This is a genomic window from Pseudomonas sp. P4_C3 (assembly GCF_056402075.1).
On sequence record NZ_JBFUIC010000002.1, the window covers coordinates 1 to 113914 of the forward strand.

Annotated in this window: 98 protein-coding genes and 7 pseudogenes (1 of these 105 cut by a window edge); 46 read left to right on the top strand and 59 right to left on the bottom strand. The window is 60.2% G+C overall.

The window, feature by feature from the left end; all coding sequences use genetic code 11:
- Positions 1 to 268 precede the first annotated feature (268 nt).
- The 5 genes from AC1DVH_RS00480 to AC1DVH_RS00500 form a co-directional block, all read right to left on the bottom strand.
- Entirely contained in the window at positions 269 to 1573 is a 1305-nt protein-coding gene (locus tag AC1DVH_RS00480; RefSeq protein WP_477752207.1) for an MFS transporter, read from the bottom strand.
- Between the two features lie 179 nt (positions 1574 to 1752).
- Positions 1753 to 2802, bottom strand: coding sequence for a DUF2955 domain-containing protein (locus tag AC1DVH_RS00485; RefSeq protein ID WP_477752208.1), 1050 nt, complete (start codon positions 2800 to 2802; stop codon positions 1753 to 1755).
- On the bottom strand, positions 2792 to 3910 hold the full coding sequence (locus AC1DVH_RS00490; protein ID WP_477752209.1) for an HlyD family secretion protein: 1119 nt from the start codon (positions 3908 to 3910) through the stop codon (positions 2792 to 2794). Before AC1DVH_RS00490 ends, AC1DVH_RS00485 begins: the two co-directional genes overlap by 11 nt.
- Positions 3903 to 5414: an efflux transporter outer membrane subunit gene (locus tag AC1DVH_RS00495; protein WP_477752210.1), complete on the bottom strand. Its 1512-nt coding sequence runs from the start codon at positions 5412 to 5414 to the stop codon at positions 3903 to 3905. Before AC1DVH_RS00495 ends, AC1DVH_RS00490 begins: the two co-directional genes overlap by 8 nt.
- A 14-nt stretch (positions 5415 to 5428) precedes the next feature.
- A complete protein-coding gene (locus tag AC1DVH_RS00500) occupies positions 5429 to 6586 on the bottom strand; it encodes an AI-2E family transporter (RefSeq protein ID WP_477752211.1) in 1158 nt (385 codons plus the stop codon).
- Between the two features lie 579 nt (positions 6587 to 7165).
- On the opposite strand from AC1DVH_RS00500, the gene AC1DVH_RS00505 reads away from it, so the two are divergent.
- The 5 genes from AC1DVH_RS00505 to AC1DVH_RS00525 all read left to right on the top strand — a co-directional run bounded on the left by AC1DVH_RS00505 (position 7166) and on the right by AC1DVH_RS00525 (position 14325).
- On the top strand, positions 7166 to 8068 hold the full coding sequence (locus tag AC1DVH_RS00505; RefSeq protein ID WP_477752212.1) for a LysR family transcriptional regulator: 903 nt from the start codon (positions 7166 to 7168) through the stop codon (positions 8066 to 8068).
- Between the two features lie 126 nt (positions 8069 to 8194).
- Complete coding sequence (locus tag AC1DVH_RS00510) at positions 8195 to 8821, top strand: glutathione S-transferase family protein (protein WP_477752213.1); 627 nt, start codon at positions 8195 to 8197, stop codon at positions 8819 to 8821.
- Between the two features lie 63 nt (positions 8822 to 8884).
- Positions 8885 to 10915 carry a pyridoxamine 5'-phosphate oxidase family protein gene (locus AC1DVH_RS00515; protein ID WP_477752214.1) on the top strand — a complete coding sequence of 677 codons (2031 nt, stop codon included), beginning with the start codon at positions 8885 to 8887 and terminating at the stop codon, positions 10913 to 10915.
- A gap of 109 nt (positions 10916 to 11024) precedes the next feature.
- The gene (locus AC1DVH_RS00520) at positions 11025 to 12221 is read left to right on the top strand and encodes a DUF3142 domain-containing protein (protein WP_477752215.1); all 1197 of its coding nucleotides are present in this window, start codon (positions 11025 to 11027) and stop codon (positions 12219 to 12221) included.
- Positions 12208 to 14325 (top strand): hypothetical protein, encoded by a 2118-nt coding sequence (locus AC1DVH_RS00525; protein ID WP_477752216.1) that lies wholly within the window; start codon positions 12208 to 12210, stop codon positions 14323 to 14325. The genes AC1DVH_RS00520 and AC1DVH_RS00525 overlap by 14 nt, the downstream gene beginning before the upstream one ends.
- Positions 14326 to 14328: 3 nt before the next feature.
- Here the strand turns inward: AC1DVH_RS00525 and AC1DVH_RS00530 are convergent, their stop codons facing one another.
- Positions 14329 to 14958 (bottom strand): LysE family translocator, encoded by a 630-nt coding sequence (locus tag AC1DVH_RS00530; protein WP_477752217.1) that lies wholly within the window; start codon positions 14956 to 14958, stop codon positions 14329 to 14331.
- A 144-nt stretch (positions 14959 to 15102) separates the two neighbouring features.
- Here AC1DVH_RS00530 and AC1DVH_RS00535 point away from each other — a divergent pair, with 144 nt between their 5' ends.
- Positions 15103 to 15576: an Lrp/AsnC family transcriptional regulator gene (locus AC1DVH_RS00535; RefSeq protein ID WP_085723574.1), complete on the top strand. Its 474-nt coding sequence runs from the start codon at positions 15103 to 15105 to the stop codon at positions 15574 to 15576.
- Between the two features lie 111 nt (positions 15577 to 15687).
- Here AC1DVH_RS00535 and lpdA read toward each other — a convergent pair whose 3' ends face one another.
- Entirely contained in the window at positions 15688 to 17088 is a 1401-nt protein-coding gene (gene lpdA / locus AC1DVH_RS00540) for a dihydrolipoyl dehydrogenase (RefSeq protein WP_477752218.1), read from the bottom strand.
- Positions 17089 to 17302: 214 nt separating this feature from the next.
- Here lpdA and hflK (AC1DVH_RS00545) point away from each other — a divergent pair, with 214 nt between their 5' ends.
- The 5 genes from hflK (AC1DVH_RS00545) to cfaB all read left to right on the top strand — a co-directional run bounded on the left by hflK (AC1DVH_RS00545) (position 17303) and on the right by cfaB (position 24667).
- A complete protein-coding gene (hflK, locus tag AC1DVH_RS00545) occupies positions 17303 to 19261 on the top strand; it encodes a protease modulator HflK (RefSeq protein ID WP_477752219.1) in 1959 nt (652 codons plus the stop codon).
- Complete coding sequence (gene hflC, locus AC1DVH_RS00550; protein ID WP_477752220.1) at positions 19258 to 20301, top strand: protease modulator HflC; 1044 nt, start codon at positions 19258 to 19260, stop codon at positions 20299 to 20301. The genes hflK (AC1DVH_RS00545) and hflC overlap by 4 nt, the downstream gene beginning before the upstream one ends.
- The gene (gene hflK / locus AC1DVH_RS00555) at positions 20298 to 21356 is read left to right on the top strand and encodes a protease modulator HflK (protein WP_477752221.1); all 1059 of its coding nucleotides are present in this window, start codon (positions 20298 to 20300) and stop codon (positions 21354 to 21356) included. The genes hflC and hflK (AC1DVH_RS00555) overlap by 4 nt, the downstream gene beginning before the upstream one ends.
- Entirely contained in the window at positions 21353 to 23263 is a 1911-nt protein-coding gene (locus tag AC1DVH_RS00560; RefSeq protein ID WP_477752222.1) for a cation-translocating P-type ATPase, read from the top strand. The genes hflK (AC1DVH_RS00555) and AC1DVH_RS00560 overlap by 4 nt, the downstream gene beginning before the upstream one ends.
- Before the next feature lie 219 nt (positions 23264 to 23482).
- Positions 23483 to 24667 (top strand): C17 cyclopropane fatty acid synthase CfaB, encoded by a 1185-nt coding sequence (cfaB, locus tag AC1DVH_RS00565; RefSeq protein WP_477752223.1) that lies wholly within the window; start codon positions 23483 to 23485, stop codon positions 24665 to 24667.
- Here cfaB and cls read toward each other — a convergent pair.
- Positions 24664 to 26103, bottom strand: a complete 1440-nt coding sequence (cls, locus tag AC1DVH_RS00570) for a cardiolipin synthase (protein ID WP_477752224.1) — start codon at positions 26101 to 26103, stop codon at positions 24664 to 24666. The genes cfaB and cls overlap by 4 nt on opposite strands.
- Before the next feature lie 132 nt (positions 26104 to 26235).
- On the opposite strand from cls, the gene AC1DVH_RS00575 reads away from it, so the two are divergent.
- On the top strand, positions 26236 to 26757 hold the full coding sequence (locus AC1DVH_RS00575; RefSeq protein ID WP_223459046.1) for a DUF3617 domain-containing protein: 522 nt from the start codon (positions 26236 to 26238) through the stop codon (positions 26755 to 26757).
- A gap of 84 nt (positions 26758 to 26841) precedes the next feature.
- On the opposite strand, the gene AC1DVH_RS00580 is transcribed toward AC1DVH_RS00575, so the two are convergent.
- From AC1DVH_RS00580 to AC1DVH_RS00610, 7 genes and pseudogenes are all read right to left on the bottom strand, one after another.
- On the bottom strand, positions 26842 to 27720 hold the full coding sequence (locus tag AC1DVH_RS00580; RefSeq protein WP_477752225.1) for a His/Gly/Thr/Pro-type tRNA ligase C-terminal domain-containing protein: 879 nt from the start codon (positions 27718 to 27720) through the stop codon (positions 26842 to 26844).
- Between the two features lie 31 nt (positions 27721 to 27751).
- Positions 27752 to 28045: pseudogene (locus tag AC1DVH_RS00585) on the bottom strand (dihydroorotase); the annotation flags it as partial.
- Positions 28040 to 28210: pseudogene (locus AC1DVH_RS00590) on the bottom strand (carbonate dehydratase); the annotation flags it as partial. The pseudogenes AC1DVH_RS00590 and AC1DVH_RS00585, both read right to left, overlap by 6 nt.
- Positions 28207 to 28671 (bottom strand): annotated as a pseudogene (locus AC1DVH_RS00595) (metal ABC transporter solute-binding protein, Zn/Mn family); the annotation flags it as partial. The pseudogenes AC1DVH_RS00590 and AC1DVH_RS00595, both read right to left, overlap by 4 nt.
- A 53-nt stretch (positions 28672 to 28724) precedes the next feature.
- Positions 28725 to 29392, bottom strand: a pseudogene (locus AC1DVH_RS00600) (metal ABC transporter ATP-binding protein).
- Positions 29389 to 30285: a GTP cyclohydrolase FolE2 gene (gene folE2 / locus AC1DVH_RS00605; RefSeq protein ID WP_477752226.1), complete on the bottom strand. Its 897-nt coding sequence runs from the start codon at positions 30283 to 30285 to the stop codon at positions 29389 to 29391. The pseudogene AC1DVH_RS00600 and the gene folE2 overlap by 4 nt, the downstream one beginning before the upstream one ends.
- 144 nt (positions 30286 to 30429) lie before the next feature.
- Positions 30430 to 30807, bottom strand: a complete 378-nt coding sequence (locus AC1DVH_RS00610) for a glutamine synthetase (RefSeq protein ID WP_477752227.1) — start codon at positions 30805 to 30807, stop codon at positions 30430 to 30432.
- 142 nt (positions 30808 to 30949) lie between these two features.
- On the opposite strand from AC1DVH_RS00610, the gene zigA reads away from it, so the two are divergent.
- The gene (gene zigA, locus AC1DVH_RS00615; RefSeq protein ID WP_477752228.1) at positions 30950 to 32155 is read left to right on the top strand and encodes a zinc metallochaperone GTPase ZigA; all 1206 of its coding nucleotides are present in this window, start codon (positions 30950 to 30952) and stop codon (positions 32153 to 32155) included.
- Positions 32156 to 32170: 15 nt separating this feature from the next.
- On the opposite strand, the gene AC1DVH_RS00620 is transcribed toward zigA, so the two are convergent.
- Positions 32171 to 32527: an NADH:ubiquinone oxidoreductase gene (locus AC1DVH_RS00620; protein WP_477752229.1), complete on the bottom strand. Its 357-nt coding sequence runs from the start codon at positions 32525 to 32527 to the stop codon at positions 32171 to 32173.
- A 27-nt stretch (positions 32528 to 32554) separates the two neighbouring features.
- On the opposite strand from AC1DVH_RS00620, the gene AC1DVH_RS00625 reads away from it, so the two are divergent.
- On the top strand, positions 32555 to 33526 hold the full coding sequence (locus AC1DVH_RS00625; RefSeq protein WP_477752230.1) for a CobW family GTP-binding protein: 972 nt from the start codon (positions 32555 to 32557) through the stop codon (positions 33524 to 33526).
- Between the two features lie 4 nt (positions 33527 to 33530).
- Here AC1DVH_RS00625 and AC1DVH_RS00630 read toward each other — a convergent pair whose 3' ends face one another.
- Complete coding sequence (locus AC1DVH_RS00630) at positions 33531 to 33944, bottom strand: DUF3301 domain-containing protein (protein ID WP_056726805.1); 414 nt, start codon at positions 33942 to 33944, stop codon at positions 33531 to 33533.
- A gap of 119 nt (positions 33945 to 34063) precedes the next feature.
- Between AC1DVH_RS00630 and pdxY the strand changes: the two genes are divergently transcribed.
- Positions 34064 to 34936 carry a pyridoxal kinase PdxY gene (gene pdxY / locus AC1DVH_RS00635; RefSeq protein WP_477752231.1) on the top strand — a complete coding sequence of 291 codons (873 nt, stop codon included), beginning with the start codon at positions 34064 to 34066 and terminating at the stop codon, positions 34934 to 34936.
- 158 nt (positions 34937 to 35094) lie between these two features.
- Here pdxY and AC1DVH_RS00640 read toward each other — a convergent pair whose 3' ends face one another.
- Positions 35095 to 35577: an acyl-CoA thioesterase gene (locus AC1DVH_RS00640; protein WP_046038855.1), complete on the bottom strand. Its 483-nt coding sequence runs from the start codon at positions 35575 to 35577 to the stop codon at positions 35095 to 35097.
- A 286-nt stretch (positions 35578 to 35863) separates the two neighbouring features.
- Here AC1DVH_RS00640 and AC1DVH_RS00645 point away from each other — a divergent pair, with 286 nt between their 5' ends.
- The gene (locus tag AC1DVH_RS00645; RefSeq protein WP_477752232.1) at positions 35864 to 37627 is read left to right on the top strand and encodes a cation:proton antiporter; all 1764 of its coding nucleotides are present in this window, start codon (positions 35864 to 35866) and stop codon (positions 37625 to 37627) included.
- Between the two features lie 22 nt (positions 37628 to 37649).
- On the opposite strand, the gene AC1DVH_RS00650 is transcribed toward AC1DVH_RS00645, so the two are convergent.
- From AC1DVH_RS00650 to uvrD, 4 genes are all read right to left on the bottom strand, one after another.
- On the bottom strand, positions 37650 to 38057 hold the full coding sequence (locus tag AC1DVH_RS00650; RefSeq protein ID WP_077430996.1) for an SMI1/KNR4 family protein: 408 nt from the start codon (positions 38055 to 38057) through the stop codon (positions 37650 to 37652).
- A 206-nt stretch (positions 38058 to 38263) separates the two neighbouring features.
- Positions 38264 to 39142 (bottom strand): Tim44 domain-containing protein, encoded by an 879-nt coding sequence (locus AC1DVH_RS00655; protein WP_477752233.1) that lies wholly within the window; start codon positions 39140 to 39142, stop codon positions 38264 to 38266.
- Positions 39143 to 39321: 179 nt separating this feature from the next.
- Positions 39322 to 39762, bottom strand: a complete 441-nt coding sequence (locus AC1DVH_RS00660) for an EamA family transporter (RefSeq protein WP_116579800.1) — start codon at positions 39760 to 39762, stop codon at positions 39322 to 39324.
- 159 nt (positions 39763 to 39921) lie between these two features.
- Positions 39922 to 42105: a DNA helicase II gene (uvrD, locus tag AC1DVH_RS00665; protein WP_046038860.1), complete on the bottom strand. Its 2184-nt coding sequence runs from the start codon at positions 42103 to 42105 to the stop codon at positions 39922 to 39924.
- A gap of 257 nt (positions 42106 to 42362) precedes the next feature.
- Between uvrD and AC1DVH_RS00670 the strand changes: the two genes are divergently transcribed.
- The 3 genes from AC1DVH_RS00670 (at position 42363) to AC1DVH_RS00680 (ending at position 46722) form a co-directional block, all read left to right on the top strand.
- Positions 42363 to 45239 (top strand): EAL domain-containing protein, encoded by a 2877-nt coding sequence (locus tag AC1DVH_RS00670; protein ID WP_477752234.1) that lies wholly within the window; start codon positions 42363 to 42365, stop codon positions 45237 to 45239.
- Positions 45240 to 45426: 187 nt separating this feature from the next.
- Positions 45427 to 46293: a transcriptional regulator HexR gene (gene hexR, locus AC1DVH_RS00675; protein ID WP_007954250.1), complete on the top strand. Its 867-nt coding sequence runs from the start codon at positions 45427 to 45429 to the stop codon at positions 46291 to 46293.
- A gap of 219 nt (positions 46294 to 46512) precedes the next feature.
- On the top strand, positions 46513 to 46722 hold the full coding sequence (locus tag AC1DVH_RS00680; protein ID WP_007971698.1) for a PA3496 family putative envelope integrity protein: 210 nt from the start codon (positions 46513 to 46515) through the stop codon (positions 46720 to 46722).
- Here AC1DVH_RS00680 and AC1DVH_RS00685 read toward each other — a convergent pair.
- On the bottom strand, positions 46664 to 47626 hold the full coding sequence (locus tag AC1DVH_RS00685; RefSeq protein WP_477752235.1) for a LysR family transcriptional regulator: 963 nt from the start codon (positions 47624 to 47626) through the stop codon (positions 46664 to 46666). The genes AC1DVH_RS00680 and AC1DVH_RS00685 overlap by 59 nt on opposite strands.
- A gap of 190 nt (positions 47627 to 47816) precedes the next feature.
- Here AC1DVH_RS00685 and AC1DVH_RS00690 point away from each other — a divergent pair, with 190 nt between their 5' ends.
- Positions 47817 to 49232, top strand: a complete 1416-nt coding sequence (locus AC1DVH_RS00690; protein WP_046038868.1) for an acetyl-CoA carboxylase biotin carboxylase subunit — start codon at positions 47817 to 47819, stop codon at positions 49230 to 49232.
- 11 nt (positions 49233 to 49243) lie between these two features.
- Positions 49244 to 51052 carry a sodium-extruding oxaloacetate decarboxylase subunit alpha gene (gene oadA, locus AC1DVH_RS00695; RefSeq protein WP_223459013.1) on the top strand — a complete coding sequence of 603 codons (1809 nt, stop codon included), beginning with the start codon at positions 49244 to 49246 and terminating at the stop codon, positions 51050 to 51052.
- A 74-nt stretch (positions 51053 to 51126) separates the two neighbouring features.
- Here the strand turns inward: oadA and AC1DVH_RS00700 are convergent.
- From AC1DVH_RS00700 to AC1DVH_RS00715, 4 genes and pseudogenes are all read right to left on the bottom strand, one after another.
- Positions 51127 to 52119, bottom strand: a pseudogene (locus AC1DVH_RS00700) (autotransporter outer membrane beta-barrel domain-containing protein); the annotation flags it as partial.
- A gap of 325 nt (positions 52120 to 52444) precedes the next feature.
- Positions 52445 to 53116, bottom strand: coding sequence for a GNAT family N-acetyltransferase (locus tag AC1DVH_RS00705; protein WP_477752236.1), 672 nt, complete (start codon positions 53114 to 53116; stop codon positions 52445 to 52447).
- Positions 53117 to 53237: 121 nt separating this feature from the next.
- A pseudogene (locus AC1DVH_RS00710) lies at positions 53238 to 53618 on the bottom strand (N-acetyltransferase family protein); the annotation flags it as partial.
- A gap of 10 nt (positions 53619 to 53628) precedes the next feature.
- Positions 53629 to 54252 (bottom strand): FMN-binding negative transcriptional regulator, encoded by a 624-nt coding sequence (locus AC1DVH_RS00715; protein ID WP_477752237.1) that lies wholly within the window; start codon positions 54250 to 54252, stop codon positions 53629 to 53631.
- A gap of 92 nt (positions 54253 to 54344) precedes the next feature.
- Here AC1DVH_RS00715 and pdxR point away from each other — a divergent pair, with 92 nt between their 5' ends.
- Positions 54345 to 55898, top strand: coding sequence for a MocR-like pyridoxine biosynthesis transcription factor PdxR (pdxR, locus tag AC1DVH_RS00720; RefSeq protein ID WP_477752238.1), 1554 nt, complete (start codon positions 54345 to 54347; stop codon positions 55896 to 55898).
- Positions 55899 to 55986: 88 nt separating this feature from the next.
- Here pdxR and AC1DVH_RS00725 read toward each other — a convergent pair whose 3' ends face one another.
- The 6 genes from AC1DVH_RS00725 to aspA form a co-directional block, all read right to left on the bottom strand.
- Positions 55987 to 57087, bottom strand: a complete 1101-nt coding sequence (locus AC1DVH_RS00725; protein WP_477752239.1) for a polyamine ABC transporter substrate-binding protein — start codon at positions 57085 to 57087, stop codon at positions 55987 to 55989.
- 12 nt (positions 57088 to 57099) lie between these two features.
- Positions 57100 to 58131: a histone deacetylase family protein gene (locus AC1DVH_RS00730; RefSeq protein WP_477752240.1), complete on the bottom strand. Its 1032-nt coding sequence runs from the start codon at positions 58129 to 58131 to the stop codon at positions 57100 to 57102.
- Positions 58132 to 58374: 243 nt separating this feature from the next.
- Complete coding sequence (locus AC1DVH_RS00735; protein ID WP_477752241.1) at positions 58375 to 59373, bottom strand: AraC family transcriptional regulator; 999 nt, start codon at positions 59371 to 59373, stop codon at positions 58375 to 58377.
- Positions 59374 to 59535: 162 nt separating this feature from the next.
- Positions 59536 to 60540 carry an asparaginase gene (locus AC1DVH_RS00740; protein ID WP_477752242.1) on the bottom strand — a complete coding sequence of 335 codons (1005 nt, stop codon included), beginning with the start codon at positions 60538 to 60540 and terminating at the stop codon, positions 59536 to 59538.
- Positions 60541 to 60678: 138 nt separating this feature from the next.
- Positions 60679 to 62127, bottom strand: coding sequence for an alanine/glycine:cation symporter family protein (locus AC1DVH_RS00745; RefSeq protein WP_477752243.1), 1449 nt, complete (start codon positions 62125 to 62127; stop codon positions 60679 to 60681).
- 492 nt (positions 62128 to 62619) lie between these two features.
- Positions 62620 to 64044, bottom strand: coding sequence for an aspartate ammonia-lyase (gene aspA, locus AC1DVH_RS00750; protein WP_008045549.1), 1425 nt, complete (start codon positions 64042 to 64044; stop codon positions 62620 to 62622).
- Between the two features lie 180 nt (positions 64045 to 64224).
- Here aspA and AC1DVH_RS00755 point away from each other — a divergent pair, with 180 nt between their 5' ends.
- The 5 genes from AC1DVH_RS00755 to AC1DVH_RS00775 all read left to right on the top strand — a co-directional run bounded on the left by AC1DVH_RS00755 (position 64225) and on the right by AC1DVH_RS00775 (position 67996).
- Complete coding sequence (locus AC1DVH_RS00755) at positions 64225 to 65142, top strand: LysR substrate-binding domain-containing protein (protein WP_008045548.1); 918 nt, start codon at positions 64225 to 64227, stop codon at positions 65140 to 65142.
- Positions 65143 to 65434: 292 nt separating this feature from the next.
- The gene (purE, locus tag AC1DVH_RS00760; protein ID WP_223455273.1) at positions 65435 to 65926 is read left to right on the top strand and encodes a 5-(carboxyamino)imidazole ribonucleotide mutase; all 492 of its coding nucleotides are present in this window, start codon (positions 65435 to 65437) and stop codon (positions 65924 to 65926) included.
- A gap of 11 nt (positions 65927 to 65937) precedes the next feature.
- Positions 65938 to 67020: a 5-(carboxyamino)imidazole ribonucleotide synthase gene (locus tag AC1DVH_RS00765; protein WP_414929669.1), complete on the top strand. Its 1083-nt coding sequence runs from the start codon at positions 65938 to 65940 to the stop codon at positions 67018 to 67020.
- Positions 67021 to 67127: 107 nt separating this feature from the next.
- The gene (locus AC1DVH_RS00770) at positions 67128 to 67373 is read left to right on the top strand and encodes a GlsB/YeaQ/YmgE family stress response membrane protein (RefSeq protein ID WP_007928514.1); all 246 of its coding nucleotides are present in this window, start codon (positions 67128 to 67130) and stop codon (positions 67371 to 67373) included.
- 86 nt (positions 67374 to 67459) lie between these two features.
- The gene (locus AC1DVH_RS00775) at positions 67460 to 67996 is read left to right on the top strand and encodes a DUF3299 domain-containing protein (protein ID WP_477752244.1); all 537 of its coding nucleotides are present in this window, start codon (positions 67460 to 67462) and stop codon (positions 67994 to 67996) included.
- 83 nt (positions 67997 to 68079) lie between these two features.
- Here AC1DVH_RS00775 and AC1DVH_RS00780 read toward each other — a convergent pair whose 3' ends face one another.
- Together AC1DVH_RS00780 and AC1DVH_RS00785 are read right to left on the bottom strand one after the other, a co-directional pair.
- Complete coding sequence (locus AC1DVH_RS00780) at positions 68080 to 68979, bottom strand: D-hexose-6-phosphate mutarotase (protein WP_477752245.1); 900 nt, start codon at positions 68977 to 68979, stop codon at positions 68080 to 68082.
- Positions 68980 to 69036: 57 nt separating this feature from the next.
- Positions 69037 to 69441, bottom strand: a complete 405-nt coding sequence (locus AC1DVH_RS00785) for an acyl-CoA thioesterase (RefSeq protein ID WP_007942704.1) — start codon at positions 69439 to 69441, stop codon at positions 69037 to 69039.
- Between the two features lie 363 nt (positions 69442 to 69804).
- On the opposite strand from AC1DVH_RS00785, the gene AC1DVH_RS00790 reads away from it, so the two are divergent.
- From AC1DVH_RS00790 to AC1DVH_RS00825, 8 genes are all read left to right on the top strand, one after another.
- The gene (locus tag AC1DVH_RS00790) at positions 69805 to 71103 is read left to right on the top strand and encodes an MFS transporter (protein WP_477752246.1); all 1299 of its coding nucleotides are present in this window, start codon (positions 69805 to 69807) and stop codon (positions 71101 to 71103) included.
- Between the two features lie 168 nt (positions 71104 to 71271).
- Entirely contained in the window at positions 71272 to 72273 is a 1002-nt protein-coding gene (locus AC1DVH_RS00795) for a phosphate ABC transporter substrate-binding protein PstS (protein WP_007992839.1), read from the top strand.
- A 412-nt stretch (positions 72274 to 72685) separates the two neighbouring features.
- A complete protein-coding gene (locus tag AC1DVH_RS00800; protein WP_477752298.1) occupies positions 72686 to 74719 on the top strand; it encodes an ABC transporter permease subunit in 2034 nt (677 codons plus the stop codon).
- Positions 74720 to 74734: 15 nt separating this feature from the next.
- The gene (gene pstA / locus AC1DVH_RS00805; RefSeq protein ID WP_477752247.1) at positions 74735 to 76405 is read left to right on the top strand and encodes a phosphate ABC transporter permease PstA; all 1671 of its coding nucleotides are present in this window, start codon (positions 74735 to 74737) and stop codon (positions 76403 to 76405) included.
- Positions 76406 to 76607: 202 nt separating this feature from the next.
- A complete protein-coding gene (gene pstB, locus AC1DVH_RS00810) occupies positions 76608 to 77441 on the top strand; it encodes a phosphate ABC transporter ATP-binding protein PstB (RefSeq protein ID WP_477752248.1) in 834 nt (277 codons plus the stop codon).
- Positions 77442 to 77552: 111 nt separating this feature from the next.
- The gene (gene phoU / locus AC1DVH_RS00815; protein WP_046038908.1) at positions 77553 to 78314 is read left to right on the top strand and encodes a phosphate signaling complex protein PhoU; all 762 of its coding nucleotides are present in this window, start codon (positions 77553 to 77555) and stop codon (positions 78312 to 78314) included.
- A 167-nt stretch (positions 78315 to 78481) separates the two neighbouring features.
- On the top strand, positions 78482 to 79384 hold the full coding sequence (locus AC1DVH_RS00820) for a response regulator (protein WP_477752249.1): 903 nt from the start codon (positions 78482 to 78484) through the stop codon (positions 79382 to 79384).
- 181 nt (positions 79385 to 79565) lie between these two features.
- Entirely contained in the window at positions 79566 to 80462 is an 897-nt protein-coding gene (locus tag AC1DVH_RS00825) for a peptidoglycan DD-metalloendopeptidase family protein (RefSeq protein ID WP_477752250.1), read from the top strand.
- Positions 80463 to 80577: 115 nt separating this feature from the next.
- On the opposite strand, the gene AC1DVH_RS00830 is transcribed toward AC1DVH_RS00825, so the two are convergent.
- The 3 genes from AC1DVH_RS00830 to phoB all read right to left on the bottom strand — a co-directional run bounded on the left by AC1DVH_RS00830 (position 80578) and on the right by phoB (position 84093).
- On the bottom strand, positions 80578 to 81918 hold the full coding sequence (locus AC1DVH_RS00830) for a hemolysin family protein (protein ID WP_477752251.1): 1341 nt from the start codon (positions 81916 to 81918) through the stop codon (positions 80578 to 80580).
- Between the two features lie 123 nt (positions 81919 to 82041).
- Positions 82042 to 83328, bottom strand: coding sequence for a phosphate regulon sensor histidine kinase PhoR (phoR, locus tag AC1DVH_RS00835; protein ID WP_477752299.1), 1287 nt, complete (start codon positions 83326 to 83328; stop codon positions 82042 to 82044).
- A gap of 75 nt (positions 83329 to 83403) precedes the next feature.
- On the bottom strand, positions 83404 to 84093 hold the full coding sequence (gene phoB, locus AC1DVH_RS00840; RefSeq protein WP_003229608.1) for a phosphate regulon transcriptional regulator PhoB: 690 nt from the start codon (positions 84091 to 84093) through the stop codon (positions 83404 to 83406).
- Positions 84094 to 84245: 152 nt separating this feature from the next.
- Here phoB and AC1DVH_RS00845 point away from each other — a divergent pair, with 152 nt between their 5' ends.
- Entirely contained in the window at positions 84246 to 84629 is a 384-nt protein-coding gene (locus AC1DVH_RS00845) for a COG4315 family predicted lipoprotein (protein WP_477752252.1), read from the top strand.
- Between the two features lie 74 nt (positions 84630 to 84703).
- Here the strand turns inward: AC1DVH_RS00845 and ubiA are convergent, their stop codons facing one another.
- Complete coding sequence (gene ubiA, locus AC1DVH_RS00850) at positions 84704 to 85594, bottom strand: 4-hydroxybenzoate octaprenyltransferase (RefSeq protein WP_477752253.1); 891 nt, start codon at positions 85592 to 85594, stop codon at positions 84704 to 84706.
- The gene (locus AC1DVH_RS00855; RefSeq protein ID WP_477752254.1) at positions 85594 to 86157 is read right to left on the bottom strand and encodes a chorismate--pyruvate lyase family protein; all 564 of its coding nucleotides are present in this window, start codon (positions 86155 to 86157) and stop codon (positions 85594 to 85596) included. The genes ubiA and AC1DVH_RS00855 overlap by 1 nt, the downstream gene beginning before the upstream one ends.
- A gap of 200 nt (positions 86158 to 86357) precedes the next feature.
- Between AC1DVH_RS00855 and AC1DVH_RS00860 the strand changes: the two genes are divergently transcribed.
- The 3 genes from AC1DVH_RS00860 (at position 86358) to AC1DVH_RS00870 (ending at position 88165) form a co-directional block, all read left to right on the top strand.
- Positions 86358 to 86528, top strand: coding sequence for a rubredoxin (locus tag AC1DVH_RS00860; protein WP_477752255.1), 171 nt, complete (start codon positions 86358 to 86360; stop codon positions 86526 to 86528).
- 18 nt (positions 86529 to 86546) lie between these two features.
- Positions 86547 to 87695, top strand: a complete 1149-nt coding sequence (locus AC1DVH_RS00865; protein WP_477752256.1) for an NAD(P)/FAD-dependent oxidoreductase — start codon at positions 86547 to 86549, stop codon at positions 87693 to 87695.
- A gap of 194 nt (positions 87696 to 87889) precedes the next feature.
- Complete coding sequence (locus AC1DVH_RS00870) at positions 87890 to 88165, top strand: HU family DNA-binding protein (protein ID WP_003195589.1); 276 nt, start codon at positions 87890 to 87892, stop codon at positions 88163 to 88165.
- A gap of 89 nt (positions 88166 to 88254) precedes the next feature.
- Here the strand turns inward: AC1DVH_RS00870 and AC1DVH_RS00875 are convergent, their stop codons facing one another.
- Positions 88255 to 88647, bottom strand: coding sequence for a DUF6124 family protein (locus AC1DVH_RS00875; RefSeq protein WP_477752257.1), 393 nt, complete (start codon positions 88645 to 88647; stop codon positions 88255 to 88257).
- Between the two features lie 387 nt (positions 88648 to 89034).
- Between AC1DVH_RS00875 and AC1DVH_RS00880 the strand changes: the two genes are divergently transcribed.
- Complete coding sequence (locus AC1DVH_RS00880; RefSeq protein ID WP_008018281.1) at positions 89035 to 89418, top strand: hypothetical protein; 384 nt, start codon at positions 89035 to 89037, stop codon at positions 89416 to 89418.
- A gap of 97 nt (positions 89419 to 89515) precedes the next feature.
- On the opposite strand, the gene AC1DVH_RS00885 is transcribed toward AC1DVH_RS00880, so the two are convergent.
- The 6 genes from AC1DVH_RS00885 to exbB all read right to left on the bottom strand — a co-directional run bounded on the left by AC1DVH_RS00885 (position 89516) and on the right by exbB (position 96306).
- Positions 89516 to 90916, bottom strand: coding sequence for an aminoacyl-tRNA deacylase and HDOD domain-containing protein (locus AC1DVH_RS00885; protein WP_477752258.1), 1401 nt, complete (start codon positions 90914 to 90916; stop codon positions 89516 to 89518).
- Between the two features lie 78 nt (positions 90917 to 90994).
- The gene (gene recG, locus AC1DVH_RS00890; RefSeq protein ID WP_223460471.1) at positions 90995 to 93070 is read right to left on the bottom strand and encodes an ATP-dependent DNA helicase RecG; all 2076 of its coding nucleotides are present in this window, start codon (positions 93068 to 93070) and stop codon (positions 90995 to 90997) included.
- A 9-nt stretch (positions 93071 to 93079) separates the two neighbouring features.
- On the bottom strand, positions 93080 to 94009 hold the full coding sequence (locus AC1DVH_RS00895; RefSeq protein ID WP_477752259.1) for a LysR substrate-binding domain-containing protein: 930 nt from the start codon (positions 94007 to 94009) through the stop codon (positions 93080 to 93082).
- 186 nt (positions 94010 to 94195) lie between these two features.
- Positions 94196 to 94945: an energy transducer TonB family protein gene (locus AC1DVH_RS00900; protein WP_477752260.1), complete on the bottom strand. Its 750-nt coding sequence runs from the start codon at positions 94943 to 94945 to the stop codon at positions 94196 to 94198.
- The gene (exbD, locus tag AC1DVH_RS00905; RefSeq protein WP_007975187.1) at positions 94942 to 95370 is read right to left on the bottom strand and encodes a TonB system transport protein ExbD; all 429 of its coding nucleotides are present in this window, start codon (positions 95368 to 95370) and stop codon (positions 94942 to 94944) included. The genes AC1DVH_RS00900 and exbD overlap by 4 nt, the downstream gene beginning before the upstream one ends.
- 6 nt (positions 95371 to 95376) lie before the next feature.
- Positions 95377 to 96306 (bottom strand): tonB-system energizer ExbB, encoded by a 930-nt coding sequence (gene exbB / locus AC1DVH_RS00910; RefSeq protein ID WP_477752261.1) that lies wholly within the window; start codon positions 96304 to 96306, stop codon positions 95377 to 95379.
- Positions 96307 to 96494: 188 nt separating this feature from the next.
- On the opposite strand from exbB, the gene AC1DVH_RS00915 reads away from it, so the two are divergent.
- Positions 96495 to 97352 (top strand): SDR family oxidoreductase, encoded by an 858-nt coding sequence (locus tag AC1DVH_RS00915; RefSeq protein ID WP_477752262.1) that lies wholly within the window; start codon positions 96495 to 96497, stop codon positions 97350 to 97352.
- A gap of 65 nt (positions 97353 to 97417) precedes the next feature.
- Here AC1DVH_RS00915 and AC1DVH_RS00920 read toward each other — a convergent pair whose 3' ends face one another.
- The 6 genes from AC1DVH_RS00920 to AC1DVH_RS00945 all read right to left on the bottom strand — a co-directional run bounded on the left by AC1DVH_RS00920 (position 97418) and on the right by AC1DVH_RS00945 (position 102725).
- Positions 97418 to 98158, bottom strand: coding sequence for a hypothetical protein (locus tag AC1DVH_RS00920; RefSeq protein ID WP_477752263.1), 741 nt, complete (start codon positions 98156 to 98158; stop codon positions 97418 to 97420).
- A gap of 67 nt (positions 98159 to 98225) precedes the next feature.
- Positions 98226 to 98606, bottom strand: coding sequence for a RidA family protein (locus AC1DVH_RS00925; RefSeq protein ID WP_003229509.1), 381 nt, complete (start codon positions 98604 to 98606; stop codon positions 98226 to 98228).
- 28 nt (positions 98607 to 98634) lie between these two features.
- Positions 98635 to 100740: a bifunctional GTP diphosphokinase/guanosine-3',5'-bis pyrophosphate 3'-pyrophosphohydrolase gene (spoT, locus tag AC1DVH_RS00930; protein ID WP_477752264.1), complete on the bottom strand. Its 2106-nt coding sequence runs from the start codon at positions 100738 to 100740 to the stop codon at positions 98635 to 98637.
- A gap of 57 nt (positions 100741 to 100797) precedes the next feature.
- Positions 100798 to 101061, bottom strand: coding sequence for a DNA-directed RNA polymerase subunit omega (rpoZ, locus tag AC1DVH_RS00935; protein ID WP_007921129.1), 264 nt, complete (start codon positions 101059 to 101061; stop codon positions 100798 to 100800).
- A gap of 167 nt (positions 101062 to 101228) precedes the next feature.
- Complete coding sequence (gene gmk / locus AC1DVH_RS00940) at positions 101229 to 101849, bottom strand: guanylate kinase (RefSeq protein WP_046038947.1); 621 nt, start codon at positions 101847 to 101849, stop codon at positions 101229 to 101231.
- A gap of 12 nt (positions 101850 to 101861) precedes the next feature.
- Positions 101862 to 102725 carry a YicC/YloC family endoribonuclease gene (locus AC1DVH_RS00945; RefSeq protein ID WP_477752265.1) on the bottom strand — a complete coding sequence of 288 codons (864 nt, stop codon included), beginning with the start codon at positions 102723 to 102725 and terminating at the stop codon, positions 101862 to 101864.
- Between the two features lie 268 nt (positions 102726 to 102993).
- Between AC1DVH_RS00945 and rph the strand changes: the two genes are divergently transcribed.
- From rph to gltS, 3 genes are all read left to right on the top strand, one after another.
- Complete coding sequence (rph, locus tag AC1DVH_RS00950) at positions 102994 to 103716, top strand: ribonuclease PH (protein WP_007989575.1); 723 nt, start codon at positions 102994 to 102996, stop codon at positions 103714 to 103716.
- A gap of 28 nt (positions 103717 to 103744) precedes the next feature.
- Positions 103745 to 104113: a DUF4870 domain-containing protein gene (locus AC1DVH_RS00955; protein ID WP_007996522.1), complete on the top strand. Its 369-nt coding sequence runs from the start codon at positions 103745 to 103747 to the stop codon at positions 104111 to 104113.
- Between the two features lie 383 nt (positions 104114 to 104496).
- Positions 104497 to 105702 carry a sodium/glutamate symporter gene (gene gltS / locus AC1DVH_RS00960; protein ID WP_477752266.1) on the top strand — a complete coding sequence of 402 codons (1206 nt, stop codon included), beginning with the start codon at positions 104497 to 104499 and terminating at the stop codon, positions 105700 to 105702.
- A gap of 106 nt (positions 105703 to 105808) precedes the next feature.
- Here gltS and AC1DVH_RS00965 read toward each other — a convergent pair whose 3' ends face one another.
- On the bottom strand, positions 105809 to 106588 hold the full coding sequence (locus AC1DVH_RS00965; protein WP_003176915.1) for an exodeoxyribonuclease III: 780 nt from the start codon (positions 106586 to 106588) through the stop codon (positions 105809 to 105811).
- Between the two features lie 82 nt (positions 106589 to 106670).
- On the opposite strand from AC1DVH_RS00965, the gene pyrE reads away from it, so the two are divergent.
- Entirely contained in the window at positions 106671 to 107315 is a 645-nt protein-coding gene (gene pyrE, locus AC1DVH_RS00970; RefSeq protein WP_008047079.1) for an orotate phosphoribosyltransferase, read from the top strand.
- Between the two features lie 177 nt (positions 107316 to 107492).
- Here pyrE and argB read toward each other — a convergent pair whose 3' ends face one another.
- The 4 genes and pseudogenes from argB to coaBC form a co-directional block, all read right to left on the bottom strand.
- Positions 107493 to 108398, bottom strand: a complete 906-nt coding sequence (gene argB, locus AC1DVH_RS00975; protein WP_008047078.1) for an acetylglutamate kinase — start codon at positions 108396 to 108398, stop codon at positions 107493 to 107495.
- A gap of 17 nt (positions 108399 to 108415) precedes the next feature.
- Positions 108416 to 109792, bottom strand: a pseudogene (locus AC1DVH_RS00980) (phosphomannomutase/phosphoglucomutase); the annotation flags it as partial.
- Between the two features lie 266 nt (positions 109793 to 110058).
- Complete coding sequence (dut, locus tag AC1DVH_RS00985; RefSeq protein ID WP_007975171.1) at positions 110059 to 110514, bottom strand: dUTP diphosphatase; 456 nt, start codon at positions 110512 to 110514, stop codon at positions 110059 to 110061.
- Positions 110515 to 110519: 5 nt separating this feature from the next.
- Positions 110520 to 111728: a bifunctional phosphopantothenoylcysteine decarboxylase/phosphopantothenate--cysteine ligase CoaBC gene (gene coaBC, locus AC1DVH_RS00990; protein WP_102700099.1), complete on the bottom strand. Its 1209-nt coding sequence runs from the start codon at positions 111726 to 111728 to the stop codon at positions 110520 to 110522.
- Positions 111729 to 111863: 135 nt separating this feature from the next.
- On the opposite strand from coaBC, the gene radC reads away from it, so the two are divergent.
- On the top strand, positions 111864 to 112538 hold the full coding sequence (gene radC, locus AC1DVH_RS00995) for a RadC family protein (protein ID WP_218431783.1): 675 nt from the start codon (positions 111864 to 111866) through the stop codon (positions 112536 to 112538).
- Positions 112539 to 112671: 133 nt separating this feature from the next.
- Here the strand turns inward: radC and AC1DVH_RS01000 are convergent, their stop codons facing one another.
- Positions 112672 to 113914, bottom strand: partial view of an ABC transporter substrate-binding protein gene (locus AC1DVH_RS01000; protein ID WP_477752267.1) — the 3' portion only. It continues 344 nt past the right edge of the window; only the last 1243 of its 1587 coding nucleotides appear in the window; its start codon lies beyond the right edge, outside the window; its stop codon occupies positions 112672 to 112674.

Consider the following 113914-nt stretch of genomic DNA (forward strand, 5'->3'; position numbering starts at 1 on the left):
GTCGGTCACTGTGGAATAAGTTATCCACAGATGAAAGAAACCTGGTTTCAGACAATAGATTTTGACAACAGACAAAACATTCTGACGCCAAATAATAGATTTTGAAAAATGCCAAAAGCCCCTGATTTCAGGGGCTTTTTTTATTCCTCCACTGTATGTCCAATTTTGTCTGTGATCTTGCCAGGGAATTAGTCTGGTATTGGTACTCAGACTTATTCACAGCTCTGATATTTTCCTAGGACTTTTTGCTGCCGTACGTCGAGGCACGTCACTGCGTAAACGCTTTAGGGTATTTGACCCGATAGGCATCATTGAGCTGCGTATCCCGGGAACGCATGAAAGTCGTGAAATCGGGTACCAGAAAGACCAGCAAAGACAAGAGTAGAACCAATACGCCCAGCAGCGTGATTGTCAATTCGACTCCTGGATAAACGATCAGGGAGGGCATCGCGAAACTGCCCAAGGGGCTGGCCGCCGCAGACAGAAATGAAACTATGGCGAAAACCCTGTTGCGATGGAGCTTTGGCGTCGCCAACAACCTCACGGCAGAGGTGGGAATGTTGATTAACATCAAGCCGACGCCTCCGCAGAAAAAGGCTACGGGTATGAAGAACGACGATGAAACAGTCCCAACCACCACGAGGTTGCTTCCCAGTAGCGCAAAACCTGCGGACACGCACATGTCACGTGGTAACCGGGTGGATAACCATCCGATGATTCTGTAACTACCTGCCAAAATGCCCAGCCCGAAGCACGAATCCAGAAGACCGATGTAAGTGACTGGATACTGGATGACGTCCTTTACATACAGCGGGATCAGGATAGTGAAAAACGGAAACAGGGCGAAGTTGATCAGCATCGAAATAATCGCCAGGTAAAATTCGACTTTCACGCCATAAACCACTTTGAAGCCGGAATAGATCATTCTGAAGCCACTGGCACGTGGTGTTTTTTCGTATTCGTCAGCCGCACCGATGTAGTTCGGGATGGTTGCGATCAATGCGCCGGCGATGAGAATTGCAAAAAAATCGGTGGCAAGGGCGAATGTGATGCCGAACCCGTAAATCAACCCGCTGGCAAGTACCGGCCCCAGAAGAATAGATAAGGACGACATCACACTTTTGGTCCGAAGGGCCAAGGAGACTTTATCGTCGTCTGCAAACAAAGGAATGATCGACGCCTGGAGAGGGTCGCGAACGCCGACGATCGCACTGCTGAGCATCATCAGCACGCCAACCGCCCAAGGGTTGAAAGCCTCCGTGGCGGACAGCACCGCCATCAATAACGCTGTCAGCAGGCTGATCCATGAGGTCAGTTTGATGATCAGGATTTTGTTGTACTTGTCGCCCAGCCATCCCAGCAAGGGTTTGGCTAACACTTCCGCCGCGATCGAACAGGCAATCATGTTGGCGAAGTAGGTGGCAGAGACTGTTACCTGCAGGGCCCACCAGGCCACCGCCAGTTGATTGCACCGTCCACCCAGAGTGATCAGCAAAAAGCTGAATTGCAGTTTCAGCAGGCGCCGGTCGATATCGGGAAGACCCCAAGTAATACCTGAAAAATTTCCATTCATGAATGTATCTTTGATTCAGATAGGGGCGACTGCACAAGCAGGATGTTCAAGAATCTTTTATTTACGGATGCAGCCTTCACTGACCAGAGAGTTTTCTTACAGTAACTGGATGGGCCCGAGGAATGTGAGGGGGGCTTTTCTAACATATTCAAGACGCTTTCCTGGTTCGTACCGTGTGATCAACCGGGACCCTCTTCAGGTGTCGGCTTGGCGACATGGCGACGTTGCCGACGCGTATCCAACAAATGGACCATCACACAGGCGTACAAAGTCACCAGAATGAACAGGCCCATGCGGATGGCGAAAGCGGTGTAGACATCCTTGCCCGCGGCACTGTCCTGTACCGATTGGCCAAGCAGAATGATCAGGGTCGCCAGGCTGTTGAGCCAGAAACTCGGTGGTTGTCGGGTCCGGGCCAGGCCGTAGAGCTTTCTGGCCACCAGCAATCCGAACAGCAACATCCACAGAAAGAACATCCACAGGTTGACGAACAGGCTCAGCGCGCACCAGAAAAGAATCGCCATCAAGCCACCGAGCAGGGTAGAGCCGAGTAACTCCTGGCCGGCGGTGCGGGCGCTGGTCGCGCAGCTTTGTTGGCCGAGGCTGACGGCTTTCATGATGATCGGCAGGTAGCTGGCCGGGTCGATCATGGCCAGCAGGAAAGTCGGCAGCACCACCAGCGTGGCACGTAGCGCCAGCCAACCGCTTTCGGTGGGAGTAAGGCTCGGGCCGGGCTTGGCCGCGGGGGCGCTGGCGGGGTCGGGAAACAGCCAATGGCTGATGGTCAGCGTCGTGACGGCCAGGAACAGCCCCTTGACCAAGGCCACGATCACTTCTAGCGCCAGGGCGAATTCAGCGGTTCCGGCCGAACTGATCAAGGTCAGGCCCACCACCAGGAAAGTCGCCACCAGCGGGTTGCCGCCGCGCAGGCCATACCCGAAGGCCATGAACAGGCACAGTCCGACCAGCAGCACACCACTGAACGGGTAGTAACGCAGCAGGGGAATCAACAGCAGGCCGGTCCCGGTGGTCAACATCAGGATCAGGATCAGACCCAGGCTGGCCTTGAACGGTAACGGTCGGTTCATCGCTGCCAGCATCATCAGCGCCAGCATCGGCGCGAGGAACGGGATGGGCAGGGCCAGACCAAAGCTCGCCGCCAGGCACAGCGCCGTACCGAAGCCCAAACGCAGGGCGCGCTGGACCCGGGCCGGGCGCTCAATACGCATAGGACATCCAGCTCATCAGGCGCAGGAACAGGCGACCCAGTATATTCAGCGGGTTACCTTCACTCGGGAACGCCATGACTTCTGCTTGCCCACCGGAGCGGATGCCCTGCGGGCTGGTCAACTCACCAGGCTCGAACTCGATGATGACTGGAAAGCGCTGGGCAGGACGTAGCCAATCGCGGCTGTTCTCCACTTTCGGCAGGCTGCCCGGCTGGGTGGTCTGGCCGATATCGACGCCATAGCCGACGCTGCGCACATGACCTTTGAAAATCTCCCCCGGCAGGGCGTCGAGGACGATGGACACCGGCGTCCCGGGCTGGACGCTTCCCAGATTGTTTTCCGTCATGTCGGCGMTGATCCACACATCGTGGATGGCGATCAGGGTCATCACCGGCGCACCGGCAGCGGCAAACTGGCCGACATCGGTGCGCAAATCGGTGATCAGACCGGCCGAGCGCGCGTGGACCTTGGTATTGCTCAAGTCCAGCTCGGCTTTTTCACGGTTGCTGGCGGCGCTGAGCAACTGGGCGTTTTCGTCTTCGTTACCGCCCTGTTGTTCCCGTGCTCGTTGCACTTCGGCCTTGGCCGCGGCGACCTGGCTGATGGACTCTTCCAGGGTGGCACGGGATATCTCCAGGCGTCGTAGCGAGATGGTGCCCGGGTCTTCGCGGTACAGGCGTTCAAGCCGCTGGATGTCTTGGCGTGCCTTGAGCTCGTTGGCCTGGGACGCGCGCAGGGACGCTTGCTTGGAGTCGACGCCGGCGGTGTTGGCGCCCACCTGGCGACGGGTCGATTCAAGGTCGGCGCGGGCGCGATCGACGGCAATCTGGTACTGCTCTGGATTGACTTCAAACAGCAACTCGCCGGCCTTGACGTCCTGATTGTTGCGTACATGCACCTTGGTCACCCGGCCGGATACCTCAGCCGCCACCGGCACAACGAAGGCCTGTACCCGTGCCTGTTGCGTGTAGGGCGTGTAACGGTCGGCCATCAGGTACCAGACCAGGCTCAGGATGATCAGCAGCACCACCCAGTTGATCGCTTTTTTCGCAGGGTCGGCGGCAGGTGCCGGGGCTTTCTCGTCGACCGGTTGTTGGCTGTCAGTCATGGGCACTTTCCTTCGGTTCGTCGAGCAGATCGCCCCAGTCGGTCCGTTGTTGCATCTGTTTGCGGGTGGCCGGGTCGATCATCGGCTGGTCGCTGTACCAACCTCCGCCCAAAGCCTTGTAGAGGGCGATCAAGCTGTTGACCGCGGTGCCACGGTTGACCAGGTAGATATCCTGTTGGGCAAACAGGGCGCGCTGGGCATCCAGTACGCGCTGGAAATCCGAATAGCCTTCGCGGTATTGGGCATTGGCCAGGGTCACCGAACGTTCAGCGGCTACCGAGGCTTCGCTGAGGATCTGGTCGCGCTCCAGCGCTTTGATCAAGCCGGTAGCGGCATCGTCAGCCTCGCGCGCCGCCTGGCGCACGCTGTCCTGGTAGATAACGATCAGCTGCTGCAAGCGTGCATCCTGCACGCGGACGTTGTTGGTGATCCGGCCATGGTCGAAGATGTCCCAGCGCAGGCTGGGGCCGGCCACCATATCGAGGGTATTGGGCGCAGCGTTGAGCGAGCTGGCGGACCAGACGATGCTGCCCAGCAGACTGATGGAGGGGTACAGGTCGGTCTCGGCCACACCGATCAACGCCGACTGCGCCGCCACTTGCAGCTCGGCAGCGCGAACATCGGGGCGCCGCACCAGCAGGTTGGCAGGCACATCCTGCAAGACCGCGGTATCGAGCAGTGGCACCACTCCGGTGTTGCGATCCAGGTCAGGGATCGAGCCGGGTGGCTGGCCGATCAGGGTGGACAGCGCATTGCGCAAGCTCGCCACCTGGCTCTCGAAATCCGGGATGGTACTCAGGGTGCCCAGGTACTGGGTCTTGGCTTGTTGCAGGTCGAGTTCGGCTTCGGCCCCGCTGTTGAACAGGCGCTCGGTGATCTCGTAGCTGCGCTTTTGCAATTTGGCGTTACTGCGGGCGATTTGCAGGCGCGCCTCGGCGGTGCGCAAGGCGTAGTAGTTTTGCGCCAGTTGCGCGTGCAACAGCACCAAGGCATTTTCATAGTTGGCCTGGGCGGCAAACCAGGACGCGTCGGCCGACTCGATGGCACGGCTGAAACGCCCCCAGAAGTCCAGCTCCCAGCCGATATCGAAGCCGACGCTGTGTTGCCAGAAATGCGTGTCCTGGGGGTTGCTGCCGCCCGATTGCTTACGGTTCAGGTACAGGCTGTCGGCGCTGGCCTGTTGCAATTGCGGGTAGCGGCCGGCCAGAGCGATGCCCAATTGTGCGCGGGATTCCATGACCCGCAGGCCAGCGACCTGCAGGTCGGCGTTGTGGGCATCGGCTTCGGCCATCAAATGGTCCAGCACCGGGTCGTTGAAAACGMGCCACCATTGGCGGCTGTCAGGTTGTGCGTGTTGTTGGCCGGCGATCTCCAGGGCCGGGCTGTTCCAGTGGTCGACCCAGGGCTGGGCCGGCGACTGGAAATCCGGGCCCAGTTGCACACAGCCCCCCAGAACGACGGTGCCACAGAGCAGAAGCCGGCTGATGCGAGCAGGGCGTGGCATCAAGCGCAAACTCCTCAGACAGGACGCTGATCGTTCATTGCCTCTATCTTCGGTGTCTCGTTCAACGCCTCGATCTCGGGTGTCTCGTTCATTACCTCGGCAGACGGTTGGTCCTGGACCCATTGCCAGAACAGTTGGTAGCCCACCGCCAGCGCAACCGGTCCGATGAACAAACCGATGAAGCCGCCGCTCACCATGCCGCCCAGGGCGCCAATCAGAATTACCGGCATCGGCACATCGACGCCGCGACCCAACATCAATGGCTTGAGGACGTTATCGGCCATTCCGGCAATCAGGCTGTAGATGCCAAACACGATGGTGGCCAGGCTGGTCCCTTCGGTGGCGAAGACATAAGCGATCACCGGAAGGGTCACCAGCAGCACCGGCAATTGCATGATCCCCATCAACAGCGCCACCATGGCCAGCAGCCCGGCACCGGGGACGCCCATGAGCACGAAGCCCACGCCGACCAGCAACATCTGAATGAACGCGATACCCACCACGCCCTGGGCGACCGCGCGGATGGTTGCAGTGCAGAGTTCGGTAATGCGAGGGCCACGCTCTGGTCCGGAAAGACGCGAGGTGATGGCCAGGGCGCTTCTTTCGCCGTTTTCGCCATAGGCCATGAGCACGCCGGCAATGATCAGGGCGCCGATGAACAACAGAAAGCCCACGCCAACGTCGGCCATTTTGCCCAACAAGGTCAGCCCGACGGACTTGATATAGGGCATCACCTTCATCAGCACGCTGCTCATGTCGGTGGCGGCTTGCATCCAGTAGCCGTAGAGCGGCTTGCCAATGAGCGGCAGGGAAGCGATTTTTTCGCTGGGTAGCGGAATCTGCATCGTATCGGACTTGAGGATCGCCAGAGTGCCCTGGATCGATTCACTGATCGAGGTGCCCAGCAGGTAGATCGGCACCATCAGCAAGGCCAGGGAGACCACCACGATCAGGGTGGCGGCACGACCGTCCTTGTTGACCAGCTTGCGCTTGATGAGCGCATGCAGCGGATACAGGGTGATGGCCAGAATTAGCGCCCAGAGCATGAGGTTGAGGAACGGGTGGAAGATCTGAAAGCAGAACAGCACCAGCACGGTAATCAGCCCGGCGCGTATCAGTACATCGAGCAAACCACCGGACAGTGCTCTTGCGGAAATGTTTGTGCGCAACATTCTCGAACTCCTTGCGGTGTCACCAGGTTAGCCAGCTAGTTGAAGTTCACTCTTCCCTACTCAGTGACTCTTGGAAGCAAGATCGATGGACAGGCGTCCAAGCGTTAACAACTAACGCCTTATTTCACGTAGGGAAGATTTCAACGAGGTACCTACTAATACTCAATAGGTAACAGGGTGGCTTGTAGTATAGGAGCAGTCGTATATTCCGCCTGTTTATGCAGGCTGGAATTCTGCCGCTGTGGATATCGTCCGCTGACGAGCCCATGCCTGGAAACGGGTTGGGAGCCGAGCCAGTGGCTCTTTTTCCCTGTCAGGCATTAGCCGTTGCAGCGGGTGGGTCCGGATAATTGCGAACAGTCGCACCTGTCGCAAGAAAATAACCCTCATTAATTATCAATAATCCCCCGGCCTGCTCTTTGAGGTTTGTGCCACGCTTGGTTTTTACAGCGCAGGCGCTAGAGTGCAGTAGCCCATTGATTTACTTGATGGTCGGACGCCCAACTTTGTTATTGAGCACTTGCGTTTAACATCCCGGCCTTTTATTACGATTTATCTATCTGAAATAAGGACATGCCCATGGACCGTTTCCAGGAAATGCAGGTCTTCGCTGCCGTCGCCCAGGAACAGGGTTTTTCGGCGGCGGCGCGGCGTTTGGGGCTGTCGGCGGCCAGCGTCACCCGAGCGGTGGCGGCGCTGGAGCAGCGTATTGGCACGCAACTGCTCACACGTACCACGCGCAGCGTGTATTTGAGCGAGGCCGGTCAGCGATATCTGGAGGACTGTCGGAGAATTCTCGCCGAGGTGCAGGAAGCCGAGGATTCGGCAGCGGGCAGCCATATCCATCCTCGTGGGCAACTGACCATCACCGCTCCGGTTTTGTTCGGCGAGCTGTTTGTCACGCCGCTGATGGTGAGCTACCTGACGCAATTCCCCGAAGTCTGCATCAACGCGCTGCTGGTGGACCGGGTAGTGAGCGTGGTCGAGGAGGGCGTCGATGTGGCCATCCGCATCGGCGAACTTCCTGACAGCAATCAACATGCGATCCGCGTGGGTGAGGTGCGGCGGGTGATCTGCGCATCGCCACAGTTTCTGGCCAGCCATGGTCGGCCCAGGCATCCACAGGAACTGGCTCTGGCGCCGATTATCGCGACCTCTGCTATCGGCCAACTCAGGAGTTGGCCATTCATTGAAGACGGCGAAACCTTGAGTGTCCGGGCTGAACCACGACTGGTGGTGACAGCGAATCAGGCGGCCATCACGGCAGCCTGTCTGGGGTTGGGCTTCACGCGGGTACTGTCTTATCAAGTCGCGAGCAAGGTGGCTGCCGGAGAGCTGGAAATCATTCTGGCCGACTTCGAACTGCCGCCGTTGCCCATCCATGTGGTCTATCAGGGCGGACGCAAAGCGCCGGCCCGGGTGCGCAGTTTTGTTGATTTCGCGGTGAAGACCCTGCGCGAGCATCCGGCGCTCGCGCGTTGAGTTATTTCACCCACTGAAATAATGGATTGCGTTTGCTGGTGATTCTGTTGTTTTGGTTGTAGGTGGAAGATACGACCCATCGGCGCTGGTCTTCCTGAGCAGCACCACTGACCCGAGGTGTCGACCATGCAAGCGATCAAACTCTACAACTTCCCGCGTTCCGGCCATGCGCACCGTGTCGAGTTGATGCTGTCCCTGCTGAAATTGCCGACCGAACTGATCTTCGTTGACCTCGCCAAGGGCGAACACAAGCAACCGGCGTTCCTGGCGCTCAATGCATTCGGCCAAGTGCCGGTGATTGATGACCAGGGCGTGGTGTTGGCCGACTCCAACGCGATTCTGGTGTATCTGGCGCAAAAGTACGGCAACGGTCGCTGGCTGCCGGCTGATCCGGAGGGTGCGGCCAAGGTCCAGCGCTGGTTGTCGGTGGCTGCCGGCCCGATTGCCTTCGGTCCTGCCCGGGCAAGATTGATCACTGTGTTTGGCGCGCCTTACAACGCTGCAGAAGTGATTGCCTACGCCCATACCGTGCTCAAAGTGATCGATCACGAACTGGCCAATACGCTGTATCTGGCCGGCACTGAACCGACGATTGCCGACGTCGCCGCCTACAGCTACATCGCCCATGCGCCTGAGGGCAATGTGTCGCTGGACGAGTACGCCAACATTCGAGCCTGGCTGGCCCGCATCGAAGCCTTGCCGGGTTTTGTCGGCATGCCGCGCACCGTTGCCGGTCTGCAAAAAACCGCCTGATACTGGTGGCCCGGTATTGCCGGGCCGCCCCGTTCTGCGCCAATGGCGCACGGGAGAAACCGTATGGACCGTTCACCCTGGCATGCCGGCGAAAAACAATTGCAGGCGCACGTGGGCGTTGCCGAACGAATGGAGGTGTTCGGTCGTAAGGTGATTCGCAGCGAGATGCCGGACCAGCACCGCACGTTCTATCAGCAATTGCCGTTCATGCTGTACGGGGCGGTGGATGCCGACGGTCATCCCTGGGCCAGCATCCTTGAAGGTGAGCCTGGTTTCGCCTACTCGCCTGAACCTGGCTTGCTGCAATTTCGCGGCCTGCCTGCCGTTGACGATCCTGCGCAGATGAGCGACGGCTCGGCCATTGGCCTGTTGGGTATCGAGCTGCACACTCGCCGTCGCAACCGCATCAATGGCCATGTCCGCGCCATGACTGCGGGTGGATTCGCGGTGACGGTAGACCAGTCCTTCGGCAATTGCCCGCAGTACATTCAGTTGCGCCAGTTTCGCTCGGTGCCGCTGACCGATCCTTCGACGCGTGCCGCCCAGCATTTCAACGAACTGGATGACGCGGCCAAAGCCATGATCGCCGAGGCAGACACGTTCTTCGTTGCCAGTTATGTGGAGGTCGACGGTGAACGTTCGGTGGATGTGTCTCACCGTGGCGGGCAGAGCGGTTTCGTACGGGTGGAAGGCAATCGCCTGACCATTCCGGACTTCGCCGGCAACCTGCATTTCAACACCTTGGGCAACCTGCTGCTCAACCCCCGGGCCGGATTGCTGTTCATCGATTTCAATAGCGGTGATTTGCTGCAGCTCAGCGGACGCACTGAAATCATCCTGGAGGGCCCTCAGGTCGAGGCGTTCCAGGGAGCCGAGCGCCTGTGGACAATCGATGTCGAGCAGGTGGTACGTCGCCCCGCCGCTCTGGCGCTGCGCTGGCGTTTCGACGGTGTTTCACCCACCAGTTTGCTCACTGGCACCTGGGAGCAGGCCAAGGCGCGTTTGCAGGCCAAGGCCCTGGGCGATCAATGGCGGCCGTTGCGGGTGGCGCGGATTGAAGCGCAAAGCCACAGCATTCGCTCGATTTACCTGGAGCCCGCTGACGGAGCCGGGTTGCCACTGTTCCAGGCCGGGCAGCATTTGCCTCTGCGTTTCAATATCGACGGTGAAGTGCACATCCGCACGTACAGTTTATCGAGCGCGCCGTCCGATGATTTTTTCCGCATCAGCGTGAAGCGTGACGGGCGGGTGTCTACGCATTTGCACGAGCAGATTCGTGTTGGCGATGTATTGGAGGCGCGGGCGCCGCAAGGGCATTTCACCGTGGCACCCCATGAGCGTCGGCCATTGGTGTTGCTGGCGGCCGGGGTGGGCATCACGCCGCTGTTGTCGATGCTGCGGGAGGTGGTTTACCAGGGCTTGCGTACCCGCCGTATCCGCCCGACATGGTTTATCCAGAGTTCGCGTACGCTGGGTGACCAGCCGTTTCGCCGCGAACTGGATCGCTTGCTCGAAGACGCCGGTGACGCGGTGCGGGTGGTGCGTTTGCTCAGCCAACCGGAACCCGAGGCGATGCAAGGAGAGGACTTCGACCTCAGTGGACGGATCGATGTCGCGCTGCTCAAGGATCTGCTGACAGTCGAGGACTACGATCAGCTGGATTTTGTCGTCTGTGGTCCCGGGAGTTTTACCCAGGCGTTGTACGACGGCTTGCGCGAATTGAACATTCGCGATTCGCGGATTCACGCCGAAACCTTCGGCCCGTCCACCTTGCGCCGGCGACCGGACCCCGATGCGGTGGTCATCGAGCAACCGCCAGCCGCCACCACGTCGGTGCCCGTGGTGTTCCAGCGCTCGGCCAAGGAAGCGCGCTGGCAGCCAGAGGGCGGCAGCTTGCTGGAGTTGGCGGAAAGCCGTGGCCTGCGCCCGGAATTCAGTTGCCGAGGCGGCTCCTGTGGCACCTGCAAGACGCGCTTGATCAGCGGACAGGTACATTATCCACTGCCGCCCGCGGAGGTGCCGGATGACGGACAAGTGCTGATTTGCTGTGCGATTCCGGCGCAGGGGGCGCAGCCGTTGGTGCTCGATATCTAAAGATCATTGCAGGCCAACATTGCCCGCCGGTCGATGGCTGGGTAGGGTAGTGGGCAGAACGAAAAAGGGCCGCAGAAGCCCTTTCTGCATTTCAAGAACAGGCGTTTCAATGGTTTTTTCCACTCGCTCGATGGTCTTGCTGATGGCGCTGGCGCTCACCACCGGATGCGAAAGACAGGATGCACCGCCGCTGGATCAACAGCTTTACGTCTGGCAGCGGCAGTGGACGCCGGCCCACGACGCTGCCCTCAGGGACAGCCGCGCCGATTTTTCGACGTTGCGAGTGCTGGCCTTGCAGGCTTTCCCCAACGCGGGCTGGAGTCGGGCCCGAATTGACCCGGCACTGCTCAAGCGTGATGGCCGGCCGGTGATTGCGGTGGTTCGCCTGGATGGGCAGCTCAAGGCACTGGATCAGGAGGAAGTCACTGCGCAGATCCGCCAGGTGATCAGCGATTGGCAGGGACAGGGGTTGAACCTCACCGGCGTGGAAATCGACCACGATGCCGGTAATGCCCGGCTACCGGCGTACCGCGAGTTTCTCGTGCATTTGCGCGAAGCATTGCCGACTTCGCTGCCGCTGAGCATCACGGCGTTGCCGTCCTGGCTCGACAGTCGTGAACTGCCGGCGCTGTTATCCACAGTCGACAGCAGCGTGTTGCAGGTGCACGCGGTGAGCGATCCGCGTCGCGGCTTGTTTGATGCCGATCAGGCGCGGCAATGGGCGAAGGCCTGGAGCCGCATCACAACAAAACCTTTCTTTCTGGCGCTGCCGGCTTATGGCGTGGCGTTGCTGCCGTCGGTGGGCGGCGCACCTGTTGTGGAAAGTGAAGTGACGGTGGAGCGTGAAGGCCTGCGCCGTGAATTACTTGCCGATCCGCAGTCATTGCGCACCCTCGGCACCGAGTTGCGTGCCGATCCGCCGAAACATATGGTGGGCCTGATCTGGTTTCGCCTGCCATTGGCCAACGACCGTCGGGCCTGGAGCTTGATCACTTTGCGCGCCGTGGCGCGTGGTGACGCCCTCGACAGTCAATTGAAACTGCAGCTCTCGGCCGACAATGACCTCTATGACATCGGCATTAGCAACCAGGGCAATCTCGATCGCGCCTGGCCCGAACGTCTGACCCTGGCGGTCAGTGATTGTGAGGGGGCCGATGCCCTGGCCGGTTACGCGTTGCAACAGAGCCCGGATCTGCTTACCTTCACCCGCCTGCGCGACGGTCGAATACCGGCCGGCGGACAGCGTGCCATTGGTTGGGCTCGCTGCGCACACATTGATCAAGGAGGTTCGAATGTTCACCCGTAACTGGCCGCGTCATTTGCTTTGCCTGAGCCTCAGCCTGCCACTGGGTTCGGCGCTGGCCTGCGGCCCGGACTTCCCCATGCGCCTGCTGGATAACCGTGGCCAGTCGCTGGCGGAACTGCCGGAAGGCAACTTCAGCTTTGAAATCAGCCGCCTCGGCCACACCATCAACGGGTTGAAGAACGTCACCGCTGGCGCCAACTACGCGGATGAGACTGGCCCTGTTGCGCTGCGGGATCAGGCCGAGCAGGTGGGACTTTCCGCTGAGCAACAAGTGTTGGTGAAACACCTGCGCAGCCTGACCGATGCCCGTCAGGTTGAAACCCAAGGGGCGCAACTGCCGCCTGAGCTCAGGTTGTACCTGGCCGGCGCTGTGGCATTTGGCGCGGGGGATACGGCCTTGGCCGCCGGCTATTTCAAGAGAGTGCTGGCCCTGCCCGCAGAACAACGGGCTTCGCGCAGCACCTGGGCGGCTTACTCGTTGGGGCGCGCGTTGTTCGCCATGAGCGTCGAAGCCGATGCGGCCCCGGATTTGCTCGAACAATCGCGCAAGGCCTTTGAGCAAACCCGGCAACTGAGCATCGACGGCTTCAGCGATCCACTGGAACTGGGTGTCGCTAGCCTCGGCGAAGAAGCCCGGGTGGTGCGCACTGCCGGTGACTGGAACCGCGCCATCGAGCTGTACGCCACGCAAAATCTGCACGGTTCCGCGGTGGGCTACACCTCGTTGAAGCTGTTGATGGCGGACCTGATGACGCTGCCGGAGGATCAAGTGGCCGAGTTGCTCAAGGGGCAGCCCGTGCAGCAGTTGGTGACCGCGTCGCTGATCAGCCGGTTGGGTTGGTCGTTCGGCGATCAACCGGCCAACGAACAAAAAATGATCAAACTGCTGCAAAACAGCACCCGTGGCAGTCTCGAAAACGCCGACCGCCTGGCGGCGATGAATTATCAACAGGGCGATTACGCCAGCGCCAAGGCCTTCCTCGAACATGCCGGCGATGGCGGGTTGGCGTGGTGGCTGCGGGCAAAACTGGCGGTGCGCGAGGGCGATAAAATCGCGGCCGCCGCAGCCTACGCCAAAGCGGCCCAGGCCTTCCCGCAGAACGAATCCTGGGGCGAGCGACGGACCCCGGACTACGATTACGAAACACTTCAGCCCAAGTGCCGGGTCGAGGGTGAAAGTGCGATCCTGGCCCTGCAACGCGGGGATTACCTGCAAGCCTTCGATCAGCTGTATCGCAGCCAAAGCATTTACTGGTTCGATGCCGCCACCGTTGCCGAGCGTGTGTTGACCCTTGAAGAACTCAAGCACTACGTCGACACACAAGTGCCGGCCCCGCCGCCGCTTAGCCAGCAGGACCGCGACAACTACGTGCCCTTGCCGGTGGCGGCGAGCCTGCGCAATCTGCTGGGGCGGCGTTTGTTGCGCGAGGGGCATTACGAGCAAGCACCGGCGTACTTTGACAATGACGGCTTGCGGCACAAGGCGAGATTGTATGGCGAGCAACGTCTGGCGGCTGATTCAGCCTGGTGGCCGACCCGTCGCGCCGCTGCGCTGTTCAATGCGGCCTGGACGGCCCGCGAGTGGGGCATGGACATCCTGGGCTACGAAATGGCGCCGGATTACGCCACCTTCGGCGGTAACTTCACCCTGGCAAACGACGAGCTCAAGGTCGGTCCGTTGGTGGCCGAGGACGAAGTGAAGCGCCAGCAGGCCAGCGCTGCCCAGCCAGATCAGCGTTACCACTATCGCTTCGTGGCCACCGCGCTGGCAAGCAAGGCGGCGGATAACTTGCCTCATACCAGCCAGGCGTTTGCGGCGGTGCTGTGCGAGGCGTCTGGGTGGAACAGCAGCCTCGAGGAGCAAAGTGCGATTTATCAGCGTTATGTCAAAGAAGGGCCTTACGTGGAATGGGCCGCCGATTTCGGCCACCAGTGCCCGTACCCCGACTTCGAGAACGCCGACAAACGCTACGTGACCCAAGTCACCGACGCGGCGCGTTCGGCCTTGCGACCGTACAAGACGCCGTTACAGATCGGTAGCGTAGTGGCGTTCGCGGCAGCCGCGCTGTTGATGTTCAAGCGTCGCCGCCGCAAGGCGCAGTAAGGTTCAAGCCTGTTGCACAAAGGTCAGCCGCACGGCGAAACCGATCAACAGGCTGCCGAACAACCATTGTTGCAGGCGCTGGGCTGAGGGGCTGCGTTGCAGCCAACGGCCGAGTGCCGCGCCGACCAGGGCGTAAGCGCTGTCGAACAGCAAACCGACACCGACCAGCACCACGCCTAATGCCGCAAATTGCCCGAGCACCGGCCCGGCCTGTGGGTTGATGAATTGCGGTAGCAGCACCGAGCAGAACAACAGTGCCTTGGGGTTGAGCAGGTTGGTCAACAGTCCGCGTCGAATGGCTGCGCCCCAGCGCGGTTTTTCGCCGGTTGTGTCAGTGCTGGTCAAGCTCGGCAGCATCGTGGTTCGCAGGCACTGAATGCCGATCCACAGCAAGTACGCGGCGCCTGCCAGGCGCACCACATCGAAGGTCCAGGGCGCAGCCTTGAACAGTGCTGCCAGCCCCAGTGCCGCCAATGCCACATGACAACCCCGGGCGATGCCCAGGCCCACGGCGGTGGCCAGCGCGGCGCCTTTGCCCTGGCGGGCACCGGTCTGCAACAGCAGGATCATGTCAGGCCCCGGCAACAGATAGACCACCGCCAGCGCCATGAAAAACAGCCAGAGCCCTTGCATGTTGCACCCCATTCGTTGTCGATTCGGTCGTGCCAGTCTAGGGCTGGAGGGTGGGGCAGGTGCTTGCGTTGTCAGCTTATGTCTGGCTCAGTATTGGCATCATCTGCCACTTTTTTCGCATGAACCATCGGGATCTGCCAAACCATGAAACTCGACGCCTACGACCGCAAGATTCTCGCCGCGCTGCAACGGGATGGCCGCCTGAGCAATGTGCAACTGGCAGACGAGATTGGCCTGTCGGCATCGCCTTGCTTGCGCCGGGTGCGGATGCTTGAAGAGGCGGGGGTTATTCGCGGCTACCAGGCCAATCTGGATCGCGACGAAGTGGGGTTGGGGCTGACGGTGTTTGTCGGGGTCAAGGTCGAGCGCCATAACGACGAACAAGCCGAAAGTTTTCGCCTGGCGGTGACGGCGTTGCCCGAGGTGATTTCGGCGTTTCTGGTGTCGGGGGAGTCGGATTTTCTGCTGCAGGTGGTGGTGCCGGACTTGCGTGCCTATGACCGCTTTCTCACCGGGCGCTTGTTGAAGTTGCCGGGAGTGAGTGATATCCGCAGCAATTTTGCGATTCATACGGTGAAGGCGCCGGGGGCGTTGCCGCTGGAGCATTTGCCGCTTTAGACCGAGTCGCCTGCATCGCGAGCAGGCTCGCTCCYACAGGTACAGCGCAAACCCTGTRGGAGCGAGCCTGCTCGCGATGGCGATCTATCTGTCACCCAATTCCTCGGGGCCTTACATCTGCGTCGCCATCCCCTCCACATTCATTGCCGCCTGACGCAAGGCCTCGGAGCGGGTCGGGTGTGGGTGGCAGGTCAGGGCGATGTCTTCGGCCGAGGCGCTGAATTCCATGGCCACGCAATACTCGCCGATCATTTCACTGACGCTCGGGCCGACCAGATGCACGCCGAGGACTTCGTCCGTGCGCTCATCGGCCAGCACTTTGGCGAAGCCTTCGGTTTCGTGGTTGATCTTCGCCCGGCTGTTGGCAGTGAAGGGAAACTTGCCGACCTTGTACGCCCGACCTTCAGCCTTGAGCTGCTCTTCGGTCTTTCCGACGCTGGCCAGCTCCGGTCTGGTGTAGACCACGCTGGGGATCAGGTCGTAATTGACCTCGCCCGCCTTGCCGACGATTTGCTCGACGCAAGCCATGGCTTCGTCCTCGGCCTTGTGCGCGAGCATGGGACCCGAGGTCACGTCGCCAATCACCCAGATCCCGGCGGCTTCGGTTCGATGTCCCTTGTTGGCGAGCATGCCGCGCTTGTCCGTCGCGAGGCCGACGTTCTCCAGGCCCAGGCCCTGTGTATAAGGTCGGCGCCCGATGGCCACCAGCACGTAATCGGCTTCCAGCAACTCGGCAGCACCGCCAGCGGCAGGCTCGACGCTGAGTTGCACGCCGGTGGCGGAGGTGGTGGCGCTGGTCACTTTTGAACTCAATTTGAAACTCAAGCCTTGCTTGCTCAGGGAACGCTGCAGGGTTTTGCCGGCTTCGATGTCCACGCCGGGACAAATCCGGTCGAGGAATTCGACCACCGTCACCTGCGCTCCCAGTCGCCGCCAGACCGAGCCCAGCTCCAGGCCGATCACGCCGGCGCCGATCACCACCAGATGCTTGGGCACCTCGGTCAGCGCCAGGGCACCGGTGGAGTCGAGGATGCGTTTGTTATCGATGTCCACGCCGGGCAGGGGCGTGGGCTCGGAACCGGTGGCAATGATGATGTCCCTGGCACTCAGTTCGGTCTTGCCGCCGGCGCTGTCGGTCACAGTGACTTTGCCCGGCCCGTCGATGTGGCCCCAGCCCTTGATCCAGTCGACCTTGTTCTTGCGGAAAAGAAACTCGATGCCCTTGGTCAGCCCGGTAACGCTTTCATCCTTTTGCTTCATCATCTGGGCGAGATTGAGGCTGGGTTTGACGTCGATCCCCAGGTTGGCGAATTCCGCACCCATGGCCGCGTCGTACAGTTCGGAGGCATGCAGCAACGCCTTGGATGGCATGCAACCGACGTTCAGGCAGGTGCCGCCGAGTGTGGCGCGTCCTTCCACGCAGGCCGCCTTCAGACCCAGTTGTCCGGCGCGGATCGCCGCGTTGTAACCGCCGGGGCCACCGCCGAGTATCACGACGTCATAAGTGCTCATGGATGTACTCCTGGATCGAAAGGGGAAGGGATGGGTAAAAGTAGTCACTGGATAAAATTACGAACGTAATATGTGCATTCTGTCGCATTTCGGTCAAGGCTTCAGGTAAGCGACAGGTTGGGCATCTTTAGATAGCGCGCCTGAATACGGAAATTTCACCATTTTCGTTATATCGTAACGAACTGCCCTGTAAGCGAAGACACTCTGGAGTGGTATGCAAGTCGATCTCGATGTTGATGAAACGCCGTTAGCCGGGTTGCCGCGCTTTCAGCAGGCGTTCATTCAAGGGCGGCGTTTGCGCCAGTTCGCCATCGGTGCGGGCGTACTTGCGACGGTGGGTGTGCTGCTGGCGTTGTTTGCCGGGCTGTTTACGTCGCAAACATTGTGGCCAGCGTTGCTGTTGAACCTGAGCATGGCGTTTGTCGTGTTGATGGCGGGTTTGCAATCGGCCTGGTGGGTAGCCCAGTGGCGTGCCCGCGCCATGAATCCCGTGGTGCCCGTGGTCGTTGTCGACGAGTCTGTCGCGCCTTCGGGATGGTATGAACGTTTGCTGGACCGGATCGGCCGGCAATCGCAGCACCTGCTCGGGCAAATCGGCGCGCCGACGCTTTCGCTTGGTGGCTGGGCATTATTGGCGGTATTGGGCGTCGAACAGGCCTGGAACCTTGCATTGCCCTCGGCAGCACTGGGCCTGGCGGCCACTGTCGGGGCGGCGTGCTCTTTGCTGTTGGCCTTCGGCATGTTGGTGATGGAGCGACATCTGGCGCAGGAAAACACCGCGCAATGGCCTGAAGCCGCCGCGTTGGCGCAATTGATTCGTGTGCTGATCATCAGCCTGGTACTTGGTGCCTTTTGTCTGTTGTTTGCCGATGAAACGTCGGTATGGCCCGTACGCCTGGCGGTTTTGATCGGGCTGCTGCCGGGGCTGGTGGCGGCAGAACTGTTGCTGCGTGCGCTGTTGTCATTGTTCAGCCCGCGCCGCGAACGCCTTGAGCCGGAGCTACTGGCGCGCAGCGTTGTCGCTGACATGCTGCGCTGGCCACCACAGCCATTGCTGGCGTTGCAGCACGAATTGCATAACCGCTTCGGCATCGATCTGCGGCAAATCTGGGCCTTCACTTATATGCGCCGGGCATTCCTGCCGGTGTTGGCGGTGGTTTCGCTGGTTGGCTGGTCGCTGACCGGCATTCACGAAATTGCCCTGCAAGGGCGTGGCATCTACGAGCGATTCGGCAAGCCAGTGGAGGTGTTCGGCCCAGGTTTGCATATGGGTTTGCCTTGGCCATTGGGCCGGGTGTTGAGCGTCGAAAATGGCGTGGTTCACGAGTTGGCCACCAGTGTTGGCGAAACCTCGGCCCCCGCTCAGGCCGACCCCGCCGAAGGCCCGGCCCCGGCAATTGCCAATCGTTTGTGGGACGCCAGCCATGTGAACGACAAATCCCAGGTGATTGCCAGCAGCCGAGCCGACAAGCAGAGTTTTCAGATCGTCAACATGGACGTGCGCTTCGTCTATCGCATTGGCCTGACCGATCAGGCGGCGTTGGCCGCGACCTATAACAGTGCCGATGTGCCGATGTTGATTCGCAGCACCGCCAGCCGAATCCTGGTTCACGACTTCGCTTCGCGCACCCTCGACGGTTTGCTGGGCGAGGACAGGGTAGGGCTGGCCGAAGAAATCGGCCGCGCCGTCCAGGCTGACTTGCGAAAGCTCGACAGTGGCGTGGAAATTCTCGCCACGGTGGTCGAGGCGATTCACCCTCCGGCCGGTGCAGCCAACGCCTATCACGGCGTGCAAGCGGCGCAGATAGGTGCGCAAGCCTTGATCGCCCGTGAACGCGGCGCCGCTGCCGAGGCCACCAACCAGGCGCAGTTGCAGGCCAGCATCGCCCGCGATCAGGCGACGGCCAGCGCCCGAGAGATCAATGCAGGCGCCCAGGCGGCGGACCTGAAATTCAACGCCGAGCAAAAAGCCTATGCCAGCGCTGGCCAGGCCTTCGTGCTGGAGCAGTATTTCAGCCAGTTGTCCCAGGGTTTGGCCAACGCCAAATTGCTGGTTCTCGATCATCGACTGGGCGGCAGCAGCAATTCGCCGACCATCGACCTCCGTACGTTCACGCTGCCGGTTGACCCTGCGCCGTCGCGTAAAACCGCTCAGCCAGGAGCTGCCAATTGAGCCAGTCCCATACTCATGATCACGATGACCACGCCGGCCACGATCACGGCCATGGCGGGCATCACCACCACGGCCATCACCATCATCACCACGGCGATCCTCAGGAGGCCGGACCGTTTCCATGGCGCCGTATGGGTTGGGCTGCATTGCTGGTGGCGTTTGCGGTCGCTGCCGCGAGCCTGGTGCAGGTGCGTTCGGGGGAAGCCACAGTGATCACACGCTTCGGCAATCCATCGCGAGTTTTGCTGGAACCGGGACTGGGCTGGCGTTGGCCGGCACCGTTCGAGGCGGCGATCCCGGTGGATCTGCGGTTGCGCACCACGTCCAGCGGTTTGCAGGATGTCGGCACCCGGGACGGTTTACGCATCATCGTTCAGGCCTACGTGGCTTGGCAGGTGCAGGGTGATTCGGACAACGTGCAACGTTTCATGCGCGCGGTGCAGAACCAACCCGATGAAGCTGCGCGGCAGATCCGCACCTTTGTCGGCTCCGCACTGGAAACCACCGCCAGCAGTTTTGATTTGGCGAACCTGGTCAATACCGATGCCAGCCAAGTACGCATCGCCGATTTCGAAGCACAACTGCGCAAGCAAATCGATCAGCAGCTGCTCACCACTTATGGCGTGCGCGTGTTGCAGGTCGGTATCGAACGATTGACGCTACCTTCGGTGACGCTCACCGCGACTGTCGACCGGATGCGCGCCGAGCGTGAAACCATCGCTACTGAACGTACGGCGATCGGCAAGCGTGAAGCCGCGCAAATTCGTTCCGCCGCCGAACGTGATGCGCGGATCGTGCAGGCCGATGCCACAGTGAAAGCGGCAGATATCGAAGCGCAATCGCGTGTCGAAGCGGCGCAGATTTATGGTCGTGCCTATGCTGGATCACCGCAGCTCTACAACCTGCTGCGCTCGCTCGACACCTTGGGAACGGTGGTGACGCCGGGGACCAAGTTGATTCTGCGCACCGACGCCGCACCATTCCGCGTGTTGGTTGACGGTCCGCCGAGCCTCGACAACAAATCCGGATCGCAGCCATGAGTTTGGTTCCACGTGGAACAAATGAGTTGAGTAGCCCCTGGATTCAGGCCGGGCGCTTGGCATTTATTGCCCTGTATGCGGTAACGGTGTTGGCGGCATTGGCGTGGGCGTTTTCCAATGTGCGGCAGATCGATCCGCAAAATCGCGCGGTGGTTTTGCATTTCGGCGCGCTGGATCGCATTCAGAATGCCGGGCTGTTATTGGCCTGGCCTCAACCCTTCGAGCAGGTGATTTTGTTGCCAGCGGCAGATCGGGTGATCGAGCGTCGAGTGGACAGTCTGTTGCGCAGTGGTACCGCGATGCAGGCAGATCGCGTGGCCAGTTTTGCCACGCCCATCAGCGATGCCCTCGCAGGCTCCGGCTATCTGTTAACGGGTGATGCCGGTGTGGTGCAACTCGATGTGCGGGTTTTCTACAAAGTCACCGAGCCCTATGCGTTCGTGCTCCAGGGCGAACACGTGTTGCCGGCGCTGGACCGACTGGTAACCCGCAGTGCGGTTGCGCTCACGGCCGCACGGGATCTGGACACTATCCTGGTTGCTCGCCCGGAATTGATCGGCGCCGATAGCCAGGCGGCTGAAAGACGCGAGCGCTTGCGTGGTGATCTGGTGCAGGGCATCAATCAACGGCTGGCCGAACTCACTGCAACCGGGCAAGGCTTGGGGATCGAAGTGGCGCGGGTCGATGTGCAATCGAGTCTGCCCAGTCCTGCGGTGAACGCTTTCAACGCGGTACTGACGGCCAGCCAGCAAGCCGATAAGGCTGTCGCCAATGCGCGCACCGAGGCGGAGAAGCTGACGCAGACCGCCAACGAGCAAGCCGACCGTACGCTGCAAGTGGCCCATGCCCAGGCGAGTGAACGACTGGCCAAGGCGTCGGCTGATACGGCCACCGTGTTAAGCCTGGCCAAGGCACAACAACAAGGTACCGACCCGCAAATGCTGCTGCGGATTTACCGCGAGCGGATGCCGAAAATTCTCGGTCAGGCCGGATCGGTCACGACGATTGATCCCAAAGACGATTCCCGCCTGATCATTCAGGGAGCTGCACAATGACCGCTCAAACCGCCGCCGGGCCGAGCCTGCTGTCTTCGGCCGAACAGCGCCGCGCTGCGCGCCAGTTGACCCTGGCCATGCTCGCATTGGGCCTGCTTGCGCTGGGCCTGATCTGGCGTTGGCTTGCGCCGGAGCAGACTGGCGTCAGTCAGCTGCTGCTGGGTTTTGCGTCACTGCTGGTTGCCGTGCCGGTCATGCGCTCGGCCTGGTACAGCTTGCGATATCCGAGCCTGCACGGCATCACCGATCAATTGATTGCCCTGGCCATGCTGGGTGCCTGGGCCACCGGGGATCTGCTGACGGCGGCGTTGTTGCCGATCATCATGATTTTCGGTCACGTGCTGGAAGAGCGTAGCGTGATCGGTTCCCAGGAAGCGATTCACGCCCTCGGCAAACTGACCCGCAGCCACGCGCGCAAGATTCAGGCGGACGGCTCCATCATTGAAGTCGACAACGGCACACTCAAAGCTGGCGATCTGGTCGAGGTGCGAGCCGGTGACCGAGTGCCGGCGGATGGCCGGGTGTTGTCCGGTCAGGCCAGTCTCGACACTGCTTCCATTACCGGCGAGTCGGTACCGATGGAGGCGGGCGTCGGCATGTCGGTGTTCGGTGGCGCAATTAACCTCGACGGTTTGCTGCGAATCAAAGTGACCCGTACCGGCCATGAGTCGACCCTCGGCAAAGTCATCGCCCTGATGCAAAACGCCGAGCGCTCGAAGCCGCCGATCACTCGTCTGCTGGAGCGTTACGCCGGCAGTTATATGGTGCTGGTCTTGCTGCTGGCCGCTGTGACCTGGTTCATCACCAACAATGCGCAAGCGATGCTCGCGGTGTTGGTGGCGGCCTGCCCTTGTGCGTTAGTGTTGTCGGCACCGGCCACGGCGATTGCCGGAGTGGCAGTGGCGGCGCGTCACGGCATTCTGATCCGCAGCTCCGCGTTCCTTGAAGAGTTGGCGGACCTGACCTCGCTGGTGGTCGACAAAACCGGGACGCTGACATTCGGCACCCTGCGCCTGCAATCCATCGACAGTCCGCTGGTAGATCGCAGCAATGTCCTGAAGCTCGCCGCCAGCCTCGGCTCGGCCAGCAGTCACCCGGTCAGCCGTGCGCTCGCGGGGTTGGTGACCCAGGAGCATTTCCTGCTGCTTTCCGACATTCGTGAACGCCAGGGCCTCGGTGTGGTGGCGATGACCGGGCAGGGCGAAGCGGCACTCGGCCGGCCGGAGTTGTTCGCGCAACTGGGCATCAGTACGACGGCGGTTCCCGATCACGACGGTCCTATTGCCGGGCTGGCGCTCAACGGGGAGTTTCTTGCGTGGCTGTTGCTGGCTGACAGCGTCAAACCCGAGGCGCAGTTTGCCTTGGGTGAGTTGCGTGATCTGGGGTTGGGTCGTCAGTTGTTGCTCACCGGTGACCGGCACAGCGTCGCGCAAACGCTGGCCCGGGATGTCGGGATCAGTGACGTCGAAGCGCAAGCCTTGCCCGAAGACAAACTGAACCGCGTGCTCAAGGAAATCGACAGCGGCTTCCGGCCGATGGTGGTCGGCGATGGTATCAACGACTCCCTGGCCCTCAAGGCTGGTGTGGTGGGGGTGGCCATGGGCGCCGGTGGTGCAGACATCGCCCTGGCATCGGCGGACATCGTGCTGATCGGCAGTGACCTGCGCCGCCTCGGCACCTGCGTGCGCCTGAGTCGTCAGTGCCGCCAGACGTTGCAGGTCAATGTGATCATCGGACTGGGCTGGACCCTGGCGATCGTAGCCTTCGCCGCGTTCGGCTGGCTTGGCGCTGCCGGGGCGATGATTGCGGCGTTGCTGCATAACCTCAGCACCTTGCTGGTGTTGGGCAATGCCGGTCGTTTGCTGCGGTTCCAGGAGCCGTTGCTCAAGCTCAAGGACGAAACCTGAAGGCGAACGCTCTAAACCGGGTAATCACGGGGCTTCAACTTTTTAGAACTGTGCGCCCGGTTCGTAGTCATTGAAGATGAGGGCACATCATTTTTGTGCGTTCGCGGCGGCAGGTGTAGGCATCGCGATTCATTGAAAACGGCTATTGATTCGATAGCCAGCTATTTTTCAAAGATGGTCTACCCTCTGTTTAGACGTCTGAAACAAGGGGGATTCTCCATGCTCGCGCATCTTCCACCGGCCTTACAGAATCTGCAGCTACCGCTTCGCCTGAGACTCTGGGATGGCCATGAATTCAATCTGGGGCCGACACCCAGTGTCACGATTGTGGTCAAGGACCCACAAATGGTCACCCAGTTTACCCATCCAAGCCTGGATGCCCTTGGCGCTGCGTATGTCGAAGGCAAACTGGAACTGGAAGGCTCCATCAGCGATGTGATCCGCGTCTGCGATGAATGGAGCCAGGCGTTGCTGGATGAAAGCGACGACAATCAGCCGGTTCGTAGCGCCCACGACAAAGAGATGGACGCCAAGGCGATTTCCTACCACTACGACCTTTCCAACGCGTTCTATCAGCTGTGGCTCGACAGCGACATGGCGTATTCCTGCGCTTACTTCGAGACGGGCAGCGAAACCCTCGAACAGGCCCAGCAAGCCAAGTTCCGTCACCTGTGCCGCAAGCTGCGCCTGCAGCCCGGTGAATACCTGTTGGATGTGGGTTGCGGATGGGGCGGATTGGCGCGTTTTGCGGCGCGAGAATTTGGCGCGAAAGTGTTCGGTATCACCCTCAGCAAGGAACAGTTGGACCTGGCCCGGGAACGTGTAAAAGCGGAGGGCCTGGAGGACCTGGTCGAACTGCAACTGCTCGACTATCGCGATCTGCCGCAGGATGGCCGTTTCGACAAGGTTGTCAGCGTCGGCATGTTCGAACACGTTGGCCACGCCAATCTGGCCGAGTACTGCAAGACCTTGTTCGGCGCGGTGAAAGAGGGCGGCCTGGTGATGAACCACGGGATCACCGCCAAACACATTGACGGTCGTCCGGTGGGACGTGGTGCCGGAGAATTCATCGAGAAATATGTGTTCCCCAACGGCGAGTTGCCGCACCTGTCGATGATCTCAGCGGAGATCAGTGACGCCGGGCTGGAAATCGTCGATGTCGAGAGTTTGCGCCTGCACTACGCTCGCACGCTCGATCACTGGAGCGAACGCCTGGAAGACAACCTCGAAGCGGCCTCCAGACTCGTACCGGAACAAGTCCTGCGCATCTGGCGGCTGTACCTGGCTGGTTGCGCCTACGCGTTCGCTCGCGGCTGGATCAACCTGCATCAGATTCTCGCGGTGAAGGCCCACGCCGATGGCAGTCATGAACTGCCATGGACCCGTGACGATATCTACCTCTAGAGAATCGGTGAAATCAGCCGGGCGACCCGCATGCCGACCTGCTGCAGGCGGCGGGTCTCCTGGCCTTCTTCTTTGGCGATTTCGTGGGCGTTGGCAAAGTCATCGTTGAGCATCTGTTCCACCTCGGCGGCGAACGCGCGGTCGACGGTCAGCAACATCACTTCGAAATTCAGCCGGAACGAACGGTTGTCCAGGTTGGCGCTGCCGATGGCGCTGATTTCGCTGTCGATCAGCACCACTTTCTGGTGCAGGAACCCGGGTTGGTAACGGAACACCCGCACTCCGGCGCGCACCGCTTCGAAGGCATAGAGGCTGGAGGCGGCATAGACGATTCGATGGTCGGGCCTGGACGGCAACAGCAGGCGCACATCCACACCGCGCAGTACCGCCAGGCGCAAAGCTGCGAATACGGCTTCGTCGGGGATGAAGTACGGGCTGGTAATCCACACCCGTTTCGTCGCCGCATGGATGGCCTCGACAAAGAACAGTGAACAGGTTTCGTAGGCGTCTGCCGGCCCGCTGGCGAGCAACTGGCACAGCACGCCGTCTTCCGGATAAACCTCGGGCAGGATCAGCAGCGGCAGTGCACGAGCCGCCCAGAACCAGTCTTCGGCGAAAGACTCCTGCATGCACGCCACCACCGGCCCGCGCACTTGCACGTGGGTATCGCGCCAAGGGGCCAGGGGTGGTTTCTCGCCCATGTATTCGTCACCGACGTTGTGCCCGCCGACGAAGCCGAGAATGCCGTCCACCACCACGATCTTGCGGTGGTTGCGGAAGTTCACCTGAAAGCGATTGAGCCAGCCACTGCGGGTGGCGAAGGCTTTGACCTCGACCCCGCCATCACGCAAGGCCTGTACGTAGCCGTGGGGCAGGGAGTGACTGCCGATTCGGTCATACAACAGGTAAATCGCCACGCCCTCGGCGGCTTTCTTCAACAGCAGGGTTTGCAGGCGTTGGCCGAGGCGGTCGTCGTGAACGATGAAAAACTGGATCAGCACAGCTTCTTTCGCCTGGCTGATGGCCTCGAAAATGGCCTCGAACGTGTTCTGACCGTTGATCAAGAGACGCATTTGGTTGTTGGCCAGGCAGGGCATGTGTCCGAGCTTGAGCATCGCTCTGAGTGAGGCGTATGCAGAGGAAGCACGGGCGGTGAGCGCTTCTTCTACCCAGGGTCGCCAGTTGAGTTCGGAAACAGCCTTGCGCATTTCTTCGTTGGCCTGCCGCCGGGCCTTGATGTAGCCATCGAAGGTACTGCGGCCGAACATCAGGTACGGGATCAGCGTGAAGTAAGGGATGAAAAACAGCGACAGCGCCCAGGCGATCGAGCCTTGAGCGGTACGGACGGTCAATACGGCATGTATGGCTGCGATCATGCCCAGCGAGTGCAACAGGGCGATGGTATAACCGAAAATATGCGGTCCGAAATAATCCATGGGGGCTGCCTTGCTCCTGAAGATTCAGTGCTTAACAGACCATGTTCCGTGCAGAATGTCGCTAATTAATTGGCCCATGAACCGAAGCGCGCGGCTGACGTCTAACGGCCACTACTGATCAGGAGTTACTCGATGAACGTTCGTCTGCTGGGTTTGGCCATGGCACTGGGTTTGGCACTTCCTGTGGCGGCTCACGCGCAAATGCTGCAACCAGGATTGTGGGAGCTGACTACGAGCAACATGAAGGTCGATGAACAGAATATGCCGGACCTGCAATTGATCCTCGGTCAGCTCCAGAGCCAGATGACCCCTGAGCAGCGTGCACAGCTGGAAAAACAGGGCATCACTATGGGCGGTAAAGGGGTCCGGGCGTGCCTGACCCCGGAGCAAGTCAAGACCGATAACATTCCGCTGACCGATCCGCAGTCGGGCTGCAAGCAGGAAATCACCGACCGCTCCGGCAATCAGTGGAAATTCCGTTTCAGCTGCCCGAGAGCCCAGGGTGCGGGCGTGGCGACATTCCTCAGTGATCGCGAATTCACCACCAAGGTCAACGGGACGTTCAACGCCACCGGCATTCAGCAGAAGGGCAGCCTCGAATCCCGCGCCGTCTGGTTGGGACAGGATTGCGGCACGGTGAAGCCAAGAGCTTAAAAGAGCTTCGCGAGCACAGCTCCCACATTGATTGTGCGTTCTCTGTGGGAGCGAGCCTGCTCGCGAAAGCGTCCGCACAGCTCCCTAAATCCCCGGCCGACTCAACCATTCACACGCCGCCTCGACAGGCATCCGGCCAAAATCTTCCCCCGTGCGGCTGCGCACACTGACAAATCCCCCAGCTTGTTCTTTCTCGCCCACCACCACCAGATACGGCACGGTCTGGCTGTGCTGGCGAATCTTGTAGTGAACTTTTTCGTTACGCAGGTCGGCCCTGGCGCGCACGCCCCGTTGGCGCAAGGATTCGGTCACCGCTTGTGCATAAGTCGCCTGGCGATCATCCATGCTCACAACGACCACGAGGGGTGGAACGCACCACTGTTGCAGTTCCTGATGGCTGGACCAGCAGGTGCCGTAGATCCGTTGTTGTAACGTGCCGTTGATGTGGTCGAGGGTAAACGCCTGCAAGACTTTGGTGGTGGGGACATGCGGTCCATGGCTCTGGTACTCGGTGTCCCCCAGCCGGTACAGCGAGACCTCTTCGCGCGGTTGCCGACGACGGATCGAGTGATTGGTCGCTGCCAGTGATTGCATGCGCGCTTCGATGAGGGGCAGGTCTGCCGCGGTCAGCGGTGGCTCGACGGCAAACTCGTAAAAGAAACCGTCGCCCAATTCCTTGCCCGCACGCATTTGCGCATGCGGGTGGAGTTGCTTGACCGCCATCGCCAGCATCAAGGCACAGGAGCGGCGCAAGATCTCCAGGCCGTCCGGCTCCCGGGGGGTGACAATGCTGACCCGGGCATCCGCCTCGATCATGTATTCACAGTCCACCAGCACACCATTGACTCGGCCCGCTACAGCCGCGCTGGCCAGTTCGGGGCCGATGCTGGCGGCCACCTCGTGCACGGACAGCGGCTGGTCGTACTCAAGCAATGAACCGTCGGATAGGGTGATCTGGATCATGGTCGGCGTACTCAGGTGCTTCTAACGAGCGTTATCGCATAAACCGTAGGGGCAAACCCTGGCAGTTGTCATTAAGACGTTTGTCGCGCCAGGCAAGTTGCCCCGACACGATCGTGGTTCTGACACTGTGCCGAAAGCTGCAGCGGGCGAAGGGTGTCCAGCCGCATTGCGACAGGATCGGTTGCGTGGAAACGGCAACGCCGCCGGGTTCGGGTTTGATCAGCATCAGATCTGCCCAATAGCCTTCTCGAAGATAACCGCGATCGGGAATGGCGAATAGATCGGCGACACGGTGGCTGGTTTTGGCCACCAGTGTAGTGATCGGCGGCATGTCGCCTGAGTCATCGACGTCGTCAGCGCGGATCACGGCGTAGGGACCGACGAACACGTTCTCGCCGATCACCACTTTGCCGCAGATGATCGCCGTCTTGTCGACGTAGGCCGACTCGGCAGTCAGCGGTAAATCTCCGGAAGGGTTCTGGCGGATCATGGCTGGCTCAACGCGTTGTACAGGGTGTTGAGGTTGTACTCGAACAACCCGGTGAAGGTACTGGCCGGACCGCTCGCCGCGAGGGCATTGGAGTACAGCGTGCCGCCGATCTGCGCGCCGCTTTCATCGGCGATTTGCTTGAGCAGGCGGGCGTCCTTGATGTTTTCCATGAACACCGCCTTGACCTTGGCCTGACGAATCTGGGTGATCAGTGCGGCCACTTCGGCGGCTGAAGGTTCGCGCTCGGTGGAGAGACCTTGAGGCAACATGAACTCGATGCCGTAGGCCTGGCCGAGATAAGCGAAGGCGTCATGGGACGTCACGATCTTGCGGTTGCCCGGTGGCAGTGAGCCGAGCTTGGCCTTGGCTTCGGCGAGCAGGGCGTAGATCTGTGTCAGGTACGCCTTACTGTTGCGCTCATAGTCGGCTGTGTTCGCCGGGTCAGCGGCGATCAGCGCCCGACGCATGAAGACGAACTCCTGGAACGGTTGCCAAAGATGCGCGGCAGCGATCATCAGGCCACCTGTGCCTGTGGTTGTTGGCGGATCAGTTCGGTGCTCGGGCCGAATACACAACCGCTTTGTTTGATCAGCAACGTTTGTGGGATGTGTTCGCGGACTGCGGCGAGGTCATGGCACACGACCACCAGTGTCCGGCCTTCGAGGTGCCAATCGTGTATGTGCTTCCAGAGCAATGCCTGGCCGAGTTCATCGAGGGCTGTGTGGGGTTCATCGAGCAGCAGCAAAGACGCGTCTGTCAGGCTCAATCGGGCGAGCAGGGCGCGTTGCAATTCACCGCCGGAGAGGGCCATCAAGGGTCGATCTTCCAGGCCGTTCAGGCACCAGTGATGGAGGACGGTTTTCAGTCGTTGGCTACGAATCTCCGATGACTGTTTGTTGCCCCAGAAACCGGCGGCGACCAATGCCTGAAGACTGATTGGAAATTGCCTGTCCAGGTGTTGTTGCTGGGGCAGGAACGACACACCGCTCTTGAGTGGAACACTCAGTAGCACCTTTCCAGCCAACGGTTTTTGCAAGCCAGCGATGACCTTCAATAGGCTGCTTTTTCCGGAGCCGTTCGCACCGATAATGGCGGTCAGGCTGCCCTTCGACAGTTCGAAGTCCAGCGCGGGTGTGAGTGGCTGCCCCGGTACGCCCAGCGCAAGGCGTGGCAAGCAATCATGCGACCTCCCAGTTGAAACGGCTTTCGGCTACGGCGTCATGGGCGTGCAGGCTTTCGGCGTGGGTGACTCGAATGTGGAAGGCGTTGATGCCTGTGGAGCACTTCAGGGCCAGATTCAAACGGCGTGCGGCATCCTCGCAGAACATCAGGTTCTGACCATTGGCGAGGGCGAAGGCCTGTTCGTCGGCGCGTTTTACCGCTGTTTGAACGGCTGTGCCGAGTGCGGCTTCGGCATCGTTGATGACGGCAATCAGAGGCAACTCATCCAAAAAATCAGCCAGCCGTACGCGCAACTTGGCGCTGCTGCGTTGGCTGTGAGGCGTGGCAACGATGCCGTTCGTGGAGCCGAGCCACGCTAAAACATCGGCGTGTTGCAGTGGCTTGTTGGCGAAATCATCGACGAATTGCTGCTGAATCAGCTGTCGAGAAAGCGCTGCGGAACATGGGCAAGTTGAGGAATAAGGCACATCGATTTTTAGTTCCACGTGGAACATCGCGTTTTTCAAACGTGCTTCGAGGGTGACGGGATAGCTTTTCCAGCCAGCCAGTGGACTGATCAGCGCCGGCCTTTTCAGCAACAAATCGGCGTGAAGGGTTAAGTGAGCACTGTTGGAAAGCCCGTCATGACTCTCAAGAAAACGCTGCAAAACCCGCCGCAATAAAGCAGGAGAAAGGTTTTCCTGCTCCAGCAATTCAAGCGCCAGATAGAGCCGTGACATGTGAATGCCGCGCGCGTTGCCATCGTCGAGGCTCACGCCGGCATCGACCTTTGCATTCAATCGTTGGCCATCAAACAAAACAGGTAGAGCAATGCCGCACATGCCCACCCACTCCAGTGGCAGGGCTTGGCGTGAGGCCTGCGCGGCGATATCCGGCAGAGTCAGCGCATTCATGAGCAGATCCATCGTGGGAGTTGATTTTTAATGTTATATCATAACTATGCAATCGACGATGTCTTTTCATGAGCAGGCTTTCATCATGCACAGACGCCACTTGCTCAGCCTGATTTCACGCCTTTAACGGAAAAACAAAGAGGATTAACAGCCAGTGAACCGGCTGCAGGTGAACCTGGCGCTGCTGCCGCCAGAGCTGGAAAACCGGTTGATGGTGGTCCAGCCGACGCGCTGGTTGTAGCCAACCCAGGCCTCGCCGTCGGAAGCGATACCGGTGAAAAACACAAGCTGGCCGTAGCGGCTGTTGGTCTGCGCCCAATAGCGTTTTCCGGCCGTTTCGAAACCCCGCAGGTAGATGATGCTGCCGGCGGTGTTGACGCTGTAGGCGTTGCCATCCGCATCCACACAGGCCAGCAGGTTGGCGCTACGGGTGCATCTGGCCAGGCTCGGGACCTGGGCCATAGCGTCGGCAGCCACCAGCAGGGAAAGCATGATCAATGCAGGTTTAAGGGCGTTGCGCATGGGCTTTCTCACGAAGGGCGCGGCGTTCAGCATCCTGTCCTTTGCCCTGCCGGGCAAGAGGGGATGGCTTATTTGTGTTGTTACAGTATAACATTATATAAGCCCGACACCGCGACCGGGCATCCCTGTGAGGAATATGCAGATGTCCAATCGACTCCCCGTGACCGTTCTCTCCGGCTTTCTAGGCGCCGGAAAAAGTACACTTCTTAATTACATACTACGTAATCGCGATGGATTGCGAGTTGCAGTCATCGTTAACGATATGAGCGAAATCAACGTCGATGGCACCGAAGTCCAGCGTGATGTCAGCCTAAATCGGGCTGAAGAACGGTTGGTGGAGATGAGTAACGGGTGTATTTGCTGTACGTTACGTGAAGACTTGCTGGAGGAGGTGAGTCAACTCGCCAGGGAGGGTCGCTTCGACTATCTGCTGATCGAGTCCACCGGTATTTCCGAACCGCTGCCGGTGGCGGAAACCTTCACCTTCCGCGATGAAAACGGCCAGAGCCTCAACGACATCGCACGTCTCGACACCATGGTCACGGTGGTCGATGGCATGAACTTCCTGCTCGATTACCAGGCTGCCGAAAGCCTGGCTTCCCGAGGAGAAACACTTGGGGAAGAAGACGAGCGTTCAATTACCGATCTATTGATCGAGCAAGTCGAGTTCGCCGATGTGATTTTGCTCAGCAAGATCGACTTGATCAGCCGCCACCAACGCGAAGAACTGATCGCCATACTTGAACGGCTCAACGCCCGGGCGGAAATCATTCCGATGGCGATGGGCGAAATCCCTTTGAACAAGATTCTCAACACCGGTCGTTTTGACTTCGAAAAGGCTGCCCAGGCACCGGGATGGTTGCAGGAACTGCGCGGCGAACACGTACCGGAGACCGAAGAGTACGGCATCGCTTCCAGTGCTTACCGGGCTCGCCGGCCGTTCCATCCGCAGCGTTTCTTCAACTTCATCGACGGTCCTTGGGACAACGGCAAGCTGCTGCGCTCCAAGGGCTTTTTCTGGCTGGCGAGCAAGCACATGGACGCCGGCAGTTGGTCTCAGGCCGGTGGTTTGATGCGCTATGGTTTTGCCGGGCGCTGGTGGCGTTTCGTACCGAAAAACCAATGGCCGCAGGACGAAGAAAGTACCACCGGGATCATGAAAAACTGGACCGCCGACAGCGGGGATTGTCGCCAGGAACTGGTGTTCATCGGCCAGAACATCGACTTCACGCAACTCACGGCCGAGCTGGACACCTGCCTGCTGACCGATGAGGAAATGGCGCTGGGCGTAGAGGGCTGGCGTTCGCTGCCTGATCCATTCGGCCCTTGGTATGAAGAGGCCGCCTGATCCACTACTGGCGCTTCAAGGCTTGAGCCAGGTGCCCTGGCTCTGGGCCTCGCAGTACGGCTGCAAATACGCCGTGTCGGTGGCAACGCCGTAATAGTGAATATCCTGTCGGTAGGGCATATTGGCGACTTGGGCGTTGCTGCAGATACCAAATGCGCCGCCGGGGCATTGATCGACATACTGCACTTCGACTTTCTGCCCCGCCAGGTTCGGCTGGCAGAAGCCATCGGCAAAGAGCTTTGGCGGGATGTTGCGGTTCTGCTGGCAAAGCTGGACGTCAAGCCGCTCACCCTGGCTGTGAACCACACACGCCTGGGCCAGTGCCTCGCCTGAAACGAGTGCCAGGAGCAACGACAAGCCGATCAACCGCATCCACCACCTCCTCAGAAATCATCAACCATGCTGCAGAATATCCCCACTCATGTCATTGCCGGCCCGTTGGGCGCCGGCAAGACCAGCCTGATCAAGCACCTGCTGGCCCAGCGCCCGGCTGGCGAGCGGTGGGCGGTGTTGATCAACGAGTTTGGCCAGATCGGTCTCGACGCTGCGCTACTGACCCGGGACGCCGATGGTATCGCACTGGGGGAAGTGGCCGGTGGCTGCTTGTGTTGCGTCAACGGTGCGCCGTTTCAGATTGGTCTTGGGCGCTTGTTGCGCAAGGCGCAACCGGATCGGCTGTTCATCGAACCCTCGGGGCTGGGGCATCCGGCGCAGTTGCTCAGGCAATTGAGTGAGGCGCCGTGGCAAGGCGTGTTGGCTGTTCAGCCTTGTGTGCTGGTGTTGGATGCCCAGTTGCTCGCCGCTGGCAAACCGCTGCCGGATGTTCAACAGCAAGCGCTGGGCCATGCGGGATTGCTGCTGTTGAACAAGTCTGAAGGTCTCGACGAAGACAGTCGCCAGCGAATCGCCGGACAATTGCCGCCGCTCCCCCTGTGCTGGACGCAACAGGCGGCTTTACCCTTGAGCGAATTGCCGGGGCTGAATGCCAAGGCGCTGGCAGGTGTGGATAACTTCGCCTTGCCCAAGGGATTGGCGCAGTTGCCGGCGGTCTGGAGCGATCCTGCGTTGCCCATTTGCTTGAGCCAGGAACAGGAAGGAGGCTGGAGCATCGGATGGCGTTGGCACGCAAGCCAGGTGTTTGATGCCGCTCTGGTTGGTCGGTGGCTTGAAAGCCTTGCCTGGAGGCGGGCGAAGCTGGTTATCCACAGCGCCCACGGCTGGGTTTCGGCGAACGCGGTGGATAACTCGGTGCTGCACTGGCAGCCCAGTGAATGGCGGCAGGACTCGCGTATCGAGCTGATTTTCAGTGAGGCGCAGAATGCAGAACGACTGCAGCGTGAGCTGGCAGCGTGCCGCCCCGGATCGTGTTAACGGCTCAAGGCCGCCACTTGGTATGGTCCTGACGCCACTGGCTCAGCTCGATCACTTCCGCGCGAGGTTTCGCCACGTCGACCACTGGTTCGGTTTCGTCGAACGGGACCGGGTAGGGCGCCAGCTCAATCTGTGCACTGTGAGCGCCGAACTGGGTGATGGTGCCGTTGTGCCGGCTTTCACCGGTCACAGTGAATTCGAAGTTGTACACACGGGCCAGGCGTCGCCGACCACTGGCATCCTTGATGAACGCGATTCTTTTCAAGGCCACGTTGCCGTCCAGCAATTCGATCCCGAGTTTGCCGCAATGCTGCTTGACCCGCTCCAGCGCGCGCTCGCGCAAGCCGTGGTTGTGCCATAGCCATGCGCCGGCAGTGGCGAACAGCATCAGCACGAATATATTTCCAAGGGTCAGCATCAACAGGGTGCTCCAACAAGATAGTGTCAGCTTAACTGCGTCGCTGGTCTGTCGTACAGGCTGCGTTTAGTCGCATACTGCGCGGCTAGAATTTCAATCGTTTTACGGAAATCCACCGCATGAAACGTACTCCGCATTTGCTCGCTATCCAGTCCCACGTGGTATTCGGTCACGCCGGCAACAGCGCCGCGGTTTTCCCGATGCAACGGGTCGGGGTGAATGTCTGGCCGCTCAACACCGTGCAGTTCTCCAATCACACCCAGTACGGTCAGTGGGCCGGTGAGGTGCTGGCGCCGCACCAGATCCCCGACCTGGTCGAGGGTATCGCGGCGATTGGCGAGTTGGGTAACTGCGATGCGGTGCTCTCCGGTTACCTCGGCAGTGCGGCCCAGGGTCGGGCGATCCTGACTGGTGTGGCGCGGATCAAGTCGATGAATCCCAAGGCGCTGTACCTGTGTGACCCGGTCATGGGGCATCCGGAGAAGGGCTGCAGTGTTCCGGCGGAGGTCAGTGATTTCCTGTTGGAAGAGGCCGCCGCCGTGGCGGACTTCATGTGTCCGAACCAGCTGGAGCTGGACAGCTTCTCCGGGCGCAAGCCGCAATCGCTGTTCGATTGCCTGGCCATGGCACGTGCATTGTTGGCGCGCGGCCCGAAAGCAGTGCTGGTCAAGCATCTGGACTATCCCGGTAAACCGGCGGAGGTCTTTGAGATGCTGCTGGTGACGGCCGAAGGCAGCTGGCACTTGCAGCGTCCGCTGCTGGCGTTCCCGCGTCAGCCGGTGGGCGTGGGCGATCTGACGTCCGGGCTGTTCCTGGCGCGTGTGTTGTTGGGTGACAGCCTGGTGGCAGCTTTCGAGTTCACGGCGTCGGCGGTGCATGAAGTGCTGCTGGAAACCCAGGCGTGTACCAGCTACGAGTTGGAACTGGTCCGGGCCCAGGACCGGATTGCCCATCCGCGGGTGCGGTTCGAGGCGACCTCGATCAGCCTCTGATCTGGCGTTGACGCCAATCGTCGGATCGCCGCCCGGAGCAAGCCCGCTCCCACAGGTTTTGCTGTGTTGCACAAAGAGTGCTTACAACTTGAATCCCTGTGGGAGCGGCGGTGCGACGATTCGACTTGCCCGCGATGGCGATTGAACGATCGAACACGTCAGACGTCGCCCTTGATCTCCTGATAGCGCTTTTCCGACTCCTGACGAATCTGCCGACGCTGTTGAGCCTGCATATAGCGGCGCTTGTCCTCGCTGTTCTGCGGTTGCAGCGGTGGTACCGATGCAGGTTTACGCTGGTCATCCACCGCGACCATGGTGAAGAAGCAACTGTTGGTGTGGCGCACCGAGCGTTCGCGGATGTTCTCGGTCACCACTTTGATGCCCACCTCCATGGAGGTGTTGCCGGTGTAGTTGACCGAGGCGAGAAAGGTCACCAGTTCGCCGACATGGATCGGCTCACGGAAAATGACCTGATCCACCGACAGGGTCACCACATAGCGGCCGGCATAACGGCTGGCGCAGGCGTAGGCCACTTCGTCGAGGTATTTGAGCAGGGTACCGCCGTGAACATTGCCAGAGAAGTTGGCCATGTCAGGGGTCATCAATACCGTCATCGACAGCTGGGCGTTTCCGGGTTCCATAGCATTCTCACGGGTCAAGGCCAGGTTTGAGGGATGCACCTCTGCGGGTGCCTCAGCGGTTTTTTCAAACCAACAGTTATCGGGACGCCGGGTGCGGAGTCGCCGTCACGCCGGAACGATCTGTTTCCATATATTGCACCGCCTTTCTGTCAGAAGTCGCGGTGTTACCCTGCAAAAAGCCTTGCCTCAAGGGCATTTCCTACGTGCAATTCCGATTTTTGTTCTGCTCGATCAGACTTTTCCTGCTTCCGGGGATCGAGCAATACCATCCAGGGAGTCTCACGCCATGCATGCCATCAGTTTCATTCAGGATCTGGCAGTGATCATGTTGATCGCAGGCGTGGTAACCGTACTCTTCCATCGGCTGAAACAACCGGTAGTGCTGGGCTACATCGTCGCCGGTTTCATCATTGGCCCGCACACTCCGCCATTCGGCCTGATCCACGACGAAGAAACCATCAAGACCCTGGCCGAACTCGGAGTGATATTCCTGATGTTCTGCCTGGGCCTGGAGTTCAGCCTGCGCAAGCTGTTCAAGGTTGGGGCCACGGCATTCATCGCGGCGTTCCTGGAAATCGTGCTGATGATCTGGATCGGCTACGAAATTGGCCGCTGGTTTGACTGGAACACCATGGATTCACTGTTCCTCGGCGCGATCCTGGCGATTTCCTCGACCACCATCATCGTCAAGGCGCTCAATGATCTGAAGTTGAAGAACGAGCGATTTGCCCAGTTGATATTCGGAGTGCTGATCGTCGAAGACATTCTGGGCATCGGCATCATCGCGCTGCTGTCCAGCATAGCGGTCAGCGGTACGGTCAGCTCCGGCGAAGTGTTTTCCACGGTCGGCAAGTTGTCGCTGTTCATGATCGTCGCATTGGTCATCGGCATCCTGATGGTGCCGCGCTTGCTGGCCTACGTGGCCAGATTCGAGAGCAACGAAATGCTGCTGATCACGGTGCTGGGCCTGTGTTTTGGCTTCTGCCTGCTGGTGGTCAAGCTTGAATACAGCATGGTCCTCGGGGCATTCCTGATTGGCGCAATCATGGCTGAATCCCGGCAACTGCTGAAAATTGAACGACTGATTGAACCGGTTCGCGATCTTTTCAGTGCGATTTTCTTTGTGGCCATCGGGCTGATGCTCGATCCGGCGATCCTGCTTCAGTACGCCTGGCCAATCGCCGTCATTACCGTAGCCGTAGTGCTCGGCAAGATGCTGTCCTGTGGCCTTGGTGCATTTATCGCCGGCAATGACGGACGCACCTCGCTGCGTGTCGGGATGGGTCTTTCACAGATTGGCGAATTCTCTTTCATCATCGCGGCACTGGGCATGACGTTGCAGGTTACCAGTAACTTTCTGTACCCCGTGGCTGTGGCGGTTTCGGTGATCACGACCTTGCTGACGCCTTATCTGATTCGTGCGGCTGATCCATTGTCGATCAAGCTTGCCGGCGCCATGCCAGACCGCCTGGGACGGGTGTTGGGGATGTACGGCGAATGGCTGCGTAGCATCCAGCCTCAGGGTGAGGGCGCGTTACTGGCATCCATGATTCGCAGGATTTTGCTGCAGGTTGGAGTCAATCTGGCGCTCGTGATCGCGATCTTCTTCTCGGGGGCGTACTTCGCCGAACGCATGTCGGCTTACCTGCAAGGCTGGATCAGCGATCCGAGCTGGCAAAAGGCGTTGATCTGGGGTGGGGCGCTGCTGTTATCGCTGCCGTTTTTGATTGCGGCGTACCGCAAGCTAAAGGCACTGTCGATGTTGTTGGCGGAAATGGGCGTGAAGCCGGAGATGGCCGGGCGCCACACGCAGCGAGTGCGCCGGGTGATCGCCGAAGTGATCCCGATCCTGTCGCTGCTGGTGATCTTTTTACTGCTGGCAGCCTTGTCGGCCAGTATTCTGCCGACCAACAAGTTGCTGGTACTGATCGCCGTGGTCGCGGCCGCCGTGGCGGCACTGCTGTGKCGCTGGTTCATTCGTGTGCATACGCGGATGCAGGTGGCGTTGCTGGAAACCCTCGACAATCACAAGGAGTCGTCCGGGCATTGACCACCCAGCGGCGTTGACTGGATCAGCTTTCCAGCCAGACGTCCCGCGCCCAGTGCCACACCGACTCCCAGGTTTCTTCGGCGATGAGCTCTTCTTCAGCTTGCCAAAGCACCACGGTGCCGTCTTCTTCGACCAGATAGTAGTCGTCTCCGTCCTGGCAAATCGGAATCATGCTGCGATCGACACCGGCGTCCCAGGCGTTGGCAGCAACGTCGGGCAGGTAGGTGTGGGATTGAGGGTCGGTCACGGTGACCGGTTCCAGGCTGCCGTAGACCACGTCGCTGACGGTCAGCAGAAACTCTCTGAAGACAAACGGAATGTCGATGAACAATTGTTCTTCGATTTCGACCAGCAGGTCTTCGTCAGGCAATTCCAAGGGGACCGGTACCGGTTCGTTGGCTTCACGCAGTTGTTCGATGATTTCTTCCACGTCCGGGATCCTCTTGCTTGTATGGCGCGGTTTATATGGGGCGGTTTATACAGTAGCTTGCTATAGATGCAACCGCGAAATAGAAAACCCCGGCCTGAGCCGGGGTTTTGTTTACAGCAGGTGAAGTTCTGTCCGGAACGTGCCTGCGCGTCGATCATACGGCGTTAAAAACAGGCTCGGCACCTTCCGAATAGAACTACGCGGGATCAGCCGTTCTGGCGGATACCGGCTACCAGCCAAGGCTGGTTTTCGCCCTGTGCACGTTCCATGTTCCAGCTTTCGCTGAAGACTTCACCCTGGTCGAAACGCGAGGTTTTCGACACGCCAGTGAAAGTCAGGGTGGCGATGGTCTTGTCGGCGCGATCGTCCACACCGTCCAGCTGTACATTGAGGTTGTCGATGTAGGTGGACTGGAAACCGTCGCCCAGGTCAGCACGCTCACGCTTGAGGAACTCCAGCATTTGCGGGGTCACGAACTCGGCGATCTTGTCCATTTCGTTGGCGTCCCAGTGCTGTTGCAGGGACTGGAAGTGATTGCGCGCCGCTTCGACGAAGTTTCTTTCATTGAACCAGGCTGGCGCGTTGATCACTGGACGAGTGGCAACAGGCGCTGGCGATCCACCGAAGATCGAACCGCCGGCGGGCTTTTGTTCGAATGCCTCACGTTGCATCGGTGCGTGGCCGGCCGGAGCGTAGTGCTCTTGCTGCTTGCGACGACGGGCGGCGATAAAGCGGAAGATCAGGAACGCAATGACCGCCATGATCAGGATGTCGAAGATCTGCATGCCCTGGAAGCCGCCACCCATGAACATGGAGGCCAGCAGGCCGCCGGCCGCGATACCGGCCAGAGGGCCGAGCCAGCGCGAAGCGCCACCGGCCTTGGCAGCGGCGCCAGCGGCACCGGCAGCACCAGCGGTCGCCGCAGCGCCGCCCATGCCTGGAGAAGAAGGAGCCATCTGGCTGGTCTGGTGTGTCGGCGCAGCGCCGGCGCTTTTGCCACCACCGAAGCGCTTGGCGGCATTGACGTCGAGACTCATCGTCAGGCCGATGCACAACGCCATGGCGATGCTAAGAAAACGTTTCATAAAGGGAATTCCCATTTGTGGAAGGCACGCGCGCCATGTTGCACAGCTGAAGTGTTACTGGCTAGCGGCAGAGTGTTTCGGGCTTTTGCCTGACAGGTCGTGTTCAGCTTCAGTCAGCGCAATAGGGCCTTTTGACTTTGATATGTCAGATGAGTGGATAAGTTTTGTAGGACGTTCGCCTAGCGCCGTAGGGCCAGCATGACGACACCGGCCGTGATCAGACCGATTCCGCCCCATTGGCGCAGGTCGAGTTTTTCTCCCAGCAGGACAACGCCAAGAACAGCCACCAGCACCACGCTGAGTTTGTCCACTGGGGCAACCAGTGACGCCGGACCGACCTTGAGTGCACGGAAATAACAGATCCACGATGCACCGGTGGCAAGGCCCGACAACAGCAGGAACAGGTAGCTCTTCGCAGAGATCGATCCCAATGACTGATATTGGCCCGTGGCGTACAAAATCAAGGCCAGGCTGACCAATACCACTATCGTACGTAGCAGGGTGGCGAAGTCTGAGTTGACGTTTTCGATGCCGACTTTCGCGAAAATGGCGGTCATTGCCGCGAATGCCGCCGATAACAGGGCCCAGAATGTCCAGGAAGAAAAGAAACCTGTGCCCATCTCATCGCACCTTTAAATTCAGATATCGGCCTGGAGCCTGTCTACAACCTGTGGGAGCGAGCTTGCTCCGGGCGGCGCTCCGACGATGACGGACTGACAGCCAGAAACAATGTCGACTGATCTACCGCTATCGCGAGCAAGCTCGCTCCCACAGAAAAGCTAGATCGCTTCCAGCTTCGCATACCCCAGCATCAACCACTTGCTGCCTTCGCTGAAGTTCACCTGCACCCGGGCCTGAGCACCGGCGCCCTCGAAGTTGAGGATCACGCCGTCACCGAAGATCGAATGGCGCACAGTCTGACCCAGACTGAAGCCGGTTTCCGGAATCTCGCTGCCGCTGAACAGGTTGCTACCACTCATCGACTGGTTGCCACCAAACGGACGGCTGACGCTGTTGGACAGCCGCACCTCCTGAATCAGGCCTTTCGGAACTTCGCGTACGAAACGCGAGACCTTGTTGTAGGTCTCGCTGCCATAAAGGCGTCGGGTTTCGGCATAGGTCATCACCAGGTTCTGCATCGCCCGGGTGATGCCTACGTAGGCCAGACGCCGCTCTTCCTCAAGGCGACCGGGTTCTTCCAGGCTCATCTTGTGCGGGAACAGACCTTCTTCCATGCCCACCAGGAACACATAAGGGAATTCCAGGCCCTTGGCGCTGTGCAGGGTCATCAGTTGAATGCTGTCTTCGTGCTCGTCGGCCTGCGTATCGCCGGCCTCCAGCGACGCGTGACCGAGGAACGCTGCCAATGGCGTCAGGTCTTCGTCTTCTTCGCTGTTTTCGAAGTTGCGCGCGGCGCTGACCAGTTCCTCGAGGTTTTCTACCCGGGCCTGGCCTTTCTCGCCTTTTTCCGCTTCGTGATAGGCGATCAGCCCCGACTGCTCGATGACGGTTTGGGTCATCAGGTGCAGCGGCATTTCCATGCACTTGGCGGCGAGGTTCTCGATCAGCTCGATAAACGCGCCAAGGGCACCGGCCGCACGGCCAGTCAGGCCTTTGTTGGCCACCAGTTGGCGCATTGCTTCCCACATCGATACATCACTGTGGCGCGCATGGTCGCGGATCGCTTCGACGGTTTTTTCGCCGATACCACGGGCCGGCACGTTGATGACCCGTTCCAGCGCGGCGTCGTTGCCCCGTCCTTCGAGCAAGCGCAGGTAGGCCATGGCGTTTTTGATTTCCGCCCGTTCGAAGAAGCGCTGGCCGCCATAAATGCGGTATGGGATGCGCTCGCGCAGCAAAGCTTCTTCCAGAACCCGCGATTGGGCGTTGGAGCGATACAAAATCGCGATATCGCTTCGAGACAAGCCGGTTTTCAGCGCACTTTCGATGGTTTCGACAACGTAGCGGGCTTCGTCATGTTCATTGAACGCGGCGTACAAATTGATCGCTTCGCCTTCGCCGCCATCGGTCCAGAGTTCTTTGCCCAGGCGCCCGGTGTTGTTGGCGATCAAGGCGTTGGCTGCCTTCAGGATACCCGCGGTGGAGCGATAGTTTTGCTCCAGGCGAATGGTTTCGGCGTCCGGGAAGTCTTCGGAATACTGGTAGATGTTCTCGATTTTCGCGCCGCGCCAGCCGTAGATCGACTGGTCATCGTCGCCCACCACCATCAGGCTGTCGCCACCCTTGGCCAGCAGGCGCAACCAGGCGTATTGCACGGCGTTGGTGTCCTGGAACTCGTCCACCAGGATGTGCCGGAAGCGCTTTTGATAGTGAGCGAGCAGGCCTGGGTGATCGCGCCACAGATCGAGGGCGCGCAGCAGCAACTCGGAGAAGTCGATGACGCCCGCACGCAGGCAGGCGGCCTCGTAGGCTTCATAGATGCCGCGCATGGTCGCCAGGAACAGGTCGCCGCTGGCTTGAATGTGTTGCGGGCGCAGACCTTCGTCTTTCTGGCCGTTGATGAACCATTGGGCCTGACGGGCCGGCCAGCGCTGTTCGTCCAGGCCGAGCTCGCGGATCACCCGCTTGACCAGCCGTTGCTGGTCGTCACTGTCGAGAATCTGGAAGGTCTGGCTTAAGCCCGCTTCCTGCCAGTGCGCTCGCAACAAGCGGTGCGCCAGGCCGTGGAAGGTGCCGACCCACATGCCGGCCGGGTTGATACCCATCAGCTGTTCGATGCGCTGGCGCATCTCGGCAGCAGCCTTGTTGGTGAAGGTCACCGACAGGATGGAGTGGGGCGAGGCGTTTTCGACCTGGATCAACCAGGCGATACGGTGCACCAGCACTCGGGTTTTACCGGAACCAGCACCGGCCAGGACCAACTGACGACCCACGGGGGCTGCTACGGCCTGGCGTTGGGCATCGTTGAGGGAGTTCAGCAGAAGGGAGAGATCATCGCGCATCGGGGCATTCTAGGGGGCTGCGGCACACCGGGCAAACACCGCTTTGCTTTAGCCGATGAAAGTTATGCGAAGGACGACCGGTCGGTCATTGGCTGCAGGCGTTGGCGGGGCGTGTCCGTAGCGTTTTCAGGGGTGTCGGCGACCGAAAAAATTTGGCCATTTATTGATCAGCAGCAGTTTGGTCCGGGCAATTGCTTGTGTATGCTCCGAGCAGTTTCGGGCCCATGCTCATCATTATAAGAACAAGAACATCGCCTATGACCCTCAGCTTCGACCTGTCGGGCCCCATTGTGGAGCCCAGGGTTATCCGTAAACAGTACGCCATGGAAATGGCGGTTGAACGCACGCGCCTGTTGTATCAGGGCTCGCTGCTGCCCACGTTGTTCATGCTGATCAATGGCCTGGTCTGCGCCGGTTTGCTCTGGAGTCCGCAGCGCTATTTCCTGGTCAGTGTCTGGCTGGTGTGGTTGTTGTCTTTGGTGGCATTGCGGGTGATTCAGGTTGCGGCCTTCGATTCGGCCATTCCCAACCGTCAGGCCCATCCCATTTGGCGGCGGATGTTTTTGCTGGGCTCCGGTCTAACCGGTCTGACCCTGGCCGGTGCCGGCATCGCCCTGGTTCCCGCCGATAACTTCATTCAGCAAGCCTGGGTCTTCGGCCTCATCGGTGCCGCAGCGCTCTCGGCCAGCGTGGCTTATGCGGTCAGTCTGCCGGCCTTTCTGTCATTCACCTTGCCCTGCCTGTTGCCGGCCATCGCCTATATGTTTTGGGGGGCTGACGAACAGCAGCAAGGTTGGGGCTGGTTCGGGCTGATCCTGCTCGGTGCATTGAGCGTGGTTGCCTGGCAAGTCAATCGATTGATCGATCGGGGCTTGATGCGACGCTTTCAGAATCAGGCACTGATCGAGCATCTGCAGCAGGCGCAAAGCTGCAGTGATCAGCTCAATCAGAAGCTGGCCAGGGAGATAGAACAGCGTCGACGTGCCGAGGATGAATTGCGAGAGATTCAGATCGACCTGGAAAACCGTGTCGCCCAGCGCAGCCTGGAACTGGACGCCGCCAACCAGGCACTGAGCAAGAGTGAGGCGCGTCTGGCGCTGGCATTGAAGGCCAGCGAGTTGGGGTTGTGGGACTGGAATCTGCAAACCGACGAAGTCCATCACACGCAGATTCAGGAATTGTTCGGCCTTGAGCCGGAACAGGTCACAGCAATACTGCGCCATCTCAAGCCGCGTCTTCACCCCGAGGATCTTCCTGCGCTGAAAAGGGCGCTGGTCGAGCATTTGAAGGGCCGCACCGAGGACTATCAAATCGAGTATCGCGTGCGGCATGGCGACGGCCACTGGGTCTGGATCGAGGACCGCGGGCGGGCGGTCGAGCGCGCCAAAAACGGCCGGGTGATTCGCATGGTCGGCACTCGCCGCGACATCAGCGTCAGCAAAGGCCTGGAAGAGCAGCAGCAACTGGCAGCGACCGTGTTCGAGGCGGCCAGCGAAGGGATCGTGATTTTCGATCCGAACTACGCCCTGATCGCGATCAATCAAGCCTTCAGTCGGGTGACCGGCTATGACATCGAGGACATGATCGGGCGCAATGTCATTGAGCTGCCATGCAGTCGCGATGCGCGTCGGCATTACGCCGCAATACATCAGGCGCTGGAACAGCAAGGCAGCTGGCAGGGCGAATTGGTGGAAACCCGCAAGAACGGCGAGATGTATCCGCAATGGCTGCAATTGAATGCCGTGCGCGATACCCGGGGAAATGTCAGTCATATTGTGGGCTTCTTCGCTGATCTCTCAGCCCGCCGGGAATCCGAAGAGCGCATGCGCTATCTGACTCATTACGACGAGCTTACCGGTCTGGCCAACCGCGCGATGTTTCGCGAACGACTCAGCGAGGCTCATCAACGAGTGCGACAGGGCGGTTATCGCAGCCTGGCGTTGCTGCACATCAATCTCGATCGATTCAAGCAACTCAACGACAGCCTGGGGCATGAAGTCGCCGACCAGTTGTTGCAGAAGATGGCCCGGCGGCTAGTGAATGCATTGCCTGAAGCAGACACCATCGCGCGCCTTTCTGGGGATGAGTTTGCCGTGCTGTTCAACTCCTACGGCAACCTTTCGAGCCTGGCCCGGGTGGCGACTCGTCTGGCGAACAAGTTGCGCCTGCCGGTGACCATTGACGGGCATGAGCTGGTGGTCAGCGCGTCGATGGGCATCAGCTTGTTGCCGGACAGTGCCCGGGAAATATCGGCACTGGTCAGTCAGTCGAATATGGCGATGCAGCACGCTAAACACCTGGGTGGCGATAATTTCCAGTTTTACACCGACAGCTTGCAAGCCAGCACGCTGGAGCGTTTACAGCTGGAAAACCACTTGCGAAAAGCCATCGAAGACAAACAACTGAAGGTGTTTTACCAACCGAAACTGTGCCTGGCCACTGGCAGGTTGAATGCCGCCGAAGCCTTGGTGCGCTGGGATCATCCAACCATGGGCCGCGTGCCGCCGGGGGATTTCATCGGCCTGGCTGAAGAAACCGGATTGATCGGCCCGATCGGTGAGTTCGTGCTGCGGCAGGCCTGCTGGCAAGCCTGTGAGTGGCAGCGGCAGGGGCTCGAAGCGATTCGGGTGTCGGTCAATCTGTCGGTGCATCAATTGCGCCAGGGCAAGCTGGTCAGTCTGGTGCGGCAGGTGCTGGAAGAGACCGGGCTGGCACCGCAACTGCTGGAGCTGGAACTCACCGAAAGCCAGTTGCTGGACAGCGTCGAACACATCATCGCAACCTTCCAGCAGTTGCGTGATCTCGGGGTGAAACTGGCCATTGACGATTTTGGCACCGGTTACTCATCCCTGAGCTACCTCAAGCGCATCCCGGTGGATTACGTGAAGATCGACCAGGCCTTTATCCGCGGGTTGGGGGAGGGTACCGAGGATTCGGCGATCACCCGGGCGATCATTGCCATGGCTCATGGCCTGTCGCTGAAGGTCGTGGCGGAAGGGGTGGAGCGGGGAGAACAGCTTGAGTTCCTGAAAGCTGAGCGCTGCGATGAAGTGCAGGGCTATTTGATTAGCCGCCCGGTTGAGGCCGAGACGTTGGCAGGTTTGCTGCACGCGCAAGCTGACGGGGATACGTAAGGCGCTTTTGTCCATTAAAACGCGCACCCGGCGCACCTGGAGAGGCGCCATGGCTGCTACATGAAGCGCGGGCACGTGAAATCGAGGGATTCGGTAACGCATTGAGCAGGCAAAAAGCCAATTCATGTAGTATAACTACAAGCGTGCTACATCCCCGGCACCTGCCAATAACAAAGAGTCCAGCCCCTTGAATCTGCTGCAACACATCGCCCAGTCTCGCCACCTGTTACGCAAGTCGGAGCTCAAGGTCGCCGACCACGTGCTGCTTGATCCTGCGGCCGTGATGCACAGCTCCATGGCCGACCTGGCCCACAGCGTGGGCATCAGCGAGCCGACCATCGTGCGTTTTTGTCGTGCCATCGGTTGTTCCGGCTTTCAGGACCTGAAGCTCAAGCTGGCCCAGAGCCTGGCGGCGGGTGCGAGTTTTGGCCAGTTTGCGATCCACGAAGACGATTCGGTCGCTGACTACAGCCTGAAAATCTTCGACACCACCCTGCATACGCTGATGGAGGTTCGCGAGAAACTTGATCCGCTGGAGTTGCAGCGGGCGGTGACACTGATGTCCCAAGCCCAGCGTGTCGAGTTCTACGGCTTCGGCGCCTCGGGTGCGGTCGCGGCGGATGCCCAGCACAAATTCTTCCGCTTGCTGCTCACCGCCGCGGCGTATTCCGACCCGCACATGCAGGCGATGTCGGCCGTGACGCTGAAGCCGACTGACGTGGCCATCTGCATTTCCCAGTCCGGGCGCTCCAAGGACCTGCTGATCACCGCCAACCTGGTGCGCGAAAGCGGTGCCTCATTGATCACCTTGTGCCCGAGCCAGACACCATTGGCCGAGCTGTCTACGGTCAATCTGGCGATCGATGTGCATGAAGACACTGAAATCTATACGCCGCTGACGTCGCGTATCGCCCACCTGGTGGTGATCGACGTGCTGGCGATGGGCGTGGCCATGGCGCGTGGCCCGAGCCTGGTCAACCACCTCAAGAGCGTCAAACGCAGCCTGCGCAGCTTGCGGTTGTCGCCCAAGTCGGTGAAAGCGCTGGACGATTGAGCCTGGCTTGAAATGGCTGGAAGGTCGTTCCGACCTTATCGCGAGCAAGCTCGCTCCCACAGGTTCTGCGGCGTGCACGATCAAATGTGGGAGCGAGCTTGCTCGCGATGGCGGCCTCGAATACACCGCAATTTTCATCAGTCTGTAACGCCCGAGCCGCCAAACCGTCATCCCCCGCGCCTATCTTGAAACTCCCGTACTCGCCTTGGGAGACTCGAAATGGCCATGCCCTACGAAGAACGCAACAGCGCTGTCAAAACCCGTCGTCAGCAAGAAGATCAGCGCCGCATGGAATTCCGCCGCGCCATCGAAGATCGCTGCGAACGCCGTCAGCTTCTGGCCGAAATTGGCGATTTTCCGGAATTGGAGCTCAATTTCTGGCAGGCATCTCCCTCGACTTCCCGTCGAAACGCTCAACCAGCGCGCTGATCTGAATCCGTTCGCTACGGATAAACGCCAGGAAGGCGTGAGCCACCGGTGACAGGCGTTTCGCCTTGGCCTGCACCAGGCACCAACTGCGAAACAGCGGCAGCTCTTCGACCGGCAGCTCGATCAGTCCACCGGTTGCCAGCTCAAGGCTCAGGGCGTGGCGCGTCAACAACGCAACGCCCAGGCCTGCCAGTACACATTCACGCTGGGCTTCGGCAGACGAGACCTCCTGGGTCTGGTTGAAGTGCACGCGTTTCTCTTTGAAGTATTCTTCGCACGCCAGCCGCGTCCCGGAGCCCGGCTCACGCAGCAGCAGTGTATAGGGCTCGAGATCCTGCAAGCGCAGCGGCCCCATATGACACAGCGGGTGATCCGGTGGCGCCACGGCGACGATCGGGTTGTTCAGGAACGGCAGGAATTCCAGGCCCATGTCCTGAGGCACCATGGACATGATCACCAGGTCGTCGCGGTTGTCCGACAGGCGCCGAATGACCTGACCGCGATTGACCACCGTCAGTTGCAGGTTCACTTCCGGGTGCTGGCGTTTGAATGCGGCAAACAGATGCGGCACGAAGTATTTGGCGCTGGATTCAATCGCCAGTTTCAGTTGCCCCTGCAACGAGCCCTGCATGTCCGACAGCTGCATGTCGAGGTTTTCCAGGCGCCCGAAAATATCCCGACTGGCCCGCTGTAACGCTTCAGCCGCTTCGGTCATGTAGAGTTTTTTGCCGACGTAATCGAACAAAGGCTGGCCAATCAGCTCTTCAAGTTGACGAATCTGTAGGCTGACGGCAGGTTGTGTGAGCGACATTTCCTCGGCCGCGCGGCTATAGGACCGCAAATCACAGACCTCGTTGAAGATCTGCAATTGCCGCAAAGTCATACGCATCAATGACTTACGCATTATCTGGTCACTCTCGTCGCTGGCTGGTGAATCAACTATAAGTCTTTACTTATGCACGACCCAATTTTTATTCATTTTTGTTAATCCCTTGTGGGCGCTAGTGTGGACCTGCGACCAAATTGAAACATTTGGTCACTCGTCGACCTGTTCTAGCAGGTCGTGGGTACCACCGGCTCAAGGGAAACTCCAAGTGATAACAAAGATCCTGATCGCCAACCGTGGTGAGATTGCCGTACGAATCGTACGTGCCTGCGCCGAAATGGGCATTCGCTCGGTCGCGATCTACTCCGACGCCGACCGTCATGCCCTGCACGTAAAGCGTGCAGATGAGGCCCACAGCATTGGTGCCGAACCTCTGGCCGGCTACCTGAACCCGCGCAAGCTGGTGAACCTGGCGGTGGAAACCGGCTGCGATGCGTTGCACCCCGGCTATGGCTTCCTTTCGGAAAACGCCGAGTTGGCGGAGATCTGCGCCGAACGCGGGATCAAATTCATCGGCCCTTCGGCTGAAGTCATTCGCCGTATGGGCGACAAGACCGAAGCTCGCCGCAGCATGATCAAGGCCGGCGTACCGGTGACCCCGGGCACCGAAGGCAACGTGTCGGGCATCGAAGAAGCCCTGACCGAAGGCGATCGCATCGGTTACCCGGTGATGCTCAAGGCCACGTCCGGTGGTGGTGGCCGCGGCATTCGTCGCTGCAACAGCCGTGAAGAACTCGAACAGGCTTTCCCACGGGTCATTTCCGAGGCCACCAAGGCTTTTGGTTCGGCGGAAGTGTTCCTGGAAAAATGCATCGTCAATCCGAAGCACATCGAAGCGCAGATTCTTGGCGACAGCTTCGGCAACGTGGTGCACCTGTTCGAGCGTGACTGCTCGATCCAGCGTCGCAACCAGAAACTGATCGAGATCGCCCCAAGCCCGCAACTGACCCCGGAACAGCGCGCCTACATCGGCGACCTGTCGGTGCGCGCAGCCAAGGCCGTGGGATACGAGAACGCCGGCACCGTGGAGTTCCTGCTCGCCGAGGGCGAGGTGTACTTCATGGAGATGAACACCCGGGTGCAGGTGGAACACACCATCACCGAAGAAATCACCGGCATCGACATTGTCCGTGAGCAGATTCGCATTGCCTCCGGCCTGCCGCTTTCGGTGAAACAGGAAGACATCCAGCACCGCGGTTTCGCGTTGCAGTTCCGGATCAACGCCGAAGACCCGAAGAACAACTTCCTGCCGAGCTTCGGCAAGATCACCCGTTACTACGCCCCCGGTGGCCCTGGCGTGCGCACCGACACGGCAATCTACACCGGCTACACCATCCCGCCGTACTACGACTCGATGTGCCTGAAACTGGTGGTGTGGGCGCTGACCTGGGAAGAGGCGATGGACCGTGGCTTGCGCGCCCTGGACGACATGCGTCTGCAAGGGGTCAAGACCACTGCCGCGTACTACCAGGAAATCCTGCGTAACCCGGAATTCCGTAGCGGCCAGTTCAACACCAGCTTCGTTGAAAGCCACCCTGAACTGACCAACTACTCGATCAAGCGCAAACCCGAAGAGCTGGCCCTGGCCATCGCCGCCGCCATCGCCGCCCACGCAGGCCTGTGAGGAATAGAACAATGAGCAAGAAGATTCATGTAACCGACACCATCCTGCGCGACGCCCACCAATCGCTGCTCGCCACCCGCATGCGCACCGAAGACATGCTGCCGATCTGCGACAAGCTCGACAAAGTCGGCTACTGGTCGCTGGAATGCTGGGGCGGCGCGACGTTCGACGCCTGCGTACGTTTCCTGAAAGAAGACCCGTGGGAGCGTCTGCGCCAGTTGCGCGCCGCGCTGCCTAACACCCGCCTGCAAATGCTGTTGCGCGGCCAGAACCTGCTGGGCTACCGCCACTACAGCGACGACGTGGTCAAAGCCTTCGTCGCCAAGGCTGCGGTCAACGGCATCGACGTGTTCCGTATCTTCGACGCCATGAACGACGTGCGTAACCTGCGCGTGGCCATCGAAGCGGTGAAAGCCGCCGGCAAACACGCCCAGGGCACCATCGCCTACACCACCAGCCCGGTGCACACCATCGAGGCCTTCGTGAACCAGGCCAAGCAAATGGAGGCCATGGGTTGCGACTCGGTGGCGATCAAGGACATGGCCGGACTGCTGACCCCGTACGCCACCGGCGAACTGGTCAAGGCGCTGAAAGCCGAGCAATCGCTGCCAGTGTTCATTCACTCCCACGACACCGCTGGTCTGGCCGCGATGTGCCAAATGAAGGCGATCGAAAACGGTGCCGATCACATCGACACCGCGATCTCCAGCTTCGCCTGGGGCACCAGCCACCCGGGCACCGAGTCGATGGTCGCCGCCCTTAAAGGCAGCGAGTTCGACACCGGCCTGAATCTGGAACTGCTGCAGGAGATCGGTCTGTACTTCTACGCCGTGCGCAAGAAGTACCACCAGTTCGAAAGCGAATTCACCGCCGTCGACACCCGTGTTCAAGTCAACCAGGTACCGGGCGGGATGATTTCCAACCTGGCCAACCAGTTGAAAGAGCAGGGCGCACTCAATCGTATGAGCGAAGTGCTGGCCGAAATCCCGCGCGTTCGTGAAGACCTCGGCTTCCCGCCGCTGGTGACTCCGACTTCGCAGATCGTCGGCACCCAGGCGTTCTTCAACGTGCTGGCCGGCGAGCGCTACAAGACCATCACCAACGAAGTGAAGCTGTACCTGCAAGGCGGCTACGGTAAGGCGCCGGGCACCGTGAACGAACAACTGCGTCGCCAGGCCATCGGCAGCGAAGAAGTGATCGACGTTCGCCCGGCTGACCTGCTCAAGCCGGAGATGGCCAAGCTGCGTGCCGACATCGGCGCACTGGCCAAGTCCGAAGAAGACGTGCTGACCTTCGCCATGTTCCCGGATATCGGTCGCAAGTTCCTCGAAGAGCGTGCTGCGGGCACCCTGACACCCGAAGTGCTGCTGCCGATTCCTGAAGCCGGCGGCGTCGCCTCGGCTGGTGGCGAAGGCGTACCGACCGAGTTCGTCATCGACGTTCACGGCGAAACCTACCGCGTCGACATCACCGGTGTGGGCGTCAAGGCCGAAGGCAAGCGTCACTTCTACCTGTCCATCGACGGCATGCCGGAAGAAGTGGTGTTCGAGCCGCTCAACGAATTCGTCGGCGGCGGCAGCAGCAAGCGCAAGCAAGCCACTGCACCGGGTCACGTCAGCACCACCATGCCGGGCAACATCGTCGACGTGCTGGTCAAGGAGGGCGACACCGTCAAGGCAGGCCAGGCCGTGTTGATCACCGAAGCGATGAAGATGGAAACCGAAGTCCAGGCAGCCATCGCCGGTAAAGTCACCGCCATTCACGTGGCCAAGGGCGACCGGGTGAATCCTGGCGAAATCCTGATCGAGATCGAAGGCTGAGTTAACAGCCGCGATACAACGCTTTATACCTCGGGGGGGCATGTGCTCCCCTTTTTTTGCCCGGCGTTTGATGGTTAGAAGGTCATCCGCCACTGCGCTGTAGCGCCATGGTTTCGGCTGTCGGTGCCCATCTCGCCATTTATGCCAACGCCCAGCGTGTGCTGCGCCGAAAGCCCCAGCTCCAGACCCGCATCCACCATCAGACTGTCGCGGTCCAGCGGCGCACCGGACACGGTTTCTTTACGGCCGCCGGTGATGAGTCGTTGGTGGGTTTCTGTGGCGATCTCCCCGTAGGTATGTTTCCAGCTGGCACTGAACCGTGGCGTCAGTTGCATGCCGTTATCCAGCGTATTGATCTTCGCCAGTCGCAGGCCAAAAGTGCTGTTGAGATTGTTCTGCTCCTGGCCCTCGACCTTTAACGCCGCAGCGCCTCCTTTTTCTGTGAGTCCATCGCGCTGATAACGTTGGTAGCCAAGGCCGGCGAATGGCTCGATGTTGATGTTGGCGCGGCCGAGGTTGTATCCGACTTCGGCAAACGCCTGTTGGGTGTTGGCGTCGTACCTGCCTTTGGGGCGGTCACTGAAGCCATTGAAGTCCACCTGGCGTTGGGTGCTGCCGTCATGATTGCTGTAGCTGGCACCAACACGCAAAGACATGGAGCCGCTCTGGCGCAGGGCATAAGCCCCCAAATGCCAGCTATCGAGGTCGCCGTCGAGGTCACGGCTGTCCAGGCGAGTCTGTGATTTACCCCCCATCATGCCGATGCGCCATTCTTCGTCAAATGCCCAATCCGCTCCCAGAACCAGACCTTGGGTCGAGTACTTCAAGGCGTCGTAGTAGCGATCCAGTGTGCCGCCGTACCCCAATGCCTGTAGCCAGACTCGGCTAGCACTATTGTCGGCCGCTGCCGGGTGCGCAGTTCTCTTTTGGCTGCTCAAACCCGAGGCACTGCCTGACTGGCGCATCGCCGAGAGCATCGCGGCGCTCACGGAGCTGTCACTGTTCAACGTTGCTTTGGCCAGGTTGGCGGTGGTGCCTGCGGCCAGTTGCTCGATGGCGTCAGACGCGTTCTCTGGACTGGGTTGCTCCGGTTGTTGGGCGGATGCAACGTCAGCGCAACCCAGGACAAGTGCAATCGCCAAGGCAAGTTGTGGTGGTCGGTATTTGTGTTGAACAGGCATCGAGTTTGGCCTCTTTGTCAGAAGACCAAACTCTAAAAGGAAGGCCATCGGTACCGATGTCAGGCGGTTCCGGCAGTGGTGCGGGGAGTCTCAGATTGTCATGTAGTAATTGGCTGACTGTTCGACGGAGACAGTTTTTGCCCCTTCGAACTGACGTCTTTTCTTACAAGAAGTCGGGACATGGCCGGCTATCGCGATGCCTGGAAGCACTTTAAGCGCGACACTCCACCAACCCTTTAACCTGCCCCGAAGCCGTCTGATTCTCATCGCTCAGCCACTTCTCGAACCCGGCGCTAATCGCCGGCCATTCCGAGTCCAGAATCGAGTACCACGCGGTGTCCCGATTTTGCCCTTTGACCACCATGTGCTGACGGAACACCCCCTCAAAACTGAAGCCCAGGCGCTCGGCCGCGTATTTGGAGCGGGCGTTGGCGTTGTTGCACTTCCACTCCAGGCGACGGTAGCCCAAGGCAAAGGATTCCTTGGCCAGCAGGTAAACCGCCTCGGTGCTTTTCGGCGAGCGCTGCATCGGTGCGCCGAAGGTGACGTGGCCGATTTCGATGCGGCCCTGGGCCGGGACGATGGACATCAGGCTGAGAATGCCCTGGACCTCGCCGCTGGCGCGGTCGATCACACTGAAGAAATACGGATCGCTGCTGGCCGCGTGGTTGTTCAGCCAGTCGTTGAAGACGCTGCGCTCCGGGAAGGGGCCGTAAGGCAGGTAGTCCCACAGCTTCGGGTCGGCGCCCGGGCCTTGCAGGACTTTGAATAAGTCGTCGACGTGGCGTGCCGGGTCGAGTTTTTCCAGGCGGATGTAACGCCCTTCGATCAGTTGAGTCGTGGGGGCGGGGACGCCTTTCCAGTCGGCGAGTGAAATCGACATGCTGTTCTCCTTGAACCTAGGGGGCTTTCTCAATTAGTTTTCACGCCGCGCCGGGCCTGCTGTTGTGCAGGGCAAGGCGCGAGAAGCGTGGTTTGGTCATTCCAAATAAGCTTCGAGCAACGCTGGCGTTGGTTTCGTGGGTCAGCCAGTGGACCTTGTTGCAGCCGTCAGCCTTGGCCGTGGCGTAGACGAACTCGATCAACTGCCGGCCGACGCCGGTGCCGCGGGTTTCCGGGGCCACCAGCAAGTCTTGCAGGTAGCAGGAGTTTTCGATGGCCCAGTTCGAACGATGGTAGATGAAATGCACCATGCCCACCGCTTTGCCGTCGGCCCAGGCGAGGGCGGCGTGGGTTGGCTCGTTCGGATCGAGCATACGCTGCCAGGTGCTTTGGGTGACGGCCTCCGGCAATTCGGTGTTGTAGAAGCGCAAGTAGGCTTGCCACAGCGGCAACCAGGCCGCGTGATCACCGGCGGTGACTTGGCGAATGTCGATTTGACTCATGGTGACTTCCTTAGCGCATCAATTGGGCGAGGGTTTGGTCGTTGACGTCGGGGCTGGCGGCCAGGCCTTCGCGCACGCCGGCGATGTCGGCGGGGCTACGGTTCTGGCTGAGCTTGCGCTTGCCTTCCAGACGGTCGATGGGAATGGCGAAACCGACAATGGCCTTGAGCATGCCGTCGATGTAATCGGCGGGGGCATCGGCCACTGACCACGGTTGGGCGCGGCCAGCTTCATGACGATCGGTGAGGGTGCTGACGATGTCGAGCAGCCGCCCGCCATCGCTGAAGGTTTCGGCTCGGCCATAGGCGTGTACGGCGACGTAGTTCCAGGTTGGCACGACTTTGCCGTGTTCGGCCTTGCTCGGGTAGAAGCCAGGGCTGACGTAGGCGTCGGCACCGGCAAAAATCAGCAGGGCTTCGGCGCCGTCGCGCAGCTCTTTCCACTGTGGATTGGCTTTGGCCAGATGCCCGTACAACGTGCCGTTCGAGCCTTGTTCGCAATGCAGCAGCACCGGTACATGGCTGGCTTGCAGGCCGCTTTCACCGTGGGTCACCAATATGGCGAGACGGGTGGCGAGGATCAGTTCATGCAGTTGGGACAACTCGTCGATGGCAAAAGCACGTGGCGTGTACATGGAGATATTTTCCTTGGCGAATATCTGCATCCTAGGCAGGCTATTGGTCTGTTGTAAGAGCCACTAATGACCAATTTCATGGGTCCATTGCGATGACTAGCGAACCACTGTCCTTGACCTTCAACCCGGCGGGTATAGAACTTGATCGTCGCCAGGGGCTGAGTCGGCAGCTCTATCAGGCATTGCGGATGCGGGTGCTCGACGGGCGACTGGCCAGCGGCACGCGTCTGCCGGCCAGTCGGGATCTGGCTGCCGCGCTGGCGATTTCCCGCAACAGCGTAGTGCGCGCCTACGATCAGCTTTACGCTGAAGGGTTTATCGAGGGGCGGGTAGGCGACGGGACTTACGTCGCGCAATTACCCCAGGCAACCTTGCCGGCAAAAAAACTATCCACAAAAGTATCCACAGGGTTTTCAACAGGCTTACCCACAGCTTTATCCACAAATTGGCTTGATTTGCCTGTGGATTCATCCAGCAAAGTTACCCACAGGGACGCCTTGTCCCGCGTTGAAAAGAACCATTTACCCATGCCGCCCAGTGGTCCGCCCAGGGCTTTTCGGGTCGGTGTTCCGGCGTTCGATCTGTTTCCGTTCGAGGTCTGGGCCAAGCTGAATGCGGCTTTCTGGCGTAAACCGGATTTGCAGCAACTGTGCTACGGCGACCCGGCCGGCGATGCACGCTTGCGCGGAATGATCGCCGCGTATTTGCGCAGTTCCCGTGGCATGCAGTGCACGGCTGAACAAATTGTGATCACCAGTGGCGCGCAGCAGGGAATCAGCCTTTGTGCACAGCTGCTGGTGGAGCCCGGTGACGGGGTGGCGATTGAAAATCCCGGGTATCGGGCGGCCGGTCATGCGTTCGCCGTAGCAGGTGCCCGGCTGCATGGGGTGGCGGTGGATAGTGAGGGTATCGACTGCGGTGAACTGGCACAGCTTGACGATTGCCGTCTGACCTACGTCACCCCGTCCCATCAGTACCCCACCGGGGTGGTGATGAGCCTGGCTCGCCGTCTGGAGTTGCTGGCCTGGGCCGAACGCACGCAGGGCTGGATCGTCGAGGATGACTATGACGGCGAGTACCGCTACAGCGGTGCGCCGCTGGCGCCTTTGGCGGCCCTGGATCGGCAAGGCCGGGTGCTCTACGTCGGCACGTTCGGCAAAGTAGCGTTTCCGGCGTTGCGCCTGGGTTACCTGGTATTACCGATGGATCTGGTGCAGGCGTTTGCCCAGCGTCGGGCGGTGGACGTACGGCATTCCGAGGTCAGTACCCAGGCCGTAATGGCCGAGTTCATGGCGGCCGGGCATTTCCAGCGGCATATCCGCCGCATGCGGCGTGCGGCGCTGAGCCGGCGTAATGCGTTGCTCAGCGGCTGGCCGGGGGGCATTCCCGGTATCGGCCAGTTGCCCACGGTCGCCGCCGGGTTGCACATGACAGTGCCGGTCGACAGCATTGAGCGAGAACAGGCGTTGATTGAATTGGCACGTAGCGTCGATGTCGAGATCAATGGCTTGAGTGGCTATTGGCTGCCCGAGTCCACGATCCCGATGGATCAGCGTGCCGGGTTGGTTCTGGGGTTTGCAGCAGTGCCGGAAAAGGCTATCGAAGCCGCGTTGGAGCGGCTGCGGGCGGTCTGGCGTTTTCTTTGAAAGGAGCGCGTCGGGTCGCTGATGTGCCGCAGGCAAAAATAGACCTGCGCGAGCGCAGGTCCTGGTGACGGCGGGAGTGAAGCGGGTATCAGGTGCCGGACTTGATCTTGGTCCAGGCCCGGGTGCGCGCACGTTCGGCATCGCGGGGCAACGGTTGCAGGGTGTAGAGCGTGCTCATCGCCGTGTCGGTCGGGTACAGGTTCGGGTTGTTGCGGATCACCGGGTCGACCATCTCCGTGGCGTCCTTGTTCGGGTTCGGGTAGCCGACGAAGTCACTGACCGGCGCGATCACCTGGGGTTGCAGCAGGTAGTTGACGAAGGTGTAAGCGTCGTCGGGGTTTTTCGCACCCTTCGGAATCGCCAGCATGTCGAACCAGATCGGCGCGCCTTCCTTCGGCAAACGCATGTCGACGACCACCCCGTTCTTGGCTTCGTTGGCGCGGTTGGCAGCTTGCGAGAAGCTGCCGGAATATCCGACCGCAACGCAGATGTCACCGTTGGCGATATCGGCCATGTACTTGGACGAGTGGAAGTAGGTGATGTACGGACGGATCTTCATCAGCAGTGCTTCAGCCTTGTCGTAGTCCGCAGGCTTCTTGCTGTTGGGATCCAGGCCGAGGTGTTGCAGGGCCAGTGGCAGGATCTCCGAGGGCGAGTCGAGCAGCGCGACGCCACACTGCTTGAGCTTGCTGATGTTCTCTTCCTTGAAGATCAGGTCCCAGCTGTCCACGGGTGCGTTGTCGCCGAGCGCGGCCTTGACCTTGTCCGGGTTGAAACCGATCAGGATGGTGCCGTACATGTACGGCACAGCGAACTTGTTGCCCGGGTCGTTGGCTTCGATCAGCTTCATCAGCTTGGGATCGAGGTGATTCCAGTTCGGCAGCTTGCTGCGGTCCAGGGGCTGGAACACGCCAGCTTCGATTTGCTTGGCGAGGAATACGTTGGATGGCACCACCACGTCGTATCCGGAGTTGCCGGTCAGCAGCTTGGCTTCCAGCGCTTCGTTGGTGTCGAAGATGTCGTAGACCAGTTTGGTCTGGGTGTTCTGGGCCTTGAAGTCTTCCAGGGCCTTGGGTGTGATGTAGTCGAACCAGTTGTAGACGCGCAGGGTTCGCTCTTCGGCGTGGGCGGCAACGCTGAGCACCGAGGCACACAGCGTCGGCACGATGAAACGCTTAAGACTTTTCATTCTTCTACTTCCTCAACAAGCGCTTTCAAAACCTTCAAGAACGTTCACGGCATTGATGCCGATTTCTTCGACTGCGTAACCGCCTTCCATCACGAACAGTGTCGGTACGCCGAGGCCGGCGATGCGCTTACCCATGGCCAGGTAATCCGGGCTGTCGAGCTTGAATTGCGAGATCGGGTCGTCCTTGAAGGTATCGACTCCGAGGGACACGACGATAATGTCGGCACTGTAGCTTTCGATCTCATTGCAGGCCTGTTCCAGCGCTGCGCTCCAGGTGTCCCAGCCTGAACCGGCGGCCAACGGGTAGTTGAAGTTGAACCCTTCGCCAGCGCCTTCGCCACGTTCGTCTTCATAGCCGAGGAAGAACGGGAACTCGGCTTCCGGGTGGCCATGGATCGAGGTGAACAGCACGTCGCTGCGTTCGTAGAAAATCGACTGGGTGCCGTTGCCGTGGTGGTAGTCGACGTCGAGGATCGCGATCTTTTCATGGCCCTGATCGAGGAACGCCTGGGCGGCGATGGCGGCGTTGTTGAGGTAGCAATAACCACCCATCAAGTCGCCGGCGGCGTGGTGTCCCGGCGGACGGCACAGGGCGAAAGCAGAACGGGCGCCGCGCTGGATTTCCGCTTGGGCGGTGAGCGCGACTTGCGCTGCGCTGTACGCCGCTTGCCAGGTGCCGGCGGTGATCGGGGCGCCGCCGTCGAAGCTGTAGTAACCGAGTTCGCCATGCAGGCTGGAGGGTTTGACGCGGCGCAGGGTGCGGGCTGGCCAAGTGTAGGGCAGCAAGTCGCCGTCGGTGTTGTACTCGGTCCAGCGTGCCCAGGCGCCCTTGAAGAAGTCGAGGTAGTCTCGGCTGTGAATGCGCTCGATCGGCCCGAGGCCGAAATCCTTTGGCGCTTCGACAGGGCCCAGATTTTGATTTTGCACCCGTGCCAGTACGTGGTCGGCACGGGAAGGCATTTCGAAGCAGGGCTTGAGTTGCCCGTCTATCAATTCGCAACGGCCGTGGTGCAGGTGGTGATCGTCCGAGTAGATCGTCAGCATTTCTTGTTCTCCGCAGGGCTGATTCGGTTGCCCCCAGTGTTGCGGCGCACGGCGAATCGGAGAACGGCAGGAAAGGCCAAAAGGGGATCGATATGGCCAAAACATTTGACCGAAATTCGCCCCTGTTCAGCGTATGGGATACACACCCTGTAGGAGCTGGCTTGTCAGCGAAGGCGGTATTGCGGCGATACAGATGCGTTGGATGCGCTGGCCTCTTCGCGGGCAAGCCCGCTCCTACAGGGTTTATCCGTGTGGCCGAAACTGACTCGGCGCCACACCACTCCAGCGCACAAACGCATGCCGAAAACTCGCGGTCTCGCTGAAACCCAGGGCTTCGGCAATCTGATAGATCGGCAACTGATCCTCGCAAAGCATTTGCTTGGCCTGCTCGAAGCGCAGTTCGTCGAGCAGTTCCTGATAGCTGCAACCCATGTCCTTGAGATGCCGGCGCAAGGTCCGCGCCGAACAGTTCATTTGTTCGGCCAATCCCTCCAGCCCCGGCGCCGCATTCAATTGCGCGCTGAGCAATTGGCGGATCCGTCCCAGCCACGCCTGGCGCCCGGTGAACTCGATGTTCTGTTTGCGGCAGCGTTCGGCCATGGCCTGGTGGGTGATGATGTCGGCTAGCGGCAGTGGCTGGTCGAGCCAGCGCTTGTCGAAGGCAAAGGCATTGTTACGGGCGCCGAAGTGCACCGGGCAATTGAAGTGTTCGGCGTAGGTCGCTTCGTAATCGGGGGCGGCGTGTTCAAAGCGGGCGCCGAGCAACGGCAGGGGATGGCCGAGCAGGTCGTCGCAGGTGACTTTCAGCGACACCAGGCAGAATTCGGCGTTGAACACCGCCATGGCCGGGCTCTCGCGGTAATCAGCGGCGACGAACCAGATGCGCTCGCCATCGTCTTCAAGGCTCAACTCGAAAAGTGTTCCCAGCAGCGCCGGATAACGCATCGCCAGACGCAAAGCGTCACCGAAGGTGGCACTGGTGAGCAGGGCGTAACCGAGCATGCCGTAGCAGGAAACGTGCATCCGCCGGCCCAGTTCCAGGCCGATGTCACGTTTGAGAGCAACGGCGTTGGCACAGACCTGCATTTCCTGATTGGTGGTGATGCGTGTGTCGGCACGGTTCAGATCCGCCGCGCTGATGCCGCTGCCGGCCAGCAGCGCTTCGCTGGACAAGCCTTGTGCCCTGAAGGCATCGAGTACCAGGGAGACCGCGTTGAGCGTGGTGAGGTGGGAGTGGAGCATGAGGACTTCCAGCCTTGGGATAGCTGGAGCGCAGCAAGTTGTATGCCGGGTGATGTCCCCTGTGGGAGCGAGCCTGCTCGCGATGACGGTGGATCAGTCACATCAATGTGAATGGTAGACCGCTATCGCGAGCAGGCTCGCTCCTACAAGGGTGGTGTGGTGTCAGCTCAGTTCACCGCACAGGTCGAGTTCGACAAGCCGACGGATTTCGTCCGTTTCAAGCCCCGCACCCAACAACCCATGCAACTTGCCGAACGCCGCCTCACGGGTCATGCCGCCACCGGACAACACCCCAACGCCACGCAAGCGACTGCCGGCTTCATAGACGTCCAGTACAACCCCGCCTTCGTGGCATTGCGTGACGGCCACTACTACAACGCCCTTGTCCCGCGCACGCCCAAGGCTGGCGAGAAACCCGGGGTTGTCGCTCGGACCGGTGCCGCTACCGTAGCACTCCAGCACCAGGCCCTGAATGCCACTGTCGAGCAAACCATCCAGCACCTCGGCGCTGATGCCGGGGAACAGCGGCAGCACCGCGACGTTCGCCAATTGTTTGGGTTGGTTGTAATTCAGCTGTGTTGGTAAAGAAGGCACCTTCACGCCACCGCCCTGACGCTCCAGGCGCTTGAACGGATGGCGGCCGAAACTGCGTACCTTCGCGCAGCGGGTCGGGTCCAGCCGTTCGCCATGGAAGTACAGATGCACGCCCGGCGCGAGGCCCTGGCCCAGTGCAACCAGCGCGCCGCCGAGGTTTTCCCAGGCATCGCTATCGGTGACGCCGGCCGGCAGCATGGAGCCGGTGAAGCACACGCGGGCATGCAGGCCGAGCAACTGGAAGCTCATGGCGGCGGCACTGTAGGCCAGCGTGTCGGTGCCATGCAGGATCAGCACGCTGTCGCAGCCCTGCACATCCACTGCGTCGACCACCGCTTCACGCAGCTGCTGCCAATACGTCGGGGTCATGTTGGCGCTGTCGATCAGCGGCGACATTTCACGGAAGCGCCATTGCGGCACCACCAGATCAGGCTGGCTGTGCAGATAATCGCGCATCCGCGCTTCGAAACCGGACGCTGGAGCCAGGCCGTTGGCGCTAGCCTGCATGCCGATGGTGCCGCCGGTGTAGAGCACCATGACGTGCTGGGCGGCAGGATAGGTCGAGGAAATCATGGAGGTTCTCCGAGAGCGATGACTCCTGTGGGAGCGAGCCTGCTCGCGATAGCGGCCTGACAGTCAAGATGGCTGTTGAATGTTATGGCCTCATCGCGAGCAGGCTCGCTCCCACACGGGATTGTGCACTTTAACCGATCAGCGTTGCGCTGCGGTCACGCCTTGCGGCTCAGCCTGATTCTGAGCAGCTGCCGGCGGATTGGCCGGCCACGCCTGGCGATCCAGATCCAGGTCCGGGAACTTGGCGGAGTCGAAAACCGGCGTCTTGATCCCAGCGGCGCGCTGGTCATCGTAGTCACGCAGGATGCGCATGCCGACCTTGAACAGCAGGAATAGCGCGATCAGGTTGACGAACGCGAGCATGGTCATGGTGATGTCGGCGAAGGCAAATACGGTGCCGAGGTTTTCGATGGCGCCCCAGAAAATCAGCACCAGTACCAGTGCGCGATAGCCCATCAGCGCCTTGCGGTTTTCACCGATCAAAAAGCGCAGGTTGCTCTCGCCCAGGTAGTAGTTATAGAGGATCGAGGTGAACACGAACAACGCCAGGGCCACGGAGATGAACATCCGGCCCCAGTCACCGACCACGGCGGCCAGCGAGTTCTGGGTCAGGGCAATGCCGTCGCCTTCGAAGCCCGGGGTGTAGAAGCCGGAAAGCAGGATCAGCAGCGCGGTGCAGGTGCAGATCACGAAGGTATCGAGGAACACGCTGAACGCCTGCACCACACCTTGTGCCACCGGGTGCTCGACCGCCGCAACCGCCGCCACGTTCGGCGCACTGCCCAGGCCTGCTTCGTTGGCGAACACTCCACGTTTCACGCCCATGACAATGGCGCTGCCAATCAGGCCGCCAAAGGCCTGGTCCAGACCGAAAGCGCTCTTGACGATGGTTATCAGCATGCCCGGCACATGGTCGAACTGCAGCACGATCACGTAGAGGGTCACGCCGATGTACACAAGGGTTTTCACCGGCACCAACAGGTCGGCGACCTTGGCGATGCGCTTGATTCCGCCGATGAACACCAGACCCAGCAACACGGCCAGACCGATGCCGGTGTAAGTGGTGTCGAGGCCGAACGCGTTGTTCAACGAGTGCGTCACGGCGTGGGCTTGCAGGCCGTTGAAGGCGAAGCCGAACGTCACGAGCAGCAAGAACGCCATCAGCATGCCCAGCCAGCGTTTTTGCAGACCGTGCTGGATGTAATAGGACGGACCGCCACGGAACTGGCCTTCGGAATCGCAGCGCTTGTAGAGCTGGCCGAGGGAGCATTCGAAGAAGCTGCTGGACATGCCGACCAGTGCGGTCACCCACATCCAGAACACCGCTCCGGGGCCACCAAGGGTCACGGCAATGCCGACGCCGGCGATGTTGCCCGCACCGACGCGGCCGGCGAGGCTGAGCATCAGGGCCTGGAACGAACTGAGTTGCCCGGCGCTGCTTTTGAGGCTGTCGCGGAACACCGCGAACATGTGGAAGAAATGACGCAGTTGAACGAAACGCGAGCGGATCGTGAAGTAGCTACCGAGCCCGACAATGAGCACGATCAGTACTTTCCCTGAGAGGAAGTCGTTAATGACTTCGAGCATGGATTATTCCTCGCTGTTTTTTGTGTAGGCGGATGCTGGCCGGATAGACATATCGAGTTACACCCGCTGGCGCACGGCACAACAGGCGGGTCGAAGTTCGTCCCGGTTTCATATCGCGGGTTTGTTATTAGTTCGGGTTTCGCATGGGTTGTGGCCTCGCTACCGACGACCGCTCATGCGAAGAGGGGCGGCACTATACCGATGACAGTGCCGTCCGTCTGCACGGTTGTGGTGTATTCGGTGAAGCGAAGCCTTTGAAGCACCTGTCCTTACTGGCGTCTGGCTCCTGTAGGAGCGAGCTCGCTCGCGAAAAACTCAAGGGCGCCGTTGGCCATCAGGTTTACGCGTTATCGTTAAACATCTTTCGCGAGCAAGCTCGCTCCTACAAAACAGTTAAAAAAAAGGGCCTGGAGATTGATCTCCAGGCCCTCAAAAGGTGAGAGGTGTCTAGTCCCTCGACCTGGTGAGCGGTGCTACAAATAACGCGTCGGGTTATGCCTTCAGGGGCACCAGACGCGGAGCAATCATGTTTTCCGGGCGCAGGATGTCGGCGAGCATGGCTTCGTCGAGCAGACCTTCTTCACGCACCAGTTCCAGCACGCCGCGGCCGCTTTCAAGAGCGAGGCCGGCGATGCGGGTGGCATTTTTGTAGCCGATGTACGGGTTCAGCGCGGTGACCAGGCCGATCGAGTGCTCGACCAGTTCACGGCAGCGTGCTTCGTTGGCGGTGATGCCGACGATGCAGTGCTCGCGCAGCATGTCCATGGCGCGTTGCAGCAGGCGGATCGAGTCGAAGATCTTGAAGGCGATCAGCGGCTCCATCACGTTCAGTTGCAGTTGGCCGCCTTCGGCTGCCATGGTCAGCGCCAGATCGTTACCGATGACCTGGAAGGCCACCTGGTTAACGGCTTCCGGGATAACCGGGTTGACCTTGCCTGGCATGATCGAGCTGCCAGGCTGGCGTGCCGGCAGGTTGATCTCGTTGATGCCGGTGCGTGGGCCGCTGGACAGTAGGCGCAGGTCGTTGCAGATCTTCGACAGCTTGACCGCGGTGCGCTTGAGCATGCCGGAGAACAGCACGAAGGCGCCCATGTCGGAAGTGGCTTCGATCAGGTCGGCCGCCGGAACCAGCGGTTGACCACTGATCAGCGCCAGGCGCTGTACAGCCAGGGCCTGATAGCGCGGGTCGGCGTTGATGCCGGTGCCGATCGCGGTGCCGCCCAGGTTCACTTCAGTCAGCAGTTCCGGGGCCAGCGTCTTCAGACGGGCCAGGTCTTCGCCCATGGTGGTGGCGAAAGCGCGGAATTCCTGACCCAAGGTCATCGGCACGGCGTCTTGCAACTGGGTACGACCCATCTTCAGGACGTGGTTGAATTCTTGGCCCTTGGCCGCGAACGCCTGAATCAGGCTGTCGAGGCTGGCCAGCAGGGCGTCGTGACCGAGCAACAGACCCAGGCGGATAGCTGTTGGGTAGGCGTCGTTGGTCGACTGCGCCATGTTGACGTCGTCGTTCGGGTGCAGGTACTGGTATTCGCCTTTCTGGTGACCCATGGCCTCCAGTGCGATGTTGGCGATGACTTCGTTGGCATTCATGTTGGTCGAAGTGCCAGCGCCGCCTTGAATCATGTCCACCACGAACTCTTCGTGGAAGTCGCCGCGGATCAAACGTGCACAGGCTTCGCTGATGGCAGCGTGCTTGGCTTCGCTCAGGTGACCCAACTCACGGTTGGCGTCTGCGGCGGCCTGTTTAACCATGGCCAGACCGACAACCAGTTTCGGGTAGTGCGAAATCGGAACGCCCGAAAGGCGGAAGTTATTCACCGCTCGCAGGGTCTGGATACCGTAATACGCTTGAGCCGGTACTTCGAGGGCGCCAAGCAGGTCATTTTCTGTGCGGAATGATGCAGCGGAGGACATGATAGAAATCATCTCAATATGGACCCGGTCTGTGCCGGAACGCTGTGAATGCTAGGCTTGTGCAGAATTTTGGGCCAATGCTGTTAAACACTAGCCTATGCACATTCGGCATAATGCCCGTGTGACGCGGCGTTGACGGCAAGCGTGTGACCTAAATTGGTGCATCTCCGGGAGGATGTGATGAATCTGGAAAGCAAATGGCTGGAGGACTTTAGTGCCCTGGCCGCCACCCGCAGTTTCTCCCAGGCAGCCGAGCGGCGTTTCGTGACGCAACCGGCGTTCAGCCGACGAATCCGCAGCCTGGAAGCGGCGCTGGGGCTGACGCTGGTCAATCGTTCACGCACGCCGGTGGAACTGACAGCGGCAGGGCAATTGTTTCTGGTCACCGCACGCACCGTGGTCGAGCAGCTCGGCGAAGTGTTGCGCCATCTGCATCACCTGGAAGGCGGGCAGGGCGAGGTAATGCAGGTGGCTGCCGCACACTCCCTGGCGCTGGGTTTCTTTCCGCGCTGGATCGCGCAGTTGCGCAACGAAGGCTTGAACATCGCCACGCGACTGGTGGCGACCAACGTGGGTGACGCGGTGCATGCCTTGCGCGAAGGTGGCTGCGATCTGATGCTGGCCTTCTACGACCCGGATGCCGCGATGCAGATGGACCCGGAAATCTTCCCGTCACTGCACTTGGGCCACACCGAAATGCTGCCGGTGTGTGCCGCCGACGCCGACGGCAAACCGCTGTTCGATCTGGAAGGCGAAGGCAGCGTGCCGTTGCTGGCCTACAGCGCCGGTGCGTTTCTCGGCCGTTCGGTGAACATGCTGCTGCGCCAAAGGGCGCTGCGCTTCACCACGATCTACGAAACCGCCATGGCTGACAGCCTCAAAAGCATGGCCCTGGAAGGCCTGGGCATCGCCTGGGTGCCGCAACTGAGCGTGCGCGCCGAACTGGCACGCGGTGAACTGGTGGTCTGCGGCGGCCCGCAGTGGCACGTGCCGCTGGAGATTCGTCTGTACCGCTGTGCGCTGGTGCGCAAGGCCAACGTGCGGTTGTTGTGGCGCAAACTTGAAGGCGGCGCGGCCCAAGGCACAACCGGTTCTTGAAACCACCAAATGCTCCCACAGGGGGTTTTGTTGTTTGGAGCAATCAGGATCGGGATCAAGTTCCACGGTGTTTTGTGTTGAGCGTTGGCTGACCTTCGAGTCAATAAAACCGGCACTTTGCGCCGTATGACAGATGGTCGTATCGGGGGCTGTTTATCTGCTTCATTGAGGTATACTGCGCGGCCTTCGGCCGGTTACGACCGGCCATAATTCGTACAATCAAGCCACGCATCCTGCGTGGCTTATTGTTTTTTGACGCGCCTGCGGGCGCCCAGAGAGAAGAGGCACGACGATGAGTGCACTGGTTGGCGTGATCATGGGCTCCAAGTCCGATTGGTCCACCCTTAGCCACACCGCCGATATGCTGGAAAAGCTCGGCATACCCTACGAGGTGAAAGTGGTTTCTGCCCACCGCACCCCGGACCTGCTGTTTCAGTACGCTGAAGAAGCCGAGGCACGTGGCATCGAGGTGATCATCGCCGGTGCCGGTGGCGCGGCCCACTTGCCAGGCATGTGTGCGGCCAAGACCCACTTGCCGGTGCTGGGCGTACCCGTGCAGTCCGCTATGCTTTCGGGCGTTGATTCGCTGCTCTCCATTGTGCAGATGCCAGCAGGCATTCCGGTTGCCACTCTGGCCATCGGCAAGGCGGGTGCGATCAACGCAGCGCTGTTGTCGGCGAGTATCCTGGGCGCCAAGCACCCGCAGTTCCATACGGTGCTGAAAACCTTCCGTGCTGAGCAGACAGACAGCGTCCTGGACAATCCAGACCCACGCATCGCCTGAGGTTGTTGACGATGAAGATCGGTGTAATCGGTGGCGGCCAACTGGGTCGCATGTTGGCGCTGGCGGGCACTCCGCTGGGCATGAACTTCGCTTTCCTGGACCCGGCGCCGGATGCTTGCGCAGCCGCGTTGGGCGAACACCTGCGAGCCGATTACGGCGATCAGGATCACCTGCGTCAGCTGGCCGATGAAGTCGATCTGGTGACCTTCGAGTTCGAAAGCGTTCCGGCCGAGACCGTGGCTTTTCTCTCGCAATTCGTCCCGGTCTACCCGAGTGCTGAAGCCCTGCGCATCGCCCGTGATCGCTGGTTCGAGAAGAGCATGTTCAAGGACCTGGGGATTCCTACTCCGGCGTTCGCCGACATCCAGTCCCAGGCCGACCTGGACGCCGCCGTGGCTTCCATCGGTCTGCCGGCAGTGCTGAAAACCCGTACTTTGGGTTACGACGGCAAGGGCCAGAAAGTCCTGCGCACCCCTGAGGATGTGGTCGGCACCTTCGCCGAACTGGGCAGCGTGGCCTGTCTGCTGGAAGGCTTCGTGCCGTTCACTGGTGAAGTCTCGCTGATCGCCGTGCGCGCCCGCGACGGTGAAACCCGCTTCTATCCGCTGGTACACAACACCCACGAAAGCGGCATCCTCAAGCTGTCCGTGGCCAGCACCGATCACCCGTTGCAAGCTCTGGCCGAAGACTACTCCAGCCGTGTGCTCAAGCAGCTGGATTACGTCGGCGTGATGGCGTTCGAGTTCTTTGAAGTCGACGGTGGCCTCAAGGCCAACGAAATTGCCCCCCGGGTGCACAACTCAGGGCACTGGACCACCGAAGGCGCCGAGTGCAGCCAGTTCGAAAACCACCTGCGGGCCGTTGCCGGTCTGCCGTTGGGTTCGACGGCCAAGGTCGGCGAAAGCGCGATGCTCAACTTCATTGGCAAAGTGCCGGACACCGAGAAGGTCGTTGCCATCGCCGATTGCCATCTGCATCACTACGGCAAGGCGTTCAAGGTCGGCCGCAAGGTCGGTCACGCCAACTTGCGTTGTGCGGATCGCGAAACGCTGACCGCGCAGATCCTCAAGGTCGAAGCGCTGATCGCCGAATAGTTTCATGTGGCAGCGGCGGAACCATTCAGGGACCGCCGTTCTCTCATGGCAGGATGCCAAAGTCTGACTAGGCTTTCGCATAGCCACTTCATTCAGAGGGAAATGCCATGGGAATCATCGGAACCATCTTTATCGGCTTGATTGTCGGCCTGCTGGCACGGTTCCTGAAACCGGGCGATGACAGCATGGGCTGGATCATGACCATCCTGCTCGGTATTGGCGGTTCGCTGGCGGCGACTTACGGCGGTCAAGCCCTGGGCATCTATCAGGCTGGCCAAGGAGCAGGCTTCATCGGTGCGCTGGTGGGCGCCGTTGTGCTGCTGGTGATCTACGGGCTGGTCAAAAAGAACTGATCCAGGCGACAAGCCCTCTCCGCCAAACTGGCCGGGAGGGCTAGAATGCTCGGCGTTTCCTGTTCTTCCCTTTACCGAGCACCTTCATGCGCCGTCTTTTACTGACTCTTGTTTTACTGGGTTCGGGCTTTGCCCATGCTGGCGAATTGCCAGAAACCGACTGGCTCGAATTGATGCCCAAGTCGGATCAGAAGGCCCTCGAGGCCATGCCTGAAATCGACCACAACTCCCCTGAAGCCAATGGCACTTTCACCGACAAGGGTGGGATGAAGCAGGCCAAAGGCTTGCCGGCGGTGATGTACTCGACAAAGACCGTTGCGTCGATGAACGACAAGAACATCCGCATTGGCGGTTACCCCGTGCCGCTGGAGTCCGACGCCAAGGGCCGCAGTACGCTGTTCTTCCTGGTGCCGTATCCGGGCGCGTGCATCCATGTGCCACCGCCGCCACCCAACCAACTGGTGCTGGTGCGCTATCCAAAGGGCCTGAAGCTGAACGATATCTACACGCCGCTGTGGGTCACCGGCACGCTGAAAGTCGAGAAGGTCAGCAATGACCTCGCCGATGCGGCGTATGCGCTGGATGCGCAGAAGGTCAGAGTAGTGAAAGAGTCGGATCTGTAATCAAGTAGACAAAAAGATCGCAGCCTTCGGCAGCTCCTACACCGATCTCTGTAGGAGCTGCCGAAGGCTGCGATCTTTTGATCTTAAAGCGGTTTGCTACCGATGCTGACACCCAAGGTGTGGCTCGCGCCCGCTGCGAGCGTCACCACATCGCCCATCACGTTCGCCGTCTCGATGCACAGCATGCGTTGCCAGCCGTCATCGGCCATGTCACTGAACGCAGCGGCGCGGTCGATCCACGGGTTCCAGATCACCGCCGTACGCGAGCCGGTGCTGGTCAGCACGATGCGCCGTTCCCAGGCAGGATCGACGATGCTCAACTGCGGTGGTGCATCGAGATAGATGCGATCGGTCTCGCCGGTAAAACGCAGATCACCGGACTGTTGCTTGGTTTTCCAGTCTTCCAGGGTTTCGATGTAGCTCAAGCCATCCACACCTTCGACATGCACCTCGCGCACATCGCTGACGGCAAAATAACTGTGCAACGCCTGGCTGATGCTGACGGTTTCGGCGCCCCGGTTGTGGCTGGTCAGCTGGATGTGCAATTGCTCGTCGAGGCGAATGCTCAACGTCAAATCCACCTGGTGCGGCCAGCCGGGAAAGCCGCCTTCGGGGTAGGGCAGGAGGAATTCGACCTTCAGGCTTTCGCCTTCGGCTTCTATGCCGCCCAGCTCCCAATCCATCGCTCGCACGAAGCCATGAGCCGACGGCGCTTCATTGCTGGTGTGCATCGCCTGAACGCTTTGCGGGTTGCGCGCAAAGTTGCCGAACCACGGCCAGCACACCGGCACGCCGGCACGGATGCTCTTGCCGGTCTTGAACACGGCCTCGTCGTTGAGCCAAATCAGCGGCGGCTGGCCAGCCAGTTGATAGCTGAGGATGTGTGCGCCTTGCTGGGCCACCAGTAATTCGGCCTGACCGTGGCGGATGCGCCAGCAGTTCAGTTCATCCAGTTTTACGGCTTCAACATTGGGCGTGCTCATGGGACAGCTCTCGATCAGTAAAGTGGACGACTATCGACCGCAAAACGGTTGCCAGGTTTAGCGAGCCCGAGGCGGAACCGAACGGGTGCGACCGCTGCCGTCGATGGCAACGAACACAAACACCGCTTCGGTTACTTTACGCCACTCGCTGGACAGCGGATCGTCGCTCCAGACCTCGACCATCATCTTGATCGAGCTGCGACCGATTTCCAGGGCCTGGGTATAAAAGGAGAGCTGCGCGCCCACCGCCACCGGAACCAGAAATGCCATGCGGTCGATCGCGACGGTGGCAACGCGTCCGCCAGCGACCTTGCTGGCCATCGCGGTGCCTGCCAAATCCATCTGCGCCACCAGCCAGCCGCCGAAAATATCGCCAAAGCCGTTGGTTTCGCGAGGGAGCGCGGTGATTTGCAGGGCCAGGTCGCCTTGCGGGATCGGATCTTCTTGTTCGAGCTCTATCATGCCGGGGGTGCCTCTGACCCGTGACTCTTCGTTGGTATTGCTGGTGGTAGCCGTCTTCGGGAAAAACGATTCAGCACCGAACATACTACGTTCGTCACGTTTTCCATAAGGCGCCTAAAGGGAAACTCTGCGAAATCGCCTATGAACCTGACAGGCGTTTTCGCACAGCAACCCCTCAAAAACCGGAGCAAGGTTTGAGTATATCGGTCGGTAGACTCCGCGACGACCGTCCGGTTCTCATTTTGACTGTCAAAAACGCACATCTATGTGCTTTTTCGAACAATTTGCTATCGTGCCGGACCTGCCCAAACCTCAGCCAGCGTTGTTGAGGTTGCAGATCCGACTATAAGAGAAGCCCTTGCCATGACCACAGCGCCCTCGAGCATCGCGCAGCCAGAGCAACCCGCACGCCCGCTGACCCGCAACGACTACAAGACTCTATCGCTGTCTGCCCTGGGCGGCGCGCTGGAGTTCTACGACTTCATCATCTTCGTGTTCTTCGCAACGGTGGTGGGCAAGCTGTTCTTCCCGGCGGACATGCCCGAGTGGCTACGCCTGATGCAGACATTCGGCATCTTTGCCGCCGGCTACCTGGCACGGCCGCTGGGCGGCATCGTGATGGCGCACTTCGGCGACCTGCTGGGCCGCAAGAAAATGTTCACCTTGAGCATTTTCATGATGGCCGTGCCGACCTTGATCATGGGTTTGTTGCCGACCTATGCGCAGATCGGCATGTGGGCGCCGATCCTGCTGCTGTTGATGCGGGTGATCCAGGGCGCCGCCATTGGCGGTGAAGTGCCGGGGGCGTGGGTCTTCGTTTCCGAACACGTTCCGCAGCGGTATGTCGGCTACGCCTGTGGCACCCTGACCAGCGGCCTGACGGCGGGCATCTTGCTCGGCTCGCTGGTCGCCACGGCGATCAACAGCCTCTATACCCCGGTGGAAGTGTCGGATTACGCCTGGCGGATTCCGTTCCTGCTGGGTGGCGTGTTTGGTCTGTTCTCGGTGTACCTGCGTCGCTGGTTGCACGAAACCCCTGTGTTCGCCGAGCTGCAACAGCGCAAGGCCCTGGCCGAAGAAGTGCCGCTGCGGGCGGTGCTGCGTGACCATCGTGGCGCCATCGCCATTTCGATGCTGCTGACCTGGCTGCTGTCGGCCGCCATCGTGGTGTTGATCCTGATGACCCCGACTGTGTTGCAGACGGTCTATCACTTCTCGCCTACCACCTCCCTGCAGGCGAACAGCGTGGCGATCGTGTTCCTGAGCTTTGGCTGCATCATTGCCGGCGCACTGGCCGATCGCTTCGGTGCGGGACGAGTCTTCGTGATCGGCTGTACCGCGCTGCTGGCCAGCTCCTGGACCTTCTATCACAGTCTGGCCGACCATCCCGACTGGCTGTTCCCGATGTATGCCGTGACCGGTCTGTTGGTCGGCACCATCGGCGCGGTGCCGTACGTGATGGTCAAAGCGTTCCCGCCGGTGGTGCGCTTCAGCGGCTTGTCGTTCTCGTACAACGTTGCCTACGCGATTTTCGGTGGCCTGACGCCGATGATCGTCAGCCTGTTGCTCAAGGAAAGTGCGATGGGACCTGCTTATTATGTGGCGGTGCTGTGTGGGGTGGGGATTCTGGTAGGTGCATATCTCTGGAAGAAGGGCCGCTGACAGCGAGCGATCACAGCACTCCTCACATCTACAGTTACAACTGAAAGGCCAGCCTTCTTAGCGGAGTGCTGGCCTTTCATCCAATTGTCATATTTCAGCCATAGAGTGTTCACACGGCCTGCTGATACTTGGCCCCGAATAACACACCCTATCTGCTAGGAGTAAGGCATGAAACTGAAGCGTTTGATGGCGGCAATGACTTTTGTCGCTGCTGGCGTTGCGACTGCCAACGCGGTTGCCGCTGTTGACCCTGCTATCCCGAGCTACACCAAGACCACTGGTGTGTCGGGCAACCTGTCCAGCGTTGGTTCCGACACTCTGGCCAACCTCATGACCCTCTGGGCCGAGAACTACAAAAAAGAATACCCGAACGTAAACATCCAGATTCAGGCCGCTGGCTCCGCCACTGCGCCACCTGCGCTGACTGAAGGCACCTCCAACCTGGGCCCGATGAGCCGCAAGATGAAGGACACCGAACTGGCTGCCTTCGAGCAGAAGTACGGCTACAAGCCAACCGCTATCCCGGTTGCCGTGGACGCCCTGGCTGTATTCGTACACAAGGACAACCCGATCCAGCACCTGACCATGGAGCAGGTCGACGCGATCTTCTCGTCCACTCGTCTGTGCGGCGCCAAGACCGAAGTCAAGACCTGGGGCGACCTGGGCGTGACCGGCGACCTGGCCAACAAGCCGGTTCAACTGTTCGGTCGTAACTCGGTATCCGGCACTTATGGCTACTTCAAAGAAGAAGCCCTGTGCAAAGGCGACTACAAGCCAAACGTGAACGAACAACCAGGTTCGGCTTCGGTCGTTCAGTCGATCAGCTCCTCGCTGAACGGCATCGGTTACTCGGGCATCGGCTACAAGACTGCTAGCGTGAAAACCGTTGCTCTGTCCAAGAAGGGCAGCACCGAGTTCATCGAAGACACCGAAGAAAACGCCCTGAACGGCAAGTACCCGCTGTCCCGCTTCCTGTACGTATACGTGAACAAAGCTCCGAACAAGCCTCTGGCCCCGCTGGAAGCCGAGTTCGTGAAACTGGTTCTGTCGAAACAGGGTCAGGAAGTTGTAGTGAAAGACGGTTACATCCCACTGCCGGCCAAAGTAGCTGCCAAAGCTCTGGCTGACCTGGGTCTGGCGGAAGGCGGCGCTGAAGTCGCAAAAAAGTAACAAATTGAGTCTAGAGTGACCCCCTCTGGACTCACATGGGGGTGGCAGGAGCCGCCCCCATACACCTCTAATTCTCTATCCGCTGCTGGTTACCGCCAGCGGCGGATTTGTTGCGTCACTGCACTGTCATCTTTCTGTCATACAGGATCGCTAGGGTGTGCGAATGAATGATCTGGCCAATTCCAACATGACTACTAATCCCCCCAAGCGAATTGATTTCAATACGCCTGAGTTGCAACGCAAGCGCCGCATTCGCGCGCTCAAAGATCGCCTGACCCGCTGGTACGTCCTCGTTGGCGGCCTCGCTGTGCTGGGCGCGATCACCTTGATCTTCTTCTTCCTTGCCTACGTCGTCGCGCCGCTGTTCCAGGGTGCCAGCCTGACCGCCAAGGACGCCATCACGCCAGCCTGGATGCAAGACGCCGGCAAGCCGCTGATGATCTCCCTGGAAGAACAGAACCAGGTTGCGATGCGGGTTTCTGACAAGGGCCAGGCATTGTTCTTCGACATCGACAGTGGCGCTGAATTGAAGCGCGTCGATCTGCCGATTCCGGCCGGCACCACCGTGACCTCCATCGGTGAAGACCAGCCAGGTCACCCGCTGGTGGCTGTGGGGCTTTCCAACGGTCAGGCCCTGGTGTTCCGCCACACCTATAAAGTCAGCTACCCGGACGGCAAGAAATCCATCACACCGGCCATCGAGTACCCGTATGGCGAAGCGCCAATCGCGGTGAACGAAGCCGGCGGTGCGCTGGAGCACGTCAGCCTCAACGCCAACGACTCGACCCTGATGCTGGTTGGCGCCACCGGTTCACAACTCAATGTTCTGTCGCTGACCAGCGAAGAGAACATGATGACCGGCGAAGTCACCAACGAGCAGAAGCGCATCGAACTGCCGCAGATGAACGAGCCGGTGAAAAACATCTTCGTCGACCCGCGTCAACAGTGGTTGTACGTGATCAACGGGCGTGCCCAGGCCGACGTGTTCAGCCTGCGCGACAAGAGCCTCAACGGTCGCTACAAACTGGTGGAAAACGGCGAAACCGAAGTCACCGCCAGCACCCAGCTGGTGGGCGGTATCTCGCTGATCATCGGTGACTCCAAAGGTGGCCTGGCCCAGTGGTTCATGGCTCGCGACCCCGATGGCGAACAACGCCTGAAGCAGATCCGCACCTTCCAGATGGGCACCACGCCTATCGTTGAAATCACTGCCGAAGAACGCCGCAAGGGCTTCGTTGCCCTCGACGCTTCCGGCAAGCTCGGCGTGTTCCACAGCACCGCCCACCGCACCTTGCTGGTGGAACCGGTCGCTGAAGGCCAAGGCGTTTTCGGTCTGTCGCCTCGCGCCAACCGCGTGATCGTGGAAGCCGGCGGCAAGTTGCACCCGCTGCTGCTCGACAACCCGCACCCGGAAGTCTCGTGGAGCGCACTGTGGAGCAAGGTCTGGTACGAGAACTACGACGAGCCTAAATACGTCTGGCAATCGACCGCCGCCAACACCGACTTCGAACCCAAGCTGAGCCTGTCGCCGCTGACCTTCGGTACCTTGAAAGCCGCGTTCTACGCCATGCTGCTGGCCGCTCCACTGGCCGTTGCCGCTGCGATCTACACCGCGTACTTCATGGCTCCGGGCATGCGCCGCAAGGTCAAGCCGGTGATCGAGCTGATGGAAGCGATGCCGACAGTGATCCTCGGTTTCTTCGCCGGTCTGTTCCTCGCGCCCTATGTGGAAGGGCATTTGCCCGGCATCTTCAGCCTGCTGATGTTGCTGCCGATCGGCATTCTGGTCGCCGGTTTCACCTTCAGCCGCCTGCCTGAGTCGATCCGCCTGAAAGTCCCGGATGGCTGGGAAAGTGCGCTGCTGATTCCGGTGATCCTGTTTGTGGGCTSGCTGTCGCTGTACATGAGCCCGTTCATGGAGAACTGGTTCTTCGGCGGAGACATGCGCATGTGGATCTCCCACGACCTGGGCATCACCTACGACCAGCGCAACGCCCTGGTGGTCGGTCTGGCCATGGGCTTCGCGGTCATCCCGAACATCTATTCCATCGCCGAAGATGCCGTGTTCAGCGTGCCTCGCGGCCTGACCCTGGGCTCCCTGGCCCTCGGTGCCACGCCGTGGCAGACCATGACCCGCGTGGTGATCCTCACCGCCAGCCCGGGCATCTTCTCGGCGCTGATGATCGGCATGGGCCGTGCCGTCGGTGAAACCATGATCGTGTTGATGGCCACCGGTAACACCCCGGTCATGGAAATGAACCTGTTCGAAGGCCTGCGCACCCTGGCAGCCAACGTCGCGGTGGAAATGCCCGAATCGGAAGTCGGCGGCAGCCACTACCGCGTGCTGTTCCTCTCGGCGCTGGTGCTGCTGTTGTTCACCTTCGTCATGAACACCCTCGCGGAACTGATTCGTCAGCGTCTGCGCAAGAAATACTCGTCGCTTTAAGAAAGGTAGAAGTCTGTGAAACAGAACTCCCTGAAAGGATGGTTCAAGAGCGGCGCCCCCGGCGTCTGGATCAGCGGTGGCGCGGTGTCCATCGCGGTCATCATGACCATTGGCCTGCTGGCAGTGATTGCCGTACGCGGCCTGGGTCACTTCTGGCCGGCGGATCTGATCCACGCCAGCTACGACGTGCCGGGCCAGGGCCAACACCTGGTCATTGGCGAAGTGGTGCAGAAAGAAGAAGTGCCACGCGCCCGCCTGAAGAGCGCCGGCCTGCCGGTGCCTGACGAAGGCCCGGAGTTCATGACCCGCGAGCTGATCAAGGTCGGCAACCGTGACCTGAACGGCAACGACTTCACCTGGATCGTCGGCGAGTGGCTGACCAACCAGACGACGCCGCCGGAGCTGATGGCCATCGAGCGTCGCGAGTGGGGCAACTTCTACGGTTACCTGGTCAACGTCAAACAGGATGGCAAAGTCATTGCTGAAGGCGAAGCGGCATGGCCTGAGCTGCAGGCCCGTGTCGACCGCGTGAACAAGCTGGCTGCACAGCTCAAGAGCCTGGAAAAAACCGATATCGGTGCGATCAACGCCGGTCTCGAGCGCATCCGTTTGCACGGTCGCAAGCTTGAACTGGATGGCAAACTCGACGCCACTGCACAAGCGGACATGGAATCGGAGCGCGCCGAACTCAATGCTCGCTATCAGGATGTTGAAGCGCGTCTGAGCGACCTGCACGCGCAGTTCAACCGCGACAGCCTGACCGCCCGCGATGCAAACGGTAAGGAAATCGAAATCGGCATCGGCAAAGTGGTTCACGCCTATCAGCCGAACGCCATGAGCACGACCACCAAGATCGGTTTCTACTTCAGCAAGGTCTGGGAGTTCCTGAGCGACGACCCGCGTGAAGCGAACACCGAAGGCGGGATCTTCCCGGCCATCTTCGGCACCGTGATGATGACCCTGATCATGGCGATGATCGTGACCCCGTTCGGCGTGCTGGCGGCGGTGTACCTGCGTGAATACGCCAAGCAGAACGCGCTGACCCGGGTGATCCGCATCGCGGTGAACAACCTGGCAGGTGTTCCGGCCATCGTTTACGGCGTGTTCGGCCTGGGCTTCTTCGTCTATGTGCTGGGTGGCTCGCTCGACCGTCTGTTCTTCCCGGAAGCCTTGCCGGCACCAACCTTCGGCACACCGGGTCTGCTCTGGGCCTCGTTGACCCTGGCGCTGCTGGCGGTGCCGGTGGTGATCGTGGCCACCGAAGAAGGCCTGGCGCGGATTCCTCGCACCGTGCGTGAAGGCTCGTTGGCCCTCGGCGCGACCAAGGCGGAAACCTTGTGGAAGATCGTGCTGCCGATGGCCAGCCCGGCGATGATGACCGGCATGATCCTCGCCGTGGCCCGCGCCGCGGGTGAAGTGGCGCCGCTGATGCTGGTAGGTGTGGTGAAACTGGCGCCGTCGCTGCCGGTGGACGGTAACTACCCGTACCTGCACCTGGACCAGAAGATCATGCACCTGGGCTTCCACATCTATGACGTCGGCTTCCAGAGCCCGAACGTCGAAGCCGCGCGGCCACTGGTGTACGCCACGGCGCTGCTGCTGGTGCTGGTGATCGCCACGCTGAACCTGTCGGCGGTGTACATCCGTAACCACCTGCGCGAGAAGTACAAGGCGCTGGACAGTTAAGCAAGGTCGGCGCGGTCCCTTGTGGGAGCTGGCTTGCCTGCGATGGCATCACTGCGGTGTTACTGAAAAACCGCATCGTCTGCATCGCAGGCAAGCCAGCTCCCACAGGGACCGGCGTCAGACATAGATTTTGGGTAACCTGCTGGCCCGATCACGAGGCCAGCGGAAAACGAACCGAATTTGTTAGCACAGGGAGCCTCCCATGCAGCACGAAGCACATACCCACGGCATCAACATGTCGGCGCTGGGTCGCGACAAGCAGAGCCTGAACCTCGAGCAGGAAACCGTAGCCATCGAAGTGCCGGGCCTGAGCCTGTTCTACGGCGACAAACAAGCGCTGTACGACGTCAGCATGAACATCCCGAAACAGCGCGTGACCGCCTTCATCGGCCCGTCCGGCTGTGGCAAGTCCACGCTGCTGCGTACCTTCAACCGCATGAACGACCTGGTTGACGGCTGCCGTGTCGATGGCGCGATCAACCTGTACGGCAGCAACATCTACCGCAAGGGCGAAGACGTGGCCGAGCTGCGTCGTCGCGTCGGCATGGTGTTCCAGAAGCCCAACCCGTTCCCGAAAACCATCTACGAAAACGTGGTTTACGGCCTGCGCATCCAGGGCATCAACAAGAAGCGCGTCCTCGACGAAGCCGTTGAGTGGGCGTTGAAAGGCGCGGCACTGTGGGACGAGGTCAAGGACCGTCTGCACGAATCGGCACTGGGCCTGTCCGGTGGTCAGCAGCAACGTCTGGTGATCGCCCGCACCATCGCCGTGGAGCCGGAAGTGCTGCTGCTCGACGAACCGTGCTCGGCACTCGACCCGATCTCCACGCTGAAAGTCGAAGAGCTGATCTACGAACTGAAATCCAAGTTCACCATCGTGATCGTGACCCACAACATGCAACAGGCGGCGCGGGTGTCCGACTACACAGCGTTCATGTACATGGGCAAGCTGGTCGAGTTTGGCGACACCGATACGCTGTTCACCAATCCGGCGAAGAAGCAGACCGAAGACTACATCACCGGTCGCTACGGCTAGCAGTTGCCACAAGCCGCACGCTTCAAGCGGCAAGTAAGAGCGGTTCGGGTACGACACACATCAGCTTGCAGCTTGTAGCTTGCAGCTCACAGCTTTTGCGGAGCAGACAACATGATTTCTAAGGAAGGCCTTACACACCACATCTCCCAGCAGTTCAACGCCGAACTGGAGGAAGTGCGCAGCCACCTCCTGGCCATGGGCGGGCTGGTCGAGAAACAGGTCAACGACGCGGTGACCGCGCTGATCGAGGCCGACTCCGGCCTGGCCCAGCAGGTGCGCGAGATCGACGACCAGATCAACCAGATGGAGCGCAACATCGACGAGGAATGCCTGCGCATTCTGGCTCGTCGTCAGCCGGCGGCTTCCGACCTGCGCCTGATCATCAGCATTTCCAAGTCGGTGATCGATCTGGAGCGCATCGGTGACGAAGCGACCAAGATCGCCCGTCGCGCCATCCAGCTGTGCGAAGAAGGCGAAGCGCCGCGTGGTTATGTGGAAGTGCGCCACATCGGTGACCAGGTACGCAACATGGTCCGCGATGCACTGGACGCCTTTGCCCGTTTCGACGCCGAGCTGGCCTTGTCGGTGGCGCAGTACGACAAGATCATCGACCGCGAATACAAGACTGCCCTGCGTGAGCTGGCCACCTACATGATGGAAGATCCGCGTTCCATTTCGCGGGTTCTGAGCATTATCTGGGTGCTGCGTTCGCTGGAGCGTATCGGCGACCACGCGCGCAATATCTCGGAGCTGGTGATCTACCTGGTACGCGGCACCGACGTGCGGCACCTGGGGCTCAAGCGCATGAAGGAAGAAGTTGAAGGAACCAGTGGCGAAAGCGCTAATGTTCCGGGCAAAACTGACGATAAGTAAGGTTGCCCAAGTAAAGCGCCCGGCCTTTTGGCCGGGCGTTTTTGTTTGCGCTTCACGAATTCGAAAAGCAGCACCCGCGAACGAAAAGTCCGGCGTGACTGAAGGTTTTTGGCAATGTGCCATCAGCAAGGCGGTATGCTGGCCGGGATTTTTTAAAGGGGTGGTGGATGAGTAAGGTCAGTGTGTTGGTCGTGGACGACGCGTCGTTCATTCGTGACTTGGTGAAAAAGTGCCTGCGCAATTATTTCCCGGGCATGCGGATCGAAGACGCGATCAACGGCAGAAAGGCCCAGGCCATGCTGGCCAAGGAAGCCTTCGACCTGGTCCTGTGCGATTGGGAAATGCCGGAAATGTCCGGCCTGGAATTGCTGACCTGGTGCCGTGAGCAAGACAACCTCAAAGCCATGCCCTTCGTGATGGTGACCAGCCGTGGCGACAAGGAGAACGTAGTCCAGGCGATCCAGGCCGGAGTTTCCGGTTACGTCAGCAAGCCGTTCACCAACGAGCAACTGCTCACCAAGGTCAAGCAGGCGCTGCACAAGGTCGGCAAACTCGATGCCTTGATCAACGTAGCCGCGACCAAAACGAGTCCGGCATTCGGTAACGACTCCCTCGCCGCCTTGACCGGTGGCAAGGCGCCCGTCGCCATGGCAACGGCCGCACCCGCACCGTCCAAAGGCTTGCTCAACAGCCCGCCGGTCAAGGCGCCTGCGGCCTCTTCGGCACCCACCAGCGGCCGTAGTCAGGGCCAGTTGCGCTTGCCGAACGGCATCGCGCAATGCGTGATCAAGGCCTTGAGCCTCAAGGAAGCCCTGTTGGTGGTCAAGCGTACCGAGACCCTGCCGCAGATCCTCGACAGCGCCGTGCTGGACCTGGAGCAGGGCGACAATGCCGAAATCGCCCGCCTCAACGGCTATCTGCACGCCGTCGTGGCCCACGAACCGAAGCCCGACAGCGACTGGCTGCAACTGACCTTCCGCTTTGTCGATCAGGATGCGCAGAAGCTCGATTACATCTCGCGCCTGATTGCGCGGGGTACGGCGCAGAAGCACTTCATTCCCGGCGCGTGATCTTCGTCGCTTGTGAAAGATCGCAGCCTTCGGCAGCTCCTACAGGTTTATGTGTACACCTGTAGGAGCTGCCGAAGGCTGCGATCTTTTGATCTTGTCTCTTTGAAACAACTGTCGACTACTCGGGTCCATTGCAGCTGCTAGGCTCAATCCCAGGCCTCACTCGACAGAATCCTTGCTCATGTTCACGCGCCTGCTGTTTTTATGTGGCCTGTTCATGGTCGCCACCTCGGCCATGGCCATGACCATCTACAAGTCCAAAGACGCTTATGGCGTGGTTTCCTACAGCGACCGCCCCAGCAAAGGCGCCCACGTGTTCGTTTTTCGCGATGGCATGGTCGAGCACCTTGAGCGTCAGGTGCGCCTCATCATCATGAAGAAAAATGGCGTGCACAGCGTGTACGTGCGTAATGACCTGTATGCGCCGGTAGAGGTCGAATTGAGTTTTGCCGGGGTGAAGAATGCCAGCGGTGCGCCGGGGCGGACGATTCGGCGCGTGATACCGCTGCGCAGCAGCGTTCGCCTGGCGCAGCTCACGGAAACTAAAGGTGGGAGGCCCCTCGCGTACGTCCCGAAGTTCAAATACTCCCTGGGCGACCCCTCAGGGCCCACGGTGGGCTATCGGTACCCGTTGCCCTGGCGTGGCGGACCGTTCCGGATCAGTCAGGGCGCCAATGGCCCCTATAGCCACTTCGGCCCCAAGAGTCGTTACGCCATAGACATCGCGATGCCAGAGGGTACGCCGATCATCGCCGCGCGTGGCGGCGTGGTGGTGAAAACCGAAAATCGCCAGAGCGGGCGCGGCACCGATGCATCCGGCAATTTCGTGCGGGTGTTGCACGATGACGGGACCATGGGCGTTTACCTGCACCTGAAGAAAGGCTCGGTCTGCGTTCGGGAAGGTCAGCGGGTACAGGTGGGCAGCGCCTTGGCGCTGTCGGGCAACACCGGCAACAGCACCGGGCCGCATTTGCACTTCGTGGTGCAGCGCAATACCGGGCTGGGGCTGGTATCGATTCCATACCAGTTCAACCAGCCGGTGGGTGCGTTGCCCAACTTTGCGTTGGGCAAGCAGTGAAGCCTTGAAACAAAAGATCGCAGCCTTCGGCAGCTCCTACAGGGTCATGTGTACACCCTGTAGGAGCTGCCGAAGGCTGCGATCTTTTGGGATCAATGCGGTTTAACGAATCGCATCAATCCAGCATCAACACCTTGGCCAGAACGATCTTCGGCCCTTTCATCTTCTTGATGATGATCCGCAGGCCTTCGACTTCCAGCACTTCTTCCTCTTCCGGAACGCGCTTGAGGCTCTCATAGACCAGTCCGGCAAGGGTTTCGGCTTCGACGTGGTCGAGGTCGATGCCCAGCAGTCGTTCAACCTTGAACAGCGGCGTATCGCCCCGCACCAGCAGTTTGCCCGGCTGATACGCGAGGATCCCGCGTTCGGCCTTGCGGTGTTCGTCCTGGATGTCGCCCACCAGCACTTCCAGCACGTCTTCCATGGTCAGGTAGCCGATGATGTTGCCGTCGGCCTCTTCGACCACAGCGAAGTGCGAGCCGCCCTTGCGGAACTGCTCCAGCAGCTGCGACAGCGGCATGTGCCGCGACACGCGCTCCAGCGGGCGGGTCAGTTCGGCCAGGTTGAACGACTCGGGAATGTGGTCCAGCGCCGCCAGTTCCAGCAGCAGATCCTTGATGTGCAGCAGGCCGACGAACTCCTGGCGCTCGCTGTCGTACACCGGGTAGCGGCTGAATTTGTGGCGACGGAACAACGCCAGGATTTCCTTGAGCGGTGCATTGAACTCCAGGGTGACCAGGTCTTCCCGGGAGTTGGCCCAGTCGACCACTTCCAGTTCGCCCATCTCCACCGCCGAGGCCAATACACGCATGCCTTGGTCACTCGGGTCCTGGCCACGGCTGGAGTGCAGGATCAGTTTCAGTTCTTCACGGCTGTAGTGATGCTCGTGATGCGGGCCGGGTTCACCTTGCCCTGCAATGCGCAGGATGGTGTTGGCGCTGGCGTTGAGCAGGTAGATGGCCGGGTACATGGTCCAGTAGAACAGGTACAGCGGCACGGCGGTCCACAGCGACAGCAATTCGGGCTTGCGGATCGCCCAGGATTTCGGGGCCAGTTCGCCGACCACGATGTGCAGGTAGGAAATGATGAAGAACGCGGTGAAGAACGATACCGCCTTGACGACTTCGGCCGAATCGACTCCGACCGCGCTCAACACCGGCTCAAGAATGTGGGCAAACGCAGGTTCACCGACCCAACCCAGGCCCAGGGAGGCGAGGGTGATACCCAATTGGCAGGCAGACAGGTAAGCATCGAGTTGACTGTGCACGGTGCGCAGGATGTGCCCGCGCCAGCCGTTTTTGTCAGCGATGGCCTCGACTCGGGTCGAGCGTAGCTTGACCATGGCAAATTCCGCCGCAACGAAAAAACCGTTGAGCAAAACCAGGATCAGAGCAAAAAGAATCATGCCGAAGTCGGCGAAAATTGTAGCGAGGGTCAAGCCAGGGGAAGGGTCCATGATGGAGTTTTGCGGGTTCCGTATATTCAAGAGAGAAGTAAAAACCGCGCCTGAAAGGCAGGCGCAAGTCAGCCAATGTAGCGGCTGACTTGGCGGTTGCCTAGTGGCGCGTGCTGGCCGGTATCAATCGGCGGTGCTGATAACCCGTGATTTGGTGACCTGAGCCGGGGCAAAGTGGCAAGTAAAGGTGCTGCCGTGGCCCGGTACACTGCTGATTTCCATCCGTGCCCGATGACGTAACAAAACGTGTTTGACGATTGCCAGCCCCAGGCCCGTGCCGCCGGTGTTGGAGTTGCGGCTGGAGTCGACGCGATAGAAGCGTTCGGTCAGGCGCGGCAGGTGTTTGGCATCGATGCCGATCCCGGAGTCCTGCACACTCAGGTGCGCTCCCTGGTCATCGCCCCACCAGCGAATTCGGATATTGCCTTCGGCCGGGGTGTATTTCACCGCGTTGAACACCAGGTTGGAAAACGCACTGCGCAACTCAGCCTCGCTGCCCTTGAGCAGAATCGTCGGGTCGGCTTCCAGGATGATTTTCTGGTTTTTCTGGCCGGACAACTGCTGCGCATCGCTCTTGATCGATTGCAGCAAGCCGTCGATCGGCACCGGCTGGTTGTCCGACGGATAATCGGTGGCTTCCAGCTTGGCCAGCAACAACAGGTCGTTGAGCAGGGTCTGCATGCGTCCGCCTTGTTGCTGCATCTGCTGCAAGGCACGGCTCCAGCGCGGGTTCACCTCGTCGACGTTGTCGAGCAAGGTTTCCAGGTAACCGCAGATCACCGTCAACGGTGTGCGCAGTTCATGGGACACGTTGGCGATAAAGTCTTTGCGCATTTGCTCAAGCTGATGGATGCGCGTCACATCGCGCACCAGCATCAAGTGTTCGTTGTTGCCGTAGCGGGTGATGTACAGCTGAATGCGCACGCGGTCGTTGGTCGGCGAGGGGATTTCCAGCGGCTCGGCGTAGCTGTCTTGCTCGAAGTATTCCTTGAAGCGCGGATGGCGCACCAGGTTGGTCACCGGTTGGCCGCTGTCCTGTGGCGTCTTGAGGCCCAGCAGGGTTTCGGCGGCGCGGTTCCACCATTCCAGGTTGCCGTCGGTGTCGAGCATGATCACCGCGTCTTTCAGCGCGGCGGTGGATTCCTGAACCCGGTCGATCACCGCTTGCAGGCGCCCGCGAACCCGTTGGTCGCGGCGTTGCAGGTGATAGATGCTGTCGAATACCTCGCCCCACAGGCCGTAGCCGTCGGGCGGTGCTTCATCGGGTTTGTGCAGGCGCAGCCACTCGTGCAGACGCAGCAATTGCTTGAGGGTCCAGGCCAGGTAAAGACCCAGGCCTGCGGCGAGGCTCCAGCCGTAATAGCCGGTGATCAGGCCGATCACCAGGCAGGCGGTGACCAGCAGCAGCATGTGGCGAATCAGGGTGCCATGCCAGTTTTGGTTCACGAAAAAAATACGTCCTTGAAAGTGAAACCGCTGCGATCATCAGGCCTTGGTCGAGAACCGGTAGCCAGTGCCGCGCACGGTTTGTACCAGATTTTCGTAAGCATCGCCGAGGGCTTTGCGCAGGCGTCGAATGTGCACGTCAACCGTACGCTCTTCGACGTAGACGTTGCCACCCCAGACCTGATCCAGCAACTGGCCACGCGTGTAGGCGCGCTCCTGGTGGGTCATGAAGAATTGCAGCAGGCGGTATTCGGTGGGACCCATCTCGGCGGGACGGCCATCGATGGTCACGCGGTGGCTGATCGGGTCCAGCAGCAGACCGCCGACTTCGATCGGTGCCTCGCCATCGGTCGGACCGGCACGGCGCAGCACGGCCTTCAGGCGCGCCACCAGCTCACGTGGGGAAAACGGCTTGGTGATGTAGTCGTCGGCGCCGACTTCCAGGCCCTGGATCTTGTTGTCCTCTTCACCCTTGGCGGTGAGCATGATGATCGGGATGTCCCCGGTCAGTTCATCGCGCTTGAGGCGACGGGCCAGTTCGATACCGGACGTGCCGGGCAGCATCCAGTCGAGCAGGATCAGGTCCGGTTTACGGTCGACGATAATGGCGTGGGCCTGCTGGGAGTTTTCAGCCTCCAGGCAGTCATAGCCGGCCATTTCCAATGCAACGGCGATCATTTCGCGAATGGGCGCTTCGTCGTCGACGATCAGAATGCTCCTGCCAACCATGCCTTAATCCTCTTGTCATTTAACTGTCTTGCGCCGCATTAGATAACGGAATTATTGCAGTCGTGTGACAGTATTTTAGTTGCCCTGCGATTGTAGCGAACCTGGACTAAGCTCTAATTCCGAATCCTGACAACCACAAAAGGAAGGTTTCCATGAACTACATTGCTCAATCCTGGAAGGCTTTGCTGGTCACTGCTGCGTTAACGCTGCCGACACTGGCCTTTGCCGCCGACCCGGCGATGATGAAAGACGGCATGATGGTCGATCACAAGGGCATGACTGTGTACACGTACGACAAGGACAAGGATGGCAAGTCGATGTGCAACGGCGAGTGCGCCGAATACTGGCCGCCAATGATGGCGCCGGCGGGTGCCAAGGCTGAAGGTAAATGGACAGTCGTCAAGCGTGACGATGGCATGATGCAATGGGCCTATGGCGGTAAGCCGCTGTACTACTACAAGGACGACAAGAAAGCCGGAGAAATGAAGGGCGACAAGAAGAAAGACGTCTGGCACGTCGTTCACGAGCATATGTAACATCGCAAAAAGATCGCAGCCTTCGGTAGTAGCTGCCGCAGGCTGCGATCTTTTCAACGGTCAACGGTCAACGGTCAACGCAACGCATAGTCCAGAACAATCCCGACGAAAATCGCCAATCCCGCCCAGTGATTGTGCAAAAACGCCTTGAAGCAACGCATCCGGTCTTTGCCTCGGGTGTACCAGAATTCCCACGCAAAACAGCCCGCTGCCGCCAGCAAACCGAGATGGAACCAGCCACCGAGCTCGAACTTCGACCCGGCCAGCAACAAGCAGCCCAGCGCCAAGCCTTGCAAAGTCAGGATGATCACCCGGTCTGCATCGCCGAATAGAATCGCCGTGGATTTCACGCCGATCTTCAGGTCGTCATCGCGGTCAGTCATCGCGTAATACGTGTCGTAGCCCACGGTCCACATCAGGTTGGCGATCCACAGCAGCCACGCGACAGCCGGAAGTTCACCGGTTTCTGCAGTGAACGCCATCGGCATGCCCCAGGAAAACGCCGCGCCCAGCACCACTTGCGGGTAATAGGTGTAGCGCTTCATGAACGGGTAACTGAACGCCAGCGCCAGGCCGCCCAACGACAGCCAGATCGTTGCGGCATTGGTGCACAACACCAGCAGGAAACTCACGCCCATCAGCAATGCGAAGAACACCAGCGCCTCTTTGGAGCTGATCTTGCCGCTCACCAGCGGCCGCTGTTCGGTACGCTTCACATGGCCATCGACCTTGCGGTCCGCCCAGTCGTTGATCACGCAGCCGCCGGCGCGGGTCAGCACCACGCCGAGGACGAAAATCACAATGTTGGCCAGGGACGGCGAACCCTTGCCGGCAATCCACAGCGCCCACAGCGTCGGCCACAGCAGCAGGTAAATGCCGATCGGCTTGTCCATGCGCGTCAGCTGAATGAAATCCCAGGCCCGAGGGTTCAAGCGGTTCAAGGACTTGAGCAGGCTTTGGTACATCAACGATTCTCCGATTGGGCGCAGGCGACGTCCCAGAGGGAAGGCAGGAAAATTTCGGCCACCAGCACGCTCAGCGCGCCACGGTCAAAACGCGAACGGCGGCCCCACAGCTCAGGCGATTGCACCTCGGCGGGCAGCCACGCTTGCGGATAATGGCAAACCTCGATGGCCCGGCGCTGGAAGGCATGATCGCAAAACAGCAATTCGCCCAGCGAGCGGCTACCCAGTTCGTCCATGTGCAAGCCGTCGCCTTGCAATGCACTGCGTGACGCCACGCTGCGCGCAAACACCCACGCCTGGCCGTGACCGCGCAAATACACCTCACGCACCCAACCCTCACTGCCTTCGGCCAGATCCAGCGCTGCGCATTCGTCGGCACGCAGGGGTTGCCAGCCTTCGAACATCGGCGAGACGCTGAAGGCATCATTCGACAGATGAATCAGACGTCTGGTCAGCGAGCCTTCGTCGAACAGCCAGTCGAGGGTGGAGGCATCGGGGAGGGGCGCCAGTTCGCTGCGCGAGAGCCAGAGAGGAGCTGGAGAGGGAGATTCTGTGTGATGCACAATGAGTCATTATTGGCAGCAAATGAGGCGGCGAGCTTAACATGTCAGCCGCCGATATCGATTGAAATGGCCTGCCGTTGCGCCGAACAGGCTTGCATCCAGCGGCCCCGATCAGTACAAAACGCGCTGAGTTGGACGGCAGTGCTACAACCATCGACCGTCCGGCCGGCAAAACGCCTGAACCCTGAGGAAGTATCTGAATGAAAAAGTGGCAATGTATCGTCTGTGGCCTGATCTACAACGAAGCCGACGGTTGGCCGGATGACGGCATTGTGCCGGGCACTCGTTGGGAAGACGTGCCGGCAGACTGGCTGTGCCCGGACTGCGGTGTGGGCAAAATGGATTTTGAAATGATCGAAATCGCTGCCTGAATAATTGAGGAGTAAGGAATGAACGCACCTGTCGTCATCATTGGCACCGGCCTGGCTGGCTACAACGTGGCCCGCGAGTTTCGCAAACTCGATAGCGAAACCCCGCTGCTGCTGATTACCGCCGATGACGGACGCTCCTACTCCAAGCCGATGCTCTCCACCGGCTTCGGCAAAAACAAGGATGCCGATGGCCTGAGCATGGCCGAACCCGGCGCCATGGCCGAGCAGCTCAAGGCCGAAATACGCACCCACACGCGCATCAGCGGCATCGACCCGGGCCACAAGCGCCTGTGGATCGGTGAAGAAGCGGTGATCTACCGCGACCTGATCCTGGCCTGGGGCGCCGAAACCGTGCGCGTGCCCATTGAAGGCGACGCGGCGGATTGCGTATTCCCGATCAACGACCTGGAAGACTACGCACGCTTCCGTGCGGCGGCGGCCGGCAAGCGCCGCGTGCTGCTGCTCGGCGCGGGCCTGATCGGCTGTGAGTTCGCCAACGACCTGACCCTGGGCGGCTACGAAGTGCAACTGGTTGCTCCGTGCGAGCAAGTCATGCCGACCCTGTTGCACCCGGCGGCCGCGGCTGCCGTGCAGGCTGGCCTCGAAAGCCTCGGCGCGCGCTTCCACCTCGGGCCGGTGCTCAACCGCCTGCAGCGCGTGGCGGAAGGCCTGGAAGCGCACCTGTCCGATGGCCAGGTGATCCCGTGCGACGTGGTGGTCTCGGCCATTGGCCTGCGCCCACGGGTCGACCTCGCGGCAGCGGCCGGTTTACAGGTCAACCGCGGCGTCATGGTCGACCGGCACCTGAAAACCTCCCACGCCAACATCTACGCCCTGGGCGACTGCGCCGAGGTCGACGGGCTGAACCTGCTATACGTGATGCCCCTGATGAGCTGTGCGCGAGCGTTGGCGCAAACCCTCGCCGGCAATCCGGCCGCCGTCACCTATGGCCCGATGCCGATCACCGTCAAAACCCCGGTCTGCCCGTTGGTGGTATCCCCGCCGCCACGGGGCGCAGAGGGCATCTGGACAGTCGAAGGGCAGGGCGCCGACATCAAGGTGTTATGCCGCGATGCCGCGGGCAAGCTGCTCGGTTACGCCCTCACCGGTGCCGCCGTGATGGAAAAACTGGCCCTGAACAAAGAGCTTCCGGCTCTGTTGGCGTAAATACCGGTCGTTCTGTCGGAATCACCCCCCTTTTGCCCTAACAATGGCCGCGCCGATACTGGCGCGGGGCCTCACTGCGTGCCATCCTCACTCCCGTCTGCCGCAGAGTAGAGCACCTGCGGCGCTTTTGGCGCTGTTCCGCAGAGAGCAGCACGGACATAACAACAACAAACCGTCAAAGGGGCTTCACTCACATGCGTAAACCAGACCTCGCTGCAGCCATTGCTGAAAAAGCAGACCTCACCAAAGAACAAGCCAACCGCGTTCTCAACGCCGTTCTTGAAGAAATCACCGGTGCTCTGCACCGCAAAGACAGCGTGACGCTGGTGGGCTTCGGTACCTTCCTGCAACGCCATCGCGGTGCCCGTACCGGCAAAAACCCGCAAACCGGCGAACCCGTCAAAATCAAGGCCAGCAACACCGTTGCGTTCAAGCCAGGCAAATCGTTGAAAGACAGCGTTAATCCGTAAGCCGTTTTCACCTCTCGCGTAGCGGGGGAGTGGAATAAAAAATGGGCACGCCAACCAGGGTTGGGTGCCCATTTTTTGTGGGTGGCGAATCAGCCGAGCCCGCTTTGTTGCTTGGCGAGAATCGCCGCCATTTGCGGCTCATCCAGATGATCCAGCGCCCGCTCTACCAGCAAATGCGTCCCTTCAGCCATGCGACTGATCGCCAGGGCTACTGAGCGGCGCGAGCCGTCTACATCATCGGCCAGGTCAGCGGCGATGGCGCTGATGGACAGCAGATCTTCCGAGGCGTTGGCCAGGAGTGCTTCGGTATTGATGTCCGGGCAGACACTGAAGAGTTGGCCGCTGCGTTTCGTTGGTGTTTGTTTTGGTGGGGCGAGATAGTGATCTTGGGCGCGTTCGGCGGCTTCGTGGAGTTTTTTGGAATCGAGGGATTCGTAGGGGGATGTGGCTTCGTTTTCGGATGCGTCGGGCATCGGAGTCATTGGTGTAAATCCTTGGTTAAGAAGTTTGCTCCCGATTTCGGACTTGCACATCCGGTCGCCGTTTTTGGTGGTGACGATCAGAGGTTATCGATGAATTCAAAATTCGCCTAGTTCATGTATAGCGCAGCATTTTGAAGGAGGTTTCCGATAGGTTTGTAGGGTGGGGGGATCAAAAGATCGCAGCCTTCGGCAGCTCCTACAGAATGTGTTTCTTCAGGTACAGAAGTGGCGTGTGGAGTGGCCGGAGTGATGTGTTGATAATTGTGACTTGGTAGTCATCGTGCAGGTAATGGTAATGATCTTCTCCTAATGCAGCTGGATACTGGTGTTATCAGCTGAAGCCGTTAAACTGCTCCGGCCGTTCATTTTTCTCTTGAGGCTGTGCACATGAAATTTCGTTTTCTGCTGTGGATGCTGGGTTTGTTGATGGGTAAGGCCAGCCGGACTAATCCGGCGTTTCAGCAGCAGTTGGGTGACAAGGACCTGGTGTTTCAGCTGCAGACCCTGGACGGGAAAGTGGCGCGGCATTTCCGCGTGAAGGACCAGCGCATCACCAGCCAATCGGGTGTGCATGCCGAGCCTGCGTTTGCGATTGCCTTTAAGGATGCTGCTTATGGCTTTGCCACGATGCAGGCGAAGAACAAGCAACTGGCGTTCATGACGGGGATTCAGGACAAGTCGATTCAGATCAAGGGCAACCCGGCGCTAGTGATCTGGTTCCAGGGGCTGACCAAGTATTTGAAGCCGAAGAAGGCCAAGCCCAAGGCTTGAGGTCTTTCAGGTAGACCGAGTGATATTCATCGCGGGCAAGCCCGCTCCCACAGGGATCACCTAAATCCTGTGGGAGCGAGCTTGCTCGCGATGCTTTTCAGCCTTGGGTGAACTGCGAAGCCAGTTCGCGCAGCAGCATTTCGGCCTCGAGGACTTTGCTGACCACGTCGTTGGCTTTTTCGCGGCTCAGGCCAAGGCGTTCGAGCAGGGCGTCGGGGATGTCTTCGTCGGGGCCGGAGCCGATGCCTCGGCTGCGCAGCAGGCGCACCGACAGGCAGACCAGGTTCGGGTACTCAGCGAAGTCGCCGTCGTAGTGTGGATCGTGCTGGAAGCGCAGGGCGGTAGCCAGTTCTTCAGGCATGTCCCAGTAGCGCATCAGCCACGAGCCGATCTGTTCACGGCTGATGCCCAGCAGGTGTTGTTCCACAAAGCTGTGGCACAGGTGCGGGTTAACCTCCAGGTGGCGGCAGATCAGCGAGAAGTGCGGCGGGAACACGTGGGCCAGCAGCAGGTAGCCGAAGTTGTGCAGCAGGCCGGCCAGGTAGGTCAGGCCGGCTTCCGGGCGCTGGGCGCGCGGCATGGCGCGGGTCAGGCCTTCGATGACGGCGGCGGTGTAGATCGATTGCTGCCAGTACGGCGTGGAGTGTTGCGGGTGGTCCTTGGGCAGGCTCAGGGTTTTACCCAGGGCCAGGCCCAGCGCCAGATTGATCACCAGGTCGAAGCCCAGCACGCGCACGATGGCGTCTTCCACTGAACGGATCTTGCCCGGTGAGGCGTAGTACGGTGACGCGGCCCAGCTCACGACTTGTGCAGCCAGCGCCGGGTCGGTTTCGACCACGCCGGTGATGTCGTCGATGGTGGCATTGGGGTCGACGCGCAGCTTGATGATTTTTTGCGCGGTTTCGGCCAGCGGTGGAATCTCGATGGTCGCTTCCAGGCGCTGCTGGATACGCCGAGCAGTGAACGCCTGGACGGCCTGGGTGATTTCCTCGCGGTCGTCATCGGGGCGGTCGAGGTTGGGACGGATGCTGGTCAGGTTTTCACCGAAGTTGGCGGCGCTGGCCTTGGTCAGCATGGTCTTGAAGTCTTCGCTGGAGATTTCCAGCAGCACGCCCGGCTCACCGGAATTGACCAGCAGCTTTGGTTCGCGCAGCAGGCTTTCTTCGTACAGGCACGGCGAACTGGTGAGCGCCGGCAGGCCGGGCAACAGACTCAGGTTGTGCTTGCCGAGCATTTTTTCCAGGCGTTCGACGGGTACGGCAGTGAGGCGGCGACCGGTGAGTTCGGTCAGGCGATTGAGGTCGAGCAACTGGCTCTGCGGGAACAACACCATCAACGCGCCGACGCTGTCATCCAGCAGAACGGCCTGCACTTTGCGCGCGGCATTGAGGCCGTGATGGTCCAGCACTTCTTCGTAGGCAATGGCCAACTTGCCCAGCATCAGCCGAATAACCGACGGAGCGTGCGGGGTGGCGGGTGCGAGGGCAACTTCGGTCATGGACAGTATCCGTTTCAAAACAATTGCAGGAGTATAACCAGCTTGCTCAAACCCATGGCCCGGAAACTGCGACGGTGCTTACACTTGGCCGTATTGCTGCCCGTGACGCAGCCAGCGGTCGAGTAGCGGGCTGACGTGGGTCGGCCAGCGTTCGAGCAATGCCTGGGCGGCATCCCGTACGGCGGGCAACAAATCGGCATCGCGCATCAGGTCGGCGACCTTGAATTGCAGCAAACCTGTTTGCCGGGTGCCGAGCATTTCGCCGGGGCCACGCAGTTCCAGATCCTTTTCGGCGATGACGAAACCATCGTTGGTTTCGCGCATGATGCCCAGGCGCTGACGGCCGATTTGCGACAGCGGCGGATGGTAGAGCAGCACGCAATGGCTGACGGCGCTGCCCCGGCCGACGCGGCCGCGCAACTGGTGCAGTTGCGCCAGACCCAGGCGCTCGGGGTTCTCGATGATCATCAGGCTGGCGTTGGGTACGTCCACGCCCACTTCGATCACCGTGGTCGCGACCAGCAGTTGCAGGTTGCCGGCCTTGAACTCGGCCATCACCGCGGCTTTTTCTGCAGGCTTCATGCGGCCGTGGATCAGCCCGACCTTCAATTCGCCGAGGGCTGCGGTGAGGTCCTCATAGGTGGTTTCGGCGGCCTGGCAGGTCAACTCTTCCGACTCTTCGATCAGTGTGCAAACCCAATAGGCCTGACGCCCCTCGGCGCAGGCGCTACGCACCCTCTCGATGACTTCGACCCGCCGGGTGTCGGTGATCAGCACGGTGTTGACCGGGGTTCGGCCCGGTGGCAGTTCGTCGAGGATCGAGGTGTCGAGATCTGCGTAGGCGCTCATCGCCAACGTGCGCGGAATCGGCGTGGCGGTCATGATCAATTGATGCGGGCACATGCGCCCGCCGACGCCTTTCTGCCGCAAGGCCAGACGCTGCTGCACGCCGAAGCGGTGCTGCTCGTCGATGATCACCAACGCGAGGTTCTTGAATTGCACTTCGTCCTGGAACAGCGCGTGAGTACCAACCACCATCGGTGTGCCGCTGGCGATTTGCTCCAGCGCAGCCACGCGGTTCTTGCCTTTGAGCTTGCCGGCCAGCCACGCGACTTCGATGCCCAGTGGTTCGAGCCAGCGCTTGAACGTGATGAAGTGCTGCTCGGCGAGAATCTCGGTGGGCGCCATCAGGGCGACCTGATAACCGGCCTCCAACGCTTGCAGTGCAGCGAGGGCAGCAACCACGGTTTTGCCGGCACCAACGTCGCCCTGGATCAGCCGCAGCATCGGTTCGTGCTGGCTGAGGTCATAAGCGATTTCGTTGCCGACCCGTTGCTGGGCGCCGGTCGGGTTGAAGCCGAGGTTGGCCAGGTATTTGGCCGGCAGTTGGGTGGCTTTGGGCATCGCTGGTGCACGCAGGGAGCGCATGCTTTCGCGCAGACGCTGTTGCGACAATTGATGGGTCAGCAGTTCTTCGAAGGCCAGACGGTGCTGCGCCCAGTGGTGACCGAGGGCCAGCTCATCGACATCGGCATCGGCGGGCGGGTTGTGCAGGTAGCGGATCGCATCGGCCAACGGCGCCAATTGGTAGTCGCGGGCCAGTTCGTTCGGCAGCCAGTCGGGCAGGCTGCTGGGGCCGAGCAGGGTAAGGGTCTGCATGCACAACTGGCGCAAGCGCTGTTGGGTCAGGCCTTCGGTGAGCGGGTAGACCGGGGTCAAGGTTTCATCCACCGGCGGCGGTTCGTCACCAGTGATGGCGCGGTATTCCGGGTGGTAGATCTCCAGCCCCGAAGCACCGGGCCGCGCTTCGCCGTAACAGCGAATCCGCGTGCCGCGTTTGAGGCCTTCTTTTTGCGCGTTGCTGAAATGGTAGAAACGCAGGCTTAAGCCCCCGGTGCCGTCCTGCAGTCGAACCACCAGGCTGCGCCGACGGCCCATGACCACGTCGGCGCCGCTGACGGTGCCTTCGATGACCGCGTCCTGTCCGGGTCGCAATGCGCCAATCGGGACGACACGGGTGCGGTCCTGATAGCGCAGGGGCAGGTGGAACAGCACGTCCTGGAGGTTTTCCAGGCCGACCTTGGCCAGTTTCTCGGCCATGGCTTCGCCGACACCCTTGAGTGCCGTCACCGACACTTGCGACAACTCGCTCATGACCGTTGCTTAGCCCGCAGCGACTTGTGCCGCTGGCTTGGCCACCGAGCACAGGCGAATGGAGTCGGCGAGAATCTCGATTGCTTTCGGACGCGGGAAGCTGGCGCGCCAGGCAATGGCCACGGTGCGGAAGGGTACGGGTGCCGAGAGCGGGCGCACTTCGATCACGCCGGGGGCGTAGTGATGGCTGTCGACTGCCGATAACGGCAGGATCGAAATACCCAGGCCGGATGCGACCATGTGGCGAATGGTTTCCAGGGAACTGGATTCCACCGTGGTGTGCTTGGCGCCGTCGTTGCCTTTGGTCAGGGTCGGGCAGGCTTCCAGTACCTGATCGCGGAAGCAGTGACCTTCGCCGAGCAGCAGCAAGCTCTTGTCGTTGAGCAGGCTGGCGTCGATGGAATCTTTTTGCGTCCACGGGTGCTGCGCTGGCATGAGCACGTAGAACGGCTCGTCGTAGAGTTGCAGGGTCAGCACGTCGGCTTCATTGAACGGCAGCGCGATGATGATCGCGTCGAGCTCGCCGTTGCGCAGTTTGTCGCGCAGCACGTGGGTGAAGTTTTCTTCGATGTACAACGGCATCTGCGGGGCGACCCGGTGCAGTTGCGGAATCAGATGCGGAAACAGGTACGGCCCGACGGTGTAGATCGCGCCGACTTTCAGAGGGGCGGTCAGTTGGTTCTTGCCGGCCTGGGCCAGTTCGCGGATGCCCTGGGCTTGTTCCAGCACTTTCTGCGCCTGGGCGACGATGCCTTCGCCGACCGGGGTCAGGCGCACGGCGCTTTTGCTGCGCTCGAAAATCAGCACACCGAGTTCGTCTTCAAGCTTTTTCAMGCCCACCGAAAGGGTCGGCTGGCTGACGTGGCAACGCTCGGCCGCGTGGCCGAAGTGCTGCTCTTGGGCGAGGGTAACGATGTAGCGTAATTCTGTAAGAGTCATAGCAAGCGTCCATGAAGTTGCGGGCCAAGCATACCGGCTGCAATCGATAGACGCACGTTATCAGACTGTACGTGTCGAGTGACACCGGGCAATGCGAAAGGCAAAAAAGATCGCAGCCTTCGGCAGCTCCTACAGGGATTACATCAACCTGTGTAGGAGCTGCCGAAGGCTGCGATCTTTTGATTGTTAACGCCGGCGTTTTTCCAGCGAGTAAACAAAGGGGGCAACAATTTCGATGGAGCCATTGGTCAGCATGTCGGCCGGTGGTTTGGGCAGCGGTTGAGCGCGGCGGATCATTTCCAGGGTGGCCCGGTCCAGATCGGCAGTGCCCGAGGCGCCGACCAGCTCAAACGACAACACATTGCCTTCGGCATCCACGACGAAACGCAGACGGTTCATGCCTTCCTTGCCCCGCGCCTGGGCACTTGCAGGGTACTTCTTGTACTTCTGCAGGTGCGCCAGCAAGGTGCCTTGCCAGTTGGCCTTGGCCGCCAGTTGAGCTGACGAAGGGCCGGGCGCAGGCTGGGCGGATTTCTCCGTTGGCGTTTGAGTCTGTTGCGTTTCGGCTGGTTTCTCTTCGGCCGGCTTTTCTTTCGGCGGTTCGGGTTTCTTCTCTACCGGCTTGGGCGGCTGCGGCTTCGGCTTGGGTTTGACCGGCTTGGGCACGGCAATTTCAGCTTTCGGCGCTTCGGCGAGCTTGGGTATCGGCAGTTCTTCAACCGGAGCCGGTGGCTGCGGCGGGGTGACGACCTTCGGCGGAGCAGGCGGTGGCGGGGCAGGAACCGGTGCCAGTTCGACCATCATTGCCTGAGGGGGCAATTCGATGGGCGGACGGCCGGACCAGTTCAGCGCCAGCGCGATGGCCAGCGCGTGAACACCCAGCACTACTGCCAGGCTACCGCTGTAACGCGTCAGCTTATGGCGCGTCGTGATCATTTCTTGGCTGCCGTCTCGAGACCGACCAGACCCACCTTCAGGTAACCGGCGGAGCGCAGGTTGTCCATCACGCTCATCAGGTCGCCGTAATCCACGCCTTTGTCGGCCTGGAAGAAGATCGTCGTGTCTTTCTTGCCCTGGGTCCTGGCGTCGAGCGTGGCGCCGAGTGCTTCGGCTTTCACCTCGTCTTCGCCGAGGAACAGGCGCTGGTCAGCCTTGACGCTGAGGAACACCGGTTTCTCTGGCCGCGGCGCCGGCTTGGCGGTCGAGGCGGGCAGGTCGACCTTGATGTCCACGGTGGCCAGTGGGGCCGCCACCATGAAGATGATCAACAGCACCAGCATCACGTCGATGAACGGCGTGACGTTGATTTCGTGGTTTTCGGACAGATCGTCGTCTGCCCCTTCTTTCAAATGCAGGCCCATGGCCGATTACCCCACTTTCACCATGTGCGGTTGCGAGCTGCGCTCAGGCTGGTGGTCGAGGTCGCGGCTGACCAGCAGCAGGACCTGTGCCGACGCGTCGGACACCTGAGCCTTGTAACCGGCAATGGAGCGGGCAAAGACGTTGTAGATCACGACCGCAGGGATCGCTGCAACCAGGCCCAGCGCGGTAGCCAACAGGGCTTCGGCGATGCCGGGAGCGACGACGGCGAGGTTGGTGGTCTGGGTCTTGGCAATGCCGATGAAGCTGTTCATGATGCCCCAAACGGTGCCGAACAGGCCGACAAACGGGGCAGTGGAACCGATGGTGGCGAGTACGCCGGTGCCGCTGCTCATGTTACGACCGCAGGCCGCGACCAGGCGCTCAAGACGGAAGCTCACGCGTTCCTTGATGCCTTCCTTCTCGCGGCTGTTGACCGACAGGCGCATCTCTTCGAGGGCGTCGTGCACCAGCAGGTTGGCCAGGGTGCCTTCCTTCGCCGCAGTGGCGCTGGCTTCCTTGAGGGAGGCGGATTTTTTCAGTTGGGCGATTTCACCGCGCAGACGACGCTTGGCGCCCATCAGCTCAAGACCCTTGGCGATCCAGATGGTCCAGGTGATGATCGAGGCGATGGCCAGGCCGATCATCACGATTTTTACGATGATGTCGGCGTTCTTGTACATGCCCCACGGCGACAGGTCATGGGCCATGCCCAGAGTGTTGTCGGCTTCGAGGACTTCAGGGGCGTCTTCACCCAGCGTTTCTGCCGGTGTGGCGTGATCGGCCGGAGCAGGTGCGGTGGCGGCTGGTGTGGCTGGCGCCTGGGCATCGGCGAAAGCGGCGACTGGCGCGAGCATCAGGCTGAGGAGCAGGGCGGCCACCGCGCTCCAGGCGCGAGGTCGTTTGGTTGGCGAAGCGGAGAATTGATTACGTGTCATGCTGGCCGGACCTGAGAGAAAAAACGGGTGATGTTCTTCCAGGCCTCGAAAGGCCGAGAACAAAAGTGGGGCGCATTATTGCAATTAATTCTTGTTAACAGAAGTAATAGCGTCTCTTTTTTTCCTGCATTGCTAGCCGCCTATCTATTGCCGGCGCTAGTCTGTGGCTTTCCGATGGGAGTTTTCTGATGTCTGCGCCTACTGTTTTGATCGCCGGCTGCGGTGATGTCGGCAGCCGCCTGGCCACACAATTGCTGGCGACGGGGTGGGAGGTCCATGGTCTGCGACGCGACGTTTCACGCCTGCCCAACGGCGTTATCGGTGTTGCTGGTGACCTGTTCAACAAAGATTGCCCGGCCACTTGGCCAATTGGCGCCGTGGATTACCTGGTGTATTGCGCGGCGGCCACCGATCACGATGAAGCCGGTTACCGTGCTGCCTATGTCCAGGGCCTGGAGCATGTGCTGGAGTGGCTGAACGACTACGGGCAGGTGCCCAATCGCCTGTTGTTTGTTTCCAGTAGCAGTGTTTACGGGCAACAGGAGGGCGAGTGGGTCGACGAAACTTCGCCAGCCGTGGCGGCAGGTTATTCCGGACGTGTGATGCTCGAAGCCGAGCAACTTGCCCTTAAAAGCGGCATTCCGGCCAGTATCGTGCGCTTGACCGGCATTTACGGCCCTGGCCGTGAATGGCTGCTGACGCAGGTGCGCCGGGGTTATCGCGTAGCGGTCGAACCACCGTTGTATGCCAACCGGATTCATGCGGACGATGCCGCGGGGTTGATAGCGTGCCTGCTTGAGGCGGATCGACGTGGTGTGGCGCTGGATGATATCTACATCGGCGTCGATGACGCACCGGCAGCGCTGGCCGATGTGGTGGGCTGGTTGCGTGAGTATCTGGGTGTGACTGAATGGGCCGATGACGACAGCGTGCGTCGCACTGGCAGCAAACGCTGCAGTAATGCGCGGGCTAAAGCCTTGGGCTGGACGCCGAAGTACCCGAGTTTTCGCGAGGGGTATGCGGCGATCATTGAAGGGCGCTGCTGACCTTCAGGCACCCTGAAACAACTGTGGGAGCGAGCAGGCCCGCTCCCACATGGGTTATGCGTAGGTTATTGCTTCTCGAGCAACCACTTGCGCTCGCCCGGCGTAAACGAGGGCATCTCGTCAGCCTGCGCCGTGTTCACGGTCTGGAAAATCTCCAGCTCTTTGCCCTTTCGCGCAAAGATCCAGGCGTTGCCCTGGCCATTTTGTTGCAGCCACATGTTGTCGTTGCCGCCGCTCATGGATGCGCAATCGCCGGCCAGGCACAGCGCATAGCGGTCGCTGCCTGGCAGGCCGGTCACCTGGCCATCGGCCTGGAATTGAACCGTGTTGCCTTCGCCTGGGCCGTTGACGATTGTCCAGCCGCCGCCCATGTAGGCTGAATACAGCGCACGTTCGAAGCTGGCGCCCATCGGTGCGCCATCCGGTACCTGGATCTGTACGCGGTCGAAGACTTGCTCAGGCTCATTGTCGCTGGCGGACTGGCTCAGTTGCTTGCCGTCACGCTTCAACTCACTGGCCGAGCTGCCATAAAAGTCGACTTTCCAGGCGCCGGACTCTTCACCCAGCAGCTTGCCGTCGACATTTTCAAAACCGTTGGTGTAGCGGGCCTGACCAGCCTTGGTGTTGATGTCCCATTCCAGGTTCGGGCCATTGGCCTGGAGCGCTTCGCGCAGGGGGACACCTTTGGATGCAGCGTCAATCGCCATCTGGTTGATCCAGGTGCCGCTGATGTCACGGTCGGCAGGGTTGCTGGCACATCCGCCCAGGAACAGGGCGAGCAGCGAGAGAGCAAGCGCGTTGCGCATGGTGGAATCCTTTCAAACTTTCTTTACAGCAGAGCAGTCGACGCAGCCTTGGGCTGCGCCGCACGCATTACTCGATGACCAGGATGGCATCCATTTCAACCTGCGAACCCTTTGGCAGGGCTGCTACACCGATGGCGGCGCGGGCAGGGTAAGGCTGGTCGAAGTACTTGCCCATGATCTCGTTGACCTTGGCGAAGTGGCTCAGGTCGGTGAGGAAGATGTTCAGCTTGACGATGTCCTTGAACGAACCGCCAGCGGCTTCGGCCACGGCCTTGAGGTTCTCGAACACCTGAACGGTCTGGGCTTCGAAGCCTTCAACCAGTTCCATGGTTTTTGGGTCCAGGGGAATCTGACCCGACATGTAAACGGTGTTGCCAGCCTTGATCGCCTGGGAGTAAGTACCGATGGCGGCCGGGGCCTTGTCGCTGGTGATAACAGTCTTGGTCATGTATGACTCCTTGTAATGAGTTGGCGAGCTATGCACGCATGCGGGTGATGCGAATCACCCCGGACAAGGCGCGCAGTTTCTTGATCACGCGGGCCAGGTGCACGCGGTCGTGCACGCTGACCACCAACTGGACCACGCTGATGCGACCATCGCGTTCGTCCATGCTGATTTTCTCGATATTGCCGTCGGCCGCGTTGACGCTGCTGGCCAGCAGGGCGATCAGGCCGCGCTGGTGCTCCAGCTCGACGCGCAGCTCGACGTTGAATTCGCCGGTGACATCCTTGGCCCACGAGAGCTGGATGCATTTTTCCGGGTTGTGCCGGATTTCGCTGATGTTGCGGCAATTATCCAGGTGCACGACCATGCCTTTGCCGGCAGACAGGTGACCGACAATCGGGTCGCCCGGGATCGGCGTGCAGCACTTGGCGTAGCTGAGCACCAGGCCCTCGGTGCCGCGAATCGCCAGCGGGCCTTCCGGACTTGGCAAATGTTCGCCTTCGCCCAGCAGTCGGCGGGCCACCACATAGGCCATGCGATTGCCCAGACCGATGTCTTCGAGCAAATCTTCGATCAGTTCGAGACGGTACTCGATAAGCATGGCCTTGACGCGTTCGGCCGGGATTTTCTCCAGCGCGCTGTCGAAACCGTTGAGGACCTTGTTCAGCAGGCGTTCGCCGAGGCTGATGGATTCGGAGCGGCGTTGCAGCTTCAGTGCGTGGCGGATGTGCGTGCGCGCCTTGCCGGTGACCACGAAGTTGAGCCAGGCCGGGTTCGGCCGCGCGCCGGGAGCGCTGACGATCTCGACCGTGGAGCCGCTTTGCAGCGGTTCGGACAGCGGTGCGAGTCGACGATTGATCCGGCAGGCGATGCAGCTGTTGCCGACGTCGGTGTGTACCGCGTAAGCGAAGTCGACCGCCGTAGAGCCCTTGGGCAGCTCCATGATCCGGCCTTTGGGCGTGAACACGTAGACCTCGTCCGGGAACAGGTCGATCTTCACACTTTCGATGAATTCCAGTGAGTTGCCGGCGCGTTGCTGCATTTCCAGCACGCCTTTGACCCACTGGCGGGCGCGGGCGTGAGTGCCTTTCGGCTGCTCGTCACCGCTGGACTTGTACAGCCAATGGGCGGCGATGCCGTTGTTGGCCATCTCTTCCATTTCGCGGGTGCGGATCTGGATCTCGATCGGTACGCCGTGCATGCCGAACAGCGTGGTGTGCAGCGACTGATAGCCGTTGGCCTTGGGGATCGCGATGTAATCCTTGAAGCGTCCCGGCAGTGGCTTGTACAAATTATGTACAGCGCCCAGCACGCGGTAGCAGGTATCGACCTTGTCGACGATGATCCGGAACGCGTAGACGTCCATGATCTCGTTGAAGGCCCGACGCTTGCCGCGCATTTTCTTGTAGATGCCGTAGAGGTGTTTCTGCCGGCCGCTGACCTCGCCCTGGATGCCATCGATGGCCAGGCAGTGGCTCAAGGACTCTTCAATCTTGTTGACGATTTCCTTGCGGTTGCCCCGGGCGCGTTTGACCGCCTGGTAGATCCGCGCGGAACGCATCGGGTGCATGGCCTTGAAGCCGAGGTCTTCGAATTCTATGCGGATGGCGTGCATGCCCAGCCGGTTGGCGATGGGCGCATAAATTTCCAGGGTTTCCTTGGCGATGCGTCGGCGTTTTTCGCCGGACAACACTTCCAGGGTGCGCATGTTGTGCAGGCGGTCGGCCAGCTTGACCAGGATCACGCGAATGTCGCGGGCCATGGCCATGGCCATTTTCTGGAAGTTTTCGGCTTGTGCCTCGGCCTTGGTCTCGAAGTTCATCTGGGTCAGTTTGCTGACCCCGTCGACCAGTTCGGCCACGGTTTCGCCGAACTGCGCTTGCAGCGCTTCCTTGGCGATACCGGTGTCTTCGATCACGTCATGCAGCATTGCAGCCATCAGGCTCTGATGGTCCATGTGCATGTCGGCAAGAATATTCGCAACCGCGAGTGGGTGCGTGACGTACGCCTCGCCGCTACGGCGGCGTTGGCCGTCGTGGGCTTGTTCGGCGTAGAAATACGCTCGGCGGACCAGGTTGACCTGGTCGTTGCCGAGGTAGGTCGATAAGCGATCGGCGAGGGCGTCTATGCTCGGCATGATATCTCCTGCCGTAAGCTTTTATCCCGCGCCGTGCTACGTCGACCAGGCATAGGCTTAGACGGCCTCGTTGGACTCGTCCTCGAATGCAGCAAAAAGCGGTTCATCTTCAACGATTTCGGCTTCGGCGATAGCTGCGTAGTCGATCAGGCCTTCAGCGATTTCGCGCAGGGCGACGACGGTAGGCTTGTCGTTTTCCCATGCTACTTTCGGCTCTTTGCCCCCGGTGGCCAGTTGACGGGCACGCTTGGTAGAGAGCATGACCAGCTCAAAGCGGTTATCCACGTGTTCTAGGCAGTCTTCAACGGTTACGCGGGCCATGGTCTTCCTCGTAGCAAATGCAATATGCGCGCTGCCCGGATGGGCGAGCGGACTCAACAGTTTAAAAAATCACCAGCGATTAGGGAAGCGCTGATTTTTTGACCAAGCCCCACAACGCGCTGCAAGTGCCAATGTAAAGCCCTTGCAGCGGTTTTGGGAAGAGCTGATTAACCGAGCAATTCAGCCAGCAATTTGCCGTGACGCTGCTGCTGACGCTTTTGAATCAGCTGATTGGCGCGGAAAATCGCCTTCAGATCGTGCAGCGCGTGGGCGAAATCGTCGTTGATGATCAGGTAGTCGTAGTCGACGTAGTGGCTCATTTCGCTGACGGCTTCGCGCATCCGGCCGTCAATGACTTCGTCACTGTCCTGGCCGCGATTGGTCAGGCGCTGGTGCAGGGCCTGCAATGACGGTGGCAGAATGAAGATCGAGCGGGCCTGAGGCATCAGCTTGCGCACTTGCTCGGCACCTTGCCAGTCGATTTCCAGAATCAGGTCGTGGCCTTCGTCCAGTGTCTGCTGCAGGTGGCTTTGCGACGTGCCGTAGAGATTGCCGAACACTTCGGCGCGCTCAAGAAAATCCCCGTGTTCGATCATCTTCACGAACTCGCTGCGGTCGACGAAGTGATAGTTCACGCCATTCACTTCACCGGGGCGCATGGCGCGGGTGGTGTGGGAGACCGAGACGCGGATCTCCGGATTGGCGTCGGTCAGGGCCTTGACCAGGCTGCTCTTGCCCGCGCCCGAAGGGGCGGAAATGATGTACAGGGTGCCGGTGCTGTGTGTCATGTCGGGGTAGCCTTACTCAATATTCTGCACTTGTTCGCGCATCTGCTCGATCAACACCTTGAGGTTGACCGCAGCCTGGGTGCTGCGCGGGTCGAAGGCTTTGGAGCCCAGTGTATTGGCTTCGCGGTTGAGTTCCTGCATCAGGAAGTCCAGGCGCCGACCGGCGGCGCCGCCGGATTTGAGCACCCGGCGAACTTCGATGATGTGAGTACTCAGGCGATCCAGTTCTTCGGCGACGTCGCTTTTTTGCGCGAGCATGACCATTTCCTGCTCCAGGCGCTGCGGGTCCATCTCGGCCTTCATGTCGGCGAAGCGGTCGAGGACTTTCTGGCGCTGGGTGGCGAGCATTTGCGGGACCAGTTCGCGCAAGGTCACCACGTCTTCTTCGATGGAGCTCAGGCGCTCGTTGATCAGCCGCGCCAGCTCCGCGCCTTCGCGCTCGCGGCCGGCCTTCAGTTCCTTGAGACCCTGATTGAACAGTGCCAGCGCTTCGGCGTTCAAGGCTTGCGGGTCGATTGCGTCGCCTACCAGTACGCCGGGCCAGGCCAGGACTTCCAGCGGGTTCAGCGCGGCCGGGTTCTTGATCAGGCTGGCGATGGTCTCGGCGGCGGCGACCAGTTGCGCGGCGCGCTCCTGATCGATTTGCAGCGCTTTGCCGGTGTTTTCTTCGGTGAAGCGCAGGGTGCATTCGAGCTTGCCCCGCGATATACCCTGGCGCAGGGCTTCACGAACAGCGCCCTCGAGGTCGCGAAAGGACTCCGGCAGGCGCAGGTGGGGTTCCAGGTAGCGGCTGTTGACCGACCGCAGCTCCCAGCTCAGGGTGCCCTGGACGCCGGCGTTTTCGACGCGGGCGAAGGCGGTCATGCTGTGCACCATGGCGGTACCTCGCAATGCAGATCGGCACCGAACCGAGGTTCCGGGAATCCGATATCAATGAATTAAAGCCGACTGGCAGCAAAGGCGCAGGATTGTAGCGCAGTGACGCGGATGCGCCCAAACACACGGTGTGACAAAGAACGGCAGGCCTGCACCGACGCGCGGTACAGAGCCCTCGGTCGTCGGCGGAATTTTTTAGAAGTGCCCAGTGGCGGCCGTCGGCTCTATAATGCTCCGCAGTTTTCCGTCCCCAGTACAGGTACTCCCTATGATACGTCCAAGTGGTCGCGCTGCCGATCAGCTCCGCTCGATCCGCATCACCCGCAACTACACCAAACACGCCGAGGGTTCTGTGCTGGTCGAGTTCGGTGATACCAAGGTCATCTGCACCGTCAGCGTTGAGCCGGGCGTACCGCGTTTCCTGAAAGGCCAGGGCCAGGGTTGGTTGACAGCCGAGTACGGCATGCTGCCGCGCGCTACCGGCGAGCGTAACCAGCGTGAAGCCAGCCGTGGCAAGCAAGGCGGTCGCACCTTGGAAATCCAGCGTCTGATCGGTCGCTCCCTGCGCGCTGCGCTGGACATGTCCAAGCTGGGCGACGTCACCCTGTACGTCGACTGCGATGTGATCCAGGCCGATGGCGGCACCCGCACGGCTTCGATCACCGGCTCCATGGTTGCGCTGATCGATGCCTTGAAAGTCATCAAGAAGCGTGGCGGTCTGAAGGGGGGTGACCCGGTCAAGCAGATGATCGCTGCTGTTTCCGTGGGCATGTACAAGGGTGAGCCTGTGCTTGACCTCGACTACCTGGAAGACTCGGCCGCCGAGACGGACCTGAACGTGGTGATGACCAGCGCTGGTGGTTTCATTGAAGTCCAGGGCACTGCCGAAGGCGCGCCGTTCCAGCCTGAAGAGTTGAACGCCATGCTCGAGCTGGCGAAGAAAGGCATGAACGAGATCTTCGAACTGCAAAAGGCCGCATTGGCTGACTGACCGGACTGCTCCAGGCAAGGAGGACACCATGAGTGACGAGCAACTGCCACTGCCCACGCCGAGCCAAGAGGTGCGTCAGTGGGCCATGTTTTGCCACTTGTCCGCCTTGCTGGGGATCTGGATTCCGTTTGGCACGATCATCGGCCCGCTGATTCTCTGGCAGATGAAACGCGAGATGGACCCGTTCATCGATGCCCAGGGCAAGGAAGCGCTGAACTTTCAGATCTCCGTCGCCATTGCCTCGGCCATTTGCTTCTTGCTGATGGTGGTGATTATCGGGTTCTTCCTGTTTGGCCTGATCGCGATCGGTGCGCTGGTGCTGACGATCATTGCCGGGGTGAAGGCCAATGAAGGGCAGCCTTATCGGTATCCGTTCACCTGGCGGTTGATCAAGTAAGCCAGGACGCTGGCGCTGTTTTAAGCGCAGTTCAATACAAATGCCCCGACATGTCGGGGCATTTGTATTTTTGCAATCAGATTAATCTCTAATGTTGCGTACTTGGTCGCTCGCTATTCAAATGAAGTTCATTCGTGCAAATAAAACTCCTTACACGTTTAGTCACAAACTGCAAGACTCAGTACGGCTTGTATGCTTGGCAATGAGACTTGGCGATTGATAAAGTTTCCGCAAGTAATATTTATAAAGAAATATTTCGATATATTCGGACCATTGACGGTCTCTGAATCCAATACTAGTCAGTGTTGAGATGGATCAACCTGTTCAAGAGGCGTGTCCAGGTAAAAAGTTCGCCCCTGAATGTAAAAGCAAGAATATCCCAAATGCTTCAGCTCGATTTTTATGGAACGCTTGTCGCCGCCTCTTTAGTACTTTTGCTGGGACGCGCTCTTGTCTCACGTGTCGGCTTTTTACGTACTTATAATATCCCGGAACCTGTAGCAGGCGGCCTGGTGGTTGCCTTGGGTCTTCTGGCTTTGAGAACCCTCGATTTCGAAATCCGATTTGATACCTCGCTGCAAACTCCCTTGATGTTGGCGTTTTTTGCCACCATCGGCTTGAGTGCAGACTTCGCCAGCCTGAAGAAGGGCGGGCGCGTCGTGGGGATCTTTTTGCTGGCGGTTGTCGGACTTCTGGTGATCCAGAATGCGATGGGTATCGGGCTTGCAACGGTGCTGGGGCTCGACCCCTTGATGGGCTTGCTGACAGGCTCGATTACCTTGGCAGGCGGCCACGGTACAGGTGCTGCGTGGGGGGCGACGTTCAGCGAGAAGTTCGGTCTGGCGTCTGCCTCTGAACTGGCCATGGCCTCTGCGACGTTTGGCCTGGTGCTGGGCGGTTTGATCGGTGGGCCTGTTGCCCGCCTGCTCATCAGTCGTGTCCAGACACCCGGCTGCGAGCAGGAAAAGCCACGGTTGCCCAAGGGCTTTGAACAACCGAACAAAGAGCGCTCGATCACGTCGTTTTCGCTAGTCGAGACATTGGCTTTGATCGCTGTCAGCCTGCTGGCGGGCTCACTCCTGAATGGGTGGCTTCAGGGGACCGCATTTGAGTTGCCAACGTTTGTTTGCGTGTTGTTCGTGGGCGTGCTTTTACGGAACGGGCTTTCGGCGCTTGGCGTGTATCAGGTGTTTGAGCGTGAAGTCTCAGTGCTGGGGAACGTCAGCTTGTCGCTGTTTCTGGCGATCGCTCTGATGTCACTCAAACTGTGGGATCTGGCTGCACTGGCTTTGCCGATCTTCATCATCCTGGCTGCGCAAACGCTGGTCATGGCACTGTTCGCGATTTTTGTGACGTTCAGGATGATGGGCAGTAACTACGATGCGGCTGTACTGGCGGCAGGGCACTGCGGTTTTGGACTGGGTGCCACGCCAACGGCCATCGCTAACATGCAAGCGGTAACACAGCGCTACGGGCCTTCGCAGATAGCGTTCCTGGTGGTGCCTATGGTGGGCGCTTTCTTCATCGACATCATTAATGTCATCGTGATCAAGTTGTACCTTGCACTGCCGTTTTTCGCCGCGGTTTGAAGTTCAGGCCGTTGGGCCCCCCTGAATAGAATGCATAAAAAATGCCCGTATCTTGCGATACGGGCATTTTTTCGACCGTCTATCAGACTGTTCAGTGAAAAATCACTTAGATCGTCAGCGTCCAGTCGTAGTCCACGATCAGCGGCGCGTGTTGCGAGAACCGCGGCTGGCGTGGCAGGCGTGCACTGCGTACGAAGCGGCGCAGGCCCGGGGTCAGCAGTTGATAGTCGAAGCGCCAACCGAGGTTGAGCATCTCCGCCTGTTCGTTGTCCGGCCACCAGCTGTACTGGTCGCCTTCACGGCTGACTTCCCGCAGGGCGTCGACATAACCCATGTTGCCGACAATCTCGTCCATCCAGGCACGTTCAGGTGCCAGGAAGCCCGGAGATTGCTGGCTGTCGCGCCAGTTCTTGATATCCAGCTTCTGTTGCGCCACGTACAGCGAGCCACAATAAATGTACTCGCGACGTTTGCGTCGCTGTTTATCCAGATAACGGGCGAAGTCGTCCATTAGCTTGAACTTCTGGTTCAAGTCTTCATCGCCGTTCTGCCCCGAAGGGAGCAGCAAGGTCGCGATGCTGACCTTGTCGAAATCGGCTTGCAGGTAGCGCCCGTAGCGGTCGGCCGTCTCGAAACCGAGACCGCTGATGACAGCCTTCGGTTGCAACCGCGAATACAAAGCCACGCCGCCTTGGGCAGGGACTTCGGCATCGCAGGCATAAAGGAAGTAGCCATCCAGTTGGAAGGCTGGGTCATCCAGTTCAAAGGCGGAGGCACGGGTGTCCTGCAGGCAGATGACGTCGGCATTCTGTGCTTGCAGCCAACTGAGCAAACCACGCTCGACTGCAGCCTGAATACCATTGACGTTCACACTGATGATCCGCATAAATGGCCCCAAAAATCGCGTGCGTGTATGATACACGGCGTCAAGCTAATTAGCTAAATCCGTGGTATTTGGGGTTTTTTTCATGCAAGCGTATCAGCGCGATTTCATTCGTTTTGCCATCGATCGCGGCGTTTTGCGCTTCGGTGAGTTCACCCTGAAGTCCGGGCGTACCAGTCCTTACTTCTTCAACGCCGGCTTGTTCAACTCGGGCTCGGCTCTGGCGCAACTGGGGCGTTTCTACGCCGCCGCCATTGCTGAAAGCGGCATTGCGTTCGACGTGCTGTTTGGCCCGGCCTACAAGGGCATCCCGTTGGCGGCGACCACCGCCGTGGCGCTGGCTGAACATCACAACCGTGACCTGCCATGGTGCTTCAACCGCAAGGAAGCCAAGGCCCACGGCGAAGGCGGCAGCCTGGTCGGCGCACCGTTGACCGGCGATGTGCTGATCATCGACGACGTAATCACCGCTGGCACCGCGATCCGTGAAGTGATGCAAATCATCGCTTCCCAGGACGGCGCCAAGGCCGCTGGCGTGCTGATCGCCCTGAACCGTCAGGAGCGTGGCAACGGCGAATTGTCGGCGATCCAGGAGGTCGAGCGTGACTTCGGCATCCCGGTGATCAGCATCGTTTCGCTGAATCAGGTGCTGGAGTTCCTGGCTGATGACCCGCAGCTCAAGCAGCATCTGCCGGCCGTGGAAGCCTACCGCGCCCAGTTCGGCGTCTGACGCTAGCCCCTGTAGGAGCGAGCTTGCTCGCGAAAAACTTCAACGATAACGCGGAATGACTGAGGAATCGCGGTGTTCTGACGTCCATCGCGAGCAAGCTCGCTCCTACAGGGATCGTGGGCAAAAAAAGACCCCGCTCAGCCAGGCCGAGCGGAGTCTTCTTGTTTGCGCTATCGCTTAAGGACGCTTGCGATTGCTGATCAGGGTGCCCACCCCGGTATCGGTGAAGATTTCCAGCAGGATCGCGTTCGGCACGCGCCCGTCGATGATCAGCGAGCTGCCCACACCGCCCTGGACCGCTTCCAGTGCGCAACGGATCTTCGGCAGCATGCCGCCGTAGATGGTGCCGTCGGCGATCAGGTCGTCGACTTGCTGGGTCGTCAGGCCGGTCAGGACCGTGCCCGACTTGTCCATCAGGCCGGCAATGTTGGTCAGCAGCATCAGCTTCTCGGCTTTCAATGCTTCGGCGACTTTACCGGCCACCAGGTCAGCGTTGATGTTGTACGACTCGCCGTTGGCACCGACACCGATGGGTGCGATCACCGGAATGAAATCGCCCTTGACCAGCAGGTTCAGCAGATCGGTGTTGATCCCGACCACTTCGCCCACATGGCCAATGTCGATGATTTCCGGGGTGGTCATTTCCGGGGTCTGGCGGGTAACGGTCAGCTTCTTCGCGCGAATCAGCTCGGCGTCTTTACCGGTCAGGCCGATGGCGCTGCCGCCATGACGGTTGATCAGGTTGACGATGTCCTTGTTGACCTGGCCGCCGAGGACCATTTCCACCACGTCCATGGTCGCGGCGTCGGTGACGCGCATGCCGTCGACGAAATGGCTCTCGATCGACAGGCGCTTGAGCAGGTCACCGATTTGCGGGCCGCCACCGTGAACCACCACCGGGTTGATGCCCACGGCCTTCATCAGCACGATGTCGCGGGCGAAGCCGGTTTTCAGCTCCTCGCTTTCCATCGCGTTGCCGCCGTATTTGATCACCAGGGTCTTGCCGACATAACGGCGGATGTAAGGTAGCGCTTCGGACAGGACCTTGGCGGTGTTGGCGGCGGCTTCGCGTTCGAGGGTCATTCAGGGCTCCGGGTGAATCAGAACGGTAGTTGGAGATCAGGTGCAACGCGCTTGAGCTGGATGTGGAACACATCCTTGATGCGTTGCAGTTCAGCCTCGTCATCGGCCTCGAAACGCAGCACCAGCACCGGTGTGGTGTTGGATGCGCGTACCAGGCCCCAGCCTTTGGCATAGTCGACTCGCACGCCGTCAATGGTGGTCAGGTCAGCGCCTTCGCCCCACTGCGCATCGTGCAATGCATCAATGATGCTGAATTTGCTCTCTTCGGTCACATGGATATTGATTTCCGGCGTAGAAATATCGTTCGGGAAGGTCGCGAACAGCTCTTCGGCCGAGGATTTTTCCTTGCTGAGGATCTCCAGCAAGCGCGCGGCGCTGTAAATGCCGTCGTCGAAACCGAACCAGCGCTCCTTGAAGAAGATGTGCCCGCTCATTTCGCCGGCCAACAGGGCGCCGGATTGTTTCATTTTCTTTTTGATCAACGAGTGACCGGTCTTCCACATTAACGACCGGCCACCRTATTCCTTGATCAGCGGTATCAGGCGGCGGGTGCATTTGACGTCGAAGATGATCTCGGCGCCCGGGTTGCGCGCCACGACGTCGCGGGCGAACAGCATCAGCAGGCGGTCCGGGTAAACGATGCTGCCGGTGTTGGTCACCACGCCGACGCGGTCGCCATCGCCGTCGAAGGCCAGGCCGATATCGGCCTTGGTTTCCTTGACCTTGTTGATCAGGTCCACGAGGTTTTCAGGCTTGCCCGGGTCCGGGTGGTGGTTGGGGAAATTCCCGTCGACTTCGCAAAACAGCGGGATGACTTCGCAGTTCAGCGCTTCGATCAGCTGCGGGGCGATCACGCCGGCCGCGCCGTTGCCGCAGTCGACGACCACTTTCAGGCGACGGGCCAGCTTGATGTCCTGGACGATTTCGGTGGTGTAGCGGTCAAGGATCTCGACCTGGGTGATGCTGCCCTGGCCGCTGCTCAGGTTGTTGGTCTTGAGGCGGTCATGCAGGGCCTGGATCTGTTCGTTGGCCAAGGTGTCGCCGGCAATGACGATCTTGAAGCCGTTGTAGTTCGACGGGTTGTGGCTGCCGGTAAGCATCACGCCGGATTTGCCGGCCAGTACGTTGGCGGCGTAGTAGAGCGCCGGAGTCGGGACCAGGCCGACATCACTGACGTGGCAGCCGCTGTCAGCGATGCCTTTGATCAGTTGTGCGACCAGTTCCGGGCCGGACAAGCGGCCATCGCGACCGACGGAAACGTTTGGCTCGCCCTGGGCCAGGCTTTGGGAGCCGACGGCGCGGCCGATCCAGTAAGCGGTTTCAGCGTTCAGGAATTCCGGAACGGTGCCGCGAATGTCATAGGCGCGGAAGATGCTGTCAGGGAACTTGGGTGCGACTTTGGCCGGGGTGTTCATCTGTGGAAATGCTCCATCTCGAAAGTGGCTGGACAGGCCGCCGATTCATTCGGCGGCAGGTTCAAACTGAAGGGTATGACGGCGTTTTTCACAGAGAGTTCGTGGTATGAAAGGGCCATGACGCGCCTGACGACAAGGGTTTGACCGGGCAATGCCTTGATTTTCGGAGCTAAACCTTGCAGATGACAATTTGAATTTTGTGGCGAGGGAGTCCGTTCCTCCACCACAAGAAGAGCGTGACCGGATCAGCGAGTACCGGTATGGCCGAAACCGCCAGTGCCGCGCTCGGTTTCAACAAACTCTTCAACCATCTCGAAGTGAGCCTGCACCACCGGCACCAGCACCAGTTGCGCCAGGCGCTCGCCGACCGGCATGGTGAATTCGGTCTGGCCACGGTTCCAGCAGGAGACCATCAATGGGCCTTGGTAGTCGGAGTCGATCAGGCCGACCAGATTGCCCAGTACGATGCCGTGCTTATGGCCCATTCCCGAGCGCGGCAGAATCAGCGCCGCCAGGTTCGGGTCACCGATATAGACCGACAGGCCGGTGGGAATCAGCACGGTTTCACCCGGCTTGATCACGGTGTCCTGTTCCAGCATGGCGCGCAGGTCGAGGCCGGCGGAGCCCGGTGTGGCGTATTGCGGCAGCGGGAATTCGGTACCGATGCGGGGGTCGAGGATCTTGGCTTGCAAAGCGTGCATGTAAATTAAACCTGGTTCAGACGTTCGGCGATAAAAGTGATCAGCTGGCGAGCAATCTTGCTCTTGCTGGTCTGGGCGAAGAGTGTGGCGTGTAGCTCACGGTCGATCACGCTGCAGGCGTTTTCTTCGCTGTTGAAGCCAATGCTCGGGTTGGCGACGTCGTTGGCGACGATCAAATCGAGGTTCTTGTCTTTCAGCTTGCGCGCAGCGTAATCGAGCAGGTGTTCGGTCTCGGCGGCGAAACCGACACTGAACGGGCGGTCGGGGCGGGTGGCGATGGTGGCCAGGATGTCCGGGTTACGCACCATCTGTAGCAACAAGCCGTCGCCGTTCGTAGGGTCTTTCTTGAGTTTCTGTGGGGCAACGACTTCCGGGCGGTAGTCCGCAACGGCTGCCGAGGCGATGAACAGGTCGCAAGGGATCGCCGCTTCGCAGGCAGCGAGCATGTCGCGGGCGCTGACTACATCGATGCGGGTGACGCGATCCGGGGTCGGCAGATGCACGGGACCGGTGATCAGGGTCACACGGGCACCGGCTTCCACGGCGGCTTCGGCCAGGGCAAAGCCCATTTTCCCGGAACTATGGTTGGTGATGTAACGCACCGGGTCGATGTTTTCCTGGGTCGGACCGGCCGTGATCAGCACGTGTTTACCGGTCAGGGCCTGACGCTGAAAGCAGTCGGCGGCGCACTGGGCCAGTTCAAGGGCTTCGAGCATGCGCCCCAGCCCGACGTCGCCGCAGGCCTGGCTGCCGGAGGCTGGGCCGAAGACCTTGATGTCGCGGCTTTCGAGGGTTTGCAGGTTGGCCTGGGTCGCCGGGTCGCGCCACATGGCCTGGTTCATTGCCGGTGCAACGGCGACCACTGCGTCGGTGGCCAGCACCAGCGTGGTCAGCAGGTCGTCGGCAATGCCTTGGGCCAGACGGGCGATCAGGTCCGCAGTGGCGGGGGCGATCAGCACCAGGTCGGCCCATTTTGCCAGCTCGATGTGGCCCATGGCCGCTTCGGCCGCCGGGTCCAGCAGGTCCAGGTGGACCGGGTGCCCGGACAGGGCCTGCATGGTCAGTGGGGTGATGAACTCTGCGCCGCCACGGGTCATGACCACGCGCACTTCGGCGCCCTGGTCGATCAGGCGGCGAACCAGGTCGGCGCTCTTGTAGGCGGCGATACCGCCGCCGACGCCCAGAACAATGCGTTTCCGATACAGCCGCTGCATAGGCCTGCCTTTCAATTCGTTGGTGACTTACGTGGCGAAACCCCCTCCCCAGGGTGAATTCGCCCGCAAAAAAGATGGGCTACGATATCACAGCGACCGCTACGGAACAGCGGCGCCCACAGACAGGGAGGTGCTATGAGTATTCGCGATTGGCCGGCGGCGGAACGGCCGCGGGAGAGGTTGCTTGAACAGGGCGCGGGAAGCCTTTCGGATGCCGAACTGCTGGCGATCTTTTTACGCACGGGCGTGGTGGGTAAAAGTGCAGTGGATTTGGCGCGACACCTGTTGAATCAGTTTGGCAGCCTGCGATTGCTGCTTGAGGCCGATCAGGAAACGTTCAGCAAGCAGTTGGGGCTTGGGCCGGCGAAATTTGCACAGTTGCAGGCTGCGCAAGAAATGAGCAGGCGTCATCTGGCCGAGCGTGCGCGCCAAAAATCGGCACTGGAGAATCCTCACGCGGTTCGTGAGTACCTGAAATCGATGCTGCGACACGAGCCACACGAGGTATTTGGCTGCCTGTTTCTCGATTCCAAGCATCAGGTGCTGACGTTTGAGACGCTGTTTCGCGGCTCCATCGACAACACCAGTGTTCATCCGCGAGAGGTGGTCAAACGCGCCTTGGCCAACAACGCAGCGGCATTGATCCTCTGCCACAACCATCCTTCGGGTAACACCGACCCTAGTCAGTCCGACCGGGTGCTGACCAAGCGCCTGCAAAAGGCGCTGGAGTTGATTGACGTGCGGGTGCTTGACCATTTCATCATCGGCGACGGCGATCCGTTGTCGATGGCTGAGTATGGGTGGATGTAGATCTGGTGGGGGAATGCAGAACCCTGTGGGAGCGAGCTTGCTCGCGATGGCGTCGGCACATTCAGCATTGATGTTGCCTGAAAGTCCGCTATCGCGAGCAAGCTCGCTCCCACAGGTTTTGTGTTGTGTCAGATTATTTGAGGTTTACCTTCGAATAATCCTGCCGCCCAAACGGGCTGACCGAGTACCCCTCGACATCCTTGCGCGTCAGCGCGAAAGCAGTCGGGTGGGCCAGGGGCAGCCACAACGCCTGTTGCTGGATCTGCGCCTGCGCCTGTTCGTAGAGTTTGCTACGCACACCTTGCTCGCCAGTGGTCTTGCCGGCGCTGATCAGCTTGTCCAGATCCTGGTTGCAGTAACGGGCGAAGTTGGTCCCGGATTTGACCGCAGCGCAGGAAAACTGCGGCGTGAGGAAGTTGTCCGGGTCACCGTTGTCGCCAGCCCACCCCATGAACAGCAAGTCGTGTTCACCGGCCTTGGCGCGGCGGATCAACTCGCCCCATTCGATCACGCGTATTTCTGCCTGAATGCCGATTTCGGCCAGATCGGACTGCAGCAGTTGCGCACCTAGGCTCGGGTTGGGGTTGAGCAGGCTGCCGGAAGGGCGGGTCCAGATGGTGGTCTGGAAGCCGTCCTTGAGCCCGGCCTTGGCCATCAAGGCTTTGGCCTTTTCGATGTCGTGAGGGTAGCCCGGCAGGTTTTTCGCGTAGCTCCAGGTGTTGGGCGGGTACGGACCGTTGGCCGCCTCGGCAGTATCCTCGAACACGGCTTTGACATAGCTGGCCTTGTCGAAGGCAAGGTTGATGGCCTGACGCACCTCTGGCTTGTCCAGCGGCGGGTGCTGGCTGTTGATGCCGACGAATGCGGTCATGAACGCGTCAGTCTTTTCGACTTTCAGGGTCGGCTCTTTCAGCGCTTCCTGTACGTCCAGAGGCTTGGGCGACAGGGCGATCTGGCATTCGTTACGGCGCAATTTCTGCAGGCGCACGTTGGCATCCGGCGTGATGGCGAAGATCAGCGGATCTACAGAGGGTTTGCCGCCGAAGTATTCGGGGTTGGCTTTGTAGCGAACCGAGGCGTCCTTCTGGAAGCGCGTGAATACGAACGGCCCCGTGCCGATCGGCTGGCTGTTGAGCTTCTCAGGCGTGCCGGCCTTCATCAGTTTGTCGGCGTACTCGGCCGAATAGATCGAGGCGAAGCCCATGGTCAGGGTCGCCAGGAAGGTCGAATCCGGGTGGTCGAGGGTGAAGCGCACGGTTTGTGGGTCAAGGGCGTCGATTTTCTTGATCAGTGCAGGCAACTGCATCGATTGCGCATGCGGGAAGCCGCTCTGGGCGACTTTGTGCCACACATTGGCCGGGTCGAGCATGCGGTCG

Bases quoted from the DNA above. Each gene is read 5' to 3' on its own strand.
- rpoZ (WP_007921129.1), bottom strand. From the start codon at position 101,061: ATGGCCCGCGTAACCGTTGAAGACTGCCTAGAACACGTGGATAACCGC.
- AC1DVH_RS00955 (WP_007996522.1), top strand. From the start codon at position 103,745: ATGAGTGACGAGCAACTGCCACTGCCCACGCCGAGCCAAGAGGTGCGT.
- AC1DVH_RS00820 (WP_477752249.1), top strand. From the start codon at position 78,482: ATGAGTAAGGTCAGTGTGTTGGTCGTGGACGACGCGTCGTTCATTCGT.
- AC1DVH_RS00580 (WP_477752225.1), bottom strand. From the start codon at position 27,720: ATGATCCAGATCACCCTATCCGACGGTTCATTGCTTGAGTACGACCAG.
- AC1DVH_RS00685 (WP_477752235.1), bottom strand. From the start codon at position 47,626: ATGCGTAAGTCATTGATGCGTATGACTTTGCGGCAATTGCAGATCTTC.
- AC1DVH_RS00530 (WP_477752217.1), bottom strand. From the start codon at position 14,958: ATGCAAGGGCTCTGGCTGTTTTTCATGGCGCTGGCGGTGGTCTATCTG.
- AC1DVH_RS00705 (WP_477752236.1), bottom strand. From the start codon at position 53,116: ATGTCGATTTCACTCGCCGACTGGAAAGGCGTCCCCGCCCCCACGACT.
- AC1DVH_RS00480 (WP_477752207.1), bottom strand. From the start codon at position 1,573: ATGAATGGAAATTTTTCAGGTATTACTTGGGGTCTTCCCGATATCGAC.
- AC1DVH_RS00730 (WP_477752240.1), bottom strand. From the start codon at position 58,131: ATGCTGACGATCTACTCGGACGATCACCACCTGCACCACGGCCGTTGC.
- AC1DVH_RS00790 (WP_477752246.1), top strand. From the start codon at position 69,805: ATGACCACAGCGCCCTCGAGCATCGCGCAGCCAGAGCAACCCGCACGC.
- phoU (WP_046038908.1), top strand. From the start codon at position 77,553: ATGATTTCTAAGGAAGGCCTTACACACCACATCTCCCAGCAGTTCAAC.
- AC1DVH_RS00945 (WP_477752265.1), bottom strand. From the start codon at position 102,725: ATGGTGCACAGCATGACCGCCTTCGCCCGCGTCGAAAACGCCGGCGTC.
- AC1DVH_RS00765 (WP_414929669.1), top strand. From the start codon at position 65,938: ATGAAGATCGGTGTAATCGGTGGCGGCCAACTGGGTCGCATGTTGGCG.
- uvrD (WP_046038860.1), bottom strand. From the start codon at position 42,105: ATGCGCGATGATCTCTCCCTTCTGCTGAACTCCCTCAACGATGCCCAA.
- AC1DVH_RS00965 (WP_003176915.1), bottom strand. From the start codon at position 106,588: ATGCGGATCATCAGTGTGAACGTCAATGGTATTCAGGCTGCAGTCGAG.
- AC1DVH_RS00485 (WP_477752208.1), bottom strand. From the start codon at position 2,802: ATGCGTATTGAGCGCCCGGCCCGGGTCCAGCGCGCCCTGCGTTTGGGC.
- pstB (WP_477752248.1), top strand. From the start codon at position 76,608: ATGCAGCACGAAGCACATACCCACGGCATCAACATGTCGGCGCTGGGT.
- AC1DVH_RS00830 (WP_477752251.1), bottom strand. From the start codon at position 81,918: ATGGACCCTTCCCCTGGCTTGACCCTCGCTACAATTTTCGCCGACTTC.
- AC1DVH_RS00770 (WP_007928514.1), top strand. From the start codon at position 67,128: ATGGGAATCATCGGAACCATCTTTATCGGCTTGATTGTCGGCCTGCTG.
- gltS (WP_477752266.1), top strand. From the start codon at position 104,497: ATGCTTCAGCTCGATTTTTATGGAACGCTTGTCGCCGCCTCTTTAGTA.
- argB (WP_008047078.1), bottom strand. From the start codon at position 108,398: ATGACCCTCGAACGCGAAGCCGCCGCCAACACCGCCAAGGTCCTGTCC.
- gmk (WP_046038947.1), bottom strand. From the start codon at position 101,849: ATGACACACAGCACCGGCACCCTGTACATCATTTCCGCCCCTTCGGGC.
- hflK (WP_477752221.1), top strand. From the start codon at position 20,298: ATGAGTTTGGTTCCACGTGGAACAAATGAGTTGAGTAGCCCCTGGATT.
- AC1DVH_RS00725 (WP_477752239.1), bottom strand. From the start codon at position 57,087: ATGAAAAGTCTTAAGCGTTTCATCGTGCCGACGCTGTGTGCCTCGGTG.
- cfaB (WP_477752223.1), top strand. From the start codon at position 23,483: ATGCTCGCGCATCTTCCACCGGCCTTACAGAATCTGCAGCTACCGCTT.
- AC1DVH_RS00755 (WP_008045548.1), top strand. From the start codon at position 64,225: ATGAATCTGGAAAGCAAATGGCTGGAGGACTTTAGTGCCCTGGCCGCC.
- AC1DVH_RS00880 (WP_008018281.1), top strand. From the start codon at position 89,035: ATGAAATTTCGTTTTCTGCTGTGGATGCTGGGTTTGTTGATGGGTAAG.
- AC1DVH_RS00610 (WP_477752227.1), bottom strand. From the start codon at position 30,807: ATGCGCAACGCCCTTAAACCTGCATTGATCATGCTTTCCCTGCTGGTG.
- AC1DVH_RS00510 (WP_477752213.1), top strand. From the start codon at position 8,195: ATGCAAGCGATCAAACTCTACAACTTCCCGCGTTCCGGCCATGCGCAC.
- radC (WP_218431783.1), top strand. From the start codon at position 111,864: ATGAGTATTCGCGATTGGCCGGCGGCGGAACGGCCGCGGGAGAGGTTG.
- ubiA (WP_477752253.1), bottom strand. From the start codon at position 85,594: ATGTACCAAAGCCTGCTCAAGTCCTTGAACCGCTTGAACCCTCGGGCC.
- AC1DVH_RS00745 (WP_477752243.1), bottom strand. From the start codon at position 62,127: ATGCTCGAAGTCATTAACGACTTCCTCTCAGGGAAAGTACTGATCGTG.
- AC1DVH_RS00520 (WP_477752215.1), top strand. From the start codon at position 11,025: ATGGTTTTTTCCACTCGCTCGATGGTCTTGCTGATGGCGCTGGCGCTC.
- AC1DVH_RS00900 (WP_477752260.1), bottom strand. From the start codon at position 94,945: ATGATCACGACGCGCCATAAGCTGACGCGTTACAGCGGTAGCCTGGCA.
- phoR (WP_477752299.1), bottom strand. From the start codon at position 83,328: ATGCTGCTGCTGGTCACCGCCTGCCTGGTGATCGGCCTGATCACCGGC.
- exbD (WP_007975187.1), bottom strand. From the start codon at position 95,370: ATGGGCCTGCATTTGAAAGAAGGGGCAGACGACGATCTGTCCGAAAAC.
- cls (WP_477752224.1), bottom strand. From the start codon at position 26,103: ATGGATTATTTCGGACCGCATATTTTCGGTTATACCATCGCCCTGTTG.
- AC1DVH_RS00780 (WP_477752245.1), bottom strand. From the start codon at position 68,979: ATGAGCACGCCCAATGTTGAAGCCGTAAAACTGGATGAACTGAACTGC.
- lpdA (WP_477752218.1), bottom strand. From the start codon at position 17,088: ATGAGCACTTATGACGTCGTGATACTCGGCGGTGGCCCCGGCGGTTAC.
- AC1DVH_RS00535 (WP_085723574.1), top strand. From the start codon at position 15,103: ATGAAACTCGACGCCTACGACCGCAAGATTCTCGCCGCGCTGCAACGG.
- pdxR (WP_477752238.1), top strand. From the start codon at position 54,345: ATGACTAGCGAACCACTGTCCTTGACCTTCAACCCGGCGGGTATAGAA.
- AC1DVH_RS00560 (WP_477752222.1), top strand. From the start codon at position 21,353: ATGACCGCTCAAACCGCCGCCGGGCCGAGCCTGCTGTCTTCGGCCGAA.
- pyrE (WP_008047079.1), top strand. From the start codon at position 106,671: ATGCAAGCGTATCAGCGCGATTTCATTCGTTTTGCCATCGATCGCGGC.
- AC1DVH_RS00575 (WP_223459046.1), top strand. From the start codon at position 26,236: ATGAACGTTCGTCTGCTGGGTTTGGCCATGGCACTGGGTTTGGCACTT.
- AC1DVH_RS00915 (WP_477752262.1), top strand. From the start codon at position 96,495: ATGTCTGCGCCTACTGTTTTGATCGCCGGCTGCGGTGATGTCGGCAGC.
- pdxY (WP_477752231.1), top strand. From the start codon at position 34,064: ATGAAACGTACTCCGCATTTGCTCGCTATCCAGTCCCACGTGGTATTC.
- AC1DVH_RS00870 (WP_003195589.1), top strand. From the start codon at position 87,890: ATGCGTAAACCAGACCTCGCTGCAGCCATTGCTGAAAAAGCAGACCTC.
- AC1DVH_RS00625 (WP_477752230.1), top strand. From the start codon at position 32,555: ATGCTGCAGAATATCCCCACTCATGTCATTGCCGGCCCGTTGGGCGCC.
- spoT (WP_477752264.1), bottom strand. From the start codon at position 100,740: ATGCCGAGCATAGACGCCCTCGCCGATCGCTTATCGACCTACCTCGGC.
- AC1DVH_RS00845 (WP_477752252.1), top strand. From the start codon at position 84,246: ATGAACTACATTGCTCAATCCTGGAAGGCTTTGCTGGTCACTGCTGCG.
- AC1DVH_RS00865 (WP_477752256.1), top strand. From the start codon at position 86,547: ATGAACGCACCTGTCGTCATCATTGGCACCGGCCTGGCTGGCTACAAC.
- AC1DVH_RS00715 (WP_477752237.1), bottom strand. From the start codon at position 54,252: ATGTACACGCCACGTGCTTTTGCCATCGACGAGTTGTCCCAACTGCAT.
- AC1DVH_RS00920 (WP_477752263.1), bottom strand. From the start codon at position 98,158: ATGCGCAACGCGCTTGCTCTCTCGCTGCTCGCCCTGTTCCTGGGCGGA.
- AC1DVH_RS00660 (WP_116579800.1), bottom strand. From the start codon at position 39,762: ATGGGCACAGGTTTCTTTTCTTCCTGGACATTCTGGGCCCTGTTATCG.
- AC1DVH_RS00925 (WP_003229509.1), bottom strand. From the start codon at position 98,606: ATGACCAAGACTGTTATCACCAGCGACAAGGCCCCGGCCGCCATCGGT.
- AC1DVH_RS00515 (WP_477752214.1), top strand. From the start codon at position 8,885: ATGGACCGTTCACCCTGGCATGCCGGCGAAAAACAATTGCAGGCGCAC.
- AC1DVH_RS00825 (WP_477752250.1), top strand. From the start codon at position 79,566: ATGTTCACGCGCCTGCTGTTTTTATGTGGCCTGTTCATGGTCGCCACC.
- AC1DVH_RS00885 (WP_477752258.1), bottom strand. From the start codon at position 90,916: ATGACCGAAGTTGCCCTCGCACCCGCCACCCCGCACGCTCCGTCGGTT.
- AC1DVH_RS00785 (WP_007942704.1), bottom strand. From the start codon at position 69,441: ATGATAGAGCTCGAACAAGAAGATCCGATCCCGCAAGGCGACCTGGCC.
- zigA (WP_477752228.1), top strand. From the start codon at position 30,950: ATGTCCAATCGACTCCCCGTGACCGTTCTCTCCGGCTTTCTAGGCGCC.
- AC1DVH_RS00630 (WP_056726805.1), bottom strand. From the start codon at position 33,944: ATGCTGACCCTTGGAAATATATTCGTGCTGATGCTGTTCGCCACTGCC.
- AC1DVH_RS00740 (WP_477752242.1), bottom strand. From the start codon at position 60,540: ATGATTTCCTCGACCTATCCTGCCGCCCAGCACGTCATGGTGCTCTAC.
- AC1DVH_RS00860 (WP_477752255.1), top strand. From the start codon at position 86,358: ATGAAAAAGTGGCAATGTATCGTCTGTGGCCTGATCTACAACGAAGCC.
- AC1DVH_RS00670 (WP_477752234.1), top strand. From the start codon at position 42,363: ATGACCCTCAGCTTCGACCTGTCGGGCCCCATTGTGGAGCCCAGGGTT.
- AC1DVH_RS00505 (WP_477752212.1), top strand. From the start codon at position 7,166: ATGGACCGTTTCCAGGAAATGCAGGTCTTCGCTGCCGTCGCCCAGGAA.
- AC1DVH_RS00775 (WP_477752244.1), top strand. From the start codon at position 67,460: ATGCGCCGTCTTTTACTGACTCTTGTTTTACTGGGTTCGGGCTTTGCC.
- folE2 (WP_477752226.1), bottom strand. From the start codon at position 30,285: ATGAATGCGCTGACTCTGCCGGATATCGCCGCGCAGGCCTCACGCCAA.
- aspA (WP_008045549.1), bottom strand. From the start codon at position 64,044: ATGTCCTCCGCTGCATCATTCCGCACAGAAAATGACCTGCTTGGCGCC.
- AC1DVH_RS00655 (WP_477752233.1), bottom strand. From the start codon at position 39,142: ATGAAACGTTTTCTTAGCATCGCCATGGCGTTGTGCATCGGCCTGACG.
- AC1DVH_RS00875 (WP_477752257.1), bottom strand. From the start codon at position 88,647: ATGACTCCGATGCCCGACGCATCCGAAAACGAAGCCACATCCCCCTAC.
- recG (WP_223460471.1), bottom strand. From the start codon at position 93,070: ATGAGCGAGTTGTCGCAAGTGTCGGTGACGGCACTCAAGGGTGTCGGC.
- AC1DVH_RS00795 (WP_007992839.1), top strand. From the start codon at position 71,272: ATGAAACTGAAGCGTTTGATGGCGGCAATGACTTTTGTCGCTGCTGGC.
- AC1DVH_RS00500 (WP_477752211.1), bottom strand. From the start codon at position 6,586: ATGTTGCGCACAAACATTTCCGCAAGAGCACTGTCCGGTGGTTTGCTC.
- hflK (WP_477752219.1), top strand. From the start codon at position 17,303: ATGCAAGTCGATCTCGATGTTGATGAAACGCCGTTAGCCGGGTTGCCG.
- exbB (WP_477752261.1), bottom strand. From the start codon at position 96,306: ATGACACGTAATCAATTCTCCGCTTCGCCAACCAAACGACCTCGCGCC.
- dut (WP_007975171.1), bottom strand. From the start codon at position 110,514: ATGCACGCTTTGCAAGCCAAGATCCTCGACCCCCGCATCGGTACCGAA.
- AC1DVH_RS00640 (WP_046038855.1), bottom strand. From the start codon at position 35,577: ATGGAACCCGGAAACGCCCAGCTGTCGATGACGGTATTGATGACCCCT.
- rph (WP_007989575.1), top strand. From the start codon at position 102,994: ATGATACGTCCAAGTGGTCGCGCTGCCGATCAGCTCCGCTCGATCCGC.
- AC1DVH_RS00525 (WP_477752216.1), top strand. From the start codon at position 12,208: ATGTTCACCCGTAACTGGCCGCGTCATTTGCTTTGCCTGAGCCTCAGC.
- oadA (WP_223459013.1), top strand. From the start codon at position 49,244: ATGAGCAAGAAGATTCATGTAACCGACACCATCCTGCGCGACGCCCAC.
- purE (WP_223455273.1), top strand. From the start codon at position 65,435: ATGAGTGCACTGGTTGGCGTGATCATGGGCTCCAAGTCCGATTGGTCC.
- AC1DVH_RS00735 (WP_477752241.1), bottom strand. From the start codon at position 59,373: ATGCTCCACTCCCACCTCACCACGCTCAACGCGGTCTCCCTGGTACTC.
- coaBC (WP_102700099.1), bottom strand. From the start codon at position 111,728: ATGCAGCGGCTGTATCGGAAACGCATTGTTCTGGGCGTCGGCGGCGGT.
- AC1DVH_RS00620 (WP_477752229.1), bottom strand. From the start codon at position 32,527: ATGCGGTTGATCGGCTTGTCGTTGCTCCTGGCACTCGTTTCAGGCGAG.
- phoB (WP_003229608.1), bottom strand. From the start codon at position 84,093: ATGGTTGGCAGGAGCATTCTGATCGTCGACGACGAAGCGCCCATTCGC.
- AC1DVH_RS00680 (WP_007971698.1), top strand. From the start codon at position 46,513: ATGGCCATGCCCTACGAAGAACGCAACAGCGCTGTCAAAACCCGTCGT.